The following is a 114,377-nucleotide window of genomic DNA, read 5'->3' as shown; positions in this document are numbered from 1 at the left end:
TCAGATTCTTCTCCAGCCTGCCATTTCAATTTTTTATTCGCTAAAAATACCTGTGCAGGCGCATGAGGCGCGATACTGTCTAGCCAAGGCGAGGTAGGTAATAAGGCAGTGTGTGCAAAATAATTCCTGCGCAACGTATCCCTAAAGGCCTTCGTGTTTTTAGTCAGGGAAGTCGAGCTATAGAAGATCAAACCCTGCCCATTAGGCATGCTACGGCTAATCTCGACCTGCTTTTTCATCTCCTTATTTGTCCAAACATCCCCTAAATGATAGGATGCCATCCCGAAATACACCGGTTTACCGTGGGAATGCGCGTTCCACCAATCCGCAAGTGGCTTAAACGGAGCCACGCGATGAGCGGTGTCCCAATACAATTGGGGCGCGATGTAATCTAACCAGCCTTGTTTCAGCCAATGATCCGTATCTGCATACAAATCGTCATAAGATTGCAAGCCCTTCACAGTGGGCATCCCATTCACGGGATCGGATGTTTTATGTCGCCAAATTCCAAAGGGACTAATTCCGAATTTGATTTTCGGATTCGTTTTTCGGATGGTTTCTGAAATCTCCTGAATTAAAGCACTCGTATTTCGCCGACGCCAATCAGCCTTGGACTCGCCTGCATTCCTGTATTTCAGGTAAGTATCCTCGTCTTTTAAGGTTGATTTAGGGTCCGGATAGGGATAAAAATAATCATCAAAATGGATACCATCCACGTCGTAATTTACAATAATATTGCGAACCAGTCCAGCGATATAATGGCGCACCGCCGGTATCCCAAAATCAAATAACAACTGTCCATTATAGGTCAAAAGCCACTCGGGGTGCTTTCTAGCCACATGTTCTGAACTTAAAAGTGATCGAGAGGACATGGAGGCGCGGTTCAAATTCAACCAAGCATGAAATTCCATTCCTCTCGCATGGGTCTGGTCGATCATGAATTCCAAAGGATCGTAATAGGGACTTGGAGCCTGTCCTTGTTTTCCAGAAAGGTAGGTTGTCCAGGGTTCTGCACTTTTCGCATAAAGAGCGTCAGATGCGGTTCTGATTTGGACAAAAAGGGCATTGATTCCTGTTTTTTGGTGGGAATTTAAAATATCAATAAATTCGGATTTTTGTTTCGCTCCGTCGTAATTGTGTGGGCTGGGCCAGTCGATGTTTTGAACGGTGGCTACCCAAACTCCCCTCAACTCACGTTTAGGACCATCAGCAAATGAGCTGACAGATAAAAGACAAAAAAGGAGGATGGTAATTAGGCGCATCATTCGAGATGCAATTTACCTAAAAATGGGCAATTAGGCCTTCTCGATTGAAAATAAATAGCCTACACCTTTCAATGTTTTGATATAGTATTCTGGGATTTTCTCGCGCAATTTACGAATGTGTACATCTACCGTGCGTTCTACCACGAACACATCAGAACCCCAAACTTTCTCCAATAACTCATCGCGATTGAAAACCTTATTCGGGTTTTTCGCTAGGAAAGAAAGTAATTCGAATTCTTTTTTAGGTAAGACAAGTGCGCGTCCCTGGAAGGTTGCGGCATATTGTACCCGGTCAATGACTAAATCTCCGATGGAGATAACTTCGTTTTTAGTTTCAGTCGTGGCCGTTTCACGAGCCAACAGCGCATTAATGCGGCTGATAAGGGCGCGTAATTTGATCGGTTTTACCACGTAATCAGTGGCCCCGCTTTCAAATGCGGCGATCTCCGTATATTCTTCTCCACGTGCCGTTAGGAACAGGATAAGGGTGTTTTTAAACTCAGGATTTGACTTGATTTGGCGGGCTGCTTCGATACCATCCATTTCTGGCATCATGACGTCCATGATAATTAAATGGGGTTGAAACGATTTTGCTTCTGCAATTGCCTCTTTTCCATTCGTTGCTTTTGCTAAAAGAAAGTTTTCTTTTAGTAAATTGTATTCCAATAACTCCAAAATGTCTGCATCATCATCTACGAGTAGAATTTTGTATGCGGGTGAAGCTGTTGCCATAGTTTTGAACGGGTTACAACGCAAATATAGAAAGTTGTATGTTATGGAATTGTTAATTTATTAGATATGTCAAACAACACTTCTTATTCCACCAGATTATCAGGAAGCCTCGTTTCGATGGCCTTGCTTATCGCCGCGGCCTACCTTTTGCAGGATCTGTTAATCCTACTTTCTTTTGCCTTGGTATTATCCCTATTATTGTTGCCAGCCAGTAAGTGGATGGAGTCCAAAGGTTTACCTCGTGCGCTCGCCATTTTCGTCGCGATCGTGCTCACCTTTGCCTTGATTTCCTCTATGCTTTTTGTGGCTGGTTTACAAATTATGGAATTTTCCTCTGAGCTGCCGCTTTTTGCTAAAAAAACCGAAAAGTGGGTATCGAGTCTGCAATCCTTCATCTCTTCGAATTTCAATATCTCCCGCCGCAAACAAATGCTGGAGCTTAGTAATGAATTAATGGCCCTCCTGAAAAACTCAGGGGTGATCATCAGTACGACCTTTTCGACCGCATTACATGCGATTACGGCGTTGATTTTAGTGCCCGTATTTACCTTCTTCTTCTTATTCTACCGCGATTTTTTCGAGCAATTTTTGCAGAAAGTATTTCCAAAAACGGAAGGTCAAGTGTTGACAAAAGTGATGGAGAAAACGGGTTCTGTGGTGCAAGGTTATTTAGTGGGCTTGTTAGTGGTGATGTTGATCGTGGGGGTGTTGAATTCTATTGGATTTTGGTGGATCGGGGTAGAGTATCCGGTCTTTTTCGGATTCTTAACGGGAGTGCTTTTGTTGATTCCTTATATCGGAATTTGGATGGGAGCACTTTTGCCTATTTTATTAAGTCTAATTACCTTGAGCCCATCGCATGCCTTGGCAGTCGTTGCTTGGGTGGCAGCGGCACAATTTATTGAGGCGAATTTTATTACGCCTTTAGTGGTAGGTTCGAAAGTGAGTATGAACCCGATGGTGGCGATGTTGGCCTTGCTTTGTGGCGAACTGCTTTGGGGAATTCCAGGATTGATTTTAGCGCTGCCTTTAACTGCTGTGATGAAAGTAATATTCGATTCCATCCCGAGTCTGGAACCTTATGGTTTCTTGTTAGGGGAGGCTCCTGAACGTACTAAAGAGACAAAAGCTCCTTAAAACGGATCGATTGACGACGGGAAATTTCGATTTTTTCCGCTTTGTCACCTTTTAAAGTCACCTGCAATCCACCGGAGAACCAAGGTTCAATCTTATCGATGAAGTTCAGATTCACGATGTGTTTGCGGTTGCAGCGGAAGAATAATTTAGGATCTAAACGCTCCTCTAAGGAGTTAAGGGATTTTAGGACGAGGGGTTTTTGGTCGTCAAAAAACAAGCGAACATAATTCCCCATCGATTCACACAAACGAACGCGATCTAATCGCACAAACCAACATTTTTCACCGTCCTTCACGAAAATCTGGTCGTTTCCACCTAGCACATGGCTGGCTGTAGTGGTTTTTTCAGCTGAGACAGTACGCTTGAATCGGGATTCTAATTTCTGAATACTCTCGCTTAAGCGCGCTAATTCGATTGGTTTCAACACATAATCGAGCGCATTTACTTCAAATGCTTTCAGCGCATATTCATCAAAAGCCGTCGTGAAAATAATCTCCGGAAGAAATCCATCCCATTCCTCTAGCCATTCGAAACCCGTTTTACCTGGCATTTGAATATCTAAAAAGGCCACATCCGGTTGTAATTCTTCGATCAGCTGGCTAGCCTCGTCCGTATTCGATGCCTCTCCTATCACTTCGATCGAAGGGAAATTTTCTAATAAACGCTTCAGTTCATTTCGGGCAAGGCGTTCGTCGTCTACGATGATGGCTCTCATGGGATTCAGGCTAGTGTTTCGGAAATATACGGAATCGTAACGGAAGCGAGGACGTGATTTTTGTCCAAAGGCTTTAAGTCAATATGAGCGGTCTCCCCAAACAACAGTTGAAGGCGATTTTGGGAGTTCACTAAACCAATCCCGGTGGATTCTCCCTTGGTTTTCAAATGTCCCGGATTGATGACTTGAAGGTGAATCATTTCAGAAGCAATCTCCCCCTTAATTTGGATCAGCCCTTCTTTCGAAGAATGCGCGATGCCATGTTTGATGGCATTCTCTACCAAAGTTTGCAAAAGCATGGGGGGAATTTGGGCTTGAGAGATCTCTTTAGGTACCTCGATCTTCCAGGCAAGGCGCTCTTCGTAGCGGATCTTCTCGAGATTCAGGTAATCCAAAATGGTGTCTAATTCCTCTGCAATGGAGATGGTCTTTTTGCGTTCGGTTAAAAGCGAGCTTCGAAGTAGCTTGGAGAGTTGATTGATTCCTTTTTTGGCCTTCGCAGGGTCTTCCGTAATTAACGCGCGAATACTATTTAGGGCATTAAAGACGAAATGCGGATTCATCTGCGCGCGTAAAACCTTGCCCTCCGTCTCCTGAATGGCCCGCTCTAATTGATTATTCTCGCGTTCCATCACGAGTTGTTTTTTTGAATACTGGAAGAAGAAATAGATTAACATCCAAATCGCCAGCGGCTTCATGAAATTGAAGAGGTACTGGGTGATGATGAAGGGGCTAATTTGGACCTCAAAATTCTCCCCCAGTAAGTATTGATCGATGGGTAAATTAAGCCCCACGAGGCAGGCGGCCATCAAACAAAGGGTGATAAAGTGGTTTCTCAACATCGTGAAAAGGGGCAAGTCCTGCCAAGAATTCACTTTGATGATGTTTTTATATTGATGCGTCAGGAAAATCGCGAGAGAAATATTCGCCAAAGAGGCATAAAGCCAAGCCCAATGCCAGCCGTATTGATTCGTGTATAAAACCGCCTCATTTAACATCCAGGCGAACCAGCCGCCTAATTGCAAAATCCAATACATGCGTTTTCTACCCATATTACATAGACTCGGGCAAGTCGGCTAAATGGATGACACAATTGCCTTTCACGAGGCGAAATTCTTTGGCTCTATAATCGTATTGGAGGTGGTATAGGCACAGGTTTTGGTGTGCATACTTATCCATATGATGTAAAGGTGCGTTGAATAAATGCGTGAGCAAAACCCGCATGGCACGACCGTGCATAGCGATTAAGATGGCACTTTCTTCTGGTCGGGAAAGAATGAGATCGACGACGGGTTTTTGGCGTTCCAAAACCTCCACCGGACTTTCTCCCTGATCAGACTGCACATGAATGTGGCCCTCGCGCCAGGTTCTCGTTAAATTCTTGTAATATAAATTGTCATCCGTATTAGGAGATTTTCCTTCCTTACTCCCCCAGGAAATTTCGTTCAAACCGGTGTGTTGCTCCCACGGCAAACCTTTGTCGATGAAGCCCTTCACCGATTGATGGGTTCTTTTTAAGGCGGAAGTATAGATTTTATCGATGGGGAGATGGTGGTAATGTCGGAAAAAGGCTTCCGCTTGTCTTTGGCCTAATTCATTCAAATCCGCATCAATCCCACTTCCTTGCACGACCCCCTTGCGATTGTATTCCGTTTCGCCGTGGCGAATCAGGTAAATATCTTTCACTAAATCAGGTTGAGCATGCATATTAATCGTATTTTATTCCGAATTTTAGCCAAAATTACGAAATATATGTTTAATACTTCCATCTCCTTGGAGACGTTGAATTCGATGTCTAAGAATACCATGATCGATCACTTAGGTATTGAATTTACCGAAATTCAGTCCGGTTATTTAAAGGCAAAAATGCCGGTCGATCATCGAACAATTCAGCCCATGGGATTGTTACATGGGGGAGCGTCTGTTGTTTTAGCGGAAACCCTCGGAAGTGTGGCGGTGGTTTTAGCCGTTAAGGATCCGATGAAAGAAACGGGTGTGGGAGTGGAGATTAATGCGAACCATTTAAAATCTGCCCGCAGCGGATTTGTGATCGGAACCTGTGTTCCCTTACGCATCGGTCGTACGATACATGTGTATGAAATTAAAATTCACGACGAAGAAGAAAATTTGATTTGCGCTAGCCGGTTGACGGTAGCGATTATTCCAATAAAATAATGGGGGAAAATAGCTGGGAGGATGGAATTTCAAGGGGCGCTGCACTCGCGGCGTGGCGTTTGCCGCATGCCTCTGAAGCCTTTCTTTTGCAGGATTTTCAAGGGGGATCTCAGCTGGCTGAGGGTTGGAATGTAGCGGATTTGCCAGCCGGATTCTTAGCCGCTCCGTTCATCGGCTTACCTTATTTTTTAGCTTCAGATTCTTTGACTTCGTGGACTTTGACCTCAGTGTCAACATCCATCAACAGCGTATTCGAAGAAGAGGATTTGATTAAAAAACAAGAGTTCAAATCGTGGGTGTCCTCCGCTATCGAAGCCATTAAACAAGGGCCCTTGCAAAAAGTGGTCTTATCCCGAACCGATGTGAAGGAATTGCCTTCGGGCTTTTCTATCGCATCCGCACTCGAGGAATTAGCGGCCGCTTATCCGAATGCCTTTGTTTGTGCGATTTCCATACCAGCATTAGCGGGGGTTTGGATGTGTGCCACGCCAGAAATATTAGTGGAGCAAAAGGACGGAGTTTTCAGAACAATCTCCCTAGCTGGGACCCAGTCGGGAGTGGATGATCAGGGAAATGCCTTGTCTCCAGCTCAGGCAAGGTGGTCCCAAAAAGAAATCGAAGAGCAGGCTTTCGTGAGCCGATACATCATTGATTGTTTTAAAAAGATTCGCTTGCGGGAATATACCGAGCTAGGTCCTAAGACTATTTCGACCGGAAATTTGCTGCATTTGAAGACGGAGTATATCGTAGACACAAAGGCGATGGATTTCCCACAGTTGCCCGGCTTAATGTTAGGTCTTTTGCATCCTACCTCTGCAGTTTGTGGTACGCCTAAACAAGAGGCGATTGAGTTTATTTTAAAAACTGAAACGCACGATCGATCGATGTATTCCGGGTATCTCGGACCGGTGAATATAGGGGGGAATACGCATCTGTTTGTGAACTTGCGAACTGTTAAAATCACGGGCAATCAGGCGGAATTTTATGCGGGTTGCGGAATCACCGAGGACTCAGATCCGGAGAAAGAGTGGCAGGAAACACAGATGAAATGCCAAACCTTGCAGCGCGTTCTAATGCAATAATTCGGTCGACGGAGCAGGCGTAATTTTACCCGTGATCAGTACTTTCACCGTGTCAATTCGTGCATCGGTCGTCGTCATAATCTGGAACTGGAAAGGAGCTAAGGTGATGAGCTCGTTCACTTGTGGAATATCCTCATAAAGGCTAATCAACATTCCGCCAAGGGTTTCATAATCCCCCTCTGGCAGATTCCATTCGTATTTTTCGTTCAAATAATCGATCTCATGTCGGCCAGAAAGGACGAAAGTAGTCTCGTCGATTTGTTTTTCGATCCAGTCTTCTGAATCATCATATTCATCTTGAATCTCGCCAAAAATCTGCTCCATCACATCCTCCATACTCACTAAACCACTTGTAGAACCGAACTCGTCTACCACTAAGGCAAGTGATTTACGTTCTTTCGAGAACTTGATCATTAAGTCGTTTGCCGGCATCGCCTCCGGAACGATGGGAATGCTGGTCAGGATGGATTGTAAATCTTTGGGTTTCTTAAATAGCGCCAAAGAATGGCAATAGCCCACCACCTCTTCCAAGGTCTCTTTGTACACTAATACTTTCGAGTGACCACTTTCTAAAAATACCTCCTTTAGCTTTTCGATACCGTCTTCCAGGTCGATGGCCGTGATTTCTGTACGAGGAATCATACAATCACGCACTTTCACTTGCTTAAACTCTAGGGCATTATGGAAAATTTTATGATCTACCTCGGCTTCCTGTTCGGTGGAGACTTTGCGGTTGAGGTTTTGGAGGTAATGATTCAAATCCGTCAAACCGAAGGCCGGTTTTTCCTCCGAATACGCTAAACGCAAGACTTTCGTAATGAACCATTTCGATAATCCCACCGTCACCCAAACCAAGGGGAACATCAAGGTATAAATCACCCAAATAGGGATGGCTAAGAATTCTAAAATAGCGTCCGGGTTGATCAAAAACACACTCTTAGGAGTGAATTCAGATGTCATCAAGATCAAAATGGTCGCGACTATCGATGCCACTAAACGAGCTAAAATCTCGTTTATGGATAAATAATGCAGCACCACATGATGCAAAAACTCCTCCATAAAAATACCATAGGCCACTAGGGAGAGGGTATTTCCAATCAGCATCGTGCCGATAAAGCGGGAGGGATACTGGTTAAAATTGGCGATAATTTTTGCGCTCAGGATATCCTGTTTAGCCTTCAGTTCGAAGTATAATTTATTCGAAGAAACGAAGGCCATCTCGACCCCAGAAAAGAAGGCGGAGAATACCATCGATGCGACGATCCCGATGATTTGGGCATTATCTAAACTGATATTACTTTCTGTCATCTTTTTCCTTCTTGATGCGTTCGTTCTTTGCGTATTGGTAGTAGAACAAGCAGCCTACACCGTACATAAGCCAGCCGTAATGGTAGAAAATTTCCTCCCAAAACTGCCCTTTCACCTCGGCAGGTGTCGGACTATTCAAATCGATGATCCAGATGAGGATGAAACCGATAGCCGCAGCTAAACTTAAGATCTCTTTCTTTCCCATATTAGGCTGCTAATTTAGGTTTTAAGCGACGATAGGTGGCGATGAACAAACCGATAAACACGAGGATAGATCCGATCCAAACCAAGTTAATGTAGGGTTTTTCCAAAGCCTTGACGACGATTAATTCTTGTTGAGTCGTATTCCAGGCAAACCCAAATTCCTGTGATTGCGGGTTAATGCCGGTAAATTTAATCTTAATTCCAGTTTCTTCACTTTCAAAAGCTGGCATAGCGACCATTCCTCCTTTGATGACGAAAATAGGACTCAGCGTAAACTGCTGTGAATTCTTGCCTAATACTTGGAAGTTCGCTTGAACCGCTGCATCGTTTGCACCTAATTCAACTCCATCGACATTCGTCACTCGGTTTACCTCTTTTAAGATAGCCACGAAGTCGTTGATGAATAAGGTGTCTCCTGTCGTGACCGTTTGCTCTTCCGTTTGCGACCACTGTTTTTCAGAGCCAGCCTCTGCTGCCAGACGTGGATCTAGTGAAACGTAGGTGTAAATATCGTGGTTCCAAGCATGCTTTACGTCAGGCGAAATGGCGGTTCCCATTTTCGGATTCACTTGCCATCTTGGGAATAGAGAAACGGCTTTACCTTCCTCGTTTTTAAATTCTAATTCGTAATAGGTATTCTCTGGTTCCACTGTTACGGTGTCTCCTTTGCTGGCGATTGTTACGCTATCGCGTATAATGTTTTTCAAAGCCACCGCGTGGAAATCTCCCTCAATAATCTCAAAATCGTTCTTATTGAAATAACCCTTTTGACCCCGAACCTCGATGCGGCGACCTTTGTAAGTCACTAAATAATCTTGCATTTGGGCGCCTTGACCTAGCCAAAGTGGTAAATTTTCCTTGTTTTCTTTGTTATTGTCCTTCGTAAATTCCTCCACTTTCGTGCTAATCGCGAAGCCGGAGCGGTTTAAGGATACGACTTTGGAATAACCTGCTGAGAATAAAATACCGATCAACATGATCGCTAAACCGACGTGTGCCACTGCACCTCCCACTAATGAGAACTTTTCGCGGATCAGGAACCAAAGGATTTTGAAGTTCGCTAAAACGGCGAACAATCCACTCCACAATAGGATGATGTAGGGAATTGTGTAAATCTTACCGATGTTGATGAACACGACACTCAAAAGAGTCGCCACCAACGCGGGATTGATCAGCGGTTTGAAGCTCGTGCTTTGCTTGATCTTGCCCCACCATACATATTGACCTATGCCACTCAAAATAGCAACGGCTACGAATATCCAAATTTGAATCTTGCTATAATGTTCTGCCTGATCAGCCGGTAACGCAATATTTGAAAGAAGCCCAAAAGCCTCGGCAATCTTATTGTACACCGGAATCGAAGTCGTAAACGTTAATTGGAAGGCTGATAAGCCTAAAACGGCAGCACCTACGAATACCCAAAACTCGCGGTTATAGGTTCCCAGCTCTTTGGTATCCTGAGGCAAATCCTTCCAACGGTAAATCGACATCGCGATAGCCACAAAAAGGAAGGTCCCCATGTACAGTAAGAGCTGACCAGAAAGACCTAAATCCGTAAAGGAGTGCACAGAGGCATTTCCTAAGATTCCAGAGCGGTTCAAGAAGGTCGAGTACAAGACTAGTATGAAGGTCGCAATGACTAAGATAATAGAGGTCTTTAAAGCAGAACTCGATGTTTTGTGCGCGATCATCGTATGGATGGCACCTAATAAAACTAACCAGGGCACAAACGAGGCATTCTCCACCGGATCCCAGTTCCAATAGCCCCCAAAATTCAAGGTCTCATAGGCCCAATAAGCTCCCATCATGATACCGATTCCCAATACCCCCGCAGCGAAAAGTGCCCAAGGTAAAGCCGGTAGCACCCATTCCGTTAATTTCTTCTTCCACAATCCAGCGATTAAATACGCAAACGGAACTAATGTCAAGGCAAAACCCAAGAACAAGGTAGGCGGGTGAATCACCATCCAATAGTTTTGTAATAGGGGATTTAATCCACGTCCGTCTTTGGGGATAAAATTCGGTTGCATACTCCAAACCGGAAGATCCGGCTGCGCCTCACGCAACAACAAGAACGGAGAAGAACCAATTTTCAAATCAATCCAAGGAATAATCACTCCTAAAATCATCGACGTCAAAAACGTCTGTACGAGTGCAAAAACCGTCATCACAGGCGACTCCCATTTCGGATTTTTGATCATCAATAACAGGCCTAAAATCGCCTGCCAGAAGATCCACAACAAAAACGACCCCTCTTGACCCTCCCAATAACAGGAGATCATGAACATCGTAGGCAATTGCAAAGAGGAGTGCGTAAACGCGTAATGGTACTCGAAATAGTGGTTATAAATAATGACAAAGAGGCTGGCCGCCACCACAATAACCGCCATCAAATGCAGTCCGAATAAAACCCGGGCAGTTAACTTCCAATCATTTTCTAATTCGTTCGTGGATTGCGCTGATTTGAAATACGCAAACGTCGCTAGAAGCGCCGTTACGAAGGAAATAATGACAAATAAATGTCCAACCGAACCGATGGTTTCGTGTATCATATTTAATTTTTTACCGCTACTGAGGCACTAGAGTCTGCTGAAATTTTACCTTCTTGGTACTTAGAAGGGCACTTTAATAGAATTTTATCGCAATAGAATGTTTTGTCCGCATGCATGCTACCTACTAAAACGATTTTCTCCGATTTTTCAAAGTCTTGTGGCTTCGGTGCCGCATAAACCACCTGGTTTTCGCGTCCTAGACTGTCTTGCACTAGAAACTCTAGGCGATTAGCATCCAGTGCTGGGTTGTAGTTCATCCCGATAATTTGGCCGGCAGCATCTTTTTTCAAGGTACCCACCACGTGTACTTTTTGGTTCGGATCTTGTTGCGAAATACGTTCCGCCTCATCAAAACCTACATAGGTACTCGCATCGCCAGTTGTAATCAAAATAATACCGATGGCAACAGCGATTAAAATCAATCCGATGATGTGTGTCTTTTTCATTTGCTGCGTTTTTCTAAGGCTGATACTTTACTCTCCAAACGGAATAAATATGCGAACAATCCGATTAATACGACGCTAACCACCGCGATCACTACATAGATTTTTCCGTCAGCGCGGAATTGATCTGCCATTTCGATGTCGCTAGCTTGTGCTGATGCGACAAAGCTGATTATGCTAAAAAAAAGAATAAGTACTGCTTTCATTATAACTAGTTTTGTTGTTCTAAATTCTTAATTCGAATGCGGATTTGCGCAATCCAATAGCCTAATAATGTCCAACCGATAATCGCGGGATAAAATACCATGCGCATTCGGTTATCTAAGTCCATCTTCGAGAAAGCGGGGTTTCCGCCATTTCCTGGGTGTAAGGAGTCTGTCATACGAGGCAAAATCCAAATCAGCACCATGAAGATCACAAAGGCGAAGATGTTATAAACCGATGAAATTCGCGCTTTCTGCATCTCATCTGGCATCGATGATCTCACTAGCGAATAGGCTAGGTAGATAAGTAAACCAATAGCGACTGAATTTAGTTTCGGGTCGTTTGTCCACCAATCACCCCAAGTAAATTTCGCCCACACACTCCCCGTAATCAACCCTAAGATGGCAAACACCATTCCGACCTCTACATACGTGCTCGAAATTAGGTCTGATTTCAGATCAGATGTACGCAAGTACTGAATGGAATGATACACAGACGTCCCTAAAAGGAAAATCATCGTAAACCACATGGTCACGTGAAAATACAGATTACGGATCGTCTCGTTCAAAATGGGTTGACGCGGCACCTCCCCGTTGAATCCGGAATAGACCGTGTAGATCAACAGAATGATCGACAAAATCTTCCAATATTGGCGTTTTAATGTTTCCATATATAAGGGAATAAGATCCCAGAAAATACAACAACAATGATATCAAGAGCCCCTAAAATGGCGATCTCATCCCAGTTCTCTGCGAGTGAAATACCATCTAAGGCACTTTTGGACAATTTTAATAATAATAACAATAAGGGAATGATCAACGGAAAGCTCATCACCGCCATCAAAGTGGCTGAATTCTCCCCCTGGGCGGCGATTCCTGCCACTAACGAAAGGGTAGAGGCAAAGCCGATAGCCCCTAAAACCAGCGATACAAGGTAAAGTGGCATGTTTCCAACCGGATTCCCCATCACCCAAGAATAAAAGAAAATGCCGATGAAAGATACTCCTAGCATCACCAACGTATTGTAGATGATTTTGCTGAAAATGACCGATTCTGGCTTGGCAAACGTATAATAAAAGATATTTCGATTCGCTGATTCTTGTGTAAAACTCTTGCCTACAGCATTCACGGCAGAGAAAAGTAAGATGATCCAAAACAACGTATTCCACATAATTGGATGGATCGATTGTTGCTTCGCTTTGAAGGACAAATAGCAGATGAAAATAGTCGCGGCTAAGTACAGCACTAGACCGTGGATCGCATATTTATTGCGCCACTCTAATTGCATTTCTTTGCGAATCAATACGAAAATTTCAGTTAATGCCATGAACCTGCAATTTACGACAGAAAAAACTATTTGTATCATTTTTTAGCTCAGAAATACTTAGTACATTTGTGTCTAATTTTGAATTATTCTAAATAGTGAACATGGCAAATTTGGCCGACTTGAAGATTGGTGAAAAGGGGGAGATAGTGGGCTTCACGGACGAGTTGCTTTCGTTGAAACTATTAGAGATGGGTTGTTTGCCAGGAACTGAGGTGATTTTGACCCATTTGGCTCCTTTTGGCGATCCCATCGCGATTCGGGTTTCTGGCTCTTATACCTTGTCCATGAGACGGGAGGAAGCGGAAACGATGCTGATTAAAAGAACATAAATTTTGGCAAAAACACCTAAAATAGCGCTGATTGGTAATCCCAATGCAGGAAAATCGTCTCTCTTCAACTCCCTTACGGGTTTGAATCAGAAGACAGGGAATTTTCCGGGAGTAACCATGGAGAAGCTGACGGGGATTTGGGAATTAGAGCCCAAACGTCCCGTGGAAATTTTAGATTTGCCAGGTATCTATAGTATTTATCCGAAGTCCATCGACGAGGAACTAGTCATTAATATTTTAGCGGACCCTAGCCATCCCGATTTTCCGGATATGGCCATCGTGGTCGCAGATGCATCCAATTTAAAGCGTAATCTCTTATTGTTCTCCCAGGTGCGTGACCTCGGAATTCCGACGGTTCTGGCTTTGAACATGATTGATGTGGCGGAAAACGAAGGTTATGTCATCAATTCCATCAAACTAGCGCGTGAACTGAATGTCGAAGTGGCAGAGGTGAATGCGAAAAGAGGAATCGGTCTAAACGGCTTGAAATTAGCTGTGGTGAAGACCCTAGCGAATCGTTTTGCTTCCAATGACGCCTTGCCTTTGCCTATTGCAGAGGATCTTATTCAGGATGTTCAAGCTGAATTCGGGGAGGCGGAGCCTTATCGCTCACTTTTGTGGTTGATGGAGCATGATCGCATGAAGATGTTCTCGAAACAGCAATGCGAGAAGTTCGATGGCATCCAAAACAAGCATAAATTCTCCGCTAAAAAATACCAATCGGAGGAAACGGTCAAGCGTTACGAGCAAATCACCGAAGTGGTGGACCGTTGCGTGATTAATTTGAACCGCAAATGGGATGCGGCCCCCGTTCGAACTTGGACGGATCGCTTGGATAAATTCTTTTTGCACCCCGTGGGAGGCTATGTGTTCTTTTTAGCCATCCTTTTTGTGATGTTCCAGGCGGTATTTACCTGGGCAACTTATCCGATGGATTTGATCGACGGAGGAGTTGCGGCACTGAATGATTGGTTAAAAGGGGTGTTGCCAGAGTCGGCTTTGACTGCTCTTTTAACGGATGGTTTGATTGCGGGCATCGGGGGAGTTTTGATTTTCATTCCTCAGATCGCCTTTTTGTTTTTATTCATCTCTCTTTTAGAGGAGACTGGTTATATGTCGCGCGTGATGTTCATTATGGACAAATTGATGCGACGGTTTGGCTTGAATGGTAAGTCAGTAGTGCCCTTGATTTCTGGGGTGGCTTGTGCTGTTCCGGCGATTATGAGTACGCGGTCGATTGGATCTTGGAAGGACCGTTTGATTACGATTTTAGTGACACCATTAATGTCCTGTTCGGCTCGTCTGCCTATTTATACGGTGTTAATTGCCTTAGTCGTGCCGGAGAAGAATACGCTGTTTGGTTTGTTTAATCTGCAAGGAGTAGCCCTATTTGGCCTTTATCTATTAGGCTTCTTCATGGCATTGGTTTCTGCGTGGGTGATGAAGGTGATTTTAAAGGCCAAAGAAAAGAGTTATTTCATCATGGAATTACCCACCTACAAAGGGCCGCGATTTAAGCACGTGGCTTTGACTATTTGGAATTCGGTGAATGCCTTTGTGTTCGAAGCGGGTAAAATCATTGTAGCCATATCGATTGTTTTATGGGTCTTAGCGAGCTATGGTCCGGGGGATAAAATTGCCCAGTCAGAAGCGCGTGTTCGTCAAGAAAACCCGACATTACAAGGGGTGGAATTAGCGAATAAGATTTCTGCACAGAAATTAGAGAACTCGTATGCGGGACATTTTGGGCACTTTGTGGAGCCTGTCATTCGTCCGCTAGGCTATGACTGGAAAATCGGAATTGCGTTGATTACCTCTTTCGCCGCTCGCGAAGTGTTCGTGGGAACGATGTCAACTATATATAGTATGGGCGGAGAAGTGGATGATGAAAATGCGACGATTAAAAACCGGATGCGCGCGGAAATTAATCCAGCTACGGGTAAACCGATGTACGATGCTGCACTGGGATTCTCCTTGTTGATATTTTATGCTTTTGCGATGCAGTGCATGAGTACACTGGCTACAACCTACCGCGAGACGAAATCGTGGAAATATCCACTGATCCAGTTTGGCTATATGACGGCTTTGGCCTACTTATCAGCCTTCGCCGTCTACCAATTATTATCTTAGAAAGAAAAAGGAATCGAAGTCGCCGCTAGGTTACTAACGCCTTTCGCTAACAATTTGCCTTCCGCATTGTGCAACTTCGCTTCTACGTTCGCAATTTTCTTGCCCACGCGGTGAATCTCCGTTGTTACGGTAATCTTTTCATTCGCTTTTGCCCCAAACAAGAAGTCGATGTATAAATTGATCGTCACATATAAGTGATCAATCTTTGCCGTAATCAGCGTCATTCCCATCATCTCATCTAACATCGCAGAGATCACACCACCGTGAATCACGCCTGCATGATTTAGGAAATCAGGACGCACGACGAATTCAGCAGTTAATTTACCAGCTTCGGCTTTTACTAAGGTGCCATCTAACCATTTTCCAATGGGAGCAGGGTTGCCATCAGCAATTTTCTTGTTCAGATTCTCGTTTAAAAAAGCGAGTACTTGTTCGTTTGGTTCCATCTTAGGCGGTTATTGTATTATATGCGAGACCAGGTAGAAGTTCTACCAAACATCGGCGTACCCACAAAACCGCGAATATCCAATGTTTTGTTCCCGTCTTTTACTTTTAAAATGCAATCGTATGTTTTTCCGGATTTGGGATCGTAGATCGTTCCATTTTCCCAGGCAGATCCCGTGAATTTGAAATTCTTTAAAATAACAGCGCCTACTAATTCGCGGTTACGCAGTTTCTCATCCGGGTTATTTGTGTCTTTTTTACCGGGTGTTTTACCCCAAGATATTTTGCCGAAGTACTGATCTCCTTGCTTGAAAATGATGATTTTGCCGTCTTTCTCTTGAGAAAGCCATTCACCTAAAATGGCATCAACGCCAGAATTTGCGAAGGAGGTAAGGGAAATAAATAGGAGGGTAATGAATGAGAATATTCCTTTTTTCATGGTTGAGGAAGGTTTAATGTGACAAATATACGAACGATTCTAGCATAATCAGGTTTGTGGCTATCAATAGGAATGCTTATTTTTGTAGATATTTGGCACAAAACCGTACCAATCCATTAATAAACTATATGAATTATCATTTAAATCAAATTCCTGATCGTACAACTAAACCACGTCAAAAAGGTTTAACGATGGTGATGGATAAAGGACTAAGTCTTCGTCAAGTAGAGGATTTCCTAGAGACAGGCGCAGATTATACGGATATCGTTAAATTAGGTTGGGCGACTTCTTATGTGACTCCTAATTTAAAAGAGAAGCTAGCTTTATATAAGTCAGCAGGCATTCCGGTTTATTTTGGAGGTACGCTCTTCGAAGCATTTTACATTCGTGGTCAGTTCGATGATTACCGCCGTGTTTTAGATGAATATGGAATGGAATATGCGGAAGTATCCGATGGTTCAATTGAGATGGAGTCTGATATCAAATGTGAATTAATTCGTACGTTGGCGACGCAAGTAACTGTGCTTTCGGAAGTAGGATCAAAGGACGAAGCGAAAATTATTCCTCCGTATAAGTGGATCAAATTAATGCGTATGGAATTAGAGGCCGGAGCTTGGAAAGTGATCGGTGAGGCACGTGAGGGAGGTAATGTGGGTCTATTCCGTTCATCTGGAGAGGTTCGCCAAGGTTTAGTAGAAGAAATTTTAACGGAGATTCCAGAGGAGCGTATCATCTGGGAAGCACCGCAGAAATCCCAACAAGTTTGGTTCGTGAAACTCGTAGGAGCGAACGTAAATGTGGGAAATATTGCCCCTCAAGAGGTTATTTCATTAGAAACGATTCGTTTAGGATTACGTGGCGATACGTTTGACCACTTCTTAACGAAATAAGTTCAATGCTACAGCTTCTTCTTGATCTCTTAAAAGATCCTTTGACTTTTTTGTCTGAATTCATTGCCGCTCATGGCGCATTGACCTACGGTCTTTTGTTCCTGATCGTGTTCGTAGAAACGGGTTTAGTAGTGATGCCCTTTTTACCGGGTGATTCCCTACTATTTTCGGTGGGTTTATTAGCGGCTGCGAGTGGCGAATTATCACTAGCTACCGTGATTCCCTTGTTAATCGGAGCTGCCCTTTTAGGCGATCAGGTAAATTATTTCATCGGAAAATACTTTAGCGGGATCATTCGCGAACGCGAAAAGGTCCTTTTTTTAAAGCGCGAGCATATCGAGGAGACCGAAGCATTTTATGCCAAATACGGCCCTAAAACAGTTATCCTTGCCCGCTTTATTCCGATTGTACGTACAGTTGCCCCTTTCGTAGCGGGTGCTGGACGCATGTCGTATCCGGTCTATTTATTGTACGGCTTTTTAGGGGCGACCCTGTGGGTGAGCAGTATTTCTGCGGCAGGTTATTTCTTAGGAGAAAATGAATTTGTGAAAGCAAATTTCGAAAAAGTGGTCCTAGGTATCGTGGGCGTGTCTGTTTTGCCTATTGTTTGGGGATTGATCACAAAGCGCAAATAAGATGGCTATCTCTCACCTATACGGCCTTATTGGATATCCGCTAGGGCATTCGTTTTCCAAAGCTTATTTCACCGAAAAGTTCGATCAGCTAGGTCTTTCGCAGACACATGCCTACGAGCAATTTCCGATTCCAAGTATCGGAGAATTCAAAGGCATTCTAGCGGCAAACCCGAATCTAAAAGGTTTAAACGTGACCATTCCCTACAAGCAGGCCGTGATGCCTCTTTTAGACGAAATCGATTTAGCGGCTGCTACGATTGGTGCGGTGAATACGATTAAAATCGCTCCCGATGGATATACCCGAGGTTATAATACCGATTATTGGGGATTCCGGACGACGGTGGAGTTTTGGGATAAATTCAAAAACTTCGGATCATTAAAGGCTTGCGTGTTAGGACAAGGTGGCGCTGCGAAGGCGATCATTGTGGCCTTGGAAGATATGGGATTCGAGGTGATCAAGGTTTCCCGTCAAGCATCGGATGAAACGGTAACTTACGAAGCAATGCCTTCACTGATGGAGGAGATCGGTTTAATTGTGAATACAACACCGTTGGGAATGTTTCCAAAAGTGGATGACAAGCCACCCATCCCCTATGAATTACTAAACAAGCAACATTATTTGTACGATATCGTCTACAATCCATTGGAGACCGCTTTTTTAAAGGCCGGATTGGAAAATGGAGTAGGTGGAATCTACACCGGATTAGAGATGTTGCATGGCCAGGCCGATAAGGCTTGGGAAATTTGGCAGAAAAACTAAGCTAAATAAACCCCTCTTTTTGCTGTATCACTCAAGATAACCTGCACATGCTCAGAAAGCGTGGTCGAAAGCTCGTATCCTTTATAGTCCGCAGAAATAGGAAAACGCTTGTAATTCCGATCCACAATTACCGCCACCTGAATACGTTTCACATGCATGCTTAAGAAAGGCGCCAGGCTGTACGAAAAAGTACGTCCTGTATTCAATACGTCGTCAACCACGATTATAACCTTGTTTTCCAACGCATCCGTACCACCTTCGAATTTCACCGGCCGCTCGTAAGGTTGTTCCTTATTCAAATCAATTTTTACGGGGATTGCTTTGATCTTCGAAATGCCTTTGATCTCCTCGCAGAGCATTTCCGCGAACGTAAAACCTTCGCCCACGATTCCCGCTATAACAATTTCCGACTCCTCGAAGTTATTCTCATAGATTTGGAAAGCAATTCTACGGATCTTTTGTAGAAGGGCAGGGCCATCAAGTACTTGTTTAGCGGACATAGCGAATGCTTTAATTCAAATTGTACGCTTTAAAATTACCAAAATTATCCAATTTTCGTACCTTTACGCCTTAATTAGCGTTTAAAATCATTCAATTATGTCTAAAATGTACGGTGCTCAACAGCGCCAAATGCAAGCACCTTCGAATCCTCTAGCCATTAAGACAAAGAAATTTGCCTTAGAAAAAAATAAGTTTGTGGGTTTGTGCATGCGTCAACTTTTCTCGAACCAATGGAAATTTGCGTTCATCCCATTAGCCTTAGTGCTAGGGAATGTGGCTTTGAACCTTACGGGAACCTATAAAAACTACTGGATTTATATTTTTATCGCTGTAGGTGTGATCGGATATATTCTTTTCTGGTTAATTCAATTCACAGGAATCACACAATTAGCACAATACAAGCAACTTTTTGACAAGTACCGTTACGAAATCGATAGCCGCCAAATCTTCATGAAACTTTCAGACAAAGAAGGTGGAATGATTAAATGGGATATGATTTTAGGGGCTTACAAGGATAAAGATGCCTATGTGTTAGAAATGGGTAAATACCAATTCTTGCATTTGCCCTTCAGCGTTTTCAATAACGATAACGACAAGAAATTACTGGATAAGATTCTGCGCGACAAAGGGTATTTAAAAGCCTAAGATGGGTCGTATACTAGCGATTGATTTTGGATTAAAGCGCACGGGTTTAGCGGTCACAGATCCTTTGCAGATTATCGCAAATGGTCTTGAAACGGTTCCTACGCATACTTTATTAGCGTATCTCCAAGCCTATTTTGCAAAAGAGGTGGTTGATCAGGTGGTGATCGGGATGCCTAAAAACCTCGATAACACCGATACGGATTCCACTGCAGGCGTTCGCATTTTCATCAAAAGCTTTCGAAAGAAATTTCCGGAGATACCGCTCGAAGAACACGACGAACGATTCACATCGAAACTCGCCATGCAGGCGATGATTGCGGGTGGCATGTCGAAGAAGGATCGAAGGGAAAAGGGGACAGTCGATCGGGTTTCTGCTACGATTATACTCCAGTCTTATTTAGAGTCTAAAAGCTAAAAGAGCGGCCCGCAGGGCCGCTCTTTTTATTTTGTTACCACCTTCGCGAAGCGGTGATAGAATGGAGTCTTCGATTGGTCTGTTTTCGGTTTGTATTTTCCGGTGATAATCGGAACATACATTACGCGACGGCGAGATTTTTCACCTACATTAGGAGAAACCTCTACGCGATGCCATAAACGACCATCATGAATAGTTAAATCACCTTTTTCAATCTCAAAAGCCGCTTCACGAGGATCAGGCTTGTGATCGATAAATTGTTTTTTGCCAAATAATAATTTCAATACCCCTTGCGTATGAGTTCCTGGTAAAACCCGTAAACCACCATTCGAAGAAGGGCAATTGTCCAGGTGAATACCCACATTTAACATCGGTAGAATTTTTTGTCCTAGGAATAAATCGCGGGGGCTATCTGTATGCCAGCCCATTTGGCTGAATTTAGAATTCTCTTGATTGATGTAATGGTTGAATACAAGACCATCTTTTTCGTCCTCACTGATGCGACCCTCGTAAGGCGCTAATAGCTCGATTAATAATTGCAAGCGTGGGTCTTTCAGTAATTCGGCTAACACGGGGCTGTACTGATTGGTAAAGCACATACGCTGAATCATCGGTTCTCCTGCTACATCTTTTCCAAATTTAAGCGGGATACCTTTTACCTTGTCGATGCCCTCAGCCAGCCATTGCTTCTCTATTTTCGCTAATTCCGAAATGAAAAGGTCCGCCGTTTCAGGTTCGATAAATTTCTTGAATTGAATTACTCCATACTTCTTGAAGTATTCTTTCTGCTCTTCTGTTAGTTTTTCGCCTAACGAGAAGGTTTTGTATTCAAATTTCGCAGATGGTTTTCTCATAAGGTAATGGTAATGAATTCGGGATGCAATTTACGGCAAAGGGAGGGAATTATAGTTATGGCTCTCCTATTTTCTGATGAAAATCAAGTTTTTGGTATATAAAACAGCTAAAAAATGCTGAACTTTGCAGCTTGAATTTTAGAACCAAAAAATGAAAAAAGTCCTATTTTTATTCCTGTTAAGCTCAATCAGTGTTGCATCGTTTTCTCAACAAACGAATAAAAAAGGCTCTTATTATCTGACTTGGGGATATAATCGCTCTAGCTATGCGAATTCGGATATTCGTTTTGTGGGCCCTGGATATGATTTTACGCTTCTAGACGCGAAAGCATCGGATGCACCTACTCCCTTACGTGAATTTAAAACCTATGTGGATCCGGGTCTTTTGAGTATTCCACAGTTTAATTTTCATGCGGGCTATTTTATCAAAGACAATTTATCCATTAGCATTGGTTGGGATCACATGAAATATGTGGTGAATGATGGTCAAACGGTGAAAGTGAATGGATACATTAATGCGCAAACCTCGTCGCCAGCGATCACCGTGGATCCGGCCTATGTGGGGACATTTAGTCAAAATCCGCTCGTTTTAGATCCGGTTAAATTTGTTCACTTAGAACATACGGATGGCTATAATTATGCCTCTATTGAGCTGGAACACCATAATTCGTTGTTCCAAAGTCCGAAAGGTCAATTTGCCATCGATTGGATGCAAGGGGTAGGCATAGGTGCTTTGGTGCCGCGTTCAGATGTACATGTGTTCGGTGTAGGCCAAAACAATTTTTGGAATCTCGCCGGCGGAGGTGCTTCCTTGAAGACGGGATTAAAATTCAATCTTTCTAAATTATTGTTTTTCGAGACTACTGTGAAAACGGGAGCAACGAAATTAATCGATATTCGCACGACGGGTCGTTCGGTTGATCATGCGGAGCAATCCATTTTTTTCGCCGAATTCTACGGGGCGCTTGGATTTACCATAAAAGGTTCTTCTAAATAAATTTTTAGACTAGGCTAAAAATTACTAACTTCGCACATGCTGCTGCGAATCATTCTCCTTTTCTGTTTTCCTTTAGGCCTGTACGCGCAGTCCGTAGGTCGAATTGAGACGGATCGTCCAGATCAAACAGAATGCCCCTTCATCGTTAAAAAGGGGTATTTTCAGGCAGAAATGGGCTTTAATCAGTCCCCGGCAGAAACCCTATTTCCCACTTCTCTTCTCAAAATTGGTCTCACAAAGCGTTTAGAGCTGCGCTATGTTTCCGTGCTCTCTAAAGAGAAAGATCAGGTGACTCGATTTCAAACACAAGCGCTAGGCTTCAAATTTGCCTTGCTCGAGCCTTTGAAGTGGCGTCCCCGAACTTCTGTTATCGTGCACTACAATTGGGATCACCAAAACCGGGATTTCTCTGAAAAAAACTTGCGAGGTCATTCGATCGGCGATGCGGTGTTTACCTTTCAAAATGACCTAAGTGATCGCTTCGGGATTGGCTATAATCTAGGCACGGAATTTCATTCAAATGGATCTTTTGAAGGGATTTATCGCGTGGCGCCTAATATGTTGATCGGGAAGAAAGGCTATGCTTATGTGGAGGTTTTTGGTAGATTTCCAGAATCACCCGATGCGGATCATTCGTTTGATGGCGGTTTCGCCTATTATTTGAATGAGGATCTGAAAGTAGATATATCAGCTGGCCAAAGCTTCACCCGTCCTGAGGAGTATTATTTTGCCTTAGGCCTTTCCTTTCGCCTTCGAATTTTCTAATTCATAAGGCAAAGACTCCCGAATTTCTTAAATTGCAGAAATGAGACGGATTTTCTTTTTCTTCTTTGGGATGATGCTTGCTTTACAGCAAGTGCATGGACAAGCTTCCTTAATTGTAGGGGAGAAGTCGTTTACGCTCGAAGAAAATTTTTCACTATCTTTTGTCATTAAATCTACGAATGCGACCATCGAGGCTCCTGTTTACAAGTTTCCGGAATTACCCGGCTTGCGTAAATTAGGCGTTTCGCGTTCGAAAGCCACGGAAATTCAAAACGGAGAGCCCATTTACTTCTTTACCTATTCTCAATATTACCAAGCCGCTAATCCTGGGTCCTTGCTCATTCCTCCTGCTGAGGTAGTTGTGAATCAGCAATCCTTAAAAACGGAGGGATTTGCCTTGCAGGTCAGTCCATCAGAGCAAAAAGAAGAGGTAGTAGAAGAAACAAAAGCCCAAATCGAGGACCTCTTCAAAGGCCAAAACTCCCTCTTTCTAGCCGTCACCTCCACGCAAATTCAACCTTTTGTGGGGCAGGGTTTCACCTTAAAGTTCTCATTGTTCATTCCGGATGATAATGTGACACGCTACAGTTTTGACCGAAATGATATCCAAATTCCTGCATTGATTCAGAAAATTAGACCGAAGAACTGCTGGGAAGAAAGTTTTGGATTACAGGAAGTGAAGGTCTCGAAGGTGGTATACAAGAATAAAAAATACACCGAATACCGCTTCTTTCAGTCTACCTATTTTGCGCTCGATGCAAAAAAGATCGTCATTCCGGCATTGAGTTTACAGCTTTTAAAGAACACCGAGAAAGTGGTATTCACCTCAAAGCCTTTCGTCATTAGCCCGAAAGAATTGCCCAATCATCCCTTAAAAGGCAAAGTGCCGGTGGGAGATTTCCGTTTAGAAGAAAAAGTATCGAGGAGTCAGGTGCAAACAGGGGATACGATTCGGTATGAATCTAGCGTGATTGGTGACGGGAATAGTATTCTGTGGGAGGCGAAACAAACGGAGTCGGATTACTTTTTGAATTTTTTCCACCTCAGTACCCAAAGCTCCGTTTTTCCTTACGGTGATAAAATGTTAGGGAATAAAACAGAGAAAATACTGATAATTCCGTCGCAACCGGGTAAATTTGCACTGAAATCCTATTTTAATTGGATCTACTTTAATACCCGCACGGCCGCCTACGACACCTTACGTTCTGAGGCGATGCTAGAGGTCAGTGGTCAGCCATCGGATCTGGTTTTGAATACACAGTCAGAGTCGATGTTGTTGTATCGCGGAATAGAAAAGCTGGCAGCAGATAAAGTGATTGATTATCGTTGGATTGATTGGAAACAGATTTTTAATGCTTTTTTAGGGCTGGTTTTACTCTGGCTTTTCTTTTTGATACTTAAGGCCAAAAAATAACAGTATGGGTAGCATTTACGGTAAAATATTTCAAATAAGTACCTTCGGTGAGTCGCATGGCGCAGCGGTGGGCGTGGTCGTAACCGGATGTCCGGCAGGTGTAGATTTTGATCTGGATTTTATCCAATCCGAATTAGATCGCCGCAAACCGGGTCAGTCCCGCATTACTACTCAACGCAAAGAGGCGGATTCAGTAGAAGTGGTTTCGGGTGTTTTTGAAGGGAAAACGACGGGAACCCCGATCGCGATGTTGGTTTGGAATGGTGATCAACGTTCGAAAGATTATTCGCATATCGCGGATCAATTCCGTCCTTCACACGCTGATTTTACCTACCAAGAAAAATATGGCCTTCGTGATTACCGCGGAGGTGGCCGCAGTTCAGCGAGAGAAACAGTGGCGCGCGTGGCGGCTGGGGCTTTGGCCAAATTAGTTTTACAACAATTAGGAGTTAAAATTACTGCCTACGTTTCGCAAGTAGGCACCTTGAAATTAACGACTCCAGTTGAACAATTAGATTTAGCGGTAGCGGAAACAAACGCTGTGCGTTGTCCAGACGCAAAATTAGCGGAGGAAATGTTCACCTACATTGATGATATTCGCAAGCAAGGCGACTCCGTAGGAGGTGTCGTTTCTGCCTACATCACGGGTTGCCCGGTTGGTTTAGGCGAGCCTGTTTTCGACAAACTACATGCGGAATTAGGCAAGGCGATGTTAAGCATCAATGCCGTGAAAGGCTTTGAATATGGTTCTGGGTTCGATGGCGTCGAATTACGCGGTTCTCAGCACAACGATATTATTGTGAAAGATGAAGCGGGTAAAGTAAGTACTTTGACGAATCATTCAGGAGGTATTCAAGGCGGAATTTCGAATGGAGAACCTATTTATTTCCGAGTTGGATTCAAGCCAGTGGCCACGATTATGCAAGATCAGGATAGTTTGAACAATTCTGGCGAGAAGATTGTTGTATCTGGCAAAGGTCGTCACGATCCTTGTGTAGTGCCTCGCGCCGTACCTATTGTGGAGGCCATGTCAGCTATCGTGTTATTAGATTTTTACTTGCGAAATCGCTTGACAAAATTAGTTGACGTTCTATGATTCCAAACGAGGATGAATATTATATGAGTCTCGCGCTGAAACAGGCGGAGCGAGCATTAGAGGAAGAAGAGATTCCAGTAGGAGCTGTGGTGGTTTGTCAAGGTAAGATTGTGGCGAAAGCTTACAACCAAACCGAGATTTTGACAGACGTTACCGCTCATGCTGAAATGCTAGCAATCACCTCTGCCGCCCAAACCATCGGCGCCAAGTATTTGAAAGATTGCACCTTGTATGTGACGTTAGAGCCCTGCCTGATGTGTGCCGGAGCCATTTATTGGTCACAACTTGGACGATTAGTGTTCGGTGCTTCAGAAGAGAAGCGCGGATTTGAAAAAATTGGAAATAAAATTTTGCACCCGAAGACAGAAATTGTTCGGGGTGTTTTAGCACATGAATCAGAACAACTGCTGAAGGAGTTCTTTTCCATGAGACGCTAACAAAATGGTAAATGGTAAATGGTGAATGGTAAATGAATCACCTCCATTCACCATTTACCATTCACCATTTATTTTAACATTCAATTCACCATTTAAATTACATACTATGTCATTTACATTAGCCCCATTACCTTATGCAAATAATGCGCTAGAGCCGCATTTCGACGCATTAACGATGGAAATCCACCACGATCGTCACCACAATGCGTATGTGACGAATTTGAACGCAGCGGTAGCTGGAACGGAATTAGAAGGAAAGTCTTTGGAAGAATTATTCACTTCTATCTCTAAATTATCACCAGCAGTTCGTAATAACGGTGGTGGTCACTTTAACCACGATTTATTCTGGAATATCTTATCACCAAACGGTGGAGGTGCGCCAGTAGGCACGTTAGCAAAAGCAATCGATGCGAAATTCGGTTCTTTTGATGCGTTTAAAGAAGAATTTAAAAAAGCAGGTTTAACTCGCTTCGGTTCAGGCTGGGCTTGGTTAGTGGCACAAAAAGATGGTTCAGTAGCGGTTTCAAGCACACCGAACCAAGATAATCCTTTAATGGATGTGGCTGACGTGAAAGGTTTTCCGGTGATCGGTTTAGATGTGTGGGAGCACGCATACTATTTGAAATTCCAAAACAAGCGTCCAGATTACATCGACGCATTTTGGAGCGTAGTAGACTGGAACAAAGCGGAAGCGCGTTATTTAGCTGCTCAGAAATAAGAGGAGAAGCGGGAGGATGAAAATTCTCCCGTTTTTTTCGGCTTTCTTTTGCAATATTGGAAGCTTTGCGTATTTTTGCAGTCCCAAATGGCGGTTGTAGCTCACTCGGTTAGAGCACTGGTTTGTGGTACCAGGGGTAGTGGGTTCGAATCCCATCATCCGCCCAAAATGCCTCAGTAGAAATGCTGGGGCATTTTTTGTTATTTTTCTCTACATTTGTGTAGAAAATGATCGCATGAATCCTGTATTTCTAAAACGTTTCCTGATTGTCCTTTATGCAGCTGGTTTAATCGGTATGCATTTGCCTGTAACAGCAGCCCTATTTACGTCTTTAGTACCTTTGACGCTTTGGTTTACCGCCTTTATTTGTGTGGTCTATTTCCCCAAACCTTCTTTTCAAGCCTACCTTTTTCTTGCCATTGTCGCGGTATCTGCCTGGTTTTTAGAGGTACAAGGGGTGAGAACGGGTAAAATTTTTGGGGTTTATTCCTATGGAAAGACTTTAGGTTTTCAAGTGTTGAAAGTGCCCTTAACCATAGGCCTGAATTGGCTGGTGCTTTTATTAGCCACGAGCGCGTTAGTGGAGGAGTGGAACATAGCCGGTAAAATTAGTAAAGCTGCCATTGGAGCAGGATTGATGACCGCACTTGATTTCTTAATTGAGCCGGTCGCGGTACATTTCGATTTCTGGACTTGGGCAGGAGTTCAAGTGCCTGCGCAGAATTTTATTGCGTGGTGGATGGCTTCTTTTTTCTTTCATTTGGCCTATCAAAATACGCCATTCCCGGCTAAATCAAGCCTTTTTAGGCTAATTGCGGCCTTGCAGTTCCTGTTCTTTTTAGGGCATTGGCTACTTCTTCAAATTAATTCGTAAACATTTTTTCAACTCGGATGTTAACAAGGAGATGAATGTCTACTCGATAAAGGATTTAGAAAATTTTAGCGGTATAAAAGCCCATACGATTCGTATTTGGGAGCAGCGCTACCATTTGCTTCAACCCACTCGAACAGAGACAGGTATCAGGACCTACACGGACACTGATCTGAAACGTATTTTGAATATCGCCACCCTTCAAAACAAGGGAGGAATTAAAATATCTAAAATTGCGGAGTTAACCGAAGCAGAGGTTTCTGAAAAAATCCTTCAGTTATCTGGTGGCGAATTAGATTTCCCAGAGCATATTCAGGCCCTGACGGTAGCCATGATGGATTTAGATGAGTACCGTTTTCAAGAATTGACTCAAATCATTACGGACACTTACGGTTTTGAGAACTACATGCTTCGCGTTATTTATCCTTTCCTAACGCGTTTAGGTACCTTGTGGCTCTCGGGTTCAGTCGGTCCTGCACAAGAGCATTTCATCACCCACTTAATTCGCCAAAAAATCATCTCTGCCATCGATTCTCAGATGGCAAAGCCGAAGCCAGGCGCGAAAAAGTTTTTGCTTTATTTACCAGAAGGAGAGCTACATGAAATTGGGTTATTATTTGCGAGTTATTTAATCCGTGCTCGCCAGCATTCAGCAGTTTACTTAGGGCAGTCACTCCCTTTCGATGAACTTTGTTTGGCCTACGAAATACACCAGCCAGATTATGTGTTCAGCGTGTTTACGACCGAACCCTCCCAAGACGTGATGCATGATTACCTGCTTCAACTAGATCAGCATTTACCGGATGCGCAAATTTTGTTGACGGGTTATAATGTCTTGCACAGTGCTGAGCCGGTACCCGCGAGAATTCAACTTATTTGGGATTTCAACTCACTAATTGAGTTAATCGAAGCCTAACTGAAACTGGAGTCTAATTTCGTTGCGTCTTCCACAAACTGCTTCACTTGTTGTTCCTGGTCTTTTGGACAAATCATTAACACATTACCGTGTTCCGCCACGATGTAATTAGATAAACCGTGAATCACGACTAATTTATCTTTCGGAGCTTTGATGATGCAATCCTCCGTTTCGTATAACATGACCTTCGCATCCACCGCATTTTGCTTCTCGTCTTTTTCGTTAATCTCATGTAAAGACTTCCAGGTCCCTAGATCGGACCAACCGATATCGGCCAAAATCACTTTTACTTCACGCGCTTTCTCCATTACGCCATTATCCATCGAAATGCTTTTGCAAACCGCGTAGACCTTGCGAATAAATTCGGGTTCTTCTGGGGTATAATAAAAGGCACGACCCTCCTCAAACTGCTCTGCCAGACGCGAAAGGTGTTTCGTTAACTCCTGTTTGAACGTAGGGATAGCGAAGACGAAAAGTCCCGCATTCCAAACGTAATCGCCACTCTCTAAAAAGGCCTCCGCTAATTCTAAGTTAGGCTTCTCCGTGAAGGTCTTTACCGTTTTAGCTGTTTGCGTTGAATCTTGGTATTGAATATAACCATAGCCAGTGTCAGGACGTGTGGGAACAATGCCCAAAGTGACTAAAACCGGTTCTTTCGCCGCCTCTAATGCTTCGTTAACGCGTGCTTTGAATGCCTCCTCTTTTAATATGACATGGTCAGCCGGAGCCACGATTAATTTAGCTTTCGGGTGCTTTTTGCTGATTTTATAGGCAGCGTAAGCGATACAAGGGGCTGTATTTTTACGTTGCGGTTCTCTTAAGATTTGATCCGGACTTAAATACGGTAATTGTTCTTGAACAATTCCCGCAAATTCATCGCTTGTAACCACATAGATATTTTCTGGAGCGACAATACCTTCGAAACGCTCAGCAGTTTGCTGGAGCATTGTTTTTCCCACGCCTAGAACGTCGTGGAATTGCTTCGGATAATTACTTCTGGAGATGGGCCAAAATCGGGTTCCGATTCCGCCCGCCATGATGACAAGGCAAGTAGGCATAGTATTATTTTTGGCTAAGAAACGTCTCTACACGGTGTACAGCGTTTTCCCGAATGTTCTGGTAAAATAAATTAATGTCGGCTTTGTGCCAGTTTTTTAATTTGACAAAACTACGACCCGGTACGTAAGGGGTGTTCGTCCACAAAAGGCCTTGGTGATTCTGCGCATCCGCAAACTGTTTGACATACTTAAACCCATACGATACGCCGCCTAGATTTTTTTCTTTCGAAGCAAAATTCTCATCTAATGACCATGTCAATGGATTAACGGAAGCTAAATCGGTTACTGTTCCCGGGTGCCAGGGCGGTAAATAGCCTTGTAAAAAAGTAGTATAGGCTACAAAACAGCCCGTTTGACTAGGGTTAGCACAAACCGGGATATTAGTAAAAGTGTTTTTAGGGGTCGCAATTCCGATGATATAGGCTGCCACTAATTGTTTGCCTAATTCTTTTCCGTCAAAATATTCTTTCAATAAACGGGTCGCATGGACTGTACCTTGGCTGTGACCTGCAATAATAATAGGACGTCCGTTATTGTGATGAGCTAAATAATAGTCAAAGGCTCTTTTTACATCTGAATAGGCAACCTCCAAGGCGGCGTCTTTGTCCTCTTTATATTCCGTTACAAAAGCTTGGTAATGCGCTTGGCGATAGCGTGGTGCAAAAATTCTACCCGCAGCATTGAAGGCGGTGGCTTGATTCAAAATGGTGGAGCTATCTACTCGCACGTTTAATGCAGCATCGGTCACCGATGCATTCCAAACATATTCATTCTCCGGTTTGTAGGTTAATATAGTTGGGTGGATGAAAAACACATCTGCTTTTGCATTCGCCTGACCATCGCTGAAACCAGACTTCTTTGGAACTAGGTCAGCGGCATCAAATCGATTCGGTAAAGCGGACCAAGAGGCCGGATCTGCATAGTCTGCGGCAGCTGGCACAGGAGCGTCTTTCCATCTAGTAGTCAAGACATAAGGTGTCTGGTTGCTGGCGCAAGCGCTCAGTAAAAGTAAGGAAACAAATACAACGGCTCTCATAGAGGAAATTTATGTACAAAGCTACTAGTTTAATCCTCCTTTTTAAAATAAAATGATTGAGCGGTAAGCTAGATTAAATTATTTTCGGAAAAATTAGTAATTTTTTAATACCACTTAGTGCTTGATAAGTAAATCTTCTTTATTTTTGTTGTAATTCGAGTACCTAAAAACAAATTGTGTCATTAAAAACACCCATTATGAAAAAAATTGTACAACAGATTTTACCTAGCCTAGCGCTTATTCTGTTCTTAAGTGCTTCTGCATTTGCTCAGACTAAGTTAGGTGGAAAGGTAATGGATGCAGATTCTAAAGAGCCATTAATTGGTGTTAGTATCGGAGTAAAAGGAGCTGTAACTGGAACTATTTCAGATGCAAAAGGTAACTTTTCATTATCTACTAACAAAGCAGGCGCCCTAACAATCGTAGTTTCGATGGTAGGATATGAGCGTCAAGAAATTCCCGTTAAAGGAAATAAAACAGATTTTCAAATTGCTTTAAAAGAGCAATCCTTCTTAGCTCAAGATGTAGTTGTTTCTGCTTCTCGTGTGGAGGAAAGCGTTATGCAATCTCCAGTTTCTGTAGAGCGTATGGATATTCGTGCCATTCGTGAGACTCCAGCAGCTTCTTTTTACGATGCGATGCGTAACATCAAAGGCGTAGAGGTAAGTTCGCAATCGGTGTCTTTCTCGTCTATCGGTATGCGTGGATTTAATAGCAATGGTAACGTACGTGTCGTTCAAATGATCGACGGTATGGATAACCAAGCACCAGGTTTGAACTTCTCCGTAGGAAATATCGTAGGTATCTCTGAATTAGATTTACAATCAGTGGATTTATTGCCAGGTGCAGCTTCGGCTTTATATGGTCCTAATGCAATCAATGGTATCATCCTAATGGATTCGAAATCACCTTTCTTATTCCAAGGCTTATCTGCTCAAGTGAAAACGGGAGCGATGTATGCGAGCAACCGTACGGAGGCAACGACACCTTATGGTGATATTTCGATTCGTTATGCAAAAGCATTCAATAATAAGTTAGCTTTCAAGTTAAACTTTAATCAATTGAGTGCAGAAGATTGGCAAGCAACAGATACACGTGACCAATCTTTATTAAATGGAACGGTATTAGGTGCAGGTTCTCGTGGAACTAACTTAGCTTATAATGGTGTAAGTGTGTATGGTGATGAGACAAATGCAAATATGTTATCTTCTTTACGTCCATTATTAGGCGTTCCAACAAATCCATTAACAGCAGGTATTAATTCTATTTCTGCTGCTACTGGTGGTTTATTAACTCCAGCGGCTATCTTAGGTTACATTGTACCTAACGTGAACATTTCTCGTGAAGGTTATGCAGAGCGGGATATTTCTTCTTATGCAAACCGTAACATCAAGTTTAACGCAGCTTTACACTACCGTTTTAACGATAAGGTTGAATTGATTTTACAAGGATCTTATGGCCAAGGTACAACGATGTACACAGGTGCTGATCGTTACTCGATCAAGAACTTCTCAATGGGTCAATACAAGGCAGAGTTAAAGGGTTCTAACTTCTTCGTTCGCGCTTATACGACACAAGAGAATTCTGGTGATGCGTATGCAACAGGAACTTTAGGTCAGTTAGTGAACGAAGTGGCTAAGCCATCTACGGCTTGGTACCCAGAGTATTTCTCTACGTTTGCAGGATTAGCTTTGACAAACTTTGGAACGGTATTACAAACAAACCTTTTAAAGGGTGTGGCACCAGCTTCAGCAGTAGGTTTAGCTGTAGCTAGTACACAATCTTCATTCCCTTTCTACCATGGTACAGCTCGTGCGAAGGCAGATGTGGGTCGTTTAGTTCCAGGTACTGCTGGATTTAACGCGGCAGTAGAGGCGATTAAAGCGAAAGCATTACCTCAAGGTGCTAAGTTTACAGATAAGTCAGCTCTTTACCACTTAGAGGGTATGTATAACTTGACTGAGAAATTGAATAACAAAGTAGAATTGATCGTAGGTGCAAACTTCCGTCAATATGCCTTGAACTCAGAAGGAACTTTATTTGCTTTAACGGATGATGGAAAAGAGTTCTCTATCAACGAGTACGGTGCGTATGCACAAGCATCTAAGAAATTCTTTGCGGATCATTTCAAAGTAACAGGTTCACTTCGTTTTGATAAGAACGAAAACTTTAAAGGCGTATATAGCCCACGTATTTCAGGTGTGTATACGCAAGGAACGTCTAACTTCCGAGTTTCTGCTCAGACAGGTTTCCGTATCCCTACGACACAAGATCAATACATTAACTTGTTAACACCATCTGCTCGTTTACTTGGTGGTTTAGCTGTAGTTCAAGATCGTTACAAGTTATCTGGTAACTCGTATACGTTACAATCTGTGTTAGCCAATCAAACGGATCCTACGAAGTGGGTGACTTACAAGTCAAAAGAGTGGAAGCCAGAGCAGGTTCAAACATATGAAATCGGTTACAAAGGAATGATTACTCCTAAGATGTTAGTTGATTTCTATGCTTACCAATCTAACTTCACTAACTTCTCTGCTGGTCAAGTAGTAGCTCAGCCTAGCACGACTTTAGCAGGTACATTGAACTACTTCTCATTCCCATCTAATGTGGATAACGAAGTGGTAACCAATGGTTGGGGCTTAGGTATCGATTACGATTTAGGAAAGCGTTGGTCTCTAGGATCTAACGTATCTTATAACGCTGTTAAAGATGCAGGTGGTTTATCTAACTACCAATTAGGCTTCAATACGCCTGAATACCGTACAAACGTTTCTTTAGGAAACCGTAACATCGGAAATTCGGGTTGGGGCTTTAACGCAACTTGGAGATACCAAGATCAGTTTGTTTGGCAATCATCATTCGTAAACCAAGTGGTGAACCAACAACAATTATCGATGATTCCAGCTTTCTCTACATTAGATATGCAAGTAAGCAAGAAGGTGTCTGAGATTAAGTCAATCATCAAAGTAGGTGGTACAAACTTAGGTGGCGTTGCTTATACAACTGGTTGGGGTAACCCATTAGTGGGCAGCATTTACTATGTGAGCATCACTTTCGACGAATTGTTGAACAAATAAGATTTATTTAAAATTAGTTTGAGGCTGCCCCTTTAAGGGCAGCCTCTTTTTTTGTACCTTTGCGGATCGATCGATTCCCAAACTATGGCTTCAAAAGCATCAGATTCTACCGGATTTTCCCACATTCAAGTGCTGGGTGCACGCGAGCATAATTTAAAGAATATTGACGTTTCCATTCCGCGCAATCAGCTCGTGGTGGTGACGGGTATTTCTGGTTCGGGAAAGTCGTCTTTAGCCTTTGATACGATTTATGCAGAGGGCCAAAGACGCTACATGGAATCCTTCTCCGCCTATGCTCGTTCCTTCCTTGGAAACATGGAACGCCCGGACGTAGACAAGATCGAAGGACTTTCCCCCGTAATCTCCATCGAACAAAAGACCACTTCTAAAAACCCCCGCTCTACGGTAGGTACGACTACCGAAATCTACGATTTCTTGCGTCTACTTTATGCCCGTGCTGGGGAAGCCTTTTCTTACCTATCAGGAGAGAAAATGGTCAAGCAGTCAGTCGATCAAATCATTGAAACCTTATTAACTCAATTCAATAAAGGCAAAGTCGTTTTGCTTGCACCCGTAGTCAAAGGTCGTAAAGGGCATTACCGAGAATTATTCGTGCAAATTGCGAAGTGGGGATATACGAAGGTGCGGATTGACGGGGAAATAATGGACATCGAACCGAAGATGCAGGTCGATCGTTTCAAAGTACACGATATCGAAATCGTAGTGGATCGTTTAGTGGTGACGGAAGACGAACGTTTACGTTTGTCCCAAAGCCTACAAACCGCCATGAACCAAGGCAAAGGGCAAGTGTATGTCCTGGATGCCAAAGATAAATTACATTACTTCTCGCAGACCTTAATGGATCCAGCGACAGGTTTGTCTTACGACGAACCCGCACCGAATACCTTTTCTTTTAACAGTCCTTACGGGGCTTGCCCTTGTTGCAATGGCCTAGGTGTGGTGGAAGAAATCACAGAAGATTCGGTCATTCCGGATCGCTCTCTAAGTATCATTCGGGGTGCCATTGCACCGATCGGGGAATACCGGGAGTTGTGGATTTTCAAACAATTGGAAGTTTTATTGAAGCCATTTAAAGTAGGTCTTTCTACTCCCATTGCGAAGTTTCCTGCGGAGGCCGTTGAATTAATGCTCTATGGTTCTGAGGAACCAGTGGCGGTGCCTTCGAAGAAATACGAGGGGACGGAGTGGAATACGAAATACGATGGGATTGTTAATTTCTTGAAGCGCCAGCAGGAGTCAGGTTCGGAGAAGACGCAGGACTGGTTGAAGGATTTTATGATCATCAAGAAATGTCCAGAATGCGACGGATATCGATTGAAGAAAGAATCTTTGCACTTCCGCATTGCAGATAAGCACATTGGTCAATTAGCCCAAATGGACATCAACGAACTAGAGGCCTGGTTCTCAGATGTGGAAACGCGGATGAGCGATCGCCAGCAGCAGATCGGGGTGGAAGTGTTGAAGGAAATCAGAAAACGGGTAGGTTTTTTGACCCAAATTGGCTTGACCTATTTGACGCTAGATCGACCGATGAAGAGTCTGTCGGGTGGAGAGGCGCAACGTATTCGTCTAGCAACGCAAATAGGAACTCAACTCGTGGGTGTTCTGTATATCATGGATGAACCGAGTATCGGTTTGCACCAGCGTGATAATGAGAAATTGATTCAGGCGTTGAAAGATTTGCGCGATTTAGGTAATTCGGTCTTAGTCGTGGAACACGACAAGGACATGATGCTGGAGTCGGATTATATCTTGGATATTGGGCCGGGTGCTGGACGCCATGGAGGTAATGTGGTAGGTTCGGGTACACCAGCTGAGTTTTTGAAATTAAAGACACCTACGGCGGCCTATTTAAATGGAGCACTGGAGATTTCAATTCCTGCCGTTCGCCGCAAAGGCAATGGTTTGACTATTGAATTGAAAGGGGCGACTGGAAATAATTTGAAGAACGTGTCGGTGAAATTGCCTTTGGGTACTTTAACCGTCGTAACAGGTGTTTCAGGTTCTGGAAAATCGACCTTGATTCATGATACCTTGGTGTTGAAATTGAAGCAGCATTTCGATCGCACGAAGCGCGATGCGATGCCGCATAAAGCCATTACGGGATTAGAGAATATCGATAAGGTGATCGAAGTGGACCAAAGTCCCATCGGTCGCACCCCTCGCTCGAATCCGGCAACTTATACAAATATGTATAGCGATATTCGTACGCTGTATTGTGAATTGCCAGAGTCGAAAATTCGGGGTTACAAGGCAGGTCGTTTTAGCTTCAATGTGAAGGGCGGTCGTTGTGAAGGTTGCGAAGGGGCCGGTCGCAAAAAGATTGAGATGGAGTTCTTGCCAGATGTTTTAGTGGAATGCGAGACTTGTAAAGGAAAGCGTTTTAATCGAGAAACATTAGAAGTTCGCTTTAAAGGAAAATCGATTTCGGATGTGTTGGATATGACGGTAGAGCAGGCTTTGGAATTCTTCGAAAACCAACCACGCATATTCCGCCGGGTGCAGACTTTATCCGAAGTAGGTTTGGGATACATCACCTTAGGACAACACGCAACAACTCTTTCTGGAGGTGAAGCACAGCGTGTGAAACTAGCCGAAGAATTATCGAAAAAAGATACGGGTAAAACACTTTATGTGTTAGATGAACCGACGACCGGATTACACTTCCAAGATGTCCGCTTGCTTTTAGATGTATTACAGAAATTAGTCGATAAGGGAAATACGGTCTTGATCATCGAACACAATATGGATGTGATCAAAGTGGCCGATTACCTGATCGATATGGGTCCAGAAGGAGGGAATGCGGGTGGTCAGTTGATCGCGAGCGGAACCCCGGAGCAGATTGCGAAAGAGAAAAATAGTCACACGGGACGCTTTTTGAAAAAGGAATTATCGTAGAATTTTTATTACATTTATGTAATTTCTACATCAACGATGAACTACTTGCCTCAACTACTATTTATCGCCCTTTTAGGGGGAATGGCGTATGTGATTTATCAGCGTTTCTCGCTTATTATTCAAACCATTCGTCTTGCCAGACCAGTTGAATTACATGACCAGCCTTCGGAGCGATTTAAGCGCATGGCGTTGTTAGCTTTCGGTCAAAAAAAGATGTTCTCCAAGCCCATCGTCGGCTTCTTTCACTTCCTGATTTATATCGGTTTTGTGTTAATTAATATCGAGGTATTGGAGATAGTACTGGATGGAATTTTAGGAACCCATCGCTTGTTTGCTCCTTTCTTGGGCTCTTTTTACACGGGTTTATTAAACTTTTTTGAAATTTTAGCAGCAGGTGTTTTTGTAGCGTGTGTCTTCTTTTTTCTGCGTCGGGGTGTGTTTCGAATCCGTCGTTTACAGGCTTCGAATCACCAGGAATTAGCCGGTTTTCCTGTAAAAGACGCCTATCAAATTCTACTTATCGAGGTCGTTTTAATGGGGGCCTTGTGGGCGATGAATGGGGCAGATGCCGTATTGCAAACGCGTGGAGTGGAGCATTACCTTCCCGTGGGATCCTTTGTTATTTCGGGTTCATTGATGCCTCTTTTCGAAACATTTTCTACCGGATCACTCGTTCTACTCGAGCGTGGAGCCTGGTGGTTTCACATCGCCGGAATTCTAGCCTTTGCCTTGTATGTGACGTATTCGAAACACCTGCATATTTTCTTTGCTTTCCCTTCCGCCTATTTCTCTAGTTTAGAATCATCGTCGAAGATGTCTGCTATGCCTTCGGTGACACATGAAGTGAAGTTGATGTTAGGTCAGCCGGTAGAGGAGCAGGCGGCTAGTGCGGCGAAGTTTGGAGCGAAAGATGTGATGGATTTGACCTGGAAGAACGCATTGGATGCGTATTCTTGCACGGAATGTGGTCGTTGTACAGAACAATGTCCAGCAAACCAAACCGGCCGCGCACTTTCCCCTCGCAAAATCATGATGGATACCCGTGATAGACTAGAGGAAGTAGGGGGTATTTTGAAAGCGAATAAAGGCACTTTTGTGGAAGATGGGAAATCTTTATTTGATCGAATATCTGCCGAAGAATTACGCGCTTGTACCTCTTGTCAGGCTTGTGTGGAGGCCTGTCCGATGGAGCTGTCGCCTTTGAGTATTATTTTAGAGATGCGTCGTTTTCAGATTATGGAATTATCGGATGCACCTGGTGCGTGGAATGCCATGTTTGCAAACGTAGAAACAAACCAAAGTCCGTGGAAATTTAATCCGGCCTATCGTCTGAATTGGGCTAAAGAATAAGTATGAAAAAAATAGCATTGATTTTAGGGGTTTTAATTGCTCTTTATTTAGTGGGTCCTAAGCCCGAGGCACCTGTTTTAGCTGGTCAAGCAAGTTGGACGGATATTCCGGATTCAGCCCAAGCGATGCCGGAATACATTGCCACTAAGGAATCGGCCACGGTTTTGAAACCAGGGAATGAAGCGCGCATTATTTGGGCAGATTCTGCTCAACCCAAGAAAACAAAAGTCGTATTCATGTATGTGCACGGATTCTCTGCCTCGCCCATGGAAGGAGATCCTTTGCACCGGGAAGTGGCAAAGAGATTCGGGGCTAATCTTTTGTTAGCTCGCGTGGCAGGTCACGGGGTGCCGGATTCTGATTCAACCTTTGCGAAGGTGACGGCGGATGAGTATTACCAAAGCGTGGAAAACTACTATGCCATCGCCAAGAAATTAGGCGATGAGGTGGTGGTGTTAGGCACTTCTTTTGGGGGTGCTATGTCACTTATTTTAGCTTCAAAGCATCCAGAGATAAAAGCGTTGATGTTATACGGTCCTTGCATTGCCATTAAGGATCCGAATGCGACGCTTTTAGATAATCCTTGGGGTTTACAGATGGCTCATTTGATAACGGGAAGCGATTACCGCGATATTCCGGTGATGGCGAAGGGTCATGCGGAGAATTGGAGCTTGCATTATCGGCTAGAAGGTGTGGTAGCTGTTCAAAATTTATTGACTCATGCGATGACTAAGGAGGTCTTTGAAAAGGTGAAAATACCCATATTTATGGGCTATTATTACAAGGATGAAGAGCACCAAGATAACGTGGTTTCGGTGGATGCGATGAAGGAGATGTTTGAACAATTAGGAACGCCGGCTGGTTTGAAAAAATCGGAGGCCTTTCCGAATTCTGGTAATCACGTGATAACCTCTAATTTATTAGGCAAGTTGACGGATGCGCCGATTGCATCGTCTGAAGCCTTTTTACGTAACGTTTTAAATTAAACTAATATGGGTCCAGCTTTGATTTTATATGCCGTTCCATTTTTCCTTTTCACTGTTTTGTTGGAATCCTATATCCTGTACAAGACGCACCGGGACTATGTGGAGGCGAAGGATTCGATGACTTCGATTGGTTTGGGTTTGGGGAATTTAGGGATCGGATTTGTAACCAAGGCCATCACCGTGGGTGCCTCCTTTTATGTGTACAATAACTGGAAACTGTTTGATTTAGGCCAAAGCTGGCCCGTTTGGGTGCTCGCCTTTTTTGGGGAGGATTTGACCTATTATTGGGTGCATCGCATCTCGCATGTCGTTCGTTTTTATTGGGCTTCACACATGGTGCACCATTCGTCTCCTAAGTACAATCTAGCCGCGGCTTTGCGCCAAACTTGGACAGGCAATCTATCCGGAGGTTTTATCTTTTGGCTTTGGTTGCCCTTGATCGGTGTTCACCCATTTATCGTGATGTTCTTCCAGCAAACTAGTTTGTTGTATCAGTATTGGATACACACAGAATTGATTAATAAGATGCCCCGTTGGTTTGAATATATTTTAAATACACCGTCACATCACCGGGTGCACCATGGCACGGATCTAGATTATCTGGATACGAATTATGCGGGCGTGTTGATCATTTGGGATCGGATGTTCGGGTCCTTTGTATCCGAGAATCAACGTCCTCAATACGGTTTAACGAAGCAGATTGAAAGCTATAACCCAGCTAAAATTGCGTTTTATGAGTGGGTGCAAATGATCAAGGACGTGGCTAAAGCTAAGAGTATTAAATCTGCATTGGGTTATGTTTTTGGGCCTCCAGGTTGGAGCGATGATGGCAGTAGGTTAACTGTGACGCAAATGCGAGAGCAACAAAAGAGCTAATGGAAAAGATCAAAACGATGGCTGAATTCGCCGCAGCGGGGGAACAGCCAGAATTTCTTTTTTGGGTAGGATGTGCGGGGTCATTTGATGATCGCCACAAGAAAGTAACACGCGCCTTTTCGGAGATCTTACAGAAAGTGGGTATCTCTTTTGCGGTTTTAGGCACGGAAGAATCTTGCACGGGAGATCCGGCGAGAAGAGCAGGGAATGAGTTCTTGTTCCAAATGCAAGCGATGGCTAATATCGAGGTCTTGAACCTCTATGCAGTGAAGAAGATTGTGACGGCTTGTCCGCATTGTTTCAATACCTTAAAAAATGAATACCCAGGCTTAGGCGGAACTTATGAGGTGATTCACCATAGCCAGCTTTTGGCAGAATTAATCAGCGCCGGAAAAATAAAAGCTTCTGACGATACGTCTTTAGAACAAGTGGCCTACCACGATTCTTGCTACCTAGGAAGAGGAAATGGTGTTTACGAAGCTCCTCGCGAAATCATTTCCGGATTAAAAAAGGAACTAATCGAGTTGAAAAGTTGTAGAACCAAAGGACTCTGCTGTGGAGCCGGAGGCGCTCAAGTTTTCAAAGAACCAGAAGCCGGGGGCGAAGACGTGCAGGTGAAGAGAGTAAAAGAAATGGTGGATTCTGGCGTCACCAAAGTAGCCTTAGCTTGCCCATTCTGTATGGTTATGGTCCAAGACGGCTTGAATAAAGTAGGCAAAGAAAAACACATCCAAGTAGTAGATTTAGCTGAACTCGTTCAGCAATCCATGTAAAATTATGTATCTACCGATAGAACAAATGCCCGATCACTCCCGCGTGTGGGTATATCAGGCGAACCGACCTTTTTCAGCGTCGGAAACCCAAGCAATTGAAAACTATTTAGCCCCTGCTTTAACCCAGTGGGCGGCACATGGAGCTGGTTTGAATGCCTCATTTGAGATTCGTTTTCAGCAAGTGATTGTGATCGCAGTAGACGAAACTGTCAACGCAGCCTCCGGCTGTTCCATCGATGCTTCGACCCGCTGGTTTAAAGAGATGGGTGCTGAATTAGGCATCGATTTCTTTGATAGAAGCACGGCAGTCGTAGATGGCGACGAACTAACCTTGATTCCATTGACTGCTCTAAAGAATAATCCTTTATTAGATCGCGCTACACAGATTATTCCATTACAAACCGAATCATTAGGAGCCTACCGCTCAGGCTGGTTACAAAGAGCGGATACGACGTGGTTAAAACGATATTTCGCATAAGATGGCAGAGGATCTAATCAAAATCGAGGGAAGTCGTAAGGAGAAATACGCCTCACTTTATCCCCAAATTCAATCTCTATTAGCAGGAGAGGCAGATAAATATGCAAACCTAGCAAACATCGCTGCGGCGGTGCATGAGGTATTTGGCTTTTTCTGGGTAGGGTTTTATTTGACAAAAGACGATCAATTAGTCTTAGGTCCATTCCAAGGTCCTGTGGCATGTACCCGAATACCCTTTCACAAAGGCGTTTGCGGGCATGCTTATACGACTCGGGAGACAGTTTTAGTTCCAGATGTGGAGGCTTTTCCGGGGCACATCGCCTGTGCGTCAGCCTCGAAATCGGAGATTGTTTTGCCTGCCATCGTGAATGGCGAGGTTGTGCTTGTTTTTGATCTGGATTCAGATCAATTAGCGGACTTCTCTGAAGTGGATCAGGAAGGTCTAGAGAAAATCATCAAGTTGATTGAGGAGTCTTGGACTTCGTGGTCTTAAGCTAACTTAGCAATCACCGTTTCGCCTCCTACTGGTTTGTCATCGATATTCACACAGATTTCTGCGTCTAATGGCAAGTAGATATCGATACGGCTACCGAATTTAATGAAGCCGAATTCCGTTCCTTGAACGACAGCATCCCCTTCTTTCGCATACCAGCAAATGCGTTTCGCTAAAGCACCTGCAATCTGGCGAAACAATACTTCTGTGCCATTTTCGTGCTTCACAACGTAAGTTGTGCGCTCGTTCTCTGTACTTGATTTAGGATGCCAAGCCACCAAAAATTTGCCTGGGTGGTATTTGAAATAAGATACAATTCCAGAAATAGGATTGAAGTTAACGTGCACGTTAATCGGTGACATAAAGATCGACACCTGGCGACGTGGTCCGTTGAAATACTCTGTTTCTACGGTTTCTTCGATTACAACGACTTTTCCATCCGCTGGGGCGATGATGTGCTTCGGGTTAATCTCCGTCACGCGCTTTGGAACACGGAAAAATTGTAAGATAACGAGATAAAATAAAGAGGTGATGACCACGATGGTCTCTCTCAAATAAACATTTTCAGGGAAGAAATACGCAACCAGGCCATTAATACCTAATACGATGAGTAATGAAGTGAATAATAGGGTCCGTCCTTCTCTATGTAATGTCATGCGTTGAATGCTAAATAAACTTGTTAATTTACAAAATTAGTTATTTTTGAGGACGCAACCACATCTAAATGCTAAAAAAAGCGATTCTGTTCCTCTTCTTGTTTACTCAAATCGCCTTCAGCGGCCTGGGACAGTATATTAAATGGCAAGAAGATAAGTCCATCAATTATTTACGTTTGCACCTAGTTACGCATGAAATTTCGCGCTATCAACCCCAAACTGGTTGGGTTGCAGTAGATACCTTGAGTTCTGTCAATGTCAATTTTGAAGATATTTTGCCTGGATCAGAGGGTATCCATGAATTTCAAATTGGAAAATCGGCGAAGTATTACCTAACGATTCATTGCACGGGTCAGATGTATGAATTAGATAAGTCTAATTGGACTTTGAAACGCTTGGATCAGACCTTTTTTAGGGGGGCGAATTGCCTGAGTAGCATTTTTATGCGGGGTGATGATGTTTATTCCTTTGGCGGATATGGTTTTTGGAGATCTAATAATATCTTGACGAAATTCGATTTTATTGCCAAAGAATGGATGAGCATTGCTGCCGAAGGCGATATTCCAGCATCGATTTTCGATGGGATTTCAGGGTATTCAGCTAAAAAAGATCGCTATTATTTATTGAGTACCGTTCATATGAACGATACGGAGAAGAAAACAGCCTTTAATCGGGATTACGGAATCTATGAGTATGATTTTTTTAATCAAAAATTCACTCGTCTAGGAGAAATCAAACTCGATATTGTTCGCAATTTCTTAGACTCCAAAGATACCAAGCCCTACGTCTTCAATGGCCGCTATTTTATTATCTCAGACAAACCCAATAAAGATTTCGCCTATGATACGATGTTCTTTATTGATGTGGAAGATGATTTTAAAGTGTATCAATGGAAAAATCCCCACCGAATCTACTTAAATGCACAGCGAGGAGATGACCCTGAAACCTATATGCATGTGAGTGGAGATTCTTTAGTTTGGTCCAATAATTTAGTAAAAGCCTCCGTTGAGGAACCTGGTTTTACATTGGTTTCTGTTCAAGCCCTTATAAGAGAGGCGGAATATATAGGTACGTTAGATGAAGTGCCATGGTACGAGCGATTTGCGGCATTCGGTGCTGTGCTATTTGCCATTTTAGCCGTGGGCTTGATATTTGAGATTTACCGTCGATTTAAGCGTAATAAATTAAAGAAATCCATTCGCTTTTTGTTAGGGGCAAATGAGCGTCTGTTCCTGGACTTTTTGATATTAAATTACGAGCAAGGCTTTGTGAATGGGCATCAGATTATTGCCTTTTTTGGGAAGCATAAAAGCACTCCGGAGTCACAGCGTCAGTTTAGAGCAAAGTTGATTGAGAATTTCAGCAAAACCTTAGGGCTGATCTTTGTCGATGAGGAAATTTTAGATATTCAGTTAGATGAACGTGATCAGCGCATGTTTACCTACCGATTGCAGCCGGAGATCTATAAAAAACTGAAGAGTCTTTAGTCCTTAAAGATCACAATGGGATCCGTCTCGATCGTATTACTTTGATTCAAAGCATTGTCTCTGATGAAAATTTTGAACTTCAAAGTGTCGTTTTTTGCCGTGAATTGAGGGCTATAGCCCTTATAAAAGGCATAGACAAATTGAGTAGAGTAATCGATACTTCCCTCGATAGGGCCTGATTTCTGATTCGGTTTAAAATTAAAGTTCATTAAACCACCTAAGGCTGGCGTGAAGGTGATGGGGATAAATACGCCATTCTTTCGTAACATCACGGCTACCTCGAAATTGCGAAAATCCTTGTATTTCGGATCAGCCTTTAATTGAGCTTCGGTTAGTCCTAAATCTCCTTCGGCGTCTTGAAAGTTAATACTCATGATGACCGAATCGATTTTCGTGGTGCCACCGAATCCGTCATTACTGGTTTTAGTAATCTTTTGAATCGACTTGAATGAGATAGCAGGCGTAGAGCTGAACGTAGGTTCTTGTACACAAGCACCTAGTCCCATTAATAATACCCCGAATATGCCCACTAATTTCCGCATGGATTCCTTTGAAAATTTCAGCAGTAAAGTTAATGATTTGCGTTAATTTTGCGCTACATCTAGCGAAATCAAATGGGTCAAACGATCAACGAACAGAGGAAAGAACTTAAAAACCGGGTTCTGCACATGCAGGAGGCGGATTTTGATGCCCTGGCCTTGGATGTTTTTCGTTTTCAGGCTGAAAATAACCCGCTTTATCAGCAATATATTCAGCTTTCTGGTGTATCCCTTGAAAAAATAACACATTGGGCGGAGGTTCCTTTTTTGCCCATTGAATTATTTAAAAATCATCAGGTATTAACGGGGGCTGAACCTGTTTTATTCTCTTTTGAAAGTTCAGGAACGACGGGTCAAATTCCCTCGAAACACCCTGTTTGCGATCCCGGATTTTACCAACAGATTTCTAAGATTGCCTTCGAGCGGGAATATGGTCCGCTCAGTGATTACCATATTTTCGCATTGCTCCCTTCTTATTTAGAGCGTTCGACTTCTTCGCTGGTCTTCATGATGGATCATTTCATCAAGGAATCTCAGTCGGATTTATCGGGTTTTTATCTGAATCAATACGATTCTCTGGTAGATGCTTTGCGTCAAGCTTTGGCCATGGACAAAAAGGTTTGGTTGATGGGCGTCACTTTTGGTTTATTGGATTTAGTTGATTCAGGAATCGATTTATCCTTTTTGAAAGAGCACAAAGATCAATTAATCGTAATGGAAACGGGTGGGATGAAAGGTCGTCGCGAAGAGTGGATAAGAGATAAGGTACACGCGTATTTGCAAGAAAAGATGGGGCTTGATTCAATCGCCTCCGAATATGGAATGACCGAATTATTCTCACAAGGCTATGCGAAATCGCAGGGAATATTTACGCCGGCTTATACAATGCGCGTTTGTTTGCGGGAGGTGAGTGATCCGTTTGCTTTGGTGACGCAAGCACATAAAACGGGAGGAATTAAGATCGCGGATTTAGGCAATATTGATTCCTGCGCGTTTATCGAAACACGGGATTTAGGTTCGCTGGAGGAGGATGGGGTGCGATTTAAAGTACTAGGCCGTTTCGATAATTCGGAAATGCGCGGCTGCAGCCTGATGGTCTCAGGGATGGGGAACTAACCAAGACGATCCGTCCTCATAAAATTCATTTTTCCAAATAGGTACTTCTTGTTTCAAGGTGTCGATCAGCCATTCACAGGCTTTGAAAGCCTCAGCCCGGTGTACCGAAGTAACACCAATTAAAACCGCAATATCTCCGATTTCCAAAGGTCCGGTTCTGTGAACTAAGGCAATGCGCTCCACAGGCCATTTCGAAGCCGCCTGCTCACACAATAATTCGATTTGTTTCAAAGCCATGGGAGGGTAGGCTTCCATCGTTAAGGCCTTGACGTCTTTTCCTTGATTCTTATTTCGGATGGTTCCGATAAAAAGACAAATGCCGCCAGCCACCGGATCCTGCAGGAAACGGTAATAGGAGTCGATCGAGATCGCCTCGGCGGATAAGTCTATTTTATGAATCATTTTCTGCTGTAGGTCAAATAGCTGTATTGGTACGCATTTTTCTCATCCGTCACGCCGCGTTCTTTTTCAGTCACCTCCCATTCGGATGCCGGGATTTCTGGGAAAAAGGCATCGCCCTCAAAAATATCATGTAATTGCGTCACCAAAATTTGATCCGCTACAGCTAAAGACAAGGCATAAATTTCAGCACCTCCCACGATAAAAATATCCTCGCGGCTTAGCGACTTTGCTTTCAAAATAGCTTCCTCGATGGAGGTGGTGCAGATGACACCTTCGATTTGTAAGCCGGGTGTACGGGAAATAACAATCGTGGTGCGATTAGGAAGTGGCTTGCCGATGGAATCGTAGGTTTTTCTTCCCATGATGATCACGTGACCCGTGGTTAAGGCCTTGAATCTTTTTAGATCCGCCGGCAAATGCCAAATTAGTTCATTGTTTTTCCCAATGACCCTATTTTCATCAAAAGCTACGAGTATTTTTATCACGATTTCTACAATTTGTTGTCAAAAATAAGGGAAATTTTGGGTTCTGCCTCACCTCCGCAAAAGTCTATTTTTTATTTTGGAAATCGACCCTAAAACGCTAACTTTGCACAATTTTGGAGCTTAACCAAGCAAGCCAAAAAAGACATATCCATTTAGAATTTAATTTATACCCCCTGTGCCTAAAGATTCCTCGATTAAATCCGTCCTGATTATTGGTTCTGGTCCCATTGTGATCGGTCAAGCTTGTGAATTTGACTATTCCGGTTCCCAAGCCGCTCGTTCCTTACGGGAAGAAGGTATTGAGGTGATTTTGATTAACTCAAATCCGGCGACGATCATGACGGATCCGATGAATGCGGATCACGTATACTTGAAGCCATTAGAAAAAGCGTCCATCATTCACATTTTAGAGATGCACAAGATTGATGCAGTTTTGCCTACCATGGGAGGTCAAACGGCCTTGAACTTAGCGATTGATTGTGATGCGGCTGGTATTTGGGAAAAATATGGTGTGCGCATCATCGGGGTTGATATTAAAGCCATCGAAACGACAGAGGATCGCGAGAAATTCCGTCTGAAGATGTTAGAAATCGGGGTAGGCGTTTGTAAAGGACGTACGGCTCGTTCCTTCCTGGAAGGAAAAGAAATCGCACAAGAAACAGGATTCCCTTTGGTAATCCGTCCTTCGTTCACTTTAGGTGGAACGGGTGGAGGTTTCGTGCATGACCCAAAAGATTTTGATGCAGCCTTGAACAAAGGTTTACACGCATCTCCTACCCACGAAGTGTTAGTCGAGCAATCCATCATGGGTTGGCAAGAATACGAATTAGAATTATTACGTGATAATTTAGGGAACGTGATTATCATCTGTTCGATTGAAAACTTCGATCCGATGGGTATTCACACGGGAGATTCGATCACGGTGGCGCCAGCAATGACGCTTCCAGATACGATTTACCAGCGTATGCGTGACATGGCCATCAACATGATGAATGCGATCGGTCAGTTTGCGGGAGGATGTAACGTTCAATTCTCTTTGAATCCAGAGACGGATGAAATTATTGCGATTGAGATTAACCCACGGGTATCTCGCTCTTCGGCTTTGGCCTCTAAAGCAACAGGATATCCGATTGCGAAGATCGCTGCGAAAATGGCGATCGGTTATAATTTAGATGAATTAACGAATGCGATCACGGGAACGACGTCTGCTTATTTCGAGCCGGCTTTAGACTACGTGATTGTGAAAGTGCCACGTTGGAACTTTGATAAGTTCAAAGGCGCAGATCGTACTTTAGGATTACAGATGAAATCGGTGGGTGAGACCATGGGTATCGGCCGTAATTTCCAAGAAGCCTTACAAAAAGCGTGTCAATCTCTAGAGATCAAGCGTAATGGTATGGGTGCGGACGGCAAGGAATTGCGCGATCAAGAGGCGATTATGCACTCTTTGGCGAATCCATCTTGGAACCGTTTATTCCATATCTACGATGCCTTCAAAATGGGTATTTCGTTCAAAACTATTCAACAATTAACGAAGATCAACAAATGGTTCTTGAACCAAATCGAAGATCTAGTGCGCGTGGAGAAGGAAATGGAGAAATACTCGATTCACACTATTCCAACAATACTTTTAGAAGAAGCGAAGCACAAAGGTTTCGCAGATCGACAAATCGCTCACACGCTTCGTTGTCTAGAGTCAGAAGTGTATGACAAGCGTAACGAGGTAGGGATCAAGCGTATCTACAAATGTGTGGATACCTGTGCAGCGGAATTTGAGGCGAAGACACCGTATTACTACTCGACGTTTGGACAAGAAGGTGCATCAGCCGTTCTTGATAACGAATCAGTTTCATCGACTCGTAAAAAAGTAGTTGTTTTAGGTTCTGGTCCAAACCGCATCGGTCAAGGTATCGAGTTCGATTATTCTTGTGTTCACGGCGTTTTAGCGGCGAAAGAAGCAGGATACGAAACGATCATGATTAACTCGAATCCAGAGACTGTCTCAACGGACTTCGATATCGCAGATAAATTATACTTCGAACCGGTATTCTGGGAGCACGTGTATGACATCATTCAACACGAAAAACCAGAAGGCGTTATCGTACAATTAGGTGGCCAAACAGCCCTTAAATTAGCCGAAAAATTATCGAAATATGGCATTAAAATCCTAGGTACTTCGTTCGAAGCCTTAGATTTAGCCGAAGATCGTGGTGCCTTCTCTAGCTTGTTGAAAGACTTAGATATTCCCTATCCTAAGTTTGGGGTTTGTGAAGATGCAGACAATGCAGTGGTTTTAGGCCGTGAATTAGGGTATCCCTTATTAGTTCGTCCTTCTTACGTTTTAGGTGGTCAATCGATGAAAATCGTGATCAACGAGCAAGAATTAGAGCAACACGTGGTGGATATCTTACGCGATATCCCAGGTAATAAAATCTTATTAGATCACTTCTTGGAGAACGCAATCGAAGCAGAAGCAGATGCGATTTGTGATGGCGAAGACGTGTATATCATCGGTGTGATGGAGCATATTGAGCCGGCGGGTATTCACTCCGGTGACTCTCACTCGGTTTTGCCTCCATTCGATTTATCGGAGAAGGTGATCAAGCAAATCGAAGATCATACGCGTAAAATTGCGGTGGCTTTGAAGACCAAAGGTCTATTAAACATCCAATTCGCCGTAAAAGACGAAGTGGTATACATCATCGAAGCGAATCCACGTGCCTCTCGCACCGTTCCATTTATTTGTAAGGCATACCAAGAGCCGTATGTGAACTACGCGACGAAGGTAATGTTAGGAGATAAGAAAGTGAAGGACTTCAACTTCAAGCCAGTGAAGAAAGGATATGCGATTAAAATCCCAGTATTCTCTTTCTCTAAATTCCCCAATGTAAATATGGAATTAGGGCCAGAAATGAAGTCGACAGGTGAGGCGATCTATTTCATTGATGATTTGAAAGACGATTTTTTCCGCAAAGTATATGGTGAGAGAAACTTATATCTAAGTAGATAAGATGCTTAAATTAATTGCTATAATTTTAGTGATGATTTACGTGGTGATGCCGCTCATTCGTTTTTTAATGAAGGGCTTCATCATCACGCAGGCACATAAAATGATGTCTGAGCAGGAGATTCGTGCGAAACAAGCTTCAGCTCGCAAGCGCAAGGAGGGTACGATTGATGTGGATTATGTGCCTCCAACTGCCTCCAAAACGAAGACTAAGCCGGCGGACGACGGTGATTATGTGCCCTACGAAGAAATTAAGGACTAACAGTATGAGAGGAATCGTTATTTACTGCTTTATCGTATTTAGTCTGCTATTGAAAGATGGAATTTCATTAGCGATTAATACGTTGCGCGAGCAGGAAAAAACGACAATTTCTTATGATATGTCTCTAGAAGATTCTCCTGAAGAGGATGGTGCTGAAGATTTATTTACAGCGACCTTACCGGATGGAATTACTCCCGTTTTAGTTAATTTTTCAGTTCAAGAGATGCTAGATCAATACAAGGCATCTCCATTACAAGTTCTTTTAGAACAAGTAAGCCCCCCTCCCCGCATGGCGTAATACGCGTGCCTATTGAAACAAAATCATAAATCTTTCTTGTCATAATACCCACAAGGGTATTAAATACGTGAATCATGCAAACATTCGCCCCAATGGTCTTGTTTGTCTGTTTGACTTTTATAGGCTATGCTCAGGGGAAGCACTATAAAAATCAGATAAATAAGACAGTAACAGAAAAAATAAACCTTGAAATAAAGGTGGAAGAAAAAAAGATAATGCCATCTGCTAAAACACCAAAGTACCAGCAAATGAATGCCAATATTCAATTTGCAGACACTTCTAAAACGAAAAAAAATAACACCTCGTATAAACAGCATGGAGGTAAACCAAACTAAGTGGATATGAAAAAATTACTATTCGGCTTTTTACTTTTAAGCGCCTGCACCACAAAAAAAGAGGAGGCAGAAGAAATTCAAACCCTCGAAGTTTCTTCACCCATTTCAATCGATACCACGATTCAGCAAGAATTTGTAGCGGATATTCATGCCGTTCAAAATGTGGAGATCCGTGCCCGCGTGAAGGGTTATCTAGATCGAATCTTAGTCGATGAAGGAAAACAGGTCAGCAAAGGCCAAATCATGTTTACCATCAATAGCCAAGAATATGTGGCTGATTTAGCCCGCGCGAAGGCGGTTCTGAGCCAGGCTTCTGCGGAATTGAAGGCAGAGGAATTGACTTTAGTGAATACCCGTTTGCTGGTGGATAAAAATGTCATTTCTAAGAATCAATTAGCTATTTCGTTAGCGAAAGTGGATGGACTAAGGGCGAAACGGGAAGAAGCTTTGGCCCATGTTCGAGCCGCTGAATTAAAAGTGGAGCACTCGAATATTCGTGCACCATTTGATGGTATGGTGGATCGATTGCCATTTAAGCGTGGTTCTTTGGTAGACGAAGGAACCTTGCTGACAACCTTATCTGATAACCACAATGTGTATGCTTACTTTAATGTGTCAGAGCAGGAATACCTGGCTTTTAGTGCAAAAGAAGGGGTGAATAAATCTGCAGCTGTGGACTTAGTGTTAGCAAATGGGGAAACGTATCCGGAGAAGGGTGTCGTGGAGACGATTGAAGGGGAATTTGATAAAAATACGGGAAACATTGCTTTCCGTGCTCGCTTCGCAAATCCATCAAAACTATTACGACATGGGGCCTCCGGTAAGGTACAATTGCCTAAAAAGATAAGTGGGTACTGGGCTATTCCGCAGAAATCTGTTTTTGAGATTCAGGAGAAAAGTTATGTTTTTGTGAAGACGCCTACAGGCGAAGTGAAGATGAAGAATATTGCGCCAGACTTGAGAATTCCGCATTTCTATTTAGTAAAAAATGGATTCTCGGTACAAGACACGGTGCTTGTGGAAGGTATTCAATTAGTGAAACAAGGCCAAAAAATCAAGTCGACCTTCAAGCCAATGCGTCAATTATTCGCGGACTATAAAACACAATAAGATGGTACAACAATTCATCACTCGACCGGTATTGTCGATCGTTGTATCGATCTTTATCGTGATTTTAGGGGTCATTGCGATGAAGCAATTGCCCATTACCCAATTCCCAGATATCGTACCTCCCGCAGTTACCGTAACCACTAAATATACAGGGGCGAATGCGGAGGTGTGTGCAAAAGCCGTGGTTACGCCTTTAGAGCGTGCCATCAATGGTGTGGCAGGGATGACTTATATGACCTCTGTTTCAGGAAACGACGGGACGAGTATAATTCAGGTGTATTTCGAAGTTGGGACGGACCCAGATGTGGCGGCAGTTAATGTGCAGACACGTGTGCAAACGGTTTTGGACGAATTACCTGAGGAAGTTATCAAGGCCGGTGTGATTACGGAGAAAGAGGTGAACAGTATGCTCTTGTATGTAAACCTACTTAGTGAGGACAAGGACATCGATGAGAAGTTCATTTATAACTTTGCGGACATCAACGTTTTACCAGAGTTGAAGCGTATCGATGGGGTGGGTTTTGCGGATATTATGGGCCAAAGAGAGTATGCCATGCGTATTTGGTTACACCCAGATCGCCTATTTGCCTATAAATTATCTGCAGAAGATGTCATTCAAGCGTTGCGGAATCAAAACGTGGAGGCAGCTCCGGGTAAGATAGGCGAAAGTTCGGGGAAGCATCCGCAGGCATTACAATATGTGATGCGCTACACGGGTAAGTTTACGCAGGTGACGGAATATGAAAATCTAGTTATTAAGGCGACGGAGACGGGCCAGATTTTGCGCTTGAAAGATGTAGCCGATGTGGAGTTTGGGTCGCTTGATTATGATGTACTTTCGAAAGAAAATGGTCGTCCGTCTGCGGCGATTTTATTGAAACAACGTCCGGGTTCGAACGCCGCCGAGGTAATTGAAAACGTGAAGAAGCGCTTAGCGGAGTTGAAAACGAGCACTTTCCCGCCGGGGATGGGCTTCACGATTTCGTATGACGTATCCCGTTTCTTGGATGCTTCCATTCACGAGGTAATTAAGACCTTATTAGAGGCCTTTATTTTAGTGGCGCTTGTCGTGTTTATTTTCTTGCAAGACTGGCGAGCGACCTTGGTACCTATTATTGCGGTGCCAGTTTCACTCGTAGGAACATTTACGTTTATGCTCGCTTTCGGGTTCTCGATTAATTTGTTGACCCTTTTCTCTCTGGTTTTAGCCATCGGTATAGTGGTCGATAACGCGATTGTCGTCGTGGAGGCGGTCCATGCCAAAATGGAGGAAAAAGACATGCCCGTCCTAGCCGCCACCCAAGAGGCGATGCACGAAATTTCTGGTGCGATTTTGGCGATCACTTTAGTGATGGGTGCGGTATTCGTGCCAGTGGCCTTTTTATCTGGGCCGATCGGCGTGTTTTTCCGACAATTCTCCGTTACGATGGCGATCTCGATTGCCTTGTCCGGTCTAACCGCCTTAACACTTACGCCGGCACTCTGTGTTTTGCTCTTGAAGAAACCAGAGCATCATCAAAAGGGCTGGTTAGGTAAATTCTTCCATGCCTTTAACCAGCGTTATGAGGCGATTGCGCAGAAATACCTGGTTTGGGTGGGAGCTTTGATTAGTAAGCGCCTGTTGATGTGGATGATTTTACTAGCCTCTGTTGCTGGAACGGTGGTCTTATCGGGGATTGTTCCGAGTGGATTTATTCCTTCGGAGGATCAAGGTACGCTGTATGTGAATGCGACGACTCCTGCAGGAGCGACCTTAGAGCGAACGGAAAGCGTTATGGACCAGGTGTTTAAATCCATTCAAGGCGTAGATGCCATTGAGTCTTTTTCCACGCTGGCGGGCTTTAGTTTATTAACAGATGGCTCTGGAGCTTCATACGGAACGGGAATTATTACGTTGAAACCTTGGGAGGAACGGAAAGAGACCGTAGATGAGTTAACGGAAATCATCAGGGAAAAGACCAAAGGCATTAAAGAGGCGAGTATTCAATTCTTTCCGCCTCCAGCGGTTCCGGGTTTTGGTAATGCGTCTGGTTTTGAATTCCGGATTCAGGACCGAAGTGGATCAGGTGATTTGCAGAAGTTAGCTGCCGTATCGAATGACTTCGCTAAGAAGTTGAATGAAACGCCTGAAATTCAAAATACCTTCTCGAGTTTTGACCCTTCTTTCCCTCAGTATATGCTGGAAGTGGATCAAGAGGCAGCGGCTCAGAAAGGGGTGAATGTGCTTCCGGCGATGGATAATCTACAAACCCTGTTAGGTAGTTTTTATGCGACGAACTTCATTCGTTTTGGCCAAATGTACAAAGTGATGGTGCAAGTCGATCCGCGCTACCGGGCTCATCCGGATGACGTATTGAAGTTTTATGCGAAAAACAAGGATGGAGAAATGGTGCCTTATTCCTCTTTCGTGAAGATGAAACGTGTCTATGGACCGGAGCAGTTTACCCGTTACAATATGTTTACGTCGGCGATGGTGAATGGTGAACCGGCGCCGGGCTTCAGTTCGGGTGCCGTTTTGGATATTATTCGGGCACAAGCTGCTAAGAGTTTGCCGCGGGGATATACGCTAGAATGGTCGGGGATGACGCGGGAGGAAGATTTAGCGGGTAATCAGGCGATTTTCATTTTCGCCATCTGTCTGCTCTTTGTGTATCTCTTACTGGCGGCGCAATATGAATCCTTCCTATTGCCGTTCCCTGTACTTCTTTTCTTACCGATGGGGGCGATGGGGACCTATGCTTTCTTGTACCTATTCGGATTGCAGAACAACATTTATGCGCAAGTAGCGCTGGTGATGCTGATCGGTTTATTAGGGAAGAATGCGATTTTGATTGTGGAGTTTGCGATTGCCAAACAAAAGGAGGGAGCCTCCATCATCGAAGCCGCAAAAGAAGGGGCATTCTCTCGTTTGCGCCCTATTTTGATGACTTCCTTTGCTTTCGTGGCAGGTTTGATCCCCTTAATGGTGGCTTCTGGAGCCGGTGCCATTGGAAACCGAACCATCGGTACTGCCTCAGCGGGGGGTATGATTTTAGGGACAGTTGGAGGTTTATTAGTAATTCCGGGATTGTATGTGGTTTTCGCTACGCTCTCGGCTAAATGGTCAAAAAATGAAAAATAGTTTATATGCCTTATGTGTCGCATTTGTGCTAGGTTCCTGCACCTCAGGTCTACTGAAGGAGCAGTACAAATTGCAAGCTGAGTTAGGTACCTACCGAGATACGGAAGAGGAAAAGTCGGTGGCTGATGTACAAGAATGTTGGAAGCGAGATACCTTATTAGTGCAGTTGATTGATTCGGTATTAGTTCGCAGCAATGATATCAAGATCGGATTTCTGCAGTTAGCCATGGCAAAGGCGGATTTTGGCTACCAACGAGGTCTGCTTAAACCCACCGTTAACGGGATCATTCAGCCTAGTTTGCGTCGATTTGGAAAGTACACGATGGATGGGGTGGGAAATTACGATACGCAGTTTTCGACTAATATCACCAAAGATCAAATTATTCCTGAGCACCTTCCTGATCTTCAAATTGGTCTTCAGTCGAGCTGGGAATTGGATATTTGGGGGAAGCTTGCTAAAAAGAAAAAGGCTAGCGCACTCCGTTATTTAGCTTCTGAGTCAGGTCAGCAATGGTTGATAACTTCTTTAGTGGCAGAAGTAGCCAGTTCCTATGGTCAGTTAATCGCTTTAGACAAAGAATTAGATATCTTAAAAAACAATATTGAAATTCAGCGCAAAGCTTTTGAATTAGTCCAAGTGCAGAAAGAGGCGGGTACGGTAAATGAATCGGCAGTGCAACAACTAGAGGCACAGTGGTTAAACTCGCGTGCGCAAGAAGGTAATGTGCTCCAACAAATCACTTCTTTAGAGAATGATATTCGATTCCTTTTAAATAAGCCTACGGCAACGATTCACCGATCGAAATTTCCTTTCCAATGCGCGTTGGATACCAGTTTGTTTACTCGTTTAAAGATCGATCAATTAGGGCGGAGGCCAGATGTAAAACAGGCAAAATTAAACCTGATGGCTGCTTTTGAAACGAAAGAGAGTGCGGCATTAGCTTTGAAGCCGTCCATTGTGCTTTCTGGAATTTTAGGGGTACAGGGTTTTCAGCCGGCTTATTTATTTCAGCTCCCCGCTTCGATGGCCTATCAATTATTGGGAGGGATTACCTCCCCTTGGTTAAATAGATCTGCCATTACCTCGGAGATGTTGCGAACGGAATCCTCCTGGAAGGCGCAGGATTTAGCCTACCAAAATGCCTTAGTCAAAGGTTATTTAGAATGGGATACCCAGGTAAAGTCGTTGACCTATTTACAGGCCCAACAACAATTGAAGCAACGCGAGGTATTACTAACAAAAGGGGCCATCAATACCGTGGGCACCTTATTTTTAACGGCAAACGCCAGTTATTTAGAGGTGTTAACAGCCCAGCAAAATGCGTTGAGATCTGAATTAGAATTATTAGAGATATCGCGTAATCAATGGATGCGCGCCATTAATTTGTATCGTGTATTAGGAGGAGGCTGGTAGAACGAGCGACTCGATCACTCTAGGGAAATCCCGGTGCTCCAATACTTGGCCTTTTTTTGCGACATCTTCTGGAGTATCACTCGGCAACACCGGGAAAGAACTCTGGAAGATGGTTGCACCTTCATCATAATGCTCGTTTACATAGTGAATCGTGATTCCCGATTCCTTCTCTCCAGCCGCCACAACAGCCTCATGTACGAAATGACCGTACATGCCTTTGCCGCCAAATTTGGGCAATAAAGCGGGATGAATATTCACAATACGTTGTGGGAATGCCTTCACGAAATCGGCTGGAATTAACCACAAGAAGCCGGCTAAAATGATCCAATCTGTTCGTAGGGATTGAACTTCTTTCAACACCGTTCCGTTCTTATAAGATTCTCGGTCAAAAACCCGGCAAGGTACGCCTAGTCGTTCTGCGCGCTGAATGATGCCTGCAATGGGGTTATTGCAATAGATGTGGGTGATTTGAACTTGGTCGGAACCTTTGAAATGTTCGATAATTTTTTCGGCATTAGAACCCGAACCAGAAGCAAATAAGACGAGATTTTTCAAAGGTTATCAGTTGTTTAATACAAATTTACATTCTTTCAGCTAAATTTAGCGTATGAAAATAGGGATCGTTTGTTATCCGACGTATGGCGGAAGTGGTGTGGTGGCGACTGAATTAGGTAAGGCTTTGGCCTTAGCGGGTCATCAGGTGCACTTTATTACGTATACGCAACCCCCGCGTTTGGATATTTTCTCGGAAAATATCTTCTACCACGAAGTTTCGGTGGCTTCTTATCCTTTATTTGAATACCTGCCTTATGAGTCTGCCTTAGCCAGTAAGATGGTGGATGTGACGATTAACGAGAAGTTGGATTTAATCCACGTGCATTATGCGATTCCTCATGCTTCGGCGGCTTATTTAGCCAAGCAGATTTTGAAATACAAAGGTATTCACGTGCCAGTCATTACGACTTTGCACGGTACGGATATTACACTCGTAGGTCGCGACCCCTCTTTCGAGCCGGTGGTTACCTTCTCGATTAATGAATCCGATGGGGTGACGGCGGTATCGGAGAGTTTGAAAAACGATACCTACGATGAGTTTGAGATCTTAAGTCATATCGAAGTTATTCCGAATTTTATTGATCTTCATCGGTTCCAAAAACGCCCACACGAACACTTTAAAAAATCCCTTTGTCCTAACGGCGAGAAGCTGTTAATGCATACCTCGAACTTTCGTAAAGTGAAGCGAATCGGGGATATCGTGAAGGTATTTGCGCTCGTTCGCAAAAAGATTCCTGCGAAATTAGTCTTGATAGGCGATGGTCCGGAGCGTTCAGGTATTGAGGCTTTATGCCGCGAACTGGAAGTGCAATGTGATGTACGTTTCCTAGGTAAGATGGATGGAATCGAGGAGGCACTATCGCTAGCAGATCTGTTCTTATTGACCTCCGAAAAAGAGAGTTTTGGATTAGCAGCTTTAGAGGCAATGGCTTGCGAAGTTCCGGTGATTTCGTCGAATGCCGGAGGTATTCCAGAGGTAAATATTCACGGTGAAACTGGTTTTGTGAGTGAGATCGGGGATGTAAAAGATATGGCTGCGAATGCCATCAAAGTACTTTCAGATCCCGAATTACATGAAAAAATGAAGGCGAATGCCTTAGCGCGGGCAAAAGAATTTGATATTGTCAAGATCCTACCTTTGTACGAAAAGTACTACGAGCGCATCACGTCTAAGAGCTGGAAATTCCCTAAGCAAAACGATTAACGTTGCTGGTATCTGTGCAGGAGTCTACTAATTCCAGCATCGTTTTGCGGGATAAAGGATCTTGGAATGAGGGAGCAATTTCTGCTAAAGGAGTCAAGATAAATTTACGCTCCGCAATCCTTGGGTGAGGAACAGTTAAGTCTGCTTCTGCAATCACTACATCGCTGTAATAAAGTATGTCAAGATCAAGTGTTCTTGGACCCCAGCGCTCTTTTCGTTCTCTGCCAAATTCCTTTTCAATCGCTAACATTTCAGTTAAACAGGCTTGTGGAGCAAGTCTTGTACTCACTAAAATAACCTGATTCAGAAAGTCCGCTTGTGGGATGGGACCCCAGGCTTCGGTTTGGTAAATCGACGAGTAAACGGAAATCTTTCCTATTTTTTTTTCAATAAGCGGGTAGGCACCCTCGAATATTTCCCGGGTATTTCCTAGATTGCCGCCTAAAGAGAGGAAGAGCTGATTGATCATCTCTTAAAATTACTAATTTCTGCGCTATGCACCCGAATTATTCTGTGGAGGATTTAGAACCCGGCATGCTTTTGTTAGCCGAACCCTTCTTAGAGGACCCGTCGTTTCATCGGTCGGTCATTTTGCTGTGCGAGCACACAACGGCGCATTCTTTTGGCTTAGTGTTGAATAATAAGCAGGAAATTGTATTTGATTCCTTCGTAGACGAGAAGGTGCTGGAGGATGTCCCTTTGTATTCTGGCGGGCCGGTTGATCCTACGATTATGCAGTTTGTGCACCGTAGGCCGGATTTAATTCCGGATGGGGTGCTGATAGGACCCGGGATTTATTGGTCTGGGAGCTTCGAGGTCGCGATTGATAAGGTCGTGGCGGGGGAGATTGGTTTTGATGAAATCAAGTTTTTTATTGGCTATTCTGGTTGGGGAGCGGGGCAATTAGAGCGCGAGGTGCGTTCGAATGCCTGGATTTTGCATCCGGGAAATGATAAATTGGTTTTTGATGAATCCCACGAGTCGTTGTGGCGGAAGATTATGTATGCCAAAGGCGGGGATTTCAGAGTTCTCTCCACTTATCCAGACGATCCGAATTTAAACTAGGATATTCTTGCCCAGTTCGTGGTGTCTTTGCGCTGAGAGCGAACTTGTTCGCGGATCATTTGATAGCCTGGCTTTTCGAGGTTAGGATCTTCTTCCAAGATTCTTTGTGCTGTTTCTCTAGCTACCTTCAGTATTTCTCCGTCTTTAGATAAGTCAGCGATCATGAGGTCGATGGCGCCACTTTGGCGAGTGCCGGAGATATCTCCTGGTCCACGTAATTGTAAATCGACTTCTGCGATCTCGAAACCATTATTCGTTTTCACCATCGTATCGATGCGCTTCTTCGTATCTGCTGATATTTTATAGCCCGTCATTAAGATGCAATAACTCTGTTCTGCACCCCTACCTACTCGACCCCTTAGCTGGTGTAGTTGGGATAATCCGAACCTCTCCGCACTTTCAATGATCATAATGGAGGCATTCGGTACATTTACCCCTACCTCGATCACCGTGGTGGCAACCATGATTTTGGTTTCGTTTTTCACGAAACGAGCCATTTCGATATCCTTGTCTGCTGGCTTCATCTTTCCGTGCAAGATGCCCAAAGGCACCTCCGGGAACGCTCTTGAAATACTTTCATAGCCATCCATCAGGTCTTTGAAGTCCATTTTCTCGGATTCCTCGATCAAGGGATAAACGATGTAGATTTGGCGGCCTTTGCTTAACTCGTTTTGGATGAAGCCAAAAACCTGCAAGCGGTGGCTATCGTAGCGATGCGTTGTCTGTATAGGCTTGCGGCCCACAGGTAATTCGTTAATTATCGAAATATCTAAATCTCCATAGAGTGTCATCGCTAAAGTCCGGGGAATCGGCGTTGCCGTCATCACCAAAATGTGCGGATGAAATTCCTTATTCTTATCCCAGAGCTTCGCTCTTTGTGCTACACCGAAACGGTGTTGCTCATCTATGATGCACAGACCAAGATTCTTAAACTGGACAGAATCCTCGAATAAAGCGTGTGTACCCACTAAAATTTGTAATTTCCCCGACTGCAAATCCTCATGCAGCCCCACGCGATCCTTCTTCTTCACAGATCCCGTCAGCTTCGCAATCGTCAGGCCCAATAAGTCCGCGAATTTCTTCAAACCTTGGTAATGCTGATCGGCTAAAATCTCTGTAGGCGCCATCAAGCAGGCCTGAGTCCCGTTATCAATCGCCAATAGCATCGAAATAAACGCCACAATCGTCTTTCCAGATCCCACATCTCCCTGCAATAAACGGTTCATCTGTTGTCCCGATCGCATATCTGCGAAAATCTCCCGAATCACCTGCTTCTGCGCATTCGTTAATTCGAAAGGCATGTGCTCTTGGTAGAACTTGGTTAAAAGGGCGGCGGAAGAAAAAACTTGACCTGGGAAAGCCACTTTGCGAATCAAGTTCTGCTTAATCAGACGAAGCTGATTATAGAAAAGTTCTTCGAATTTGAGTCGTCGTCTAGCTTGGTGTAGCCAGTTTTCGCTTTGGGGCAAATGAATATGGTACAGCGCCTCTTGCTTCGAGATCAGTTTAAACTGCGTAGTAACCTCCGCGGGAAGGGTCTCTCGAATGTAAGGAAATGCGATTTCTAATAGGTTTTTCTGCAGCGTTGCGATGGCCTTGCTGTCGATGTATTTCTTCCTCAGTTTCTCGGTCAAGGGATAGACTGGTTGGAAATATTTTCCTGTTGCTTGCTCGCCTTTATAGACTTCCATTTCTGGATGTGTCATCTGCAGCTGTCCATTGAAGCTGGTGGGTTTGCCATAAAAGAGGTAGTCGACTCCGGTGTTTAAGGACTTTTCGAGCCATTTGACCCCCTGAAACCAAACGATTTCAATGCAGCCCGTGGCATCGCAAACTTGTGCGACGATGCGCTGACGGTGTCCTGCGCCTATTTTTTCTTTGAAACGTATCCTGCCGATGAATTGTGCATGGTCCATGTCGTCTGTGATCGAGGCGATGGGATGAACCAGGGTTCTGTCTTCGTAGCGGAAGGGAAAGTATTGAATTAAGTCGCCGTAAGTAAACATCCCGAGTTCCGTCTGCAATAGCGTCAGCTTCGCGGGGGTCATCCCACGGAGTTTGGCTAAATCAGTATCGAAAAAAGCTACGAGCGACATAGACGAAAAATTTTGTGAATTTAGGTATATTTACAAAACGATTGCGAAAATAACCCCAAACATGAAGAGTTTTTTAGACCAAGAATTTGAATCCGATGGCTTTGTGCTGAGCAATGTCGAGGATTTATTGAATTGGGCGAGGGCTAGCTCGCTTTGGCCAATGAGTTTTGGTTTAGCGTGTTGCGCGATCGAAATGATGCAGGCTTTTGCTTCAGGGTATGATTTAGATCGTTTTGGGGTGTTTCCTCGGCCTTCACCGCGTCAATCCGACGTGATGATTGTGGCCGGAACCGTGACCTTTAAGATGGCGGATCGCATCCGTCGCCTTTATGAGCAAATGCCAGAACCCCGTTACGTGATTTCAATGGGTTCTTGTGCTAATTGCGGGGGTCCTTATTGGGAGCACGGTTACCATGTGGTGAAAGGAGTCGATCGCATTATTCCCGTGGACGTGTATGTTCCAGGTTGTCCACCGCGTCCAGAGGCCCTTTTAGGTGGCATTATAAAATTACAAGAGAAGATTAATCAGGAAAGTCTAGTTGCGCCTAAACGCATTCTAGCAGCCATAAATAAATAAGATGGATGTAGCATCGATCAAAGATTTAGTTCAAACGCAATTCCAATTCGAAGCCGAATGGGAAGAGGAGATGGGGCGTTTGACCTTGCCGGCTGAGCATATTTTGCCGGTTTGTGAATTTCTTTGGAAGAATCCGTCCACCTATTTTGATTCCCTTTCTTGCCTGACGGCTATCGATCAGGGTCCAGAAGCGGGCAAAATGGAAGTCATTTATACCCTTTATTCTATTCCAAATCACGTGACTTTGCATTTGCGCGTGATGTTAGATCGAGAAAAGCCATCGGTTTCCTCTGTATCATCTGTCTGGAGAACAGCGGATTGGCATGAGCGCGAGGCTTTTGATTTTTATGGAATTCAATTTGAAGGGCATCCCGATTTGCGCAGAATATTGCTTCCAGAAGACTGGGAGGGACATCCATTACGCAAGGATTACGTGGAGCAAACGAAATACCACGGTATACAAGTGAAATCTTAATGAAAATAGCCGGATTTACTTTTATTCGAAATGCGGTGAAGAACGATTATGCGATCGTGGAAGCCATCACGTCCATATTACCCATCTGCGACGAATTCGTAGTGGCGGTAGGGGCGTCGGAAGATGAGACTTTGGCCTTAATTCAAGGCATTCCCTCAGATAAAATCAAGATTGTGGAGACGGTTTGGGATGATACGAAACGCGAAGGTGGCGCCACTTTTGCCCTAGAAACGGACAAGGCGCTTCAAGCTATCTCAAAAGACATCGACTGGGCCTTCTATATTCAAGGGGATGAATGCGTGCACGAGGATGATTTGCCTATCGTCAAGTCTGCGATGGAGGCGAATTTAAGCGATGAAAACGTCGAAGGATTGCTTTTTCATTACCGACATTTCTATGGATCTTATCAGCATGTGGCCATTTCGAGACGCTGGTATCGAAGAGAAATTCGGGTGGTAAAAATGCACCCAGGTGTTCATTCCTATAAGGATGCCCAAGGCTTCAGAAAGGACGGCAACAAGATGAAAGTGAAGCTGATTCCAGCTTATATCAACCATTATGGCTGGGTAAAACCACCCGAAGGCCTGAACAATAAAGTGCGTAATTTCACGCAATTCTACCACGACGATGCTTGGTTAGCCGAAAACGTGCCCGCAGATTACCAGTTTGATTATGGTAACGCGGAACGGCTTTTCCGTTTTGAGGGAACACATCCAGCCGTGATGGCGGATCGCGTGGCCCGCTCGAACTGGCCTTTCTATTTCGATCCAGTTGAACTAGAGAAAAAAATGAGCCTGCGTCGTAAAATCTTACAGAAAATTGAGGACCTCACCGGATACCGCGTAGGGGAATATAAAAATTACCGCCTACTGTAATGGAAGAGTCGATTCAATTTTTCCCTGCTCCGAAGGCGCCTGAAAAGCCCTATTTCTCCATCCTCATTCCGAGTTGGAACAACCTGGCTTACCTGCAATTATGCATAGCAGCTATTAGAAAACATTCCACCACTTCGTATGAAATCATTCTACATCTGAACGAAGCGAAGGATGGTTCGAAAGAATGGGTGGAATCACAGGAAGATATTGCTTTTTCTTACAGCCCTATTAATGTGGGCGTTTGCTATGCGATGAACGCGATGGTGAAGCTAGCACGCGCGGATTACTTCTTGTATTTGAATGATGATATGTACGTGTTGCCTAATTGGGACGGGTTTTTACAGGAAGAAATTCAACGCATCGGACATACGGAATTCTTTTTATCCGCCACAGCCATCGAGCCTAAAGCCCAAAGCGCTTGTTCGATACAGGCTGATTTCGGCCGGTCGATTGCCACTTTCGAAGAGGCGAGATTACTAGAAACCTACGAATCTTTGCCTTTCCAGGATTGGCAAGGAGCGACATGGCCACCTAATGTGGTGCACCGTTCTTTGTGGGATAAAGTGGGAGGGTATTCGAATGAATTCACCCCGGGGATGTATTCTGATCCTGATTTTTCGATGAAATGCTGGCAGGCGGGAGTTCGTTTGTTCAAGGGGATTTCACGGAGTAGAGTGTATCATTTTGGGTCCATTTCGGTGAAACGCGTGAAGCAGAACAAAGGCTATTACCAGTTTATCCGCAAATGGGGGATGACTTCGTCCACCTTGTCGAAATACTATTTAAGAAGAGGTGACCGCTTCGATGGTCCGGTAGAACAACGTCCGATTCCGGTGACGGTTCAGTTGAAAAATCTGTATTACCGCCTGAGTCTTCCGTTTAGAAAATAGAGAAGAGGAGTTTGAAACTGTAGAGGAAGCTGCTCAATTCGGATTTTCCCTTGTAGGATAGCATTGCTCGGTGGTGTTTTGCGACGCAAAGGAATCTTCTGACACGTGCTGCCAGGCTTTTGGAAGCAAAATCCTGAGCTAATTCCTGCAAAATTTTGCGTTCCGCACCGTTAGGACAACGTTCCGCGAGTAAATTGAGCCTTTTTACAATCCGCGCATTTCGCTCCTCCCGCGTGGTATAATTTTTCTTTCCCTTACTTAAATCAGCCCCCATCGTGTTTGAACTGTGTTGGCGGTAATTCACTAAAGTTGCAGGGAAATAGGAAACTCCGTAGAGGGCAGCCGCGGCAAAACCTAAAATATAATCGTGTCCGACATAATCGGGGAAAGGCAAGGCGATGTCGATGATTTCGCGCTTGAAAAGCATAGCGTGCCCCATGGCTTTGGTCCCAAAAACATAGTGCAACGCAGTCGGATAATCACCTAACTGATTTCGATCGGAAAATTTTCCGGTAACAGTGCCTTCTGAATTTGTTAACGCAGAATCCGCATAGATCATTGAATTATGACCGATAGCAGCGGCCAGCAAACTGATTTTATTCGGCATCCAAACGTCGTCCTGATCCGATAAAGCGATTAATTCCCCCTTAGCCTCCCGAATACCTCGCTCGAAAGTGGCTAAAAGTCCTTGATTTACTGGATTTGTGACCAAGCGAATGCGCTCGTCTTGCGAGGCGTACTGTTGCAGAATCGCCTGACTCCCGTCTGATGAAGCGTCGTCCACAAAAATAAATTCCAATGACGGATAGCTCTGCGCGAGCAAACTGTCTACCTGTTCCCGGAGGTATTTCTCCCCGTTATAGGTGGCCATCACAATGGAAATTAAGGGTGACATTCGGAGTTGTTTCTGAAAATTGTCGTAATTTGACCAAAATTTTGATAAAAAGCCGCATTGAAAACATATTTTCGCTTATTAAGCTATGCCGTTTCGATCCGTAAGTATGTGTTTCCATACTTCGGGTTTTCCTTGCTAGCGAGTTTGTTTGGCATCTTAAATTTTACATTGCTGATCCCTTTATTGAACGTTTTGTTCAATCAATCAGCTCCGGAAAACATTCAGATTTACCGCGTTTTACCCGCTTTTTCACTAACGCCATCTTATTTCTCCTTCTTGTTTAATCACTATTTCTACGGTGCGCTGGAGGATTTTGGACGAATAGGAGCGCTGAAATATGCCTGTGGGGCCATCATGGTTTCTGTAATCTTGTCGAATTTCTTCCGTTATTTTTCCCAAAGAGTCTTAAAAACCGTCGAAGCCGATACCATCGCCTCTTTACGCCAAGCCGTTTTTGAGCGGGCCATTCGCCTTGACCTAAGCTATTTCACGGAGCAGAAAAAAGGGAACCTGATGTCGCGTTTAACCACGGACGTGCAGGAGGTAGAAAACAGTATTGGTCGCGCATTCACGGCCACTTTTAAAGAGATATTTACACTGATTTTATTCTTCGTTTTCCTAGCAAGTATGTCGGTGAAATTAACGTTGTTTTCGTTAATTATTTTACCTCTTTCAGGTTCTGTCATTGCGACGATTACGCGTCGATTACGTCGAGCAGCAGGCGAAGTGCAACAGCATTTGAGTGGAATTATCAGTTTGTTGGATGAAACCTTCGGAGCCATGCGCGTGGTGAAGGCTTTCAGAGCAGAAAAGATGATGGATGCGCGTTTCCAAGCAGGTAACGATCGCTACCGGAATTCATTACTGAAGATGGTCTTTCGCCAAGAATTAACGTCACCTACCTCCGAAAGTTTAGGGGTTTTAGTGGTGACTGGAATCTTATTGTATGGGGGTAGTTTAGTCATCAATGGCGAAGGTGAACTGAGTGCATCGACGTTTATCGCCTTTATTGCGACTTTTTCACAGGTAATGCGACCAGCAAAAGCAATTGCGGATGCTTTTAGTGGGATTCAGCGTGGGGTGGCATCGGCGGACAGAATTATTGAAATACTCGATACGGAATCTGAAATCGTAGCCGAGGAGCCGATCCAGCAGGTGAAGGAATTTAAAGATAAAATCAGTTTCGAGGCGGTTGGATTTGAATATGTGAAAGGGCGTTCAGTTTTAAAAGAAGTGAGTTTCGATATTCCCAAAGGAAAAACGATTGCTCTCGTAGGTGCTTCCGGTGGCGGTAAATCGACTTTGGCGGATCTTTTGCCACGTTTCTACGACCCATCGAATGGGAAAATTACACTCGATGGCATTCCGTTGAAAAACATTCCTTTGGATGATTTAAGAGGCTTAATGGGCATCGTGACCCAGGAATCTGTCTTATTTAACGATACCATTTTTAATAACATCGCTTTTGGGACAGAAGCTAGCTTAGCAGAGGTGGAGGCCGCGGCAAAAATTGCGAATGCCCATGATTTTATTTCGGCGAATCCGGAAGGATACGAGACTGTTATAGGGGATCGAGGTTCGAAATTATCAGGAGGCCAAAGACAACGCATCTCCATCGCCCGCGCCGTTCTCAAAAATCCACCAATCTTAATTCTTGACGAAGCGACCAGTGCGTTAGATAATGAATCAGAGAAACTCGTGCAGGAGGCACTGAGTCATTTGATGGAAAACCGAACAGTGCTCGTTATCGCCCATCGCCTGTCTACGATTCAGCATGCCGACCAGATTTTAGTGGTACAGCAAGGTGAAATCATCGAACGCGGCACCCACGAGGAGTTGATGAAGATCGAGAAAGGGGCCTATGCGGTTTTGGCACAAGGTATTACAGCCTAATTTTTACACATTTTATTAGCTTATCCGTTCGCAAAAAAGTAATTTTGCAAGCGATTTTATATACAAATATTCGTTTCTAACTACCATGTCACAAGCACAATTAGCCCAAAGAATTCAAGCATTAGAAGAATCATCTACGTTAGGGATGACGAAAAAAGCGCGCGAATTAGCAGCCCAAGGTCACAAAGTAATCAGTCTTTCTGTAGGAGAGCCAGATTTTAAAACACCTGCTCACATCTGTGAGGCGGCGAAAAAGGCGATTGATGATGGTTTCCACGGGTATTCACCAGTAGCTGGTTATCCTGACTTGCGCATGGCGATTGCGAATAAATTAAAGCGTGATAATAACTTAGAGTGGGGTTCTGAAAACATCGTAGTAAGCACGGGTGCGAAACATTCGTTAGCAAACGCGATTGCAGCCTTAATTAACCCAGGTGACGAAGTAATCATCTTCTCTCCTTACTGGGTTTCTTACTCTGAGATGGTGAAATTAGCGGAAGGTACTTCGGTCATCGTTCAAGGTGCTTTTGATAATAATTTCAAAGTAACTCCTGAGCAATTCGAAGCAGCGATTACGCCCAAAACGAAGATGGTGATGTTCGCATCTCCTAACAACCCGACAGGATCGGTTTATACAGAATCAGAATTACGTGATATCGCGAACGTGGTAGCGCGTCATGAAAATATTTATGTCTTAGCGGACGAAATCTACGAGTACATCAACTTTACGCAAGGTGGTCACTTCTCGATCGGTTCTATTCCAGAAATCAAGGAGCGCGTTATCACGGTAAACGGGGTAGCGAAAGGCCATGCGATGACGGGTTGGAGAATCGGATTTATCGCTGCAGCGAAATGGATTGCAGACGGTATCGAAAAATTACAAGGCCAAGTAACGTCAGGTACGAACTCTATCGCTCAAAAAGCGGCAGTAGCGGCCTTCAACGGTAGCTTAGATCACGCCTACGAAATGAAAGCGGCTTACGATCGCCGTCGTAAATTAGTGGTAGAAAAATTACGCGAGATCCCAGGTTTCAAAGTAAATATGCCAGATGGTGCATTCTATGCATTCCCTGATATTTCGTATTATTTCGGAAAGACGGATGGCACAACGGTGATTAAAGACTCAGATGATTTCTGTTCTTGGTTATTAGCGGATGCTTTTGTGGCTACGGTAGCTGGTTCAGGTTTCGGCGCACCGGATTGTATGCGTATTTCTACGGCTGCTGCAGATGAGCAATTAGTAGAATCTTGCGATCGCATTAAAGCGGCGGTTGCGAAATTAAAATAACATGGGAATCGCGTCCATACTTATCTTCCTTGCCGGCTATTTAGCCATCGCTTTTGAGCATCCATTGAAGATTAACAAGACCGCCTCGGCTTTAGTTACAGGTGTTCTAGTGTGGACCATGTATGCGATTTCAACGGGTTCAACCACAGAATTAGGCCATCACTTAGCCTCGACTTCGGAGATTTTATTCTTCTTGTTAGGTGCGATGACGCTAGTGGAATTAGTGGATGCGCACCAGGGTTTTTACTTCGTTTCTCGATTGATTAAAACAGATAAGGTGATTAAACTACTTTGGATAGTGGGTTTGATCACCTTTTTTATGTCTGCCGTTCTAGATAATTTGACCACCGCCATCGTGATGGTCACCTTGTTGAGGAAGTTGATTAGCCACAAAGAAACCCGTAGATATTTCGTTGGAATTGTAGTTATCGCAGCGAACTCAGGCGGCGCCTGGTCGCCCATTGGCGATGTGACGACGACGATGTTGTGGATCGGTGGCCAAATATCAGCCACAGGCATTGTTCAAAGTTTATTTTTACCCTCTTTACTTTCATTGTTTGTGCCATTAGCGATGGCCTCTTATGTCTTGAAAAATCAGGCGATAGGAAAATCGGAGGCCACAGTGCAATTAACACCTCTGGAGCAAAGAGATGGTAAAATTATGCTTTTTGCGGGTGCAGGCTCTTTATTAGGAGTTCCTGTATTCAAAACGTTAACGCATTTGCCTCCCTATATGGGCATCTTATTAGCCTTGGGTTTAGTTTGGATACTTTCTGAAATTTTACACTCGGAGAAAGACGAGGAGGCGAAGAAACATTTGAGTGTGGGTTATGCGTTGACTAAAATAGATACGTCGAGTATCCTCTTCTTTTTAGGCATCTTGTTAGCGATCGGCGGACTGGAATCCTTTGGTTATTTGCATGCGCTTTCGGATCAATTAGCCACTACTTTTGGGAATCAAAACTTGATTGTAACCATCATCGGATTAGCTTCTTCTGTAGTGGATAACGTGCCTTTAGTGGCTGCGACGATGGGGATGTATTCCTTGACTGATTTCCCGATGGACCACGAGATGTGGGAATACCTAGCTTTCTGTGCGGGTACAGGTGGAAGTATCCTCATTATAGGATCTGCGGCGGGTGTAGCTGTTATGGGAATGGAGAAAATCGAATTTGGCTGGTACCTAAAGAAAATCGGTTTTCTGGCCTTATTAGGTTACTTCGCAGGAGCAGGCTTGTATCTTCTATTACACTAAAATCCAATCGACATACTGGCGCCATAATAAGCGGGAGCCACCTGAGGAGTAATGGTAAAGCGATTCAGCTTTTGCCATTGATGGCGCACTTTCGGATATAAAATATAGGCTAGTTCTGCCGAAGCAATGCCTATCGCAGACCCCATCAAGACATCTGTTACCCAATGTTTATTGTTCGCAATGCGTAATGCACCAGTAGCTGTGGCCAAGGTATAACCGGCGATCACAAATTCTGGATGCGTGTCTCGGTATTCATGCGCTAAAACGGTAGCTCCGAAAAAAGCAGTGGCCGTATGACCCGAAGAAAAAGTTTTTTCCGTCCCGTCTGGTCTAGCTTCCGTGATTGCGGCTTTCAGGCCATGTGTTGCCGCCACATAAATGCCTGTACCTAAAAGGAAGACACCCGCTTGATCGAAGGCTTTCTCTTCATTTTGGTATTCAAAGATATTTAGACCCACATACATCGCTGCAGGACCATATTGAATATAATCGTCCAAAGGGGTCACATGACCCGCTGCCACAATTTTCGTCTGTATTTTTTTAGCAAATGGATTGTACGTAATGCCACTCGCAATGCCGAGAGCTAAAGGAGTTTTCCACTTTTTAAAAGAGGGTTTTTCTGCCTGAACCGCGAGCGAAAACAAACAAAGTAGGGCGATTAATCTCATTATTTTTCGGCTAAAAGGCTTTGGATGGTATGTTCAAAATCGGCGATCCAGTCGGCGTAATATTTTCCAGTACCAGGTCCAGAGAATCCGGTGTGAATTTCACGTACGATACCTTTTTTGTCGATGATGAATGTGGTGGGATAACCGTTCATTTGGCTTAACATAGGGAGCACCTGCGCAATGGTTTTTTCGTCGGGTGTTCCAGCGAATAGGAGGGGATAGGTGATGCCGATTTTCTTTTGGAAATTATCCATCTTAGGCCCTGAAATCTTGATGTCAGGCGAGTATTCGAAGGCCAAGCCTAAAACCTCCACTCCTTTGCTTTGGTATTTTTTATAAAACGGCGCTAAATAACGGGATTCATCCAAGCAGTTCGGGCACCAAGATCCCATCAATTCAATAACGACTACCTTGTTCTTAAAGCGTTCATCTTTCAGGCTAATTTGTTCACCTTTCGTTGTCGGAAGTTGGAAATCAATGCGATCGAATCCTGGTTTCAAGAAAGTTAATTTCTTTAGGTCAGGAAGTGCAGCGTTCGGATCTAATTTTGCTTCTACCGTTCTCACCCCACTTAAACCGGAAGTAAATCGACCCTGTAAAGAAGAACCACTCACTTTCGCTTTCAATAAGTACAAGCCACTCCCATCGAAATAGCTCAGTAAAAGACTGTCTCCACTCACGTTTCCTTGTAAGAAGCGATAATCCCCAGACGTGCGTAAGAAAGTACCCGTTACGGCCGATCCTTTTTGTTCGAATACACCCACGCCAGGGCTGTGATTTGTGGCATCACTGAAGAAGTCCGCCATCCATTTACCACTTATGTTAACGGTGGCCGGCTGTAGATTTTGGAATCGATCAGATGAGCCTGCTAACGCAGAAATCGGAAGTCTGAAGGCCGTTTTTCCGTTTCTTTTTTTGACATAATAGCCCTTCATTTCGGTGCTTTTTGTCACTGCAAAAACGACTTCAGAATCATATAAATCGAGGGGTAATACGAGAGAATCGGCTCTGAAAAAGGAATTTCCTAAGGAGAATTTTTCTGCGCCATTCACTAATTTGATATCTAATTCGCTAGCGTTACTCGTCGAATTGACTTCGAAATTGAAAGGTAATGCACCGCCATGCGTGCTAATTTCAGCTCTCCAAGTCCCCGAAACCGGAGTCTGTGCGAAACTAAATAGGGGGGCAAATAAGAGGGCAAATAGGATCTTTTTCATGTGTAAAATGAGACGGCGTTTAAGCAAAGATACGCGTTCGAAACTTGTCACAAAAAAATCCACTACAAATTCACAATTTGATGGCATAGCCGGGGGATAATTTGTATTTTTGTTTTCATCCAAAATTATGCCAGAAAACACCTATCATACCTCCGTCATGTTGCACGAATGCATCAATGGTTTACGCATTGATCCTGCGGGAACCTATGTCGATGTAACCTTTGGTGGAGGGGGGCATTCGAAGGCTATTTTAGCCAAGCTCGGTCCTGAGGGCAGGTTGTTTTCTTTTGATCAAGATCCCGATGCCTGGGAACAGGCAGAGAAGATTGAAGATGAGCGTTTGACGCTTATAACGGCTAATTTCCGCTATTTAGAGAAGTATTTACGTTTGCATCGGGTGAAGCAAGTGGATGGTATTTTAGCTGATTTTGGGGTTTCCTCGTTTCAATTGGATGCACCAGAACGGGGTTTTTCGATTCGTTTCGATGGACCACTGGATATGCGCATGGGGCCTTCTGCCTCGATGACTGCGGCGGAGTTGTTGAATGGCTATTCGGCCACAGAATTGCAACGGATTTTGGGTATGTATGGGGAGGTGAAGAATGCCCGAACTTTGGCCCAAGCTATCATTCAAGCCCGGACGAGAAAACCGCTCGAAACAACGCAAGAATTTAAAGAAATTTTGAATAAATTAGCTCCTAAACACCGGGAGTTTAAATACTTCGCTCAGGTCTTTCAGGCGATTCGAATTGAAGTGAATCAAGAGTTAGCGGTGATCGAAGAATTTTTAGCTCAGGCGCCTTCGGTTTTAAAGCCGGAGGGAAGGCTAGTGGTGATGTCGTTTCATTCGTTAGAGGATCGACTCGTGAAGAATTTTATAAAAGCGGGTAATGTGGAGGGGAAAGAAGACAAGGATTTATTCGGTGTGGTTCACAGACCTCTGGAATCAGTGATCAGAAAACCCATTACCGCTTCAGAAGAAGAATTGAAAATCAATCCGCGCTCGCGAAGTGCGAAATTAAGAATAGCGTCTAAAATTTAACATGGCTACACCGATCGAACCTACGGAAGGAGGACCTAAACGAATCTCATCGCCTAAAAAAGAGGGGATCTTTGATTCGGTTTTCAATATTGACTATTTCACAGGTGGGGAGCTGCCGGTGATGTGGGTGAAGCGAATTGCCTTTGTGGCGTTTTTGACCCTCATCAATATTTACTATTCGATGTTAGCGGATGGGAAATTGCACCAGATCCAAAAGGAGAAAAGTGCTTTAGAAGAAGATCGAGCTGATTATACAACCCAAAAAGCGGAGTATATGAAAGTGAGTAAGCAAAGCAATTTAGAGGAAACCTTGAAGCGCTACCAAATAGGCGTTAGCACGATTCCTCCTACTAAAATCATCATTCAAGTCAATAAAGAAAAATAATGGCGAAGGAGAAAAGACCTAATATTCGGGGCTTAATTACAAGACGTTTCTATACGTTTTTCATTATCATTTTGGCCGTTTTCTTGTACTTGCTTTTTAGCCTTTACAAGGTGGTTGTATTGAAAGGACCTAAATTCCGTTCAGAGGCGATGGCTACTTACGTGAAGAAGCGCAAGATCGAGGCGACTCGGGGAAATATTTATTCCGATGATGGAAGTTTATTGTCTACTACTTTGCCAAAATACCGCTTAGGCATGGACCCTTCCGTACTTACCGGGAATGCGAAGGCCGACGAATTTTACAAGCAACATATCGATGGATTAGCAGCGGCTTTATCGAACTTCTTCAAGGATCGTACGGCGGAGGAATACAAAGAGAAAATTTCGGCGGCTAGAAAAAGTGGACGCACGTATTTGTTGTTGAACAACCGTTTATTGGACTTCCAAGAGAAAAAGAAAGTATTAAGCTTCCCTTTGTTCAAAGAGGCAAAGAATTCGAATAAGTCCGGGGTTGTTTTCGATAAGATTAATGTGCGCTATGCGCCTTTCGGCCAAATGGCCTACCGTACCGTGGGTTATTTAAAGGACTTGCGTGATAAAGGACGCGTGGGGATTGAGAATAGTTTCGATAAGGAATTGCGGGGAGAGTTTGGGGAAGGGATGTTCGAGAAGATGGACAATAATACCTGGCGTCCAGAACCGGGGGATGAGCCTAAATTACCGGTGGCTGGGGTTGACCTACATTCGACCATCGATATTAACATCCAAGAGATCGTGGAAACGGCCCTTTTGAACGGGATGAAAATATTCAAAGGAAATTATGCCGTGGCTATTGTGATGGAGACATCAACGGGTAAGATTAAAGCCTTGTCTAATATCGCGGCGAATCCATTATCCCCAACAGGCTATTCGGAGACCTATAATTATGCCTTGTTAGAAGCCCGTGACCCGGGTTCTGTATTTAAGTTGCCTTCCATCATGGCGGTATTAGAGGAAAAGAATTATCCGTTGACGAAGATGGTGAATACGGGAGACGGAAAGTTTCGTCTGTACAATGGTGTGATGTCTGATTCTCACCCTTTAGGCACTATTTCGCTGGAACAAGTCATAGAAAGTTCTTCGAACGTAGGGACAATGAAATTGGTTCAGGAGGCTTTTGGGACTACAAATAATGAGAAGTTTTATAATTACTTGAAGAAATACCATCTGATCGAGTCCCTTGATTTTCAATTAAAGCCGAGCAGAAAACCCGTTTTCCCGGTGCCGGCGAAATGGGATGGATTGCAGCTTTTGTGGTCGTCTGTAGGCTATTCGACGCAGTATACGCCTTTGCAGATTTTAGCATTCTACAATGCTGTAGCAAATAATGGCTATTGGATTCAACCGCTGATCGTGAGTAAAGCCACACGTGGCGATGAGGTCGTGATTGATTATACGACTACCCAAGTTCGGGATTCGAAACCTTTGTGTTCTCCAGAAACCCTACAAAAACTGAAAATCATGTTAGAGGGGGTAGTGACGAAAGGTACAGCTAATAATATCAAAGGTTCTGTTTACGGTATCGCAGGGAAAACAGGTACCGCTCAACGTACGGTAACGGGAGCGAAAGGCTACCGGAAAGGAAATTACTACACGACTTTTGCGGGATATTTCCCCGTGAAGAACCCTAAATACACGATGATTGTGGCGGTGGATGAGCCGAAGGGTAGTGCGGAAGGAACTTATGCCCGTCAGGTAACGGCGCCTGTATTCAAGGAAATTGCGGATCGTATTTATTTACGCGATATGAAGTTACAGCAGACATTAAGAGGTTATTTGCCGGATTCTTTGAACAAAAATAAACTTGCGCATACCCTGCATCCAGCGGATCAAAACATCCTATTCTCTCGTTTGGGATTGCCTAAGGTTGAAGAGAATGGACAATGGGTGAACTTTAATTTAGAAAAGAAGACGGTAAAAAATCAGGCCATTACGATGACGCCTAAAACGGTGCCTAACGTTGTGGGGATGAATTTAAGGGACGCCTTATTTGCCTTGGAAAACAAGGGGCTGAAAGTGCGTGCGAATGGATTTGGGACGGTGAAGAATCAGTCGATTCCTGCGGGTTCCCCAGCCGCTAAAAACAGATTAGTCTACATTCAATTGCAATAAAATGGCACAAATTTCCTTATTCCCCGAAGTTGAAATCGCAAGTTTGTGCTTTGATTCACGCAAGGCTATTTCTGGTTCTGTGTTTTTTGCCATTCCCGGCACCCAGGTAGACGGACATTCGTTTTTGACTCAGGTATACGAGCAGGGATGCAAGCTTTGGGTGGTTGAAAAACAGCCTGCGGAGGTCCCTTCCGACGTTCAATGTGTTCAAGTGGAGGATTCGAATGCGGCTTTAGCGGAGGCTGCTGCTGAATTTTATGATCACCCGTCTAAGAAGTTGAAGCTGGTAGGTATTACAGGGACGAATGGAAAGACGACGACCGTTACTTTGCTTTTTGAATTATTCAAACGCCTGGGTCACCGTTGTGGTTTGATTTCGACGGTCGTGAATAAGATTGAGGATAAAATTATTCCTTCTACCCATACGACGCCAGATGCCCTTAGCCTGAATGCTTTGTTAGCCGATATGGTGACAGCAGGATGTAGCCATGCTTTTATGGAGGTGAGTTCGCATGCGGTGGTGCAAAAACGCATTCATGCAGTCAAATTTAGCGGGGCTATTTTTTCGAATATTACCCGGGATCACCTCGATTTCCACGAGACATTTGACGAATACATTAAGGCAAAAAAAGGATTTTTCGACGCCCTGCCCGCCACGGCTTTCGCTCTAACGAATGTGGATGACAAGCGAGGAATGGTGATGTTGCAGAATACAGCGGCGAAGAAATACGGTTTTGGTTTATTAAATGCGGCTGACTTTAAAGCTAAAATTATTAGCAATGGTGTAGGTGGCTTGCAATTGGAAATCGATCACCAGCAGGTGCATGCACAATTAATAGGCACCTTTAATGCCTATAATTTGCTAGGTATTTATGGAGCGGCTCTCCTGTTAGGCGAGGAGTCACATGAAGTATTGGTGCAGATTTCTGCTTTAAAAACCGCTCCAGGTCGTTTTGAACAGCTGGCAGGCTCTAACCAAAAAATGGGTATCGTCGATTATGCCCACACGCCTGATGCCTTAGAAAATGTGTTAAAGACGATCCAAACGATTAAGGACAAGTCGCAACGCGTCATAACGGTTGTGGGATGTGGAGGAAACAGGGATGCAGGGAAGAGACCTATTATGGCGGAATTAGCGGCGAAATACAGTGATGCGGTGGTGTTAACCTCTGATAATCCCCGCAAAGAAGATCCGGAATTGATTTTGGACCAAATGGAAGCCGGCGTTCCGGAGGCTTTAAAATCGAAAGTCCACCGCGTATCTGACAGAAAAGAAGGCATTTTTTATGCGGTCAGAGAATTAGCCTTGACTGGAGACATCATTTTAGTTGCGGGCAAAGGCCACGAAAACTACCAAGATATCCAAGGCGTGAAATACGACTTCGATGATAAAATAGTGCTAGGGGAGGCATTTAGCTAAGTTTGATTTCCCCTCGTTTTTTTGCAATTTTAAAAATTAAAACCCTTTTGCATGCTGTATTACCTCTTTGAATACTTAGATAAGACCTTGAATATTCCAGGCGCCGGTGTATTTCAATACATCACTTTCCGTGCTTTTGCTGCGATTATTACGTCTTTGGGAATTGCGGCGATTTGGGGTAAGTCGGTGATTTATCGCCTGCAAAGATTACAAATTGGAGAGGAAATCCGCGATTTAGGTTTAGAGGGCCAAATGGCTAAAAAAGGCACTCCTACCATGGGAGGCTTCATTATTTTATTGTCTCTGTTAATTCCTACGCTGCTTTTTTCTAAAATCACGAATGTCTATATCGTACTTTTGGTTACCTCTGCTATCTGGTTAGGGGCGGTCGGATTTGCGGATGATTACATTAAAGTATTTAAGAAGAACAAGGAAGGTTTATCAGGGAAGTTTAAGGTGATAGGCCAAATCGGTTTAGGCATCATCGTGGGTCTAACGATGTACTTTAACCAACACATTAAAGTGCGCGAATTTGCCACTGATGGCACCTTTGTGGATCACAAATCTTTGTTAACAACGGTTCCTTTTATGAAGGATAACCAGTTCGATTACAACATGTTACTTCCGAGCTTTATCCCGGATGAATACGTTTGGATTGTCTATGTATTGGTGGTGATTTTCATCATTACGGCCGTTTCGAATGGAGCAAATATCACAGACGGTATTGATGGATTAGCGGCAGGAACGTCGGTGATTATCGGTATTGCCTTGGCTATTTTAGCCTATGTTTCGGGTAATAAAGTCATTTCTCAATACTTGAATGTTATGTTCATCCCGAATTCTGGAGAGCTCGCCGTCTTTTGTGCGGCCTTCGTAGGGGCGTGTATCGGATTCCTTTGGTATAACGCATATCCAGCCCAAGTTTTCATGGGAGATACCGGAAGTTTGATGTTAGGTGGAGTTATTGCCACGCTGGCGATTGTAATCCGTAAAGAGATGTTAATTCCTGTTTTGTGCGGGATTTTCTTGATCGAGAATTTATCAGTCATCATTCAGGTGGCCTATTTTAAATATACGAAACGTAAATATGGGGAGGGACGTCGCGTCTTTTTGATGTCGCCACTTCACCACCATTTCCAAAAGAAAAATTACCACGAATCCAAAATCGTTATTCGTTTCTTGATCGTGGGAATCATCTTAGCCGTTTTATCATTAGTCACTTTAAAATTGCGTTAATCGCAAAGCCCACTTTGAGTCAAATTACCTTATTTCCGCGTAGTACTTCCTTTTCTGAAATTATCCCGTTGCCGGCATCTAAGTCGGAAAGTAACCGAGCTTTGGTCATTAATGCCTTAGCGAAGGGCACTTTGGATAATCTTTCAAATTTAGCGGAGGCCCGCGATACCCAAACCATGATACGTTTGTTATCCGAGAATGGGCCGGAAGCGGATGTGTTAGATGCAGGAACGACGATGCGTTTTTTGACTGCTTATTATGCCTTAACGGGTGCCGTAAAGAAGATGAACGGTACGCCGCGCATGTGCGAACGCCCGATTGGAATTTTGGTTGATGCCTTGCGCGCCTTGGGGGCAGATATCACGTATTTAAACAAGGAAGGCTATCCACCTATGCAATTGAACGGTTTTGCCTTTCAAGGAAACCGGGAGATTTCTATTCGGGGGGACGTCAGTTCACAATTTATTTCGGCCATTTTAATGGTGGCCCCCTTATTGCCGGAGGGACTTAAATTACAAATTACAGGAGCACTTGGTTCGAAGCCTTATATCGAGATGACCTTAGCCCAAATGAAGCATTTCGGCATCGAAGCAAAAGCGGATTGGTCCACAGGAACGATTGAAATCCCTAAACAGGACTATCGCTTGCAGCCATTTGCCGTGGAATCAGATTGGTCCGGAGCGAGCTATTGGTATTCGATGGTGGCCTTGTCCCCTTTTGAAGATAGTTCACTAGAATTGCTAGGCTTGAAAGAAGATTCCCTACAGGGGGATTCGGCGATTAAAGCCATCATGGAGCCTTTAGGGGTGAAAAGTACCTACACGGGACGCGGTTATTTACTGACTAAAATTCCAGCACAGGATTCATTGGCCTGGGACTTTACGGATTGTCCTGATTTAGCCCAAACCATCTGTGTTGTCGCTGGAGTTCTGAATATTCCTTTGACCTTGACGGGCTTGGAATCCTTGAAAGTAAAGGAAACGGATCGCGTGCTAGCCTTGCAAAATGAATTGAAGAAATTAGGTGCCACCTTAGTAGAGGTGGAAACGAACCACAAATATGAAGTTCGCGGTGATTTTGCGTCAATCTCACGCATCGAACCTATCGAAACGTACGATGATCACCGGATGGCAATGGCATTTGCGCCAGTGGCCATGCAAAAAGAAATTACGCTATTAGATCCTTCGGTGGTGAATAAAAGCTACCCTAGCTTTTGGAAACATATATCTATCCTATTAAACGCTGAACAATGAAAAAAATTTTAACCTTGGCATTCAGCCTTTTGGCCTTTGCTGGAATGGCCCAAAAAACGATCCTCCACTGTGGATCACTCATCGACGTAAAAACACAGACTGTCTTGAAAAACCGTTCCATTGTGGTGGAAGGAAAGAAGATTGTTTCGGTATCTGAAGGTTTCTTGACTCCGGCGAAAGGAGATGTGGTGATCAATTTGAAAGACCGCACGGTGATGCCGGGATTGATCGACTCACACGTGCATTTAGAGTCGGAAACTAATCCCGGGGCTTATTTGGATCGCTTCGTAAAGAATCCGGGTGATGTGGCTTACCAGGCTTTGGTCTATGCAAAACGTAATTTACTTGCTGGTTTTACTACGGTTCGTGATTTGGGTGGTAGCCACGTAGTTATCAGCTTGCGTAATGCCATCAATAAAGGCCTTGTGGAAGGACCTCGCGTATTTACAGCGGGTGTTTCGATCGGTACGACGGGTGGTCATGCAGACGATTCGAATGGTATCAATGAAACATTTAAAAAGGATTTAGGACCAGAGGATGGAGTGGTGAATGGTATTGCAGATGCGGCGAAAGCGGTTCGTCAGCGGTATAAGGAAGGCTCTGATTTGATTAAAATCACGGCAACTGGTGGTGTTTTAAGTTATGCCAAAGACGGTGCAGGTGCTCAATTCACCGATGAAGAAGTCCGTACCATCGTACAAACAGCGAAAGATTATGGCTTCAAAGTCGCCGCTCACGCTCACGGAAAAGAGGGAATGAAGCGTGCGGTTTTAGGAGGTGTTTCTTCAATCGAACACGGAACATTCATGGATGAAGAGGTGATGGAATTGATGAAAAAGATGGGGACATATTACGTGCCTACGGTCATTGCAGGTCGTTCGGTGGCAGACTCTTCGAAGATACCGAACTATTATCCGGAGATGGTAGCGAAGAAAGCGGCAGCGATTGGACCCATCATTCAAGGAACTTTTGGTAAAGCTTATAAGTCAGGCGTGAAGATTGCCTTCGGAACAGATGCTGGGGTTTTTGGCCACGGAAAGAATGGCTATGAATTTATCTTGATGAATGAGGCGGGTATGCCGGTACTAGAGGCGATTAAATCGGCTACTGTTAGTGCAGCAGATTTATTAGGCCAAAGCGATTTAATCGGATCCATCGAGGCGGGAAAAGCGGCAGACATTATCGCTGTACCAGGAGATCCAGTAGCAGACGTGAAACTAATGACGAAGGTAAACTTCGTGATGAAAGACGGAAAGGTCTACAAGAACTAGAAACGACCATAAACAAAAAGGGTCGGCTCGCATCTGCAAGCCGACCCTTTTTTATGTCTGTTAGATTCTAGCGTAAAGCTGGAACTTGTTTTTTCAATAGTTCAAATCCTCCAAAGAATAATCCAGAGAATAAGAATTGACTAGCTAATGTATTCTTTAGGAAGGGAATACCAGCGGCGTAGCAACTCATCAAACCCGCAAGGTCTTTCGTGTAAGCGATATCAGATCCTACCCAAACCGCGAAGTTTGAAACTAAGAAGAAAGCCATTGCTGATGCTAAGTTAGTGCCGATGAAACGAGAGGGACTTGCTGTGGTGTTTTGGCCTAACAAAGAGATCAGAGCAAATAATCCCATGTGAACCGCATCAATTCCGAAGGAGAAACCTGGGAAAAACGAATCATATAAGGTGTTATTTAAGATCAAATTCGATCCCCAAACCGCTAGTAAAGTCCAAGCAACGGCTTGTTTGCGATTTTGTAGATAAGCCCCTACAAAAAGTGCCATAGAGGCCATAGGGGAGAAGTTCGCCCAACCGGGTCCAGCTAAAATCAATAAACGACTCGCGATAGCTAGTAAAATGAACGCGATAATGGTGGTATTTCTTTTTGTCATGTCCTAAATAAGGTATCCTGCAAGAATATTTTTTCTCGAGGTCTAAATAATTTCCAAAGGTAAAACAAAAGCCGTAATTTTACCCATTGAATTCGAATTTATGTCTACATCACTTCCCAAAATCGGATTATTAGGCGGCGGCCAGCTAGGAAGAATGCTCCTACAAGCAGCAATCGACTTAGATTTGCAAATCGCCTGCCTTGATCCAGATCCAGAAGCATCTTGTCACACCTTGACGACCCAGTTTACGCAGGGCTCGTTTCAGGATTTTGATACGGTTTATGCTTTTGGAAAAAAATGTGATTTAGTCAGTATCGAAATTGAGCATGTTAACATCGAAGCGCTTGAACAATTAGAAGCAGAGGGAATTAAGGTCTATCCTCAACCTCATTTGCTTCGCATGATTCAAGACAAGCGCATCCAAAAGACCTTTTTCCAAACCCACGGTTTCCCTACCGCCGATTTCAGATTAATCGAATCTGCAGACGAAATAGTGGCTAACGAGGATTTCTTGCCCGCTTTTAACAAACTGGGTAAAGGAGGATACGATGGGAAAGGGGTACAATACATCGGTTCAGCTGCGGATGCTTCGAAGGGATTTTCAGAACCTGGCCTTTTAGAAAAGGCCATTGATTTCGATAAAGAATTAGCCGTCATTGTGGCTCGCAATCCGCAAGGGGAAATTAAAGCCTTTCCTGCTGTGGAGATGGTATTTCATCCCGTCCAAAACCTAGTTGAGTTTTTAGTTTCACCAGCTGCTATTTCACGCGAGATTGAGCGAGAAGCAGAGCAAATTGCTGTCAGCCTAATTGATAAAATGGGGTTAGTGGGTGTTTTAGCGGTGGAAATGTTTTTAACGAAGGACGGTAAAATCCTGATTAACGAAGTCGCTCCTAGACCGCATAATTCAGGACATCAGACGATTCGAGCGAATGATACGTCACAATATGAGCAGCATTTGAGAGCAATTTCGGGCCTTCCTTTGGGAGATACCTATGCACATAGCTACTCAGGCATGTTGAATTTATTAGGCTCAGAAGGGTTTACAGGGCCTGCGAAATACGAAGGCTTGGATACTATTTTAGGTATGCCTGGCGTTCATCCATTTTTATATGGAAAGAAAATAACGAAACCTTTTCGCAAGATGGGGCACATTACACTCGTAGCTGGCTCCCGTGAAGAGATTGAACAGAAAGCAGAATTAGTTAAACAAAGCATACGCGTTATCGCATAAATTAGATAGCTATGGTAGGAATTATAATGGGTAGCAGCTCAGATTTAGGAGTGATGCAAGAGGCCATTCAGGTTTGCAAGGATTTTGGTGTGGCTTATGAAGTGGACATCGTTTCTGCACACCGTACACCAGTAAAAATGATGACCTACGCGCAACAAGCGAAGTCACGCGGTATTCAGGTAATCATCGCTGGAGCGGGTGGTGCGGCGCATTTACCAGGTATGATTGCTTCGGCGACTATTTTGCCAGTGATTGGCGTTCCGGTGAAATCCTCTAATTCCATCGATGGATGGGATTCCGTTTTATCTATTTTACAAATGCCAAATGGTGTTCCAGTGGCCACTGTAGCCCTGAATGCAGCGAAGAACGCCGGATTATTAGCTGTACAAATGTTAGCGATTTCAGATGCTTCTTTGGCAGAAAAATACACGGCTTACAAAGCGGAATTAGAAGATAAAGTGGCTGAAATGAGCCAAGAAACAAAAGATAAATTCTCAAAATAATGAGCGAAAACGAAGAAAGCAGCAAGTTGCCTGTTATCACTTTGGGCATCCTTTTATTAACTCTAGTGGGTTTAATTGCGGTAGGATTTGAGCATTTTGTGAGTCCAGATAAGGACGAATTAATCAAGGCGGAGAAATTTGTAGAGCCAGAGGAAGAAGTGGTAGCAGAGGCAGCACAAGTGGACATTGATTCGATTGCGGATCCTGCGGATTCTCTAATTGTAACGAAGGATTCCTTGCTAGGGCAATCAGACGAAGAAGCATTAGCCGAGCAGAAGAAAGAGGTTGAGGCGGAAGTGGTTCCTGAAGTAGCCACGCCTGCAGGCAAATCGCATGCTGTAACGGTGGAAAAAGGAGAGACTTTCTCTGCAGTTGCCAGAAAATTTGGTTTAAAGGTAGATCAATTGAAAGCCTTGAATCCAGGGGTGAATCCGGATGGGATTAAAAGTGGGTCTACGAAGTTAAATGTGAAGATTCAAGCGGTGCATACCGTGGGTCCTGGTGATATTTTACGTAAAGTGGCAGAAAAATATGGCGTGACGAAACAAGCCATTATGGAGGCGAATCACAAGAAAGATGACATAACCCTGCGTGGTGAAGTGCTCATCATTCCCTTGAAAAAATGATTTTAATTGGTCTTTTTCAAGTCATCTTATTCTTTCTAAGTCTTGAGGAGCAGCCTGCCAAACAGCGGGTGTGTGAGCCTGTTCGCCTAACATCAATCGATTGGGAGGAATTTAAATGGCTTTACAAGCAGCAGGATTCTACCTTTTCCACCGATTCTATTGCTTCTTATGTCTTTATCCGCGTGAATGCCGATGGTACAAAAGAGACACGCGAGTTTGCTCAATTGCACCAGCCTTGGGAGGATTTATTGTCTGTAGAAATTGACTCTTTCGAGATCAAGCGCGATAGTTTGAAGAAACGAATTAAGTCGCCGTATAAGCTGAGGTACACTTCCACTACTCGAAATAAAAAACAGCAATTATCCTTGCAAAAAAGGGGCTTCTCAAAGGCCTTTATCTCTTTTCATAACTTTGGTTTAGCTGCGGATGGAGCCATCGCCAGAAAAGGCAAGCACTTGCGTCGTGGTGCTATTTATGACCGTTATGGATCGATAGCGAAGGATTTGGGTTTGTTTTGGGGAGGTGACTTTGTAGGTTTTCCAGATCCAGGGCATATTCAGGCCTTCTTGAATAGTGCTAGTCTCATTCAAAAATATCCAGAGGTGGCGTTGGAATATGAGCCCTTTAAGGCGGCATATGAACGGAATTACTTTAAGAAGGTAGATATCGGTCGCGAAGAACTCGTCGAAGACTCCCGAGATTTATTGATTGAATTAAACAAGGTGCGGGAGAATAAACCTTGCGCTTGCTCTCAGGCGATCCCTTTCCCTGCCTCAGCTGCTAATCTAACTTTAAAGCCGTATACCGTTACGATTTTGGCCAATATACAAGAGCAGTATATCTTCATCCAAAAAGGCTCCTACGGGTATTTTTATCCGATGGGACTTTGGAAATTACACTAGAAATTAAAGTTGTAGCCGCGTAAGAATTCGTCTATTTTCAGGCGCTTTTTGCCTTCCATCTGCCACTCTAAAATGTTGATATACCCGTCTCCACAACCCACGCGCAGGAACGTTTTTTTATCCGTATCCCAAACCCCCACCCCAAGATCAGGGATAATTTCTGGGTGAAATTCGACGGCAATCAATTTGCAGTTTTTGCCCTGAAAAACGGTATGTGCGCCTGGAAAAGGATGCATGCCCCTTACTAAATTAACGATGTCCTGTCCATTTCGCGTCCAATAAACTTCTCCCGTGCTTCGATCTAATTTAGGGGCTGATTTTAGTTCAGCTAATTCTTGTTGAGGAGTCGGGTGAATATGGCCAGATTCGATGGCTTTGGCCGTTTTAACGACCAAGGCGCCGCCTTTATTCATTAAGCGTTCATATAATTCACCGGTTGTATCTGTAGCCGAAATGGCTTCTTTTTCTTGGAATAATAAATCACCCGTATCGATTTCGTGTTGCAGGAAGAAGGTCGTAATTCCCGTTTCGGTTTCCCCATTAATGACCGCCCAGTGAATGGGAGCTGCACCTCGGTATTGAGGAAGTAAGGATGCGTGCAAGTTAAACGTACCCATCGGCGGCATATTCCAAACCGCTTCCGGAAGCATTCGGAAGGCTACGATGATTTGTAAGTCAGCTTTGTAAGCGGCTAGTTCTTCTAAAAATGCGGGGTCTTTTAGTTTAACCGGCTGTAAAACAGGTATGCCACAAGAAGAGGCGTACACCTTCACGGGGGAAGATTGAATCTGCTGTCCACGTCCAGCAGGCTTGTCGGGTGCGGTTACAACGGCAACCACCTCCATCTTCGCCTCTACTAAGGCCTGTAAACTAGCTACTGCAAATTCTGGGGTTCCAAAAAATATAATCCGCATCCTTGATCTTGATAGTTTGTGGAATCCGTCTGAATTTTTATTATCTTTGTACCCTACAAAACAACAATTTCGTGCTGTTACAGAAACAAATTACTTAGTTGCGAATCCGAAACAAAACTACAAATAAATTAGGTAGAACGGTCGGAGGCCGTTCTATTTTGTTTTTAAGCACAGAGGTTAAACCCTAAAAAGATTATGGCAAAGTTTCAATATTACACGGCAGAGGCATTAGATAAATTAAAAGCAGAATTACACCATTTGAAGATTACAGGTCGTTCTGATATGGCCAAACAAATCGCGGAGGCTCGTGATAAAGGTGATTTAAGTGAGAATGCAGAGTACGATGCGGCGAAAGATGCACAAGGGCTTTTGGAATTAAAGATCTCTAAACTAGAAGAAATTATTTCCATAGCACGCGTTTTAGATGAATCAACGATCGATTTATCCGTGGTTTCAATCTATTCCATTGTTCAAATTAAAAACACGAAAAACGGAGCTGCCTTCACTTATACCATTGTATCAGAAGAAGAAGCTGATTTGAAAGCTGGAAAGATCTCGGTATCCTCTCCATTTGGCAAAGGATTATTGGGTAAGAAAGTAGGCGATTTAGCCGAAATTACAGCGCCAGCAGGTAAGCTAGAATTTGAGATTATGTCGCTAACTCGTTAGTGACGAGGGCCGTAGATGGCCGATCCCACGCGAACCAAGGTAGCGCCTAGTTCTGCGGCGATCAAATAATCTCCAGACATACCCATGGATAACTCAATCCATTCCACAAGACCGGTCGAAACACCGGTTTTGTTGTTTTTGAGCTTTTGGAAAAAATCAGCTAGACTTTGAAATTCCTGACGAATCTGCTCTTCATCTGCCGTAAAGCTGGCCATCCCCATCAATCCCACGATTCGGATATGTTGTAATTCAGCAAAAGCGGGATCCTCCAATAAGGCTTCTGCTTCCGCAAAATCCAAGCCAAATTTACTCTCCTCCGTCGCAATATAAATTTGCAATAAGCAATCGATCACCCGCTCATGTTTTGCTGCCTGTTTATTGATTTCCTTTAATAAATTCAATGAATCCACGGAATGGATCAGGTGGACAAAAGGAGCAATGTACTTTACTTTATTCGTTTGTAAGTGACCTATTTGATGCCAAAGAATGTCCTTAGGCAACACCGCCTGCTTTTCCACCATCTCCTGCACGCGATTTTCCCCAAATTCCAAGGCCCCCGCCGCATAGGTTTCTTGAAGCTCTTCGATACTTCTCGTCTTTGTTACCACAATAAGTCGAGCGTTGCTGTCGTTTAATTGCTTGTTAATCAAGGAAATTTGTTCTGCGATGGCCATGTTAGGGTAGGCTAAATTTTGTTAGGGCTAAAAAATATTATTAAAATTAATTTATTATTTTTGATTCAAGTCTAAAAGATTAAATAAAGCAGGTTAAATGGAATCGGAGAATACGAGGGGTAACGAAAGTAGTTTGAAGCGTCGCGTGACCCTGTTGACTATAGTGGTTGTTTTATTGCTGGGTTGGATTGCGGCGGATAAACTAGGTCTTTTGGATCGGTTTATGCAACCATCACAAGCCGAATTTGTAGAGAATGCACAGGTAAAACTAGACTCAGTTGCCGAGCAATTGAATTTACGTTTAGTCCAAATTAAAAAATTAGGCGGTAAAGTTAGTGAATTAGAGAAAGCGAAAGCGCAGATTTTGGGAGACCAAAAACACCTAAGCGACATCGATCCAGCTGAATTCCAAAAGAAACTTTCCTATTACCTGCACCTATTAGGACAAAAAGACGCCGAAATCAAAAAGCTTAAAAAGGAAAACGTGGTATTAATTCTTCGCAATGATTCCTTAAGCCGCGAAGCGCAAATATTAAAGGTGGGCTTAGTGAATATCCAAAAAGCCTTAGAGGATTCCAGCAAGACTTTTGGTCTTAAAGAAAGAGAGCTAAGCGAGAAATCCCGTGTTCTAGAAATTCGCAACAAGGAATTATCCGAAAAAGTAAGTGCCGCTGCTGCCTTGCGTGCGGAAGGAGTGAATGTGTATAACATATCCTCTCGAGGTAAAGAGTCTGCTATCAATAATCAAAAGGCGAAAAAAGTGGATAAAATTCGTGTCATGTTCCACTTGCAAGAAAATACTTTGGCGAACAAGGAGATTAAGACGGTTTTCTTGCGGATCATCGAACCTACAGGAACAACGATTTCAGATTATAACCTGGGTTCAGGGACCTTTGATTTCAAAGGACGTGAGTTAACTTTCACAAGCCGCCAGCGTATCTTTTACGAAAACAACCACCAATCGGTGGAATTTATCTATGCAAGACCCAATGGTTTCAAAGCAGGTAAGCACGAAATTGAGCTGTATGCGGAAGGCTATTTGATCGGTTTGGGCACCTTCGAAGTGCGCTGATTCTAAAATTTTGTTGTTAACGCTTTGATTGTGAAGGAATATTCGTACCTTTGCAGTCCAAATTTTTACCAGTTTTTAAACAACAATTTTTTTATGGAATTAAAAAACTATGAGACGGTGTTCATTTTAACTCCCGTTTTGTCTGAACAACAGACAAAGGACACTGTTGAGAAATTCAAGAATCTGTTGGTAGAAAACGGTGCGCAAATCGTTCATGAAGACGCTTGGGGCTTACGTAAGTTAGCTTACCCAATTCAGAACAAGCACACTGGATACTATCAAATTTTCGAATTCGCAGCAGCTCCTACCTTGATTGCTAAATTAGAATTAGAATATAAGCGTGATGAGCGCGTGATTCGTTTCTTGACATTAGCTTTAGATAAGCACGCTATTGCTTACAACGAAAAAAAGAGAAAAGGATTAGTAGGTAGAAAACCAGAAAAAACAGAAGCATAATATGACACTAGTTAACGAACCTGTAGATAAGAACGGAAACCGCAAAAAGTATTGCCGTTTCAAGAAATCTGGTATTCAATACATCGATTTCAAAAACCCAGACTATTTATTGAAATTAGTGAATGAACAAGGTAAAATTTTACCTCGTCGTATCACTGGAACTTCTTTAAAATTCCAACGTCGTGTGGCGCAAGCTGTTAAGCGTGCTCGTCACTTAGCTTTGATGCCTTACGTGGCTGACGGTTTAAAATAGTACCTTATCCAATAAACATTTGATTGTAAACATAAGATGGAAATTATATTAAAAACAGATATTGCTGGATTAGGTTACAAAAACGATATCGTTGCAGTGAAAGCTGGTTACGGTCGTAATTACTTAATTCCACAAGGATTCGCTATCATGGCGACTCCGTCTAACCGCAAGGTTGTAGCGGAAAACATCAAGCAAGCTGCTCACAAAGTGGAGAAAGTTCGTCAAGATGCATTCGATTTAGCTGCAGCTATCGGCGAAATGACATTGACTATTCCTGCGAAGACAGGTGATAGCGGAAAAATCTTTGGTCGTGTGACTAGCCTTCAAATCTCAGAGATGTTGAAAGAAAAAGGCTTCGATATCGATCGTAAGAAAATTTCATTCGATACAGAAGTGAAGACTACCGGCGATTACGCTGCTACGCTTGACTTACACAAAGAAGTAAAACACAAAATTGCTTTCTCTGTGGTTTCAGAATAGTATTTGAAACAAAACGATAAGTAGAAATCGCGCTGAGCAATCGGCGCGATTTTTTTATTTTAAGCGGAGGCTTAAAATAAAAAAATCTAGTCGCTAGTCGCCGCGAAGCGGCGAAGTCGACTACGTCTGAGTCGCCGCGAAGCGGCTTAGTCATCGCTGCGCGATTTAGTCGTCACTTCGTGACTTGGTCGCGACTAAGTCGTTTAGTCTCTAAAAAGCAAAAAAAATCCGGAAAGGAATTTCTTCCCCTCCGGACTTTTTGACTAAGTTGCGAAGCAATGACTAGGTCTCGCAGAGACGACTCTTTGACTAAGTTGCGAAGCAACGACTAAGCGACGCAGTCGCGACTAAGACGAAGTCGACTAAGTCACAAAGTGACGACTTTTCTCCGACTCAGCGCCGTAGTCGCGACTTGAGCCGCCTGCGGCGATTACGCTAACGCTGCCTTCAAATTCGTATCTAAAGCCTCTAAGAACTCTTCTGTGTATAGGTAGTGCTCTCCGTGCTTCACTTTGTTGCCGTGGATACAAACTGCTAAGTCTTTAGTCATCTTACCAGATTCAACTGTAGCCACACACACTTTTTCTAAAGTTTGGCAGAAATTAATCAAAGCCGCATTGTTATCTAATTTACCACGGAACTCTAAACCACGAGTCCATGCGAAGATAGAGGCAATTGGGTTAGTTGATGTAGGTTTTCCAGCTTGGTGATCGCGGTAGTGACGAGTCACTGTTCCGTGAGCAGCTTCCGCTTCCATTACTTTTCCGTCTGGTGTAATTAAAACCGACGTCATTAAACCTAAAGATCCAAAACCTTGAGCAACGGTATCCGATTGAACGTCTCCGTCATAGTTCTTACAAGCCCAAACAAAGTTACCATTCCACTTCAACGCAGAAGCAACCATGTCATCGATCAAACGGTGCTCGTAAACGATACCTGCTGCTTCGAATTGTGCTTTGTAATCTGCTTGGTAAATCTCTTCGAAGATGTCCTTGAAACGGCCATCGTATTTCTTCAAGATCGTGTTCTTCGTTGATAAGTATAAAGGCCATCCTTTGCTCAATGCCATGTTAAAGCAAGAGTGCGCAAAACCTTTGATCGACTCATCTGTATTATACATGGTCATTGCAACGCCATCACCTTTGAAGTTATACACTTCGAAAGTTTGTGCTTCGCCACCATCTTCAGGTGTGAAAGTAACCGTTAATTTGCCTTTTCCTTTTGTTACGAAATCAGTTGCTCTATATTGATCACCAAAAGCGTGACGACCAATCATGATCGGAGCAGTCCAGTTAGGTACTAAACGAGGAACGTTTGCACAAACGATTGGCTCACGGAAAACTGTACCATCTAGGATGTTACGGATCGTTCCGTTAGGTGATTTCCACATTTGCTTCAAATCGAACTCAGCTACACGAGCCTCATCTGGAGTGATGGTAGCACATTTGATACCTACACCGTATTTTTTGATTGCCTCAGCAGCCTCGATTGTTACTTGGTCATTCGTTTCATCGCGGTATTCCACGCCTAAATCGTAGTACTTAATGTCTAGATCTAAATAAGGCAAGATTAATTTATCCTTGATGAATTTCCAGATAATTCGAGTCATTTCGTCGCCGTCTAATTCAACGACTGGGTTGGCAACTTTAATTTTTTCCATTTTTGTTATATCAAAATTTTGATAGGTTGTGTTAATCCTGCAAAGGTAAAGACTAAATCTTTTTTACTCCATTATTTTGGGGTATTTTTGTCAAAATGTCGGATATTTTTTTGGGTAAAAGGGGCATGGAAAGTTCAGCCCGTTTATTTGATTAAAATTTGCCTGAAAAAGCGTAAATTGCAGTCCTTTTTTTAGATACTATGTTTGAGAATTTAAGTTCGAAGTTGACCACTGCCATGCGTACCCTGAAGGGGAACGGCAGAATTACGGATATTAACGTTGCCGCTACGGTGAAGGAAATTCGCCGCGCCTTGATGGATGCGGACGTGAACTATAAGGTGGCGAAAGAGATTACGGATCGGATTAAGGATCAGGCGATGGGCCAAAAAATCCTAATCGCCGTAGAGCCAGGTCAATTATTGATCAAGATTGTTCACGAGGAATTAACCCAATTAATGGGTGGCCAGAAGCAGGACATCAACCTGAAGGGTGATCCATCGGTGGTTTTAATCGCCGGTTTACAGGGTTCTGGTAAGACGACTTTCTCGGGTAAGTTAGCTCAATACATTAAAAAAGGAGGACGTAATGTGCTTTTAGTAGCCTGCGATATTTACCGTCCTGCGGCAATCGACCAATTGAAAGTGTTGGGAGAGCAAGTAGGGGTGGAGGTATACGCGGAGCCTGAAAATAAGAATGCGGTAAGCATCGCGGAGAACGCGCTTTCGTATGCCCGCAAAATGGGTAAGAAAGTGGTAATCGTCGATACAGCGGGTCGTTTAGCCGTGGATGAGGCGATGATGAACGAGATCGCAGCGGTGAAAGAGGCGATAAAGCCGACCGAGATTTTATTCGTAGTGGATTCCATGACGGGTCAGGATGCGGTGAATACAGCTAAGACCTTTAATGATCGCTTGAATTTTGACGGCGTTGTTTTAACGAAATTAGATGGTGATTCCCGCGGTGGTGCGGCCCTTTCGATTCGTCAAATCGTCGACAAACCGATTAAATTCATCTCTACAGGAGAGAAAATGGAGGCCTTGGATCAGTTCTATCCTGATCGTATGGCAAACCGTATCCTGGGAATGGGTGACGTATTGTCTTTAGTAGAGCGTGCGCAGCAAGCTTTCGACGAAGATGAGGCGGCTCGTTTAAATAAGAAGATACGCCAAAACAACTTCACCTTCGAGGACTTCTACGCACAATTGCAGCAAATCAAGAAGATGGGTAACATCAAAGATTTGATGGGCATGGTGCCGGGTATGAGCCAGGCGGTGAAAGATGTAGATATTTCCAATGATTCCTTCAAGCCGATTGAAGCGATCATCAGTTCGATGACTCCGAAGGAACGTCAAAATCCAGATATTTTGAACCCATCACGCAAGAATCGCATTGTGGCTGGTTCTGGAACGTCGATTCAAGAGGTGAATAACCTATTGAAGCAGTTCGAGGACATGCGCAAAATGATGAAGATGATGAACAAGGTACAAGATGGAAAGATGAAGATGCCTAATTTAGGGGGCATGTTCAAGCGATAATTATTTTCTAATTATCGCTCCAATTTCCTTCTCGAATCCTTTCATTAATCGATCCATCGTCGACTCAATGACCTTATCTGTTAAGGTCTGAGATTCGTCTTGTAGCGTGAAGCTAACGGAATATGCTTTCTTGCCTTCCCCTAAGTTCTTGCCTTCGTACACATCGAAGATGGATACGTTTTTCAACAAGTTCTTCTCGTATTGCTCGGCTAGTTTTCTAATCGCCTGGTAGCTGACGCTTTTATCAATCACCAATGATAAATCGCGACGTACCTCAGGGAACTTAGAAATCTCATGGTAAACGAAGTCAGCTCGCTCTTGCTTTACCCAATAATCCCAATCGAAATCGGCGAAGAATACGTCTTGTTTTACCTCCCATTTGCTGGCTAAATTCGGGTGAATCATACCCAATTCAAGGCAAGCCTTTTTGTAGATGGAGATGCGTAAACCGAATGCGAATACACTCGAATTTTCGATTGTATCTGTTTCGAATTGAGTTACCCCTAGCGAACGCATTAACTCGATGCTCACTTGGTACAAGTGGTGCAAAGCGGTTTTAGTGGGAGTGCTAGACCAGGTTTCTCCAGCCCATAATCCCGTGGTAAATAAGGCTAAATGTTTCTTTTCGATGTATTTAGGGCCTTTTTTATGGTATGTTTTGCCAAATTCAAAGACCTTTAGATCTTTTTGGCGGCGGTTAATATTGTGCGCTAGCACTTCTAATCCCGCGAAAGACATGTGCTGTCTCATCACACCTAAGTCCTCTGAAAGGCGATTCAATATCTCTACCGTTTCGAACTGTAAATCTTTCTCGATAGCCTTGTGGGCATCAGCTTTAGTCAAAGAGTTGGTGATGATTTCTTGGAAACCTTTGGCCGTCAAAATCTGTGAGATATTCAACTGAACGCGTTCCTTATCTAACAATGGGAACTCCGAGATGAAGTTCGCACTCAAATGATCCGACAAAGGAATGTTATCCAAACCATGGATACGTAAAATCTCCTCGATGATATCTGCCTCTCTCGTCACATCCACGCGGTAAGCAGGGGAGATTGCTACGAATTCATCGCCCTTATCGGCTTCGATCTTGAAATCCAATAAGGTCAAAATTTCTTTAATTCGCTCAGCCGCTAAATCTACACCAATGTATTGTTGCACCCGACGGACGCTAACCGGAATTTCGACTAAAGAAACCTGCGTTGGATAAATATCGATCGGCTCAGACGTAATTTTACCGCCGGCTACTTCTTGAATTAATTGAGCGGCGTATTCCAAAGCAAATAATTTTGCTTGGATATCTGTCCCACGCTCAAAACGGAACGAAGCATCTGTTTTCAAGCCGTGAATTTGGCTGGCTTTACGGATACGCTCTGGTTTGAAGTGAGCCACTTCTAGGAAAATACGTGTCGTAGAATCTTTAATGCCTGAATCTTCACCCCCCATCACGCCGGCCATGCCGATCGCGCCTGAAGCGTCACAGATCATTAATTCCTCTCCGGTTAACTTGCGTTCAACGCCGTCCAAAGTTTTAAAAAGTGTTCCAGCAGGTAAAGAATCGACGATTAATTTTCCGCCTTTAATTTCATTCCAATCGTAGGCATGCATCGGCTGGCCTAATCCGTGGCAAATGAAATTGGTGATGTCGACCACGTTATTAATAGGACGCAATCCGATAGCAGATAAACGTTCTTGTAACCAAGTAGGTGATGGAGCGACTTGAATGCCATCGATGGTGATACCGCAGAAGCGGTCGCAACCAGCATCCTTAATTTCTACAGCGATTGGATGAGCATTGCTTTCTATCACCAAAGCAGGTGAAGGTAATTGAATCGGAAGACCCGTTACCGCTCTGATATCGCGCGCGACGCCCCAGTGAGAGGCAGCATCTGCGCGGTTTGGCGTTAATCCAATTTCTAAAACTAAATCACCTGAAATATCGAAAAAGGAAGCGGCAGGTGTACCGTTAGGCGCGTCCGTATCCAAGACTAAAATGCCGTCATGGGATGTCCCGATGCCGATTTCGTCTTCAGCACAGATCATACCTTCAGAGGGTTGACCGTATACTTTGCGCTTCTCGATTTTGAATAATTCTTTTCCCTCTTTGTCGTATAATTGGGTGCCAGGAGTGGCGACGATTACTTTTTGGCCGGCTGCTACGTTTGCTGCGCCGCAGACGATGGTTAAGATTTCGTCTAAACCAGCATCCACTGTCGTTAGGCTTAACGTTTTCTCTTTTACTTCGAATTTCTCGCAAGTCAAAACTTCACCCACTACAAAGCCTTTCAATCCACCCGGAATCTTATCGTGAGGTTCGATACCCTCCACTTCTAAGCCCGTGTTTGTTAATAAAACATCTAATTCTTCTGGGCTGCCTTGTGCAGGAAGCTTCGAAATATCAATAAAATCGCGTAACCAATTAAGGGAAATTTTCATCTGTCTAATTAACGGGTAAGTTTCATTTTGTAATCCACGGAAACTTTTCCTCGCGTGATATCACTTAACTTATTTTTGATAAGGCGCTTTTTTACCGGATTCAAATGATCCGTGAATAAAATGCCTTCGATATGATCGTATTCGTGTTGGATAATGCGGGCGGCTAAACTTTCGAACATGTCTGTTCTTTCCTCGCCTTGCTCTGTCCAATAGTGGATCTTAACGTATTCTGGGCGATACACCTCGCCGCGAATGCCTGGAATTGATAAACAACCTTCTTCAAAACCCCATTCATCTCCAGTTTCCTCTATAATGGTCGGGTTAACGAATACTTTTTTGAAGCCTATTAAGGATTGATCCACATCCTCGTCCTTTTCTCCTTCGTTCATGGGTCTACCATCTACGACGAATAAACGAATGTCCATCCCGATTTGCGGTGCTGCTAAACCCACACCGCTGGCAGCGTACATGGTTTCAAACATATCTTCCGATAATTTGATTAAATCAATCGAACCTAATTCAATAGGTGCAGCGACTTTTCTTAAAACGGGGTCCCCGTAGGGTATAATTGGATAAATCATATCTGATAGCGCAATGCAAACAACAAATTTAGCAGAATTTATCCTTTGTTTTTCGTAATTTGCAGGGATTTTTAACCTAAGTAAGATTTAATAAAAAGATTATGAATAGAAACTTCTTTAAGGCACATCCTTGGCATGGCGTACAAATCGGCGACCAAATGCCTGAATTAGTGACCGCCTTTATTGAAATTGTTCCTACGGACACAGTAAAATACGAGATTGATAAGCAAACGGGTTATTTGAAAATTGATCGCCCGCAGAAATTCTCGAACATTGTGCCTGCATTATATGGCTTTTTGCCACAAACCTATTGCTCAGATGGCATTGCAGAGCTTGCTCGCAAGTATTCGGGGAAAGATATTGAGAGAGGGGATGGCGATCCATTGGATATTTTAGTGCTTTCAGAGCGTGCCATTACGCACGGAGATATTTTATGTCAGGCGATTCCGATTGGTGGAATTCGCATGATTGATAAGGGTGAGGCAGATGATAAAATTATTGCGGTATTGAAGGATGATCCGATTTATGGCAAATGGAAAGACATTGCGGATGCCCCTAAAGATATCGTGGAGCGTTTGAGACACTATTTCTGGACTTATAAAATGTTGCCAGGAGAAACTACCTCAAATGCGGTAGATATTGATGATATTTATGGTCGTGATGTGGCGTTTGAAGTGATTCGCCAAGCACGCGAAGATTACCGTAAAAACTTTGGTTAGAAACCATTTAAATGTAAAGCTATGTGGCAATTTGTCAAGTATTCGTTAGCGACTGTTTTTGGACTATTTCTTTTTGTGATCGTCTCTCTGCTTCTTTTAGCCGGCGTTGGTGCGGCGATGGGAAGTGCTGATGAGGTCTATGATTTAAAGGATAATTCGGTTTTAAGATTAGATCTAAATCGTCCAATCGTAGAGAATGCGTCGACAGAGGAGAATCCATTCGCAGCTTTGACGGATATCTATTTTGCCCCGCCAGAAAATCTCGGTTTGATTCAAGTTTTGTCTGCTTTAGAGCGCGCGAAGGTAGATCCTAAAATCAAAGGCATCTATTTAGATGCGAGTTTCCCGATCGCAGGCTATGCACAGCTTTCGGAGATTCGGGAGGCGATTCAGAAGTTCCAAAAATCAGGTAAATTCGTCTATGCTTACGCTAATTCCTACACAGAAAAAGGCTATTATGTGTCCTCAGTGGCAGATAAGACCTATTTGAACCCGAATGGTTTGCTGGATTTCAATGGCATAAGCGTTCAATATACCTTCTACAAGAAGGCGCTGGATAAATTAGAAATTGAGCCTTTGGTATTCCGCGTGGGTACCTATAAGTCTGCCGTGGAGCCTTTCATTCGCGAGGACATGAGCGAGGAAAATAAGGCTCAAACCTCTTCTTTCTTACAATCGATTAACACCTATATTTTTGATAAAATTGCGCGATCTAAGAACATTCCGGTCCGTAAATTAGACCAGATTGCGGATAGCCTTCAGGCTTTTGAGCCTTCTAATGCAGAGAAATTAGGGATGGTGAAGCAAGGGTATTGGGATGAGTTTGAAGCTTTATTGAAAAAGGCCTCAGGCGAGAAGGAGAAAGTGATTTATGTGTCGGTGAATAATTATTTGAAGGCCAAAAATCCGATTGACGAAGTAGAAGGCAAAGATCGCATTGCTGTTTTAGTAGCAGAAGGAGAAATTTCTGGAACGAGAGCAAGCGAAGGTAATATCGGTTCAGATGATTTTGTGAAGGAGTTGAAAAGGCTTCGGGAGAGCAAATCAGTGAAGGCGATTGTGCTTCGTATTGATTCACCAGGCGGCTCTTCTTTAGCGTCTGATATCATGTGGCGCGAAATTGAATTAACGAAAAAAGTGAAGCCGATTATCTCTTCTATGTCGAATTATGCGGCATCTGGGGGTTATTATATGGCGATGGGGACGGATGCGATTGTTGCTCAGCCTACCACCATCACCGGTTCAATTGGTATATTTGCGGCTTGGTTTAACGTGGATAATTTCTTGAAAAATACGTTGGGAATTACTCAGGATCACGTGAATACGCATGCGAATTCGAATTTCATGAATTCAGCAGGTGCCTTGACCGATTTTCAGAAGTCGGTAGTCCAAAACTCCGTAAACAAAGGCTACTTATCCTTTACAACAAAGGCAGCTGCAGGTCGCAAGATGACATTGCAACGATTGCAATCGTTAGCGGGTGGTCGCGTTTGGACGGGTGCTCAGGCAAAACAAATCGGTTTAGTGGATGAGCTAGGCGGTTTAGATAAAGCGATTGAAATCGCAGCTGCAAAAGCAAAATTAAAGCCAGGTGCTTACAAGGTGGCAGTTTATCCGAAAGCCAAATCTTTTGTGGATGAATTATTAAGTTCAGCTACTTCGGAGTCTTCGATGACGGAGCGTTTTTTAGCTAAAAATATTCCTTGGTCTACTTCACTTTTAGAAGTGAATCGTTGGAAAAAAAGAGAAGGCTTCTTAGCGATGATGCCTTATTTAATGGAATTTGAATAGAAATAAAGCTTATATGGTACGTAATAATTGGACTCGTGAAGAGGTAGAAAAAATATACAACCAACCCTTTTTAGACTTAGTCTATCAGGCGGCTACGGTACACCGCGAGAATTTTGACCCGAATGAGGTGCAAATCTCCACCCTACTTTCGATCAAGACAGGAGGTTGCCCTGAGGATTGTTCTTATTGTTCTCAAGCAGCGCGTTATCACACGAATGTGAAGGTGCAAAAATTACTTCCTTATGAGGAAGTGATTCAAGCAGCTAATCGTGCGAAAGATAATGGTAGTTCTCGTTTCTGTATGGGAGCGGCTTGGCGCGAGGTGCGTGATAATAAGGATTTTGACCGTGTCTTAGACATGGTAAAAGGGGTAAACTCGTTAGGAATGGAGGTTTGCTGTACCTTAGGTATGTTATCTGAGGAGCAAGCGCAGAAATTAAAGGATGCAGGTCTTTATGCCTACAACCACAACATCGATACGAGTGAAGAGTATTACGACGATGTTATTTCAACGCGTACCTATGACGATCGTTTAGAGACGCTAGGAAACGTGCGTAAGGCGAAATTATCCGTTTGTTCTGGTGGTATCATCGGAATGGGAGAAAGCGCAGGAGATCGCATCGGAATGCTATTGACTTTAGCTAATCTTCCTGAGCATCCAGAGTCAGTTCCAGTGAACAACTTAGTGCCTGTAGAGGGAACGCCTTTTGAGAACCAAAAGACCGCCTCTGTTTGGGATCTTGTTCGTGTGATTGCGACAGCGAGAATCATGATGCCAAAGTCAGCCGTGCGTTTATCTGCCGGCCGCTTAGAATTAAACTACGAGGGTCAAGCCTTCTGCTTTATGGCAGGCGCTAATTCGATCTTCTCTGGAGACGTCTTATTAACAACGCCTAATCCGGATACGAAATCAGATGCGGAATTATTCCAAATCCTTAGCATTAAACCAAAGGCTGCATTCAAGGATGCGCGCAAGCCAGGTGTGGAGTTTAATCAGATTCCAAGTGCGCAAGGTTTAGAGCATACACACTAGTTATTGCAAACATAATTGAAGCGCTATTCCGAAAGGTTTAGCGCTTTTTTCATGCGGTAATGTTGGATTTCCCCGAAAAGTAAATAGGATTCCGCGATAATGGTGTACCCAATTCTCTGATAAAACGGCACCGCATTCTCCCTCGCCTCTAATACGATTTCGGTCCAGCCTTTTGCCTTCGCTTGATCTTCTAGGTAAGCCATGATGGCTCTCCCTATTCCCTTTCCTTGTGCCGCAGTAGCGGTAGCCACACAACGGACTTGACCTTGCTTTTCTGCAGACTCGTGCATACGCGCTACCCCCAACACTTCGTTGTCTTTCACGGCGATGGCGTGAATAGCTTGATCTTCATCCGCTAGTACTTCGGATCCCAAAGGCTGATTCCAAGGCTCTCGAAGTACGTTAAAACGCAAAGCATAATAGGCTTTCCATTCGGCGTCGGTTTGGGGAGATTTGATTTCCATGTGGTAGGGGGATAAAAAAATGGCGCAGCCCGCAGGGCTGCGCCATAAATATACACGATTCCTTCTCTATTTTGCAAAGTTCACCGCGCGCATTTCGCGAATCACGGTTACTTTGATTTGACCAGGGTATTGCATCTCTTTCTCGATTTTCTGAGAAATGTCAAACGATAGGTTCGAAGCCTTTTCGTCACTTACGTTCTCGGAATCAACCATGATACGTAATTCACGACCCGCTTGGATCGCATAACATTTTTGAACTCCGTCGAAGGAAGTCGCTAACGTTTCTAAATCGCGAAGACGCTTCATGTAGGACTCCATCATCTCGCGGCGAGCACCTGGACGAGATCCAGATATCGCATCACACACTTGGATGATAGGGGAGATCATAGAAGTCATCTCACACTCATCGTGGTGAGCTCCGATCGCATTACAAACCTCTGGATGTTCTTTGTATTTCTGAGCCAGTTCCATACCTAACAAAGCGTGAGGAAGTTCTGGTTCTTCATGCCAAACTTTACCAATATCGTGTAGTAAACCTGCACGCTTAGCTAGCTTCGCATTCAAGCCTAATTCAGCCGCCATCGTTGCACAAAGCTTCGCGACTTCGCGCGAGTGTTGCAATAGGTTTTGGCCATAAGAAGAACGGAATCGCATACGACCAATCATCTTAATTAATTCTGGGTGTAAGCCGTGAATCCCTAAGTCGATCACGGTCTTCTCTCCGATTTCGATGATCTCATCGTCGATGTTCTTACGCGTCTTATTCACGACCTCCTCAATACGAGCTGGGTGAATACGACCATCCTGCACTAAACGGTGAAGTGATAAACGGGCAATCTCACGACGTACTGGATCAAAACCAGAGATGATAATCGCTTCCGGCGTATCATCTACGATGAATTCAACACCCGTCGCTGCTTCTAACGCACGGATGTTGCGGCCTTCACGTCCGATAATTTTACCCTTGATATCATCTGATTCGATGTTGAAAACCGACACACAATTTTCAATTGCATTTTCAGCTGCGGTACGTTGAATCGTTTCGATAACGACTTTCTTCGCCTCTTTCGTGGCTGTTAATTTCGCTTCTTCGATCGCTTGTTTCACGAGTGAGCTTGCTTTCGACTCTGCCTCTGCCTTCAAAGCATCCATGATTTGTTGGCGCGCCTCATCTGCTGAAAGGCCAGCAATTTTTTCTAATTGACTGATCTGATTCGCTAGCATCGCTTCCGCTTCCTCGCGTTTCTTTTCTACATCTTCTAGCTTCTTGCGGAAGTTTTCTTCTTTTGCTTGAACGCTCTGCTTCGCCGAGTGTAATTCTTGCTCAGCGGCACGTTGTTGTTCTGCTTGCTGTGCCAAAATGCGCTCTTTCTCACGTAATTTTTGTTCGTTTTCTAAAAGAATTCCTTTCTTGTTTTGGGACTCCTCTTCGAACTCTGCACGTAAACGTAGGAAGTTTTCCTTCGCCTCTAGCATACGGTCTTTCTTGATGTTTTCTGCAGTGATTTCTGCATTTTTTAGGATATCCTCCGCTTTGCGTTGGGCGTCTGTTTCGATGTTTTTATTTACCTTCGAGTAGAATACTTTTCCGGCAAATAATCCCCCCGCCGCAGCGATAAGGGGTAAAATAAAGGTTAATATAGTCGACATATAGAACGAATGTGTGTTTATACATTAGTTCCCTGAAAAATCGAAATAAAAGGAGAATTATACTGTGAACTCAGCTGCTAGAGATAATAATTCGTTGTTTTCTTCTAGCACATCGGCCTGAAGCGAATTATGTTCTGCTTCAAATTTCAAACCACACATGGCCAGGTCTAAGGCCACCATCGCCATCACGGCTGCGGGATCTGAACTATTTGTTTGTTGTTCGTAATAACGAACCATCTTGTTCACAACTGATGCTGCATTTCTTACGTAAGCCTCCTCGCCCGGACTAACCTTTAAGGCGATACTTTGTATGCCTACCAGTAGATTACAAGGGATTTTAGGATTCATGGATTGCGTAATTGGTCAATGCAATGATCTATTTTTGTAATATATTCTTCTAACTTTTGTTTCAACTCAGCGGTGGGAACTGCTGTGTTATCTGTACTAGCTACAATTTTAGCGAAATTATCTGATTTTTTAAAGTTTTTCTCCAATTCTTTTAGCCGTCTCATCGATCTTGCTAGCTCCTCTGTTTTTTGGGCTAATTTTTCGCTTAACTCATCCACTTTCGCCTGCTTTTCGGCCATCGCCCCCTCGTATTCATGTAAACGCGTTACCATCCCGCCGATTTTCAGCTTGAGGTTTAGGTACTGCATTTTCAGTTCATTTTTCATTTCAAGGCTAAGCTAGGTTTTCCGTTTTTCCAGGAAAATTCTTGGATGAATATATAGGCCAAAATACAAATAAATCCGATGTTTTGGCTGATGATCATCGGGATTTCTAATTTGGCAAACAGCGCACCTGAAGAGATGGCTAAAACGCCTAGACTGATGTACACAATCGCTGCCATCCAGCGGTAGGGTGCGGGATCGTATTTTTGGCCCCCTACATAACACAATACCGTCATCACGATCGCTGAGGTCAGGAAGGAATAAGCGCAGGCCATATATCCGTAAACAGGGATAAATAACACGTTTCCGATCAGGGTTACCGCTAGCCCAGTCACCGTGATGACCGTTCCCATGTAGGTTTTATTCGTCTTTTTAAACCAAACCGATTGCGTATAATACACCCCTAAAAACAAGTTAGCCAGTAATAAAACGGGTACAACAGCAATGCCTTCCCAATAGATTGCCTGGCGTAAAAACAGACCTTGAATCCAGAATAAATTGGAACTCACACCCACCCACAAAATCAGGCAAACAATCACAAACCAGTGGCTCACCAAAGCTAAGTTAGCTTGGGAATTTTCTGCCGATTTAGATCCTAAAAAGAAGGGTTCCGCGGCATATTTGAACGCCTGAATGGCTAGGCTCATGAAGACTGAAAGCTTGTAACAATTTCCATAAATTCCAAGTGCATCTTCCGAAGTTCTACCGGCATAAAATCCGGCAGGTAAAAACTCCTCCAGCAATAAGCGGTCAAACATCAAGTTGAACATCGCCGCTAAACTCATGAACATGATGGGGTAGGAATACACCCATAATTTCTTCATTTCAGCGCCATCAAAAGTCCATTTGAAATCAGCAAAGGATGATCGTAGCCAATAAAATAGGCTGGCATTCGCGAGTAGGTTTGCAAGGAAAATATAACCTGCACCAATACTCGGGAAATACAGATTTTGTAAAAATTCAGGTCCCCAATGCTCTTCATGCATCGGCTTTAATAAGGCCAGGAAAAACAGATTCAGTCCAACGTTAATAAGGATGGAGACGATTTTGGCCTTCACAAATAATTGAATTTTACGCTCTAAACGAAGGCGGGCAAAAGGGATAGCGGTGACCGCATCGATGGCTAAAATCAAGGCTAGCCAGCGCATAAATTGACCTTTTCCTTCATAGCCTAGGGTAGCCATTAAGGGTTCAGCGAAAACAAATAAGCCGATGGTGAATAGGCCCGAAGTTAGGATGATCGCCGTTAAAATGATGTTGTAATAGCGCTCTGGGGCCTCTTTTGCATAACGAAAGAATGCCGTCTCCATTCCGTAGGTGTAAATAATGTTCGCGATCGCGACATAACCGTATAGTTTCACGTTCACGCCTAATTCTGCCGGAAGAAAAGCAGAGGTATGAATGAAAACCAATAAAAAATTCAACGAGCGACCCAGAATGGTACTGAATCCATAGGAGAGGGTTTCGCCGGCTAATTTTTTAAGAATGGACATGCGTTAGAATGAGGTCAATTCTCAAAGTTACAATTTATTGCTTTTGATAGCCGATGATTTGGTAAAAATGCTCAGAATAACTTTCGCTTATCGGGATGTGGTTCTCGCCAATCTTGATTTTTTGGCTTCTAATCGATTCCATTTTACTCAATGAGACGATAAACGATTTATGCACCCGGATGAAATCGGTGGAAGGCAATTTTTCCTCAATGGATTTCATCGTCATTCTACAAACCACCGGAAATTTCTGAGTTCTGAGGTGAATTTTGATGTAGTCTTTTAAACCCTCAATATAGAGAATGTCCTCCAGCATGATTTTCATCAAGGAATAATCAGCATGGATGAAAATGAACTCTAATTTAGGGGCTTCCGCTGGCTTATTTAAGACTAGTTTGCTCTTGTAATAGTCTAAGGCTTTGTGACTTGCCTTCAAAAAACGTTCAAAGTTAATGGGCTTTAAAACGTAATCGATGACATCTAAATTAAATCCGTCTAAGGCATATTGTTGGTAGGCTGTTACGAAAATGACCATTGGTTTCGTGGTCAAACTTTCTAAAAATTGCAAGCCCGTCATTCCTGGCATTTGAATGTCCAAGAAGACAAGGTCCACCGGATTATTTTCCAAATATTCTACCGCCTCCATCGCATTTCTGCAGCGTTTAACGAGTTGAAGAAAAGGGACTTTGGAAATATTATCCTCCACTAAATCTAGGGCAAGACTCTCATCGTCCACCGCTAAACATTTTAAAACGGTACCAGGTAGTTCAACTAGGCTTTCCTCTGACATATTAGATGTGTTGAATAGTGAGGGTAATTTCGAAATCCGAATCTGATTCTGTTACCGTAAGTGCATGGTTCGTAGGGTATAATAATTCCAAACGTCTTTTCACGTTCGCTAACCCAATCCCAGAACTTTCGTCTTTTTTCTCGTTTATAACAGCTCCTTTTTTGTTCGCCACATGGAAGCTAAGTTCTTTGGTCGTATCCGTTAATTCGATTTCTATCGTCGGGTTTTCAATGAAGCCTACGCCATGTTTGAAGGCATTTTCTACGAAGGGAATCAGTAACATAGGTTCGATACTGCTTGATTGAGGACCTATTTGGTGCTTGAATTGTATGTCAATATCATTGCCAAAACGGATTTTTTGCAAGTCAATATAACTCTCTAAATAGGTCAATTCTTTACTAATCGGAACAATGGAATCATTCGTCTCGTAAATCATGTAACGCATTAATTCGGATAATTTTACCACCACCGGCTCCACCATTTCGGGCTTTCTGCGGGATAGAGAAACCACACTGTTTAATACGTTAAACATAAAATGGGGGCTGATTTGAGATCTCAAGAAAGAAAGCTCAGACTTTAAGCGTTCGTTTTCCTGTTCTTTGACCTGCTCATCCTCTTTCATCCGGTCTGAAATCAGGCGATACGATGTACCGATGGCCGCATAGAATAACAACTGGAAAATCATACGCATCAATGCCCCTCTTCTCGCTCCACCCCCGGAATGATTGCCTGGGAAGAAATGGGCATAAACCCAGTGGAATAATTCTTCGTGCACGTAGAGCATGAACACAATCGCAGCTATCAGCGTCAATAAGTAGATAATGACCCCTTTTGCACGCAATAATTTAGGCAATAAGACCTCTGTATTTAAGTAAAAGAAGGGGATATTAATGACCGTGAAGCTGGTCATGTAGAAGATCCAAAAATAAGAACGGCGAATTTCTTCCGGATTATTCGAATTCGTGTTCGGTCCTAATAGAATCGGGAGCGCAATCAGGAAAGCCCAAAAAAACAGGTGCAATAGCAGGTTCCTGAGTTTAAACGTCTTTTGTATCATCGAGTTTTATTTTGCTTTTTGTAATCAGCGAATCCAAATTAAGATAATCTTCCTTATATTTCCAGTATATTTTCTACCACTATCCTGATTGTGCCGATGAAACGGCAGAATGATTTTAATTAGATTTGCTTAAACCTTGTTTTAACTATGAAAAAATTCCTCTTTTCGTTGCTGCTCGTTGCGCCTCTTTGTGCCTGGGCTCAGCAATCGATTCCTCTCACTGATTTATCCGCTTTTGACCAGCCCAGCAAGAACTGGACCATTGAGCAAGCCGTCTTTTCGAACTATTCGGACACTGCTTTTCAAGTTAGTCCTGGTCAGGGAGTTTTAGTAAATACCTTGCGCGGAGGCAAATACCACCGTAGTGATGATTTGAAGTCCAAAATGCAACACGGAGACATTCGTCTTTTAGTTGATTTTATGTTGCCTAAAGGAATGAACTCAGGTATCTATTTGCAAGGTCGCTATGAGGTACAATTATTCGATTCTTGGGGAAAGAAAATCGTTAAATACAATGATTGTGGAGGTATTTATGAGCGTTGGGATGAGGCTCGAGGAAAAGGGAATGAGGGGTATGAAGGTTATGCGCCTCGCCAAAACGCGAGTAAAGCACCCGGTCTTTGGCAGACATTAGAAATCGATTTTCAAGCACCTCGCTTCGATGCGAATGGCCGCAAAACGGCGAATGCCATCTTCAAAAAAGTCATTTTAAATGGGATTGTAGTACAAGAAAATATCGAAGTTTCTGGCTTGACCCGCGGTGCTATTTTTGATAAGGAAGCGCCTTTTGGGCCCATCTTAATTCAAGGAGATCATGGCCCGATCGCGTTCCGAAACTTGCGCTACGAAACGTACGAAAAGCCAACGGCTTCTCTTGGCGAAGTTTCCTACGATTATTACACGGGTAAATTTACGGACCCTATTACACCTACCACTAGCCCAGCTAAATCAGGTAAAATTCCAGCTTTAACCTACCGTGTTATTCCGGTGAACAATGATTATTTGATTCACTACAAAGCTGAATTAAGCATTCCAGAAGATGATAATTACGAATTTCAAACCTATTGGACAGGCTCAGGTGAATTGAAAATTGATGGCAAGGTTTTGAACAATGGAGCCCATTGGTTTAATGAAATGGTGCCGGCATCTACTTTCCTGAAGGCAGGTAAACACCAATTAGAAATTATTCACATCAAGGATTTCCCTTGGGGTCCTAAGGCTTTGGGTTTAAACGTGAAACGCATCGGAGCTCGCTTGGTTTCCTTGCATGAAAGAACTTCGCTATTAGATCCAGATGCGGTGGGATTAATCGAAGTGAAGGCAAATGCGGAACCGGTATTGCAGCGTTCATTCGCCTTTCATTTAGGAAAGAAAAAGACCCATGTGATTCAGGTGGGAGACCCAGCGGGGATACACTATTCGTATGATTTGAAGCAAGGGGCGATCTTGCAGGTTTGGCGTGGTAAATTCTTAGATGCGACTCAAATGTGGGATAACCGCGGCGAGCCACAAACCTCTGAGCCGCTAGGCTTAAACGTCGTTCAAGACGGGAAATTCCCTTTAGTTTTAGCGCACCAAGTTCAACCTGATTCAACCGAATTAGTCTACAAGGGCTATCGCTTGGAGGCCGGAAGACCGGTATTCATGTACGATTGGACGGCGGCAAAATTGCGGGTAGAGGATCGCATTCAGCCAGCGGGTAATGGGCTTCGTAGAACCCTGAGTTTAGTGGGGGCAAGTCCACAAAAAAGTGATGTGGAGGCAGTTTTAGCCACAGGGCATCATTTGTCTATCCTACAAAACGGTCTAGCTTCGCAGCCTGGAAACTTTATCGAGTGGAAAGGAGCGGCAGCTGAACTGCTGAAAACGCCGGCTGGAGCGCAACAAATTCGGGTGCCATTTTCAGGGGCACAATTCACCTTTGATTTGATTTGGTAATGATGAAAAAATATACCGCTTTTTTACTCTTGTTTTCTATGGCGCTAGGCGCCTTTGCACAAACAAAACCAACTCCTAAAAAGGAGCAGGATTATTATGAAATTAAGACGCTTCCGATACCAAAAGAGATTTACCTCGAGGTGGGTGGACTCGCTACGATGCCGGATGGCCGATTAGCGGTGAGTACGCGTCGAGGGGAGATTTGGATTGTGGAGAATCCATACCAAAAAACAAGTCACCAAACCTATTACCGCCGCTTTGCGAGTGGATTGCATGAGGTATTAGGTTTAGCTTACAAGGATGGTGCATTTTACTGCTCTCAGCGGGGTGAATTGACGAAGATTTCAGACACAGATCGCGATGGCGTAGCGGATCTTTATGAGCCTATCTACACCTTCGATTTATCAGGTAATTACCACGAATATACCTACGGTCCAGTGATTGATAAGAACGGGGATATGTGGGTGAGTTTGAACTTGGCCTGGGTAGGTTTTGGTGAAGGTAAGTTTGCCAAATGGCGCGGCTGGTTCGTTAAAATCACTCCAGACGGAAAATTAGAGCCTTTTGCAGGTGGTTTACGTTCGCCGGCAGGTTATAGCTTTAACGACGAAGGCGATTTGTTTTATGGCGAAAACCAAGGTGACTGGGTAGGTTCTGGTCGTGTAACACATTTAGCAAAAGGTGATTTTGCTGGTAATCCTGGCGGATTAAAATGGGCTAAAGAGCCTAATAGTCCATTGAAACTAAGCCTGGAAGAAATCCAAGATAATGGTTCGCCGATGTTTGAGGCAGCGAAGAAAAATCCTAAGATTAAATTGCCAGCCGTTTGGTTCCCACATGCGATCATGGGTATTTCTACCTCTGATATCTTACAGGATACGACGAAAGGCAAGTTTAGCCCCTTCCCAGGACAGTATTTCGTAGCCGATCAAGGCCAATCGAAAGTGATGCGCATGGGTCTGGAGAAAGTGAACGGTGTATACCAAGGTTTTGCCATTAACTACCGCGAAGGTTTCCAATCCGGTATTTTGCGTGAGCGTTTTGGGCTTGATGGTAGCATGTTCGTGGGTATGACCTCCCGTGGTTGGGGAAGTACAGGGAAAGATGAGTATGGTTTACAGCGCCTTTTCTGGAACGGAAACATGCCTTTCGAGATCGACATGATCAAGGCGAAATCAGACGGATTCGAGTTCAGCTTTACACAGCCAGTGGATGTAAATTCCGTTAAAAAGGCAGCTTCCTACGCTATTCGATCGTATATCTACAAATACCAGCACCAATATGGTAGCCCGATTATCGAGTTAAAAGACTTGAAAATTAAGGGGGTAGAAGTCTCAGCAGACCGCAAGAAAGTGCGCATCTCCATCGATGGAATTCGCCAATTCTTTATTCATGAATTTACCTTGAAAGGGGTGTTGAATGAGAAAGGGGAGCCTTTATTGCATGAGACGGCTTATTATACCTTGAATGAGATTCCAAAGGGTCCAGCTTTAGTGGCGGCGGCACCTCAGGATGAAATCCATGTGAAGGTGACAGAGGTGAAAGTAGTGAGTAAAGGTTTAGGCTACGAATTAGCGATCTCTAATTTACTGAAGAAACATACCTGCTCTGCTTGCCACGCAAAAGACAGCAAACTAGTAGGCCCAGCGTTCACGGAAATTGCGAAACGCAATTATTCAAATCAGCAGATTTTAGATTTAGTCTATAAGCCTAGGCCTGAAAACTGGCCTGACTTTGCCACTGAAATGGCACCGATGAGCCATGTACCCAAGGCAGATGTGCTGAAGATCGCCGGCTGGATCAATGGCCTACGAGAAAAAGAAGGTCTTAAGAACCGTGATTAACAAAAAAAGCTCTCGGCGATGAACTGAGAGCTTTTTTTTATAAATCTGTGCGAATTATCTTTTCGCTGCTACGCTACCTTGAATCGCTAAAACGATTTGAGAAACCTCCCCGTTATTAATAACTGTTACGGTTTTATTGAAATTACCAGGACGACCTGCTGAATTAAAAGAAGCAGTTACTTTTCCTGTTTTACCTGGCATAACCGGCTCTCTTGTCCATTCTGGAGTCGTACAGCCACAAGAAGGCTGAACGTTAGAGATAACTACGGGAGTTTTACCTGTATTCGTGAATTCAAAGCTGTAAGTAGCGATCGTTCCTTCAGTAATCGTGCCAAAATCATGCTTCTCTTGCTTGAATTTCAATGCACCTTGGGCATTCGAAGTAAAGGCAAAGCCCAATACAAGCGCAAATAGGGCGATTAATTTTTTCATATGTAAATTCATTGGTTTTATGTAGAGTTCAAATCTATAAACAATTAAAGATTTCGGCAAGTTTCTTGTCTGGATTCTGTTTGGACGCCGAGGATTTTGTTGTATTTTTACGTGTTTAATAAGACGAAGCATTTGAATTCATTTACCTTTTCTTCACCTGACCTTTCATTCGATCCTGCTGGGGTGCTGGAAGACTACCGCTTAGCTGCTATCAGCCGCGCTTGTAGCCTTTTAGTGCGTAAAGAGGTGTTTTCAGGTCGGGCGAAATTCGGTATTTATGGGGATGGTAAAGAAGTCTGCCAAATCGCTTTAGCGCGCTCCATGCGCCCCGGAGACTATATTTCGGGCTATTACCGAGACCAAACTATTGGTGCTGCTATCGGAGATTTAACTTGGCCTCAGTACTTTGCCCAGTTGTATGGTCATCCTGATATTCAATTTGACCCACATTCTGGTGGTCGCCAAATGAATAACCACCACGCTACTAGGTGGTTAAATGAGGAGGGAAAATGGCTAAATCAAACTACTCGCTATAACACCGTGGCCGGCATTTCCTCCACCGCAGGTCAAATTCCCCGCGCTTTAGGGATTGCGTATGCCTCTAAAATGTACCGCGAAAGAGCGGATTTAAAGGACCACGAAGCCCTTTTTTCGAACAAAGGTCAAGAGGTTTGTTTCACCACCATCGGTGATGCATCTACGTCTGAGGGGATGTTTTTAGAGTGTATTAATGCTGCTGGTGTATTGCAAATTCCGATCGTATTCTCTGTTTGGGACGACGGTTACGGTATTTCGGTTCCGATTGAATTTCAAACAACAAAATCGTCCATTTCTAAGGCTCTAGCGGGTTATCAGCGCAATGAGCATGAGAAAGGATTAGAAATTATACAAGTGAAAGCCTGGGATTATCCAGGTTTAATTGCGGCTTATCAGCGCGCGGCAAATCTAGCGCGTACGGAATTTGTTCCTTGCCTAGTTCACGTGATTGAATGCACGCAGCCCCAAGGACACTCCGCATCCGGTTCGCATGAACGCTATAAGTCAACAGAGCGTTTAGCTTGGGAGCAGGAGGCAGATTGTAATGCCCTGTTCCGTGAATGGGTTTTGGCAAAAAATATCGCCACAGAAGAGGCGCTTAAAGCCATCGATGAAGAGGCAAGTGTTTTAGCTCGCAAATACCAGAAAGAGGCTTTTTCGTCCTATATGGCTTCAGTTGATGTAGATAAGAAAGCTTTTTTACGCATTGCGAAAAGTCTGTTGGAATCGACAAATGAGCCGAGTTTATTGCAGCCCATTATTGATGAGTTAAACGCCTTACCTTATCCAATTTTCAGTGATTTAGTGCGGGCAGGTCGCAAGACTTTACGCGCTTTCCGCTTCTACCAAGGTCCCGCGGTTAAGTTACTTAGAAAGTGGCTCGACGACTTGGAAAAGCTGAATCGCAGACGATTCAGTTCGCACCAAATGAGTGAGTCTGACGAGTCCCCTCTCTTAATCATGGGAGTAAAACCTACCTATGAAAAGGAACCCGTTTTAGTCGATGGTCGGGAGATATTAAACAAGGCATTTTCGCATTTTTTAGAGGATCCACGCGTATTTATCCTCGGAGAGGACGTCGGAAAAATTGGGGATGTGAATCAAACGCTTGCGGGTTTACAAGATAAATTCGGCCCCTTAAAAGTAACCGATACCGGTATTCGTGAAGTGAGTATTGTAGGCCAAGGAATCGGAGCCTCGATGCGTGGTTTGCGACCGATTGTAGAGATTCAATATTTAGATTACATATTCTACCCATTCCCGGTTTTATCGGATGATTGGGCTTGCTTGCATTACCGTACAGCTGGGGGCCAAAAAGCCCCGATGATTCTGAGAACCAGAGGACATCGTTTAGAGGGAATTTGGCATTCAGGAAGCCCTATGGCCGTTTTAATTAACGGATTACGTGGCGTACATTTCTGCGTACCACGTAACATGACGCAGGCGGCTGGGATGTATAGAACCTTGTTGAAAGGCGACGATCCAGGAATTGTGATCGAATGCTTGAACGGATATCGCTTGAAAGAGCCAATGCCGTCGAATTTAACAGAGATCGAAGTGCCGCTCGGTATTCCAGAAATCTTGCGTGAGGGAACGGATATAACCATTGTGACCTATGGATCGATGTGCCGTATTGTGATGGAGGCGGCTGAAACTTTGGCTGGATTAGGCATTTCTGTGGAAGTCATTGATGTCCAAACTTTATTGCCTTTCGATCGCCACCATAGCATTTTGGCTTCGATTCAAAAGACACACCGGGTCATTTTTGCGGATGAAGACATGCCTGGCGGAGCTTCTGCCTACATGATGCAAGAAGTGCTAGACAAACAGGGGGCATTTACCTGGCTAGAAAGTCCAGCCGTTTGTATTGCAGCTACGGCCCACCGTCCGGCCTACAGCTCGGATGGGGATTATTTCTCCAAGCCTAACGCAGAAAACGTCGTGGATGCCGTGTATGAAATCATGCGGGAATCAGATCCATCGACGTATCCAGCGATTTATTTTTAAAATGAAAGCGTATTTTCAATCCATCTGGGCAGGAATACAAAGCACTCGAAAGGGGATGGCTTTGACGTGGAAACACGCCTGGGCGGCTCGAAATCAACGCAGCGTTCAAGATATCCAAGATCCTGATTATTTTAATCAGAAAGCTGGTATTGTCACCTTGCAATACCCGCAGCAACAAATCCCCACTCCCGTTAACGGTCGATATCAATTGCACAACGAGATGGACGATTGCATCGTCTGCGATAAATGTGTGAAAGTGTGTCCGGTAGACTGTATTGAGATTGATCCCATTAAAGCCACAGGCCTAGTTGGCACCGCTTCGGATGGTTCGCCCATTCGTTTATACGCCGCGAAGTTTGACATCGATATGTCCAAATGCTGCTTCTGTGGACTTTGTACGACGGTTTGTCCGACGGAGTGTTTGACAATGACTTCAGAATATGACTTCTCGGTCTTCGACGTGAAGGATCACAATTTCGCTTTCGCCAATTTAACTCCGGAACAAGCGGACGAAAAACGCGCGTTGTACGAACAATTTGTGGCGGAGAAAGAAGCAGCAAAAGAGGCGGCTAAAGATGTAGCGAAAACGGCAGAACCAGCGAAAACGGCAGAAACTGCTTCAGAGTCGACTGAGGAAAAACCGGCTGCTCCTAAGCCCGCCTTCAAACCCGCTTTCAAGCCTAGCTTTAAACCAAAACCTAAACCAGACGCCGAATAATGAGTCCGCTTGTCATCGCCTTCTTGGTGTTAGCCTTATTAACGTGTGGAAGCGCTTTAGCGATGCTTTGGACGAAAAATCTATTGCATGCCGCCTTAGCGATGTTTCTAACGATGCTCGGTCTGGCTGGACTTTACGTCTTAGCCTTTGCAGATGTGTTAGCCGTGGCGCATTTATTAGTCTACGTGGGTGGCGTATTGATTTTGATTCTATTCGGGATCATGTTAACGAATCAAACGGACCCAGCGACCGGCAAAAATCATTTAATGACCCGCGAATCGAATCGCTTATTGCCTATCTCTGTGGGTCTTTCCTTTTTTCTAGGCTTATTTTGGGTTTTCACAAAAGGACCCTGGGTTAACAATTTACCCGTGACTGGTGGATCTAAATTAAGGGAGGTCGGATTAGGTCTTTTGACTGAATATGCATTCCCCTTCGAATTAGCCGGGGTATTTTTATTGATTGCCTTGATAGGCGCCACCTTTGTTGCGAAAAACCATGACTGATATTCCGGTGATTTACTTCTTGTGGGTGTCTGCCTTTCTGTTTGCGACGGGATTGACGATTTTGCTTTTGAAGAAAAATACCATTTTCGTCCTGATGGGAATCGAGTTGATTTTGAATGCGGCTAATTTGAATTTGGTCGCGTTTTCGAAAAATGATCCTTCGATGCAGGGTCTTTACTTGAGCATTTTTGTTTTAGTGGTGGGGGTTTGCGAGATGGCGATTGCGCTAGCGATCATTCTGCAGGTGTATCGAAATTACCGGGCCATCGAAGTGGATCAGTTCAAATCCGAATACTAGAGGTTTTCTAATTGCTTTTTGAATTTGAGGGCCTTCATTTTGCCTAAGACTTTGGCCAAATCATCCTCCGACGCTTCCTTCAAAGCGGTTACTGTCCCAAAAGCCTTCAATAATTTCGCTGCCGTCAATTTCCCAATCCCATCCATGGTCTCCAGCTGGGAAACAATAAAGTTTTTACTACGCTTATTCCGGTGCGCCGTAATCCCGAAGCGGTGAGCCTCATCCCGCAACTGCTGAATCAACTTCAGGGACTCCGATTTCTTATCTATATATAAAGGAAGGCTGTCCTCTGGAAAATAGATCTCCTCTAATCGCTTCGCGATACCAATGATCGGAATCTGTCCATATAAGCCGATGGCCTTCAGCGCATCACAAGCAGAACTTAGCTGGCCTTTTCCTCCATCGACAATAATTAAATCCGGTAATTCCGATTCCTCTTCTAATAAACGCGTATATCGACGGGTAATCACCTCGTGCATGGTGGCAAAATCGTCAGGCCCCTCCACCGTTTTCGGCGTGAAGATGCGGTAATCCTTTTTAGAGGGTAGCGAATTCTTAAAGCAAACCATCGCTGAAACGGGGTTGGTTCCCTGCAGGTTCGAGTTATCGAAACATTCAATGTGCTTAGGCAAGTCAGTAAGGCGAAGATCATTTTTCAATTTGATCATCACGCGCATCTTTCGGTCGCCGCCACTCTCCTCGGCCGCCTTGCGATCCGCCTTTTCTTTTCTAAAGTACAAAACGTTCTTTAAGGACATGTCAAGAAGCTTCCGCTTATCACCTTGACTTGGCAACGAATTGCGCGCTCCCTCGAACTCGATCGACATGGGGATGTTGGTGATAATTTCTTTGGCCTTACTCTGAAACTGATCTCGCTTCTCCCAAATCAACATCGTCAGCAATTCTGCCTCATCTTCCTCCAGCTTCTTTTTGACTTCCCAGGTCTGTGACTGCAAAATCGTTCCGTTAATGACTTTCATGAAGTTAATATAGGCCAAAGATTCATCCGACACCATCGAAAACACATCCACATCATGGATCGACGGATTCACGACCGTGGACTTCGCCTGGAAATTCTCTAGGAGCTGCCACTTTTCTTTCCACTCCTGCGCTTTTTCAAAGGCTAGTAGGGTGGAGGCCTCCTGCATTTGGGTAATGAAGAAGCTTTTTGCCTTTTGGTAATTGCCCTTCAAAATCTGAGACACCTGATCAATATACTCCATATACCGCGCCTCCTGCTCTAAACCCTCGCAGGGTCCTTTGCAATTGCCGATATGGTATTCTAAGCAAACCTTGTATTTCCCTGCCTCGATGTTAGCCTCCTTTAAATTTAAGGCGCAAGTCCTTAAGGGATACAGCTGATGCAACATCTCCAGTAGGGCGTTCATCAATTTCGGATTCGCATAAGGCCCAAAAAACGTCCCAATCGAATGATTAATCCTTCTTTCTGTGATTAGTCTAGGGAAACGCTCTCTGGTCAAACAAATAAACGGGTAGGTTTTGTCATCCCGTAACAAGATATTGTACTTCGGTTGAAACTGCTTTATGAGCGTATTTTCGAGCAATAAGGCATCGAATTCCGAATGCACGATCGTAAACTCCAAATTGCGGATCTGCGAAACGAGTCGCCTCGTTTTATTGTCCTTCCCTTTCGTATTCGTGAAATAGGAACTGACGCGATTTTTTAAATTCTTCGCCTTCCCTATATAGATGATGGTCCCGCTTTCATCGAAATAGCGATACACGCCCGGTTCTTCGGGTAGGGTAGGCAAGATGGATTTAGGGTCGAAAGTGGACATAGGCCAAAATTAAGCAAAAATATCTTCTTTGTGATTTTTGTAATTATCCAAGGTGGCTCTTTCCATATTCCCCCTAGATTATGTCCCTGTTAAGGAGGTGTTAGGGATTGGCAAATTCACGACAAAATACCCTTTTCTGCCGACCAAAGACGAAGGCTCTATTGTATTAAAAAGATGAAATAGGCCTCTAAATGCATCATTAGGGGAATACTACTATTTAAAATAAAAAAAATGAAAAAATATCTGCTAAATGCTTGCGGGAATTGTAAGTATTGGACATATTTGGTCCTATGTAATAGTGTAGCATAGTTGATATAGGTCATCTATTTCCGATTCGCTCATGCTGTACTATTGTATTATTTGAAGATTTGTTTGACACTAAACCTATTTAAAATTTTAAACTATTTTATTCACCTAATCAGAAAGGAGGCACATAGAACATCAAAACTCGAAACCCAAAATTTAATTTAAAAACTAACTTAATCTTTATTATGAAAAACAATTTTTACCAAAGTCTACGAGGCTTTCTTTTGCTAGCAATAGTAATGCTTGGAAGCTTCTCGTCATTTGCCCAAGACCGCAAGGTTACAGGTAAAGTCTCTGGGACAGATTCTCAGGGAATTCCAGGTGTTAGTATC

At 43.7% G+C, this 114,377-nt stretch carries 114 protein-coding genes and 1 tRNA gene (2 of these 115 cut by a window edge); 72 read left to right on the top strand and 43 right to left on the bottom strand.

Annotated elements, in window-relative coordinates:
• Positions 1-1,265: the 5' portion of a glycoside hydrolase family 10-like protein gene (locus V7S74_RS10495; protein ID WP_406778714.1), read on the bottom strand. Its footprint begins 229 nt before the window's first position; only the first 1,265 of its 1,494 coding nucleotides appear in the window; the start codon lies at positions 1,263-1,265; the stop codon falls past the left edge of the window.
• A 30-nt stretch (positions 1,266-1,295) separates the two neighbouring features.
• Entirely contained in the window at positions 1,296-1,997 is a 702-nt protein-coding gene (locus tag V7S74_RS10490; protein ID WP_406778713.1) for a response regulator transcription factor, read from the bottom strand.
• 66 nt (positions 1,998-2,063) lie between these two features.
• Between V7S74_RS10490 and V7S74_RS10485 the strand changes: the two genes are divergently transcribed.
• The gene (locus V7S74_RS10485) at positions 2,064-3,134 is read left to right on the top strand and encodes an AI-2E family transporter (protein ID WP_406778712.1); all 1,071 of its coding nucleotides are present in this window, start codon (positions 2,064-2,066) and stop codon (positions 3,132-3,134) included.
• On the opposite strand, the gene V7S74_RS10480 is transcribed toward V7S74_RS10485, so the two are convergent.
• From V7S74_RS10480 to V7S74_RS10470, 3 genes are read right to left on the bottom strand one after another with little or no spacing between them, the layout of a single operon-like run.
• Complete coding sequence (locus V7S74_RS10480) at positions 3,112-3,849, bottom strand: LytR/AlgR family response regulator transcription factor (RefSeq protein ID WP_406778711.1); 738 nt, start codon at positions 3,847-3,849, stop codon at positions 3,112-3,114. The two genes, V7S74_RS10485 and V7S74_RS10480, sit on opposite strands and share 23 nt — an antisense overlap.
• 5 nt (positions 3,850-3,854) lie before the next feature.
• On the bottom strand, positions 3,855-4,901 hold the full coding sequence (locus tag V7S74_RS10475; RefSeq protein ID WP_406778710.1) for a sensor histidine kinase: 1,047 nt from the start codon (positions 4,899-4,901) through the stop codon (positions 3,855-3,857).
• A 1-nt stretch (position 4,902) separates the two neighbouring features.
• The gene (locus tag V7S74_RS10470) at positions 4,903-5,556 is read right to left on the bottom strand and encodes a histidine phosphatase family protein (protein ID WP_406778709.1); all 654 of its coding nucleotides are present in this window, start codon (positions 5,554-5,556) and stop codon (positions 4,903-4,905) included.
• Between the two features lie 45 nt (positions 5,557-5,601).
• Here V7S74_RS10470 and V7S74_RS10465 point away from each other — a divergent pair, with 45 nt between their 5' ends.
• Both V7S74_RS10465 and V7S74_RS10460 read left to right on the top strand, forming a co-directional pair.
• Positions 5,602-6,024: a hotdog fold thioesterase gene (locus V7S74_RS10465; RefSeq protein WP_406778708.1), complete on the top strand. Its 423-nt coding sequence runs from the start codon at positions 5,602-5,604 to the stop codon at positions 6,022-6,024.
• Positions 6,024-7,106, top strand: a complete 1,083-nt coding sequence (locus V7S74_RS10460) for a chorismate-binding protein (protein WP_406778707.1) — start codon at positions 6,024-6,026, stop codon at positions 7,104-7,106. Before V7S74_RS10465 ends, V7S74_RS10460 begins: the two co-directional genes overlap by 1 nt.
• On the opposite strand, the gene V7S74_RS10455 is transcribed toward V7S74_RS10460, so the two are convergent.
• From V7S74_RS10455 to V7S74_RS10425, 7 genes are read right to left on the bottom strand one after another with little or no spacing between them, the layout of a single operon-like run.
• Complete coding sequence (locus tag V7S74_RS10455; RefSeq protein WP_406778706.1) at positions 7,095-8,414, bottom strand: hemolysin family protein; 1,320 nt, start codon at positions 8,412-8,414, stop codon at positions 7,095-7,097. The genes V7S74_RS10460 and V7S74_RS10455 overlap by 12 nt on opposite strands.
• Positions 8,401-8,619 carry a hypothetical protein gene (locus V7S74_RS10450; RefSeq protein ID WP_406778705.1) on the bottom strand — a complete coding sequence of 73 codons (219 nt, stop codon included), beginning with the start codon at positions 8,617-8,619 and terminating at the stop codon, positions 8,401-8,403. Before V7S74_RS10450 ends, V7S74_RS10455 begins: the two co-directional genes overlap by 14 nt.
• Before the next feature lies 1 nt (position 8,620).
• Positions 8,621-11,170: a cytochrome c biogenesis protein CcsA gene (ccsA, locus tag V7S74_RS10445; RefSeq protein WP_406778704.1), complete on the bottom strand. Its 2,550-nt coding sequence runs from the start codon at positions 11,168-11,170 to the stop codon at positions 8,621-8,623.
• Between the two features lie 2 nt (positions 11,171-11,172).
• The gene (locus tag V7S74_RS10440) at positions 11,173-11,616 is read right to left on the bottom strand and encodes a cytochrome c maturation protein CcmE domain-containing protein (protein WP_406778703.1); all 444 of its coding nucleotides are present in this window, start codon (positions 11,614-11,616) and stop codon (positions 11,173-11,175) included.
• Entirely contained in the window at positions 11,613-11,819 is a 207-nt protein-coding gene (locus V7S74_RS10435; RefSeq protein WP_406778702.1) for a CcmD family protein, read from the bottom strand. The genes V7S74_RS10440 and V7S74_RS10435 overlap by 4 nt, the downstream gene beginning before the upstream one ends.
• Before the next feature lie 5 nt (positions 11,820-11,824).
• Positions 11,825-12,487, bottom strand: coding sequence for a cytochrome c biogenesis protein CcsA (gene ccsA / locus V7S74_RS10430; protein WP_406778701.1), 663 nt, complete (start codon positions 12,485-12,487; stop codon positions 11,825-11,827).
• Positions 12,475-13,143 carry a heme exporter protein CcmB gene (locus V7S74_RS10425; protein WP_406778700.1) on the bottom strand — a complete coding sequence of 223 codons (669 nt, stop codon included), beginning with the start codon at positions 13,141-13,143 and terminating at the stop codon, positions 12,475-12,477. The genes ccsA (V7S74_RS10430) and V7S74_RS10425 overlap by 13 nt, the downstream gene beginning before the upstream one ends.
• Positions 13,144-13,244: 101 nt before the next feature.
• Here V7S74_RS10425 and V7S74_RS10420 point away from each other — a divergent pair, with 101 nt between their 5' ends.
• Both V7S74_RS10420 and feoB read left to right on the top strand, forming a co-directional pair.
• Positions 13,245-13,472: a FeoA family protein gene (locus tag V7S74_RS10420; protein ID WP_377979026.1), complete on the top strand. Its 228-nt coding sequence runs from the start codon at positions 13,245-13,247 to the stop codon at positions 13,470-13,472.
• Positions 13,473-13,475: 3 nt separating this feature from the next.
• Positions 13,476-15,602 (top strand): ferrous iron transport protein B, encoded by a 2,127-nt coding sequence (gene feoB / locus V7S74_RS10415; RefSeq protein WP_406778699.1) that lies wholly within the window; start codon positions 13,476-13,478, stop codon positions 15,600-15,602.
• Here the strand turns inward: feoB and V7S74_RS10410 are convergent.
• The gene (locus V7S74_RS10410; protein ID WP_406778698.1) at positions 15,599-16,048 is read right to left on the bottom strand and encodes a PaaI family thioesterase; all 450 of its coding nucleotides are present in this window, start codon (positions 16,046-16,048) and stop codon (positions 15,599-15,601) included. The two genes, feoB and V7S74_RS10410, sit on opposite strands and share 4 nt — an antisense overlap.
• Positions 16,049-16,065: 17 nt before the next feature.
• Positions 16,066-16,485 carry a DUF2147 domain-containing protein gene (locus V7S74_RS10405; RefSeq protein ID WP_406778697.1) on the bottom strand — a complete coding sequence of 140 codons (420 nt, stop codon included), beginning with the start codon at positions 16,483-16,485 and terminating at the stop codon, positions 16,066-16,068.
• 128 nt (positions 16,486-16,613) lie between these two features.
• On the opposite strand from V7S74_RS10405, the gene V7S74_RS10400 reads away from it, so the two are divergent.
• Genes V7S74_RS10400 through V7S74_RS10390 form a run of 3 tightly spaced genes read left to right on the top strand, consistent with a single transcriptional unit; the run spans position 16,614 to position 18,770 of the window.
• On the top strand, positions 16,614-17,375 hold the full coding sequence (locus V7S74_RS10400) for a phosphosulfolactate synthase (protein ID WP_406778696.1): 762 nt from the start codon (positions 16,614-16,616) through the stop codon (positions 17,373-17,375).
• 5 nt (positions 17,376-17,380) lie between these two features.
• Positions 17,381-18,010, top strand: a complete 630-nt coding sequence (locus V7S74_RS10395) for a VTT domain-containing protein (protein WP_406778695.1) — start codon at positions 17,381-17,383, stop codon at positions 18,008-18,010.
• Position 18,011: 1 nt separating this feature from the next.
• A complete protein-coding gene (locus V7S74_RS10390) occupies positions 18,012-18,770 on the top strand; it encodes a shikimate dehydrogenase family protein (RefSeq protein WP_406778694.1) in 759 nt (252 codons plus the stop codon).
• Here the strand turns inward: V7S74_RS10390 and V7S74_RS10385 are convergent.
• Entirely contained in the window at positions 18,767-19,270 is a 504-nt protein-coding gene (locus V7S74_RS10385) for a phosphoribosyltransferase family protein (protein ID WP_395618129.1), read from the bottom strand. The genes V7S74_RS10390 and V7S74_RS10385 overlap by 4 nt on opposite strands.
• A 97-nt stretch (positions 19,271-19,367) precedes the next feature.
• Between V7S74_RS10385 and V7S74_RS10380 the strand changes: the two genes are divergently transcribed.
• Together V7S74_RS10380 and ruvX are read left to right on the top strand one after the other, a co-directional pair.
• Positions 19,368-19,916: a YcxB family protein gene (locus V7S74_RS10380; RefSeq protein ID WP_406778693.1), complete on the top strand. Its 549-nt coding sequence runs from the start codon at positions 19,368-19,370 to the stop codon at positions 19,914-19,916.
• Between the two features lies 1 nt (position 19,917).
• The gene (gene ruvX / locus V7S74_RS10375) at positions 19,918-20,331 is read left to right on the top strand and encodes a Holliday junction resolvase RuvX (protein WP_406778692.1); all 414 of its coding nucleotides are present in this window, start codon (positions 19,918-19,920) and stop codon (positions 20,329-20,331) included.
• Positions 20,332-20,357: 26 nt separating this feature from the next.
• Here the strand turns inward: ruvX and V7S74_RS10370 are convergent, their stop codons facing one another.
• The gene (locus tag V7S74_RS10370; RefSeq protein ID WP_406778691.1) at positions 20,358-21,185 is read right to left on the bottom strand and encodes a phytanoyl-CoA dioxygenase family protein; all 828 of its coding nucleotides are present in this window, start codon (positions 21,183-21,185) and stop codon (positions 20,358-20,360) included.
• Positions 21,186-21,336: 151 nt separating this feature from the next.
• Here V7S74_RS10370 and V7S74_RS10365 point away from each other — a divergent pair, with 151 nt between their 5' ends.
• The 9 genes from V7S74_RS10365 (at position 21,337) to V7S74_RS10325 (ending at position 28,399) form a co-directional block, all read left to right on the top strand.
• Positions 21,337-22,182 (top strand): hypothetical protein, encoded by an 846-nt coding sequence (locus V7S74_RS10365; RefSeq protein WP_406778690.1) that lies wholly within the window; start codon positions 21,337-21,339, stop codon positions 22,180-22,182.
• 36 nt (positions 22,183-22,218) lie between these two features.
• Complete coding sequence (locus V7S74_RS10360; protein ID WP_406778689.1) at positions 22,219-22,947, top strand: transporter; 729 nt, start codon at positions 22,219-22,221, stop codon at positions 22,945-22,947.
• 40 nt (positions 22,948-22,987) lie between these two features.
• Positions 22,988-24,361 (top strand): BatD family protein, encoded by a 1,374-nt coding sequence (locus tag V7S74_RS10355; protein ID WP_406778688.1) that lies wholly within the window; start codon positions 22,988-22,990, stop codon positions 24,359-24,361.
• 4 nt (positions 24,362-24,365) lie between these two features.
• Positions 24,366-25,457 (top strand): chorismate synthase, encoded by a 1,092-nt coding sequence (gene aroC, locus V7S74_RS10350; RefSeq protein WP_406778687.1) that lies wholly within the window; start codon positions 24,366-24,368, stop codon positions 25,455-25,457.
• Positions 25,454-25,894 carry a nucleoside deaminase gene (locus V7S74_RS10345; protein WP_406778686.1) on the top strand — a complete coding sequence of 147 codons (441 nt, stop codon included), beginning with the start codon at positions 25,454-25,456 and terminating at the stop codon, positions 25,892-25,894. Before aroC ends, V7S74_RS10345 begins: the two co-directional genes overlap by 4 nt.
• A gap of 106 nt (positions 25,895-26,000) precedes the next feature.
• Positions 26,001-26,612 carry a superoxide dismutase gene (locus V7S74_RS10340; protein WP_406778685.1) on the top strand — a complete coding sequence of 204 codons (612 nt, stop codon included), beginning with the start codon at positions 26,001-26,003 and terminating at the stop codon, positions 26,610-26,612.
• A gap of 90 nt (positions 26,613-26,702) precedes the next feature.
• Positions 26,703-26,776: transfer RNA gene (locus tag V7S74_RS10335), tRNA-His, on the top strand.
• A 71-nt stretch (positions 26,777-26,847) separates the two neighbouring features.
• A complete protein-coding gene (locus tag V7S74_RS10330; RefSeq protein ID WP_406778684.1) occupies positions 26,848-27,486 on the top strand; it encodes a carotenoid biosynthesis protein in 639 nt (212 codons plus the stop codon).
• Positions 27,487-27,517: 31 nt separating this feature from the next.
• Positions 27,518-28,399 (top strand): MerR family transcriptional regulator, encoded by an 882-nt coding sequence (locus V7S74_RS10325; RefSeq protein WP_406778683.1) that lies wholly within the window; start codon positions 27,518-27,520, stop codon positions 28,397-28,399.
• Here V7S74_RS10325 and V7S74_RS10320 read toward each other — a convergent pair.
• Entirely contained in the window at positions 28,396-29,457 is a 1,062-nt protein-coding gene (locus tag V7S74_RS10320) for a mannose-1-phosphate guanylyltransferase (protein ID WP_406778682.1), read from the bottom strand. The two genes, V7S74_RS10325 and V7S74_RS10320, sit on opposite strands and share 4 nt — an antisense overlap.
• Positions 29,458-29,461: 4 nt before the next feature.
• Complete coding sequence (locus V7S74_RS10315) at positions 29,462-30,493, bottom strand: DUF3089 domain-containing protein (protein ID WP_406778681.1); 1,032 nt, start codon at positions 30,491-30,493, stop codon at positions 29,462-29,464.
• 197 nt (positions 30,494-30,690) lie between these two features.
• On the opposite strand from V7S74_RS10315, the gene V7S74_RS10310 reads away from it, so the two are divergent.
• The 8 genes from V7S74_RS10310 to V7S74_RS10275 all read left to right on the top strand — a co-directional run bounded on the left by V7S74_RS10310 (position 30,691) and on the right by V7S74_RS10275 (position 41,448).
• Positions 30,691-33,573 (top strand): TonB-dependent receptor, encoded by a 2,883-nt coding sequence (locus V7S74_RS10310; RefSeq protein ID WP_406778680.1) that lies wholly within the window; start codon positions 30,691-30,693, stop codon positions 33,571-33,573.
• A gap of 84 nt (positions 33,574-33,657) precedes the next feature.
• Positions 33,658-36,492 carry an excinuclease ABC subunit UvrA gene (uvrA, locus tag V7S74_RS10305; protein ID WP_406778679.1) on the top strand — a complete coding sequence of 945 codons (2,835 nt, stop codon included), beginning with the start codon at positions 33,658-33,660 and terminating at the stop codon, positions 36,490-36,492.
• A gap of 36 nt (positions 36,493-36,528) precedes the next feature.
• Positions 36,529-37,842 carry a 4Fe-4S dicluster domain-containing protein gene (locus V7S74_RS10300; RefSeq protein ID WP_406778678.1) on the top strand — a complete coding sequence of 438 codons (1,314 nt, stop codon included), beginning with the start codon at positions 36,529-36,531 and terminating at the stop codon, positions 37,840-37,842.
• 2 nt (positions 37,843-37,844) lie between these two features.
• A complete protein-coding gene (locus V7S74_RS10295) occupies positions 37,845-38,828 on the top strand; it encodes an alpha/beta hydrolase (RefSeq protein WP_406778677.1) in 984 nt (327 codons plus the stop codon).
• 6 nt (positions 38,829-38,834) lie between these two features.
• Positions 38,835-39,704, top strand: coding sequence for a sterol desaturase family protein (locus V7S74_RS10290; protein ID WP_406778676.1), 870 nt, complete (start codon positions 38,835-38,837; stop codon positions 39,702-39,704).
• Complete coding sequence (locus V7S74_RS10285; RefSeq protein WP_406778675.1) at positions 39,704-40,477, top strand: (Fe-S)-binding protein; 774 nt, start codon at positions 39,704-39,706, stop codon at positions 40,475-40,477. The genes V7S74_RS10290 and V7S74_RS10285 overlap by 1 nt, the downstream gene beginning before the upstream one ends.
• A gap of 4 nt (positions 40,478-40,481) precedes the next feature.
• Complete coding sequence (locus V7S74_RS10280) at positions 40,482-40,955, top strand: hypothetical protein (protein ID WP_406778674.1); 474 nt, start codon at positions 40,482-40,484, stop codon at positions 40,953-40,955.
• Position 40,956: 1 nt separating this feature from the next.
• Entirely contained in the window at positions 40,957-41,448 is a 492-nt protein-coding gene (locus tag V7S74_RS10275; protein ID WP_406778673.1) for a GAF domain-containing protein, read from the top strand.
• Here the strand turns inward: V7S74_RS10275 and V7S74_RS10270 are convergent.
• Positions 41,445-42,104, bottom strand: a complete 660-nt coding sequence (locus tag V7S74_RS10270) for a phosphatidylserine decarboxylase family protein (RefSeq protein ID WP_406778672.1) — start codon at positions 42,102-42,104, stop codon at positions 41,445-41,447. The genes V7S74_RS10275 and V7S74_RS10270 overlap by 4 nt on opposite strands.
• A 68-nt stretch (positions 42,105-42,172) precedes the next feature.
• On the opposite strand from V7S74_RS10270, the gene V7S74_RS10265 reads away from it, so the two are divergent.
• Positions 42,173-43,591, top strand: coding sequence for a hypothetical protein (locus tag V7S74_RS10265; protein WP_406778671.1), 1,419 nt, complete (start codon positions 42,173-42,175; stop codon positions 43,589-43,591).
• Here the strand turns inward: V7S74_RS10265 and V7S74_RS10260 are convergent.
• Positions 43,588-44,133 (bottom strand): hypothetical protein, encoded by a 546-nt coding sequence (locus V7S74_RS10260; RefSeq protein ID WP_406778670.1) that lies wholly within the window; start codon positions 44,131-44,133, stop codon positions 43,588-43,590. The two genes, V7S74_RS10265 and V7S74_RS10260, sit on opposite strands and share 4 nt — an antisense overlap.
• A gap of 72 nt (positions 44,134-44,205) precedes the next feature.
• Here V7S74_RS10260 and V7S74_RS10255 point away from each other — a divergent pair, with 72 nt between their 5' ends.
• The gene (locus V7S74_RS10255; RefSeq protein ID WP_406778669.1) at positions 44,206-45,246 is read left to right on the top strand and encodes an acyl transferase; all 1,041 of its coding nucleotides are present in this window, start codon (positions 44,206-44,208) and stop codon (positions 45,244-45,246) included.
• Here V7S74_RS10255 and V7S74_RS10250 read toward each other — a convergent pair.
• Complete coding sequence (locus V7S74_RS10250) at positions 45,229-45,648, bottom strand: molybdenum cofactor biosynthesis protein MoaE (protein ID WP_406778668.1); 420 nt, start codon at positions 45,646-45,648, stop codon at positions 45,229-45,231. The two genes, V7S74_RS10255 and V7S74_RS10250, sit on opposite strands and share 18 nt — an antisense overlap.
• On the bottom strand, positions 45,645-46,133 hold the full coding sequence (locus V7S74_RS10245; protein WP_406778667.1) for a dihydrofolate reductase: 489 nt from the start codon (positions 46,131-46,133) through the stop codon (positions 45,645-45,647). Before V7S74_RS10245 ends, V7S74_RS10250 begins: the two co-directional genes overlap by 4 nt.
• Positions 46,134-46,308: 175 nt before the next feature.
• Between V7S74_RS10245 and carB the strand changes: the two genes are divergently transcribed.
• From carB to V7S74_RS10210, 7 genes are all read left to right on the top strand, one after another.
• Positions 46,309-49,143, top strand: a complete 2,835-nt coding sequence (carB, locus tag V7S74_RS10240; RefSeq protein ID WP_406778666.1) for a carbamoyl-phosphate synthase large subunit — start codon at positions 46,309-46,311, stop codon at positions 49,141-49,143.
• A gap of 1 nt (position 49,144) precedes the next feature.
• Entirely contained in the window at positions 49,145-49,402 is a 258-nt protein-coding gene (locus V7S74_RS10235) for a DUF4834 family protein (RefSeq protein ID WP_406778665.1), read from the top strand.
• 4 nt (positions 49,403-49,406) lie between these two features.
• The gene (locus tag V7S74_RS10230) at positions 49,407-49,700 is read left to right on the top strand and encodes a hypothetical protein (protein ID WP_406778664.1); all 294 of its coding nucleotides are present in this window, start codon (positions 49,407-49,409) and stop codon (positions 49,698-49,700) included.
• A 74-nt stretch (positions 49,701-49,774) separates the two neighbouring features.
• On the top strand, positions 49,775-50,035 hold the full coding sequence (locus tag V7S74_RS10225; RefSeq protein ID WP_406778663.1) for a hypothetical protein: 261 nt from the start codon (positions 49,775-49,777) through the stop codon (positions 50,033-50,035).
• A gap of 6 nt (positions 50,036-50,041) precedes the next feature.
• Entirely contained in the window at positions 50,042-51,145 is a 1,104-nt protein-coding gene (locus tag V7S74_RS10220) for an efflux RND transporter periplasmic adaptor subunit (protein ID WP_406778662.1), read from the top strand.
• 1 nt (position 51,146) lies between these two features.
• Positions 51,147-54,266: an efflux RND transporter permease subunit gene (locus tag V7S74_RS10215; RefSeq protein ID WP_406778661.1), complete on the top strand. Its 3,120-nt coding sequence runs from the start codon at positions 51,147-51,149 to the stop codon at positions 54,264-54,266.
• Positions 54,256-55,680 (top strand): TolC family protein, encoded by a 1,425-nt coding sequence (locus V7S74_RS10210; RefSeq protein WP_406778660.1) that lies wholly within the window; start codon positions 54,256-54,258, stop codon positions 55,678-55,680. Before V7S74_RS10215 ends, V7S74_RS10210 begins: the two co-directional genes overlap by 11 nt.
• On the opposite strand, the gene purN is transcribed toward V7S74_RS10210, so the two are convergent.
• A complete protein-coding gene (gene purN / locus V7S74_RS10205) occupies positions 55,663-56,235 on the bottom strand; it encodes a phosphoribosylglycinamide formyltransferase (RefSeq protein ID WP_406778659.1) in 573 nt (190 codons plus the stop codon). The two genes, V7S74_RS10210 and purN, sit on opposite strands and share 18 nt — an antisense overlap.
• Before the next feature lie 52 nt (positions 56,236-56,287).
• On the opposite strand from purN, the gene bshA reads away from it, so the two are divergent.
• Entirely contained in the window at positions 56,288-57,439 is a 1,152-nt protein-coding gene (gene bshA / locus V7S74_RS10200) for an N-acetyl-alpha-D-glucosaminyl L-malate synthase BshA (RefSeq protein ID WP_406778658.1), read from the top strand.
• Here the strand turns inward: bshA and folK are convergent.
• Positions 57,423-57,908, bottom strand: a complete 486-nt coding sequence (gene folK, locus V7S74_RS10195) for a 2-amino-4-hydroxy-6-hydroxymethyldihydropteridine diphosphokinase (RefSeq protein ID WP_406778657.1) — start codon at positions 57,906-57,908, stop codon at positions 57,423-57,425. The two genes, bshA and folK, sit on opposite strands and share 17 nt — an antisense overlap.
• Positions 57,909-57,934: 26 nt before the next feature.
• Between folK and V7S74_RS10190 the strand changes: the two genes are divergently transcribed.
• The gene (locus V7S74_RS10190) at positions 57,935-58,504 is read left to right on the top strand and encodes a YqgE/AlgH family protein (protein WP_406778656.1); all 570 of its coding nucleotides are present in this window, start codon (positions 57,935-57,937) and stop codon (positions 58,502-58,504) included.
• Here V7S74_RS10190 and recG read toward each other — a convergent pair.
• Positions 58,501-60,600 carry an ATP-dependent DNA helicase RecG gene (gene recG, locus V7S74_RS10185; protein WP_406778655.1) on the bottom strand — a complete coding sequence of 700 codons (2,100 nt, stop codon included), beginning with the start codon at positions 60,598-60,600 and terminating at the stop codon, positions 58,501-58,503. The two genes, V7S74_RS10190 and recG, sit on opposite strands and share 4 nt — an antisense overlap.
• Positions 60,601-60,661: 61 nt before the next feature.
• Here recG and V7S74_RS10180 point away from each other — a divergent pair, with 61 nt between their 5' ends.
• Genes V7S74_RS10180 through V7S74_RS10165 form a run of 4 tightly spaced genes read left to right on the top strand, consistent with a single transcriptional unit; the run spans position 60,662 to position 63,417 of the window.
• A complete protein-coding gene (locus V7S74_RS10180; protein WP_406778654.1) occupies positions 60,662-61,177 on the top strand; it encodes an NADH-quinone oxidoreductase subunit B in 516 nt (171 codons plus the stop codon).
• A gap of 1 nt (position 61,178) precedes the next feature.
• Positions 61,179-61,652, top strand: coding sequence for an NADH-quinone oxidoreductase subunit C (locus V7S74_RS10175; RefSeq protein ID WP_406778653.1), 474 nt, complete (start codon positions 61,179-61,181; stop codon positions 61,650-61,652).
• The gene (locus tag V7S74_RS10170) at positions 61,652-62,527 is read left to right on the top strand and encodes a glycosyltransferase family 2 protein (RefSeq protein ID WP_406778652.1); all 876 of its coding nucleotides are present in this window, start codon (positions 61,652-61,654) and stop codon (positions 62,525-62,527) included. Before V7S74_RS10175 ends, V7S74_RS10170 begins: the two co-directional genes overlap by 1 nt.
• On the top strand, positions 62,527-63,417 hold the full coding sequence (locus V7S74_RS10165) for a glycosyltransferase family 2 protein (RefSeq protein WP_406778651.1): 891 nt from the start codon (positions 62,527-62,529) through the stop codon (positions 63,415-63,417). The genes V7S74_RS10170 and V7S74_RS10165 overlap by 1 nt, the downstream gene beginning before the upstream one ends.
• Here the strand turns inward: V7S74_RS10165 and V7S74_RS10160 are convergent.
• Positions 63,407-64,312: a glycosyltransferase gene (locus V7S74_RS10160; RefSeq protein ID WP_406778650.1), complete on the bottom strand. Its 906-nt coding sequence runs from the start codon at positions 64,310-64,312 to the stop codon at positions 63,407-63,409. The genes V7S74_RS10165 and V7S74_RS10160 overlap by 11 nt on opposite strands.
• Before the next feature lie 57 nt (positions 64,313-64,369).
• On the opposite strand from V7S74_RS10160, the gene V7S74_RS10155 reads away from it, so the two are divergent.
• The 3 genes from V7S74_RS10155 (at position 64,370) to nhaD (ending at position 68,748) form a co-directional block, all read left to right on the top strand.
• On the top strand, positions 64,370-66,205 hold the full coding sequence (locus tag V7S74_RS10155) for an ABC transporter ATP-binding protein (protein ID WP_406778649.1): 1,836 nt from the start codon (positions 64,370-64,372) through the stop codon (positions 66,203-66,205).
• 85 nt (positions 66,206-66,290) lie between these two features.
• Positions 66,291-67,493, top strand: coding sequence for a pyridoxal phosphate-dependent aminotransferase (locus tag V7S74_RS10150; RefSeq protein ID WP_406778648.1), 1,203 nt, complete (start codon positions 66,291-66,293; stop codon positions 67,491-67,493).
• A gap of 1 nt (position 67,494) precedes the next feature.
• Positions 67,495-68,748, top strand: coding sequence for a sodium:proton antiporter NhaD (gene nhaD, locus V7S74_RS10145; protein WP_406778647.1), 1,254 nt, complete (start codon positions 67,495-67,497; stop codon positions 68,746-68,748).
• Here the strand turns inward: nhaD and V7S74_RS10140 are convergent.
• Both V7S74_RS10140 and V7S74_RS10135 read right to left on the bottom strand, forming a co-directional pair.
• The gene (locus V7S74_RS10140; RefSeq protein ID WP_406778646.1) at positions 68,745-69,416 is read right to left on the bottom strand and encodes a phosphatase PAP2 family protein; all 672 of its coding nucleotides are present in this window, start codon (positions 69,414-69,416) and stop codon (positions 68,745-68,747) included. The two genes, nhaD and V7S74_RS10140, sit on opposite strands and share 4 nt — an antisense overlap.
• Positions 69,416-70,633 (bottom strand): peroxiredoxin family protein, encoded by a 1,218-nt coding sequence (locus tag V7S74_RS10135; protein ID WP_406778645.1) that lies wholly within the window; start codon positions 70,631-70,633, stop codon positions 69,416-69,418. Before V7S74_RS10135 ends, V7S74_RS10140 begins: the two co-directional genes overlap by 1 nt.
• Positions 70,634-70,760: 127 nt before the next feature.
• Between V7S74_RS10135 and rsmH the strand changes: the two genes are divergently transcribed.
• From rsmH to V7S74_RS10100, 7 genes are read left to right on the top strand one after another with little or no spacing between them, the layout of a single operon-like run.
• Entirely contained in the window at positions 70,761-71,675 is a 915-nt protein-coding gene (gene rsmH / locus V7S74_RS10130) for a 16S rRNA (cytosine(1402)-N(4))-methyltransferase RsmH (protein ID WP_406778644.1), read from the top strand.
• A gap of 1 nt (position 71,676) precedes the next feature.
• A complete protein-coding gene (locus V7S74_RS10125) occupies positions 71,677-72,060 on the top strand; it encodes an FtsL-like putative cell division protein (protein ID WP_406778643.1) in 384 nt (127 codons plus the stop codon).
• Positions 72,060-74,210 carry a penicillin-binding protein gene (locus V7S74_RS10120; RefSeq protein WP_406778642.1) on the top strand — a complete coding sequence of 717 codons (2,151 nt, stop codon included), beginning with the start codon at positions 72,060-72,062 and terminating at the stop codon, positions 74,208-74,210. The genes V7S74_RS10125 and V7S74_RS10120 overlap by 1 nt, the downstream gene beginning before the upstream one ends.
• 1 nt (position 74,211) lies before the next feature.
• On the top strand, positions 74,212-75,630 hold the full coding sequence (locus tag V7S74_RS10115) for a UDP-N-acetylmuramoyl-L-alanyl-D-glutamate--2,6-diaminopimelate ligase (protein WP_406778641.1): 1,419 nt from the start codon (positions 74,212-74,214) through the stop codon (positions 75,628-75,630).
• Positions 75,631-75,681: 51 nt separating this feature from the next.
• Positions 75,682-76,866 carry a phospho-N-acetylmuramoyl-pentapeptide-transferase gene (gene mraY, locus V7S74_RS10110; protein WP_406778640.1) on the top strand — a complete coding sequence of 395 codons (1,185 nt, stop codon included), beginning with the start codon at positions 75,682-75,684 and terminating at the stop codon, positions 76,864-76,866.
• Between the two features lie 14 nt (positions 76,867-76,880).
• Entirely contained in the window at positions 76,881-78,119 is a 1,239-nt protein-coding gene (locus tag V7S74_RS10105; protein WP_406778639.1) for a 3-phosphoshikimate 1-carboxyvinyltransferase, read from the top strand.
• A complete protein-coding gene (locus V7S74_RS10100) occupies positions 78,116-79,390 on the top strand; it encodes a metal-dependent hydrolase family protein (protein ID WP_406778638.1) in 1,275 nt (424 codons plus the stop codon). Before V7S74_RS10105 ends, V7S74_RS10100 begins: the two co-directional genes overlap by 4 nt.
• 67 nt (positions 79,391-79,457) lie before the next feature.
• Here the strand turns inward: V7S74_RS10100 and V7S74_RS10095 are convergent, their stop codons facing one another.
• Positions 79,458-80,003, bottom strand: coding sequence for a DUF6580 family putative transport protein (locus V7S74_RS10095; protein WP_406778637.1), 546 nt, complete (start codon positions 80,001-80,003; stop codon positions 79,458-79,460).
• A gap of 100 nt (positions 80,004-80,103) precedes the next feature.
• Between V7S74_RS10095 and V7S74_RS10090 the strand changes: the two genes are divergently transcribed.
• The 4 genes from V7S74_RS10090 to V7S74_RS10075 are packed head-to-tail and all read left to right on the top strand — an operon-like array spanning position 80,104 to position 83,268.
• Entirely contained in the window at positions 80,104-81,237 is a 1,134-nt protein-coding gene (locus V7S74_RS10090; protein WP_406778636.1) for a 5-(carboxyamino)imidazole ribonucleotide synthase, read from the top strand.
• Positions 81,238-81,248: 11 nt separating this feature from the next.
• Positions 81,249-81,740, top strand: coding sequence for a 5-(carboxyamino)imidazole ribonucleotide mutase (purE, locus tag V7S74_RS10085; RefSeq protein ID WP_406778635.1), 492 nt, complete (start codon positions 81,249-81,251; stop codon positions 81,738-81,740).
• The gene (locus V7S74_RS10080; RefSeq protein WP_406778634.1) at positions 81,740-82,366 is read left to right on the top strand and encodes a LysM peptidoglycan-binding domain-containing protein; all 627 of its coding nucleotides are present in this window, start codon (positions 81,740-81,742) and stop codon (positions 82,364-82,366) included. The genes purE and V7S74_RS10080 overlap by 1 nt, the downstream gene beginning before the upstream one ends.
• Complete coding sequence (locus V7S74_RS10075) at positions 82,363-83,268, top strand: M15 family metallopeptidase (RefSeq protein ID WP_406778633.1); 906 nt, start codon at positions 82,363-82,365, stop codon at positions 83,266-83,268. Before V7S74_RS10080 ends, V7S74_RS10075 begins: the two co-directional genes overlap by 4 nt.
• On the opposite strand, the gene fmt is transcribed toward V7S74_RS10075, so the two are convergent.
• The gene (gene fmt / locus V7S74_RS10070; protein WP_406778632.1) at positions 83,265-84,182 is read right to left on the bottom strand and encodes a methionyl-tRNA formyltransferase; all 918 of its coding nucleotides are present in this window, start codon (positions 84,180-84,182) and stop codon (positions 83,265-83,267) included. The genes V7S74_RS10075 and fmt overlap by 4 nt on opposite strands.
• 195 nt (positions 84,183-84,377) lie before the next feature.
• Between fmt and greA the strand changes: the two genes are divergently transcribed.
• A complete protein-coding gene (gene greA / locus V7S74_RS10065; RefSeq protein ID WP_406778631.1) occupies positions 84,378-84,851 on the top strand; it encodes a transcription elongation factor GreA in 474 nt (157 codons plus the stop codon).
• On the opposite strand, the gene V7S74_RS10060 is transcribed toward greA, so the two are convergent.
• On the bottom strand, positions 84,848-85,525 hold the full coding sequence (locus V7S74_RS10060) for a YggS family pyridoxal phosphate-dependent enzyme (RefSeq protein ID WP_406778630.1): 678 nt from the start codon (positions 85,523-85,525) through the stop codon (positions 84,848-84,850). The two genes, greA and V7S74_RS10060, sit on opposite strands and share 4 nt — an antisense overlap.
• A 97-nt stretch (positions 85,526-85,622) precedes the next feature.
• Between V7S74_RS10060 and V7S74_RS10055 the strand changes: the two genes are divergently transcribed.
• The 4 genes from V7S74_RS10055 (at position 85,623) to rplI (ending at position 87,786) form a co-directional block, all read left to right on the top strand.
• Entirely contained in the window at positions 85,623-86,597 is a 975-nt protein-coding gene (locus tag V7S74_RS10055) for a hypothetical protein (RefSeq protein WP_406778629.1), read from the top strand.
• 93 nt (positions 86,598-86,690) lie between these two features.
• Positions 86,691-87,053: a 30S ribosomal protein S6 gene (gene rpsF / locus V7S74_RS10050; protein ID WP_406778628.1), complete on the top strand. Its 363-nt coding sequence runs from the start codon at positions 86,691-86,693 to the stop codon at positions 87,051-87,053.
• A 1-nt stretch (position 87,054) separates the two neighbouring features.
• Positions 87,055-87,306: a 30S ribosomal protein S18 gene (rpsR, locus tag V7S74_RS10045; protein ID WP_406778627.1), complete on the top strand. Its 252-nt coding sequence runs from the start codon at positions 87,055-87,057 to the stop codon at positions 87,304-87,306.
• 36 nt (positions 87,307-87,342) lie between these two features.
• The gene (rplI, locus tag V7S74_RS10040) at positions 87,343-87,786 is read left to right on the top strand and encodes a 50S ribosomal protein L9 (protein ID WP_406778626.1); all 444 of its coding nucleotides are present in this window, start codon (positions 87,343-87,345) and stop codon (positions 87,784-87,786) included.
• A gap of 430 nt (positions 87,787-88,216) precedes the next feature.
• Here the strand turns inward: rplI and V7S74_RS10035 are convergent, their stop codons facing one another.
• A complete protein-coding gene (locus V7S74_RS10035; RefSeq protein WP_406778625.1) occupies positions 88,217-89,446 on the bottom strand; it encodes an isocitrate dehydrogenase (NADP(+)) in 1,230 nt (409 codons plus the stop codon).
• Between the two features lie 200 nt (positions 89,447-89,646).
• Here V7S74_RS10035 and ffh point away from each other — a divergent pair, with 200 nt between their 5' ends.
• Complete coding sequence (ffh, locus tag V7S74_RS10030; protein ID WP_223131118.1) at positions 89,647-90,981, top strand: signal recognition particle protein; 1,335 nt, start codon at positions 89,647-89,649, stop codon at positions 90,979-90,981.
• On the opposite strand, the gene pheT is transcribed toward ffh, so the two are convergent.
• Positions 90,982-93,414, bottom strand: a complete 2,433-nt coding sequence (pheT, locus tag V7S74_RS10025) for a phenylalanine--tRNA ligase subunit beta (protein WP_406778624.1) — start codon at positions 93,412-93,414, stop codon at positions 90,982-90,984. It abuts the gene before it with no gap.
• Positions 93,415-93,422: 8 nt separating this feature from the next.
• The gene (gene def, locus V7S74_RS10020; protein WP_406778623.1) at positions 93,423-93,995 is read right to left on the bottom strand and encodes a peptide deformylase; all 573 of its coding nucleotides are present in this window, start codon (positions 93,993-93,995) and stop codon (positions 93,423-93,425) included.
• A gap of 101 nt (positions 93,996-94,096) precedes the next feature.
• On the opposite strand from def, the gene V7S74_RS10015 reads away from it, so the two are divergent.
• Genes V7S74_RS10015 through bioB form a run of 3 tightly spaced genes read left to right on the top strand, consistent with a single transcriptional unit; the run spans position 94,097 to position 97,538 of the window.
• Complete coding sequence (locus tag V7S74_RS10015; RefSeq protein ID WP_377981471.1) at positions 94,097-94,714, top strand: inorganic pyrophosphatase; 618 nt, start codon at positions 94,097-94,099, stop codon at positions 94,712-94,714.
• Between the two features lie 21 nt (positions 94,715-94,735).
• Positions 94,736-96,505: a signal peptide peptidase SppA gene (gene sppA, locus V7S74_RS10010; RefSeq protein WP_406778622.1), complete on the top strand. Its 1,770-nt coding sequence runs from the start codon at positions 94,736-94,738 to the stop codon at positions 96,503-96,505.
• A gap of 13 nt (positions 96,506-96,518) precedes the next feature.
• Entirely contained in the window at positions 96,519-97,538 is a 1,020-nt protein-coding gene (gene bioB / locus V7S74_RS10005; RefSeq protein ID WP_406778621.1) for a biotin synthase BioB, read from the top strand.
• A gap of 23 nt (positions 97,539-97,561) precedes the next feature.
• Here the strand turns inward: bioB and V7S74_RS10000 are convergent, their stop codons facing one another.
• The 7 genes from V7S74_RS10000 to V7S74_RS09970 form a co-directional block, all read right to left on the bottom strand.
• Positions 97,562-98,002 carry a GNAT family N-acetyltransferase gene (locus V7S74_RS10000; protein WP_406778620.1) on the bottom strand — a complete coding sequence of 147 codons (441 nt, stop codon included), beginning with the start codon at positions 98,000-98,002 and terminating at the stop codon, positions 97,562-97,564.
• Positions 98,003-98,068: 66 nt separating this feature from the next.
• Positions 98,069-99,652 carry a ribonuclease Y gene (gene rny / locus V7S74_RS09995; protein WP_406778619.1) on the bottom strand — a complete coding sequence of 528 codons (1,584 nt, stop codon included), beginning with the start codon at positions 99,650-99,652 and terminating at the stop codon, positions 98,069-98,071.
• A gap of 57 nt (positions 99,653-99,709) precedes the next feature.
• Positions 99,710-100,000, bottom strand: a complete 291-nt coding sequence (locus V7S74_RS09990) for a cell division protein ZapA (protein WP_406778618.1) — start codon at positions 99,998-100,000, stop codon at positions 99,710-99,712.
• Positions 99,997-100,308, bottom strand: a complete 312-nt coding sequence (locus tag V7S74_RS09985) for a hypothetical protein (protein ID WP_406778617.1) — start codon at positions 100,306-100,308, stop codon at positions 99,997-99,999. The genes V7S74_RS09990 and V7S74_RS09985 overlap by 4 nt, the downstream gene beginning before the upstream one ends.
• Positions 100,309-100,322: 14 nt before the next feature.
• The gene (locus tag V7S74_RS09980; RefSeq protein WP_406778616.1) at positions 100,323-101,816 is read right to left on the bottom strand and encodes a lipopolysaccharide biosynthesis protein; all 1,494 of its coding nucleotides are present in this window, start codon (positions 101,814-101,816) and stop codon (positions 100,323-100,325) included.
• Between the two features lie 34 nt (positions 101,817-101,850).
• Complete coding sequence (locus tag V7S74_RS09975) at positions 101,851-102,603, bottom strand: LytR/AlgR family response regulator transcription factor (protein WP_406778615.1); 753 nt, start codon at positions 102,601-102,603, stop codon at positions 101,851-101,853.
• Between the two features lies 1 nt (position 102,604).
• Positions 102,605-103,660, bottom strand: a complete 1,056-nt coding sequence (locus V7S74_RS09970; protein WP_406778614.1) for a sensor histidine kinase — start codon at positions 103,658-103,660, stop codon at positions 102,605-102,607.
• A gap of 147 nt (positions 103,661-103,807) precedes the next feature.
• Here V7S74_RS09970 and V7S74_RS09965 point away from each other — a divergent pair, with 147 nt between their 5' ends.
• Both V7S74_RS09965 and V7S74_RS09960 read left to right on the top strand, forming a co-directional pair.
• A complete protein-coding gene (locus tag V7S74_RS09965) occupies positions 103,808-105,598 on the top strand; it encodes a 3-keto-alpha-glucoside-1,2-lyase-like domain-containing protein (RefSeq protein WP_406778613.1) in 1,791 nt (596 codons plus the stop codon).
• 38 nt (positions 105,599-105,636) lie between these two features.
• On the top strand, positions 105,637-107,442 hold the full coding sequence (locus V7S74_RS09960; protein ID WP_406778612.1) for a hypothetical protein: 1,806 nt from the start codon (positions 105,637-105,639) through the stop codon (positions 107,440-107,442).
• A gap of 54 nt (positions 107,443-107,496) precedes the next feature.
• Here the strand turns inward: V7S74_RS09960 and V7S74_RS09955 are convergent, their stop codons facing one another.
• Entirely contained in the window at positions 107,497-107,874 is a 378-nt protein-coding gene (locus V7S74_RS09955; RefSeq protein WP_406778611.1) for a DUF1573 domain-containing protein, read from the bottom strand.
• A 132-nt stretch (positions 107,875-108,006) separates the two neighbouring features.
• On the opposite strand from V7S74_RS09955, the gene V7S74_RS09950 reads away from it, so the two are divergent.
• Genes V7S74_RS09950 through nuoK form a run of 4 tightly spaced genes read left to right on the top strand, consistent with a single transcriptional unit; the run spans position 108,007 to position 111,940 of the window.
• Entirely contained in the window at positions 108,007-110,418 is a 2,412-nt protein-coding gene (locus V7S74_RS09950; protein WP_406778610.1) for an alpha-ketoacid dehydrogenase subunit alpha/beta, read from the top strand.
• Position 110,419: 1 nt separating this feature from the next.
• Entirely contained in the window at positions 110,420-111,136 is a 717-nt protein-coding gene (locus tag V7S74_RS09945) for a 4Fe-4S binding protein (RefSeq protein ID WP_406778609.1), read from the top strand.
• On the top strand, positions 111,136-111,642 hold the full coding sequence (locus tag V7S74_RS09940) for an NADH-quinone oxidoreductase subunit J family protein (RefSeq protein ID WP_406778608.1): 507 nt from the start codon (positions 111,136-111,138) through the stop codon (positions 111,640-111,642). The genes V7S74_RS09945 and V7S74_RS09940 overlap by 1 nt, the downstream gene beginning before the upstream one ends.
• Complete coding sequence (gene nuoK / locus V7S74_RS09935; protein ID WP_406778607.1) at positions 111,635-111,940, top strand: NADH-quinone oxidoreductase subunit NuoK; 306 nt, start codon at positions 111,635-111,637, stop codon at positions 111,938-111,940. Before V7S74_RS09940 ends, nuoK begins: the two co-directional genes overlap by 8 nt.
• Here the strand turns inward: nuoK and uvrC are convergent.
• A complete protein-coding gene (gene uvrC, locus V7S74_RS09930) occupies positions 111,937-113,739 on the bottom strand; it encodes an excinuclease ABC subunit UvrC (protein ID WP_406778606.1) in 1,803 nt (600 codons plus the stop codon). The genes nuoK and uvrC overlap by 4 nt on opposite strands.
• A 491-nt stretch (positions 113,740-114,230) precedes the next feature.
• Between uvrC and V7S74_RS09925 the strand changes: the two genes are divergently transcribed.
• Positions 114,231-114,377: the 5' portion of a SusC/RagA family TonB-linked outer membrane protein gene (locus V7S74_RS09925; protein ID WP_406778605.1), read on the top strand. 3,087 nt of this gene lie beyond the right edge of the window; the window shows 147 of its 3,234 coding nt (coding positions 1-147); it begins with the start codon at positions 114,231-114,233; the stop codon falls past the right edge of the window.

It is taken from the genome of Aquirufa novilacunae (genome assembly GCF_045310505.1).
GTDB lineage: Bacteria > Bacteroidota > Bacteroidia > Cytophagales > Spirosomataceae > Aquirufa > Aquirufa novilacunae.
The sequence above is the reverse complement of the archived record's forward strand: the minus strand, read 5'-3'. Positions and strand labels throughout refer to the sequence as shown.

Coding starts and splice junctions, on each gene's coding strand:
- V7S74_RS10340 (WP_406778685.1), top strand. CDS start 26,001: ATGTCATTTACATTAGCCCCATTACCTTATGCAAATAATGCGCTAGAG.
- V7S74_RS10310 (WP_406778680.1), top strand. CDS start 30,691: ATGAAAAAAATTGTACAACAGATTTTACCTAGCCTAGCGCTTATTCTG.
- aroC (WP_406778687.1), top strand. CDS start 24,366: ATGGGTAGCATTTACGGTAAAATATTTCAAATAAGTACCTTCGGTGAG.
- bshA (WP_406778658.1), top strand. CDS start 56,288: ATGAAAATAGGGATCGTTTGTTATCCGACGTATGGCGGAAGTGGTGTG.
- V7S74_RS10470 (WP_406778709.1), bottom strand. CDS start 5,556: ATGCATGCTCAACCTGATTTAGTGAAAGATATTTACCTGATTCGCCAC.
- V7S74_RS09965 (WP_406778613.1), top strand. CDS start 103,808: ATGAAAAAATTCCTCTTTTCGTTGCTGCTCGTTGCGCCTCTTTGTGCC.
- rny (WP_406778619.1), bottom strand. CDS start 99,652: ATGTCGACTATATTAACCTTTATTTTACCCCTTATCGCTGCGGCGGGG.
- V7S74_RS10090 (WP_406778636.1), top strand. CDS start 80,104: ATGTCTACATCACTTCCCAAAATCGGATTATTAGGCGGCGGCCAGCTA.
- rsmH (WP_406778644.1), top strand. CDS start 70,761: ATGCCAGAAAACACCTATCATACCTCCGTCATGTTGCACGAATGCATC.
- V7S74_RS10035 (WP_406778625.1), bottom strand. CDS start 89,446: ATGGAAAAAATTAAAGTTGCCAACCCAGTCGTTGAATTAGACGGCGAC.
- V7S74_RS10490 (WP_406778713.1), bottom strand. CDS start 1,997: ATGGCAACAGCTTCACCCGCATACAAAATTCTACTCGTAGATGATGAT.
- V7S74_RS10485 (WP_406778712.1), top strand. CDS start 2,064: ATGTCAAACAACACTTCTTATTCCACCAGATTATCAGGAAGCCTCGTT.
- V7S74_RS10315 (WP_406778681.1), bottom strand. CDS start 30,493: ATGAGAGCCGTTGTATTTGTTTCCTTACTTTTACTGAGCGCTTGCGCC.
- rpsR (WP_406778627.1), top strand. CDS start 87,055: ATGACACTAGTTAACGAACCTGTAGATAAGAACGGAAACCGCAAAAAG.
- V7S74_RS10480 (WP_406778711.1), bottom strand. CDS start 3,849: ATGAGAGCCATCATCGTAGACGACGAACGCCTTGCCCGAAATGAACTG.
- V7S74_RS10345 (WP_406778686.1), top strand. CDS start 25,454: ATGATTCCAAACGAGGATGAATATTATATGAGTCTCGCGCTGAAACAG.
- sppA (WP_406778622.1), top strand. CDS start 94,736: ATGTGGCAATTTGTCAAGTATTCGTTAGCGACTGTTTTTGGACTATTT.
- V7S74_RS10395 (WP_406778695.1), top strand. CDS start 17,381: ATGCTACAGCTTCTTCTTGATCTCTTAAAAGATCCTTTGACTTTTTTG.
- nuoK (WP_406778607.1), top strand. CDS start 111,635: ATGACTGATATTCCGGTGATTTACTTCTTGTGGGTGTCTGCCTTTCTG.
- uvrA (WP_406778679.1), top strand. CDS start 33,658: ATGGCTTCAAAAGCATCAGATTCTACCGGATTTTCCCACATTCAAGTG.
- V7S74_RS10410 (WP_406778698.1), bottom strand. CDS start 16,048: ATGGAACCAAACGAACAAGTACTCGCTTTTTTAAACGAGAATCTGAAC.
- V7S74_RS10175 (WP_406778653.1), top strand. CDS start 61,179: ATGGATGTAGCATCGATCAAAGATTTAGTTCAAACGCAATTCCAATTC.
- V7S74_RS10450 (WP_406778705.1), bottom strand. CDS start 8,619: ATGGGAAAGAAAGAGATCTTAAGTTTAGCTGCGGCTATCGGTTTCATC.
- V7S74_RS10125 (WP_406778643.1), top strand. CDS start 71,677: ATGGCTACACCGATCGAACCTACGGAAGGAGGACCTAAACGAATCTCA.
- V7S74_RS10220 (WP_406778662.1), top strand. CDS start 50,042: ATGAAAAAATTACTATTCGGCTTTTTACTTTTAAGCGCCTGCACCACA.
- V7S74_RS10385 (WP_395618129.1), bottom strand. CDS start 19,270: ATGTCCGCTAAACAAGTACTTGATGGCCCTGCCCTTCTACAAAAGATC.
- V7S74_RS10235 (WP_406778665.1), top strand. CDS start 49,145: ATGCTTAAATTAATTGCTATAATTTTAGTGATGATTTACGTGGTGATG.
- V7S74_RS09975 (WP_406778615.1), bottom strand. CDS start 102,603: ATGTCAGAGGAAAGCCTAGTTGAACTACCTGGTACCGTTTTAAAATGT.
- V7S74_RS10160 (WP_406778650.1), bottom strand. CDS start 64,312: ATGTCACCCTTAATTTCCATTGTGATGGCCACCTATAACGGGGAGAAA.
- V7S74_RS10330 (WP_406778684.1), top strand. CDS start 26,848: ATGAATCCTGTATTTCTAAAACGTTTCCTGATTGTCCTTTATGCAGCT.
- V7S74_RS10100 (WP_406778638.1), top strand. CDS start 78,116: ATGAAAAAAATTTTAACCTTGGCATTCAGCCTTTTGGCCTTTGCTGGA.
- V7S74_RS09945 (WP_406778609.1), top strand. CDS start 110,420: ATGAAAGCGTATTTTCAATCCATCTGGGCAGGAATACAAAGCACTCGA.
- greA (WP_406778631.1), top strand. CDS start 84,378: ATGGCAAAGTTTCAATATTACACGGCAGAGGCATTAGATAAATTAAAA.
- V7S74_RS10000 (WP_406778620.1), bottom strand. CDS start 98,002: ATGGAAATCAAATCTCCCCAAACCGACGCCGAATGGAAAGCCTATTAT.
- V7S74_RS10290 (WP_406778676.1), top strand. CDS start 38,835: ATGGGTCCAGCTTTGATTTTATATGCCGTTCCATTTTTCCTTTTCACT.
- V7S74_RS10165 (WP_406778651.1), top strand. CDS start 62,527: ATGGAAGAGTCGATTCAATTTTTCCCTGCTCCGAAGGCGCCTGAAAAG.
- V7S74_RS09970 (WP_406778614.1), bottom strand. CDS start 103,660: ATGATACAAAAGACGTTTAAACTCAGGAACCTGCTATTGCACCTGTTT.
- V7S74_RS10060 (WP_406778630.1), bottom strand. CDS start 85,525: ATGGCCATCGCAGAACAAATTTCCTTGATTAACAAGCAATTAAACGAC.
- def (WP_406778623.1), bottom strand. CDS start 93,995: ATGATTTATCCAATTATACCCTACGGGGACCCCGTTTTAAGAAAAGTC.
- V7S74_RS10475 (WP_406778710.1), bottom strand. CDS start 4,901: ATGGGTAGAAAACGCATGTATTGGATTTTGCAATTAGGCGGCTGGTTC.
- bioB (WP_406778621.1), top strand. CDS start 96,519: ATGGTACGTAATAATTGGACTCGTGAAGAGGTAGAAAAAATATACAAC.
- V7S74_RS10180 (WP_406778654.1), top strand. CDS start 60,662: ATGAAGAGTTTTTTAGACCAAGAATTTGAATCCGATGGCTTTGTGCTG.
- V7S74_RS10075 (WP_406778633.1), top strand. CDS start 82,363: ATGATTTTAATTGGTCTTTTTCAAGTCATCTTATTCTTTCTAAGTCTT.
- V7S74_RS10080 (WP_406778634.1), top strand. CDS start 81,740: ATGAGCGAAAACGAAGAAAGCAGCAAGTTGCCTGTTATCACTTTGGGC.
- V7S74_RS10135 (WP_406778645.1), bottom strand. CDS start 70,633: ATGAAAAAGATCCTATTTGCCCTCTTATTTGCCCCCCTATTTAGTTTC.
- V7S74_RS10390 (WP_406778694.1), top strand. CDS start 18,012: ATGGCTATCTCTCACCTATACGGCCTTATTGGATATCCGCTAGGGCAT.
- V7S74_RS10170 (WP_406778652.1), top strand. CDS start 61,652: ATGAAAATAGCCGGATTTACTTTTATTCGAAATGCGGTGAAGAACGAT.
- V7S74_RS10465 (WP_406778708.1), top strand. CDS start 5,602: ATGTTTAATACTTCCATCTCCTTGGAGACGTTGAATTCGATGTCTAAG.
- V7S74_RS09990 (WP_406778618.1), bottom strand. CDS start 100,000: ATGAATCCTAAAATCCCTTGTAATCTACTGGTAGGCATACAAAGTATC.
- V7S74_RS10115 (WP_406778641.1), top strand. CDS start 74,212: ATGGCACAAATTTCCTTATTCCCCGAAGTTGAAATCGCAAGTTTGTGC.
- V7S74_RS10225 (WP_406778663.1), top strand. CDS start 49,775: ATGCAAACATTCGCCCCAATGGTCTTGTTTGTCTGTTTGACTTTTATA.
- V7S74_RS09985 (WP_406778617.1), bottom strand. CDS start 100,308: ATGCAGTACCTAAACCTCAAGCTGAAAATCGGCGGGATGGTAACGCGT.
- V7S74_RS10190 (WP_406778656.1), top strand. CDS start 57,935: ATGCACCCGAATTATTCTGTGGAGGATTTAGAACCCGGCATGCTTTTG.
- V7S74_RS10270 (WP_406778672.1), bottom strand. CDS start 42,104: ATGACATTACATAGAGAAGGACGGACCCTATTATTCACTTCATTACTC.
- V7S74_RS10150 (WP_406778648.1), top strand. CDS start 66,291: ATGTCACAAGCACAATTAGCCCAAAGAATTCAAGCATTAGAAGAATCA.
- V7S74_RS10260 (WP_406778670.1), bottom strand. CDS start 44,133: ATGCGGAAATTAGTGGGCATATTCGGGGTATTATTAATGGGACTAGGT.
- V7S74_RS10015 (WP_377981471.1), top strand. CDS start 94,097: ATGAATAGAAACTTCTTTAAGGCACATCCTTGGCATGGCGTACAAATC.
- pheT (WP_406778624.1), bottom strand. CDS start 93,414: ATGAAAATTTCCCTTAATTGGTTACGCGATTTTATTGATATTTCGAAG.
- V7S74_RS10295 (WP_406778677.1), top strand. CDS start 37,845: ATGAAAAAAATAGCATTGATTTTAGGGGTTTTAATTGCTCTTTATTTA.
- recG (WP_406778655.1), bottom strand. CDS start 60,600: ATGTCGCTCGTAGCTTTTTTCGATACTGATTTAGCCAAACTCCGTGGG.
- V7S74_RS10325 (WP_406778683.1), top strand. CDS start 27,518: ATGAATGTCTACTCGATAAAGGATTTAGAAAATTTTAGCGGTATAAAA.
- V7S74_RS10140 (WP_406778646.1), bottom strand. CDS start 69,416: ATGAGATTAATCGCCCTACTTTGTTTGTTTTCGCTCGCGGTTCAGGCA.
- folK (WP_406778657.1), bottom strand. CDS start 57,908: ATGATCAATCAGCTCTTCCTCTCTTTAGGCGGCAATCTAGGAAATACC.
- V7S74_RS10280 (WP_406778674.1), top strand. CDS start 40,482: ATGTATCTACCGATAGAACAAATGCCCGATCACTCCCGCGTGTGGGTA.
- V7S74_RS10230 (WP_406778664.1), top strand. CDS start 49,407: ATGAGAGGAATCGTTATTTACTGCTTTATCGTATTTAGTCTGCTATTG.
- V7S74_RS10420 (WP_377979026.1), top strand. CDS start 13,245: ATGGCAAATTTGGCCGACTTGAAGATTGGTGAAAAGGGGGAGATAGTG.
- V7S74_RS09955 (WP_406778611.1), bottom strand. CDS start 107,874: ATGAAAAAATTAATCGCCCTATTTGCGCTTGTATTGGGCTTTGCCTTT.
- V7S74_RS10320 (WP_406778682.1), bottom strand. CDS start 29,457: ATGCCTACTTGCCTTGTCATCATGGCGGGCGGAATCGGAACCCGATTT.
- V7S74_RS10265 (WP_406778671.1), top strand. CDS start 42,173: ATGCTAAAAAAAGCGATTCTGTTCCTCTTCTTGTTTACTCAAATCGCC.
- V7S74_RS10435 (WP_406778702.1), bottom strand. CDS start 11,819: ATGAAAGCAGTACTTATTCTTTTTTTTAGCATAATCAGCTTTGTCGCA.
- V7S74_RS10300 (WP_406778678.1), top strand. CDS start 36,529: ATGAACTACTTGCCTCAACTACTATTTATCGCCCTTTTAGGGGGAATG.
- V7S74_RS10250 (WP_406778668.1), bottom strand. CDS start 45,648: ATGATTCATAAAATAGACTTATCCGCCGAGGCGATCTCGATCGACTCC.
- V7S74_RS10275 (WP_406778673.1), top strand. CDS start 40,957: ATGGCAGAGGATCTAATCAAAATCGAGGGAAGTCGTAAGGAGAAATAC.
- V7S74_RS10055 (WP_406778629.1), top strand. CDS start 85,623: ATGGAATCGGAGAATACGAGGGGTAACGAAAGTAGTTTGAAGCGTCGC.
- V7S74_RS10400 (WP_406778696.1), top strand. CDS start 16,614: ATGAATTATCATTTAAATCAAATTCCTGATCGTACAACTAAACCACGT.
- V7S74_RS10360 (WP_406778689.1), top strand. CDS start 22,219: ATGCTGCTGCGAATCATTCTCCTTTTCTGTTTTCCTTTAGGCCTGTAC.
- ccsA (WP_406778704.1), bottom strand. CDS start 11,170: ATGATACACGAAACCATCGGTTCGGTTGGACATTTATTTGTCATTATT.
- V7S74_RS10370 (WP_406778691.1), bottom strand. CDS start 21,185: ATGAGAAAACCATCTGCGAAATTTGAATACAAAACCTTCTCGTTAGGC.
- rpsF (WP_406778628.1), top strand. CDS start 86,691: ATGGAATTAAAAAACTATGAGACGGTGTTCATTTTAACTCCCGTTTTG.
- V7S74_RS10425 (WP_406778700.1), bottom strand. CDS start 13,143: ATGGCATTAACTGAAATTTTCGTATTGATTCGCAAAGAAATGCAATTA.
- fmt (WP_406778632.1), bottom strand. CDS start 84,182: ATGCGGATTATATTTTTTGGAACCCCAGAATTTGCAGTAGCTAGTTTA.
- V7S74_RS10460 (WP_406778707.1), top strand. CDS start 6,024: ATGGGGGAAAATAGCTGGGAGGATGGAATTTCAAGGGGCGCTGCACTC.
- ccsA (WP_406778701.1), bottom strand. CDS start 12,487: ATGGAAACATTAAAACGCCAATATTGGAAGATTTTGTCGATCATTCTG.
- V7S74_RS10405 (WP_406778697.1), bottom strand. CDS start 16,485: ATGAAAAAAGGAATATTCTCATTCATTACCCTCCTATTTATTTCCCTT.
- uvrC (WP_406778606.1), bottom strand. CDS start 113,739: ATGTCCACTTTCGACCCTAAATCCATCTTGCCTACCCTACCCGAAGAA.
- V7S74_RS09960 (WP_406778612.1), top strand. CDS start 105,637: ATGGCGCTAGGCGCCTTTGCACAAACAAAACCAACTCCTAAAAAGGAG.
- V7S74_RS10355 (WP_406778688.1), top strand. CDS start 22,988: ATGAGACGGATTTTCTTTTTCTTCTTTGGGATGATGCTTGCTTTACAG.
- rplI (WP_406778626.1), top strand. CDS start 87,343: ATGGAAATTATATTAAAAACAGATATTGCTGGATTAGGTTACAAAAAC.
- V7S74_RS10210 (WP_406778660.1), top strand. CDS start 54,256: ATGAAAAATAGTTTATATGCCTTATGTGTCGCATTTGTGCTAGGTTCC.
- ffh (WP_223131118.1), top strand. CDS start 89,647: ATGTTTGAGAATTTAAGTTCGAAGTTGACCACTGCCATGCGTACCCTG.
- V7S74_RS10255 (WP_406778669.1), top strand. CDS start 44,206: ATGGGTCAAACGATCAACGAACAGAGGAAAGAACTTAAAAACCGGGTT.
- V7S74_RS09940 (WP_406778608.1), top strand. CDS start 111,136: ATGAGTCCGCTTGTCATCGCCTTCTTGGTGTTAGCCTTATTAACGTGT.
- V7S74_RS10380 (WP_406778693.1), top strand. CDS start 19,368: ATGTCTAAAATGTACGGTGCTCAACAGCGCCAAATGCAAGCACCTTCG.
- nhaD (WP_406778647.1), top strand. CDS start 67,495: ATGGGAATCGCGTCCATACTTATCTTCCTTGCCGGCTATTTAGCCATC.
- purE (WP_406778635.1), top strand. CDS start 81,249: ATGGTAGGAATTATAATGGGTAGCAGCTCAGATTTAGGAGTGATGCAA.
- mraY (WP_406778640.1), top strand. CDS start 75,682: ATGCTGTATTACCTCTTTGAATACTTAGATAAGACCTTGAATATTCCA.
- V7S74_RS10120 (WP_406778642.1), top strand. CDS start 72,060: ATGGCGAAGGAGAAAAGACCTAATATTCGGGGCTTAATTACAAGACGT.
- V7S74_RS10215 (WP_406778661.1), top strand. CDS start 51,147: ATGGTACAACAATTCATCACTCGACCGGTATTGTCGATCGTTGTATCG.
- V7S74_RS09980 (WP_406778616.1), bottom strand. CDS start 101,816: ATGTCCATTCTTAAAAAATTAGCCGGCGAAACCCTCTCCTATGGATTC.
- V7S74_RS10285 (WP_406778675.1), top strand. CDS start 39,704: ATGGAAAAGATCAAAACGATGGCTGAATTCGCCGCAGCGGGGGAACAG.
- V7S74_RS10440 (WP_406778703.1), bottom strand. CDS start 11,616: ATGAAAAAGACACACATCATCGGATTGATTTTAATCGCTGTTGCCATC.
- V7S74_RS10365 (WP_406778690.1), top strand. CDS start 21,337: ATGAAAAAAGTCCTATTTTTATTCCTGTTAAGCTCAATCAGTGTTGCA.
- V7S74_RS10455 (WP_406778706.1), bottom strand. CDS start 8,414: ATGACAGAAAGTAATATCAGTTTAGATAATGCCCAAATCATCGGGATC.
- ruvX (WP_406778692.1), top strand. CDS start 19,918: ATGGGTCGTATACTAGCGATTGATTTTGGATTAAAGCGCACGGGTTTA.
- V7S74_RS10095 (WP_406778637.1), bottom strand. CDS start 80,003: ATGACAAAAAGAAATACCACCATTATCGCGTTCATTTTACTAGCTATC.